The following is a 113,218-nucleotide window of genomic DNA, read 5'->3' as shown; positions in this document are numbered from 1 at the left end:
CGACCGGCGGCTGCTGACGCTCCGCGCCGCAGTCCTGCTCGGCATCCTCTGCTTCACCTTGCTGTTCGCGATCCCTGCCTTTGCGCAGGGCGTTCCCGTTCCGGCCCCCGCGCCGGCGGCGACCCCGGGCGTAGGCGATGCGGTGGACCGTGCGCTGGGCGACCTTGGCGGCGGCGATGCGCCGCTGAGCCTGTCGCTGCAGGTCCTGATCATCATGGGCCTGCTCACGGTGTTGCCGGGCATCCTGCTGATGATGACCAGCTTCACCCGGATCATCATCGTGCTCGCGATCCTGCGCCAGGCGCTGGGCCTCCAGCAGACCCCGCCGAACCAGGTGCTGATCGGCCTGTCGATGTTCCTGACCTTCTTTATCATGGCGCCGACCATCACCCAGATGAACACGACCGCGATCCAGCCCTATGCCGAGGGCAAGATCACCGCATCGAAGATGATTGAGGGCGCCGGCGCGTCGCTGCACAGCTTCATGATCAAGCAGACCCGCCAGAAGGACGTGAAGATGTTCGCGGATCTGGCCAAGAGCGGTCCCTATGCCTCGCCCGCCGACGTGCCCTATTCGGTGCTGCTGCCGGCCTTCGTGACCAGCGAGCTGAAGACCGCGTTCCAGATCGGCTTCCTGATCTTCCTGCCGTTTCTCGTCATCGATCTCGTGGTGGCTACCGTCCTCATGTCGCTGGGCATGATGATGATGTCGCCGACGATCATCTCGCTGCCCTTCAAGCTGCTCCTGTTCGTCCTCGTCGACGGCTGGGCGCTGACGATGGGCAGCCTCGCCTCCAGTTTCGCATCCTGAGGACCCAATGGACGCAGATTATTTCATGACCATCGCCCGCGAGGCGGTCTGGGTCCTGGCGCTGGCTTCGGCGCCGATCCTGATCCCCGCGCTGCTTTCGGGTCTGATCCTGGGCATGGTGCAGGCCGCGACCTCGATCCAGGAACAGACGCTGACCTTCGTCCCGAAGCTGCTGGTCGTGGGCCTGAGCCTCGCGATCTTCGGCGGCATGATCCTCGGCCTGCTCGGCGATTTCACGACGAGCATCTTCGAACGCATCCCGGATCTGGTGAAGTAATAACGCGATGATGGGCTTCGGCCTCTCGATCGAGCCGCAGCTCTGGGCGCTCCTGTTCGCGATGGTGCGGATCGGGGCGGCGTTCATTGCCGCGCCCGTGTTCAGCTCGGTGCAGATCCCGCTGCCCGCGCGCATCGCGCTGACCGGCGCGATCGGCGTGCTGGTGGTCAACGTGACCAAGATCACGCCGCCCGAGCAGGTCTTCTCGCTGATGACCTTCGTCGCGGTGGCTTCGGAAGCGCTGATCGGTCTCGCCATCGGTTTCGTGCTGCAGATCGCCTTCTCCGCGCCTTTGGTCGCCAGCGAAGTGATCAGCATGTCGATGGGCCTGGGCTTCGCCAACGCGGTCGATCCCAATAGCGGATCGGCGACGCCCGCGATCGGCCAGTTCCTGACGATGCTGCTGACCCTGCTGTTCCTCGCGGTCGACGGGCATCTCGTCCTCGTCGACCTGCTGGTGAAGAGCTATGAAGCGATGCCGCCGGGCCAGTGGCTCGCGGCGGACAAGCTGCTCGGCATCGCGATGTTCGGCGGCTATGCTTTCCTCGCCGGGCTGCTGCTGGCGCTGCCGGTCGGCTTTCTGCTGCTGTGTCTCAACATGATCGTCGGGATGCTCAGCCGCGCCGCGCCCGCGCTCAACCTGTTCGCCGTCGGCCTGCCCGCATCGCTTGCGGTCGGCGTCGTCGCCATCCTTCTCGCACTCCCCGCGATGGGCGATTACATGCTCGTCATCATCCGCGAGGGCCTCGAAGCCATGCCGGCACTGGTGTTCGGCTGATGGCGGAGGAATTCGGCGAAAAGACAGAAGCCCCAACACCCAAGCGCAAACAGAAGGCGGTTGAGCAGGGCCAGCTGATCAAGTCGCGCGACTTCGCGTCGGCGATCGTGATCCTTGCCGGCTGCGGCTGGCTCGCCTTCATGGGGCCGTCGCTGATGGCGGCGTGCAAGGGCGTGATGACCGCCAGCTTCTCGTTCGACCATCGCGACGTCGAACATTTCGAGCCGTGGCGGCCGCTGATGGAAGCGGGATGGAAGCTGGCGCCGTCGATGCTGGTGCTGTTCGGCATCTCGTTCCTCGCCGCGATCCTCAGCCAGGCGGGCCTCGGCTCGTTCGGCTGGAACAACAAATTGTTCGCCCCCAAGGCGAACCGCATCAACCCGGTCTCGGGCCTGAAGCGAATCTTCGGCCCGACCGGCTGGATCGAGCTGGGCAAGTCCCTGCTCAAGGTCGTGCTGCTCGGCGCGATCGGCTGGTGGCTGCTCGATTCGCTTGCGCGACCGTCGATGGGGCTGGTGAGTTCGAACATCGAAGCGGCGGTCGGGATCATGGGCGGCCAGTTCGTCCACCTGCTGTTCGTGATGGCGGGCGGGCTGGTGATCATCGCCGGGATCGACGTGCCGATCCAGATCATCCGCCATTTCCAGCAGCTCAAGATGAGCAAGCAAGAGATCAAGGACGAGCACAAGGAAAGCGAAGGCTCGCCCGAAGCCAAGGCGCATCAGCGCCAGCGGCAGCGCGAAATTGTCAAGGGCGGCTTCCGCCCGGCGGTCCAGACCGCGCATGTCGTGCTAACCAACCCGACGCACTTCTCGGTCGCGCTGCGCTATGAATCGGGCAAGGATCAGGTGCCGGTGGTCGTCGCCAAGGGCCGCGGCCAGACCGCGCTTGCCATCCGCGAACTCGCCGCCGAATTCGCCGTGCCGGTGCTCGAATATCCGCAGCTCGCTCGCGCCGTCTATTACACCAGCCGCGAGGGACAGGAGGTCCGCGACGACCTGTATCAGGCGATCGCGGTGGTTCTCGCCTTCGTATTCGGGGTCAACAAGCAGGCCGGATCGGTGCTGCCGCCGGTCGTGGTGCCGCCCACCGCATGGTTCGACGAAAACGGTCAGAAACAGGGAGCTAAAGCTGCGGTTTGATCCGCGACGCGGATGCGGTGCCGGCCCGCTCCCCCACCCGGCCTCCCAGCGGAAGTGTATTCTATGGGTGGCCGGGTGGGGGAGCGGGCCGGCACCGCGACAAGACTGAAAAAGCCTAAAGCCGCGGCGGATTTCGTCGTTTCTTGAGGGGTTAGGGGAAATCATGGCCATCGAGTCCATCACCAAGACGCTGGGATCGGGTTCCGGGATCGACATCTCGGCGCTGGTGACATCGCTCGTCGAGGCGCAGACCGCGACCAAGGCCGCGCAGCTGACCGCCAAGAACGAGACGCTGACCGCGCAGATTTCGGCCACGTCGAGCCTCAAGAGCGCGATCAACAGCTTCGACACCGCGCTCAAGTCGCTGATCCGCGGCGGTGCGGTCTCGACCCAGCCGACCAGCTCGAACACGTCGCTCCTCAACGTCTCAGTGCTCAGCGGCGCTTCGGCCGCCGGCCTTTCGGCGCAGGTCGAGGTGCGCCAGCTCGCTTCGGGTCAGGTCGCCAATTCGGCGACGGTCGCCGACAAGAGCGCGGCGATCGGGCAGGGCACGCTGACCCTCACCTTCGGCAATACGACGGTCGTCGATGGCGAGATGACGGCATTCGCCGCCGGCCCCGGCACGCCGGTGGACATCACGATCGATGCGACCAATTCGAGCCTTCAGGGCGTGGCCGACGCGATCAACGCCAAGAAAGCTGGCGTCACCGCGTCGATCCTGACCGATTCGACCGGCAGCCGCCTCGTGCTCAAGAGCGCGACCGGGGCGAGCCAGGGCTTCACCCTCTCCGCCGCCGAGACGGCAGGCCATGAAGGACTGTCGGCGCTTGCCGTCGGCGTGGGCGCGACCGGCACCACGATCGGCTCCGCCGCGCAGGATGCGATCGTCGCGATCGATGGCGTGCCCGTCCGCCGGGCGGTGAACTCGATCCCCGACATCATCCCCGGCATCCGCCTCGATCTGGTCGCGGCGTCGGTGGGCACCAAGATCAATATCGGCAGCAAGGCGCCGACCGACGCGCTGCAGCAGGCCGTGGGCGACATCGTCGATACCTATAACGAGCTCTATGCCCAGCTGAAGACCGCGACCGATCCGGTCACCGGCCCGCTGCGCCAGGATTCGGCGGCCAAGGCGATGCTTCGCTCGCTGTCCGACCTCAGCACGCGCGCGCTGGTCTCGGGCGGCGTTGCGGGCAGCCCGAAATCGCTGTCGGAAATCGGCGTGTCGACCAACCGCGACGGCACGCTGACGCTGAATTCCGGGCGCCTGACCAATGCGCTGCTCAGCTATCCGGACAGCGTCGAAGCGATGTTCAAGATGGGCGCGGGGCTTTCCGCCCAGCTCAGCAGCATCGCGGTTTCGGCTTCGAGCACCATCTACGGGCTGGGCGCCAGCGAGACGCGCTACACCAAGGCGAAGACCGCGCTGACCGAGCAGCAGACCAAGGCGACCGAAGCCGCCGAAGTGCTGCGCACGCGCATGACGCGCCAGTTCGCCAGCATGGATTCGGCGGTCGCGGCCTACAAGTCGACCCAGACCTTCATCGAGAATCAGGTCAAGGCCTGGAACAGCGATAGCTGATCATGCGCTACGCCACCGCCCTCGCCGGAAATCCCGCCACGGTCTATCGCCAGATCGACCTTGCCGGACGCACCAGCACCAACGATCCGCACGCGCTGGTCGGGCTGCTCTATGAAGAGGGCATCGCGGCGCTGCGCTCGGCGGCATGGGCTGCGGAGAATCGCCGGCCCTCGATCAAGAGCGAGCGCGTGTCGCGCGCCACTGCCGTGCTGTTCGCGCTGGAAGCCGGGCTCGATTTCGAGAAGGGCGGCGATGTGTCGAAGGCGCTGGCGACCTTCTATCATGGCCTGCGCGCGCAGGTGGTTCAGGCCAGCATCGGCTTCGATCCGGCCCCGTTTCGCGACGCGGCGAACAGCCTCGCGGAAATCGCCGGGGCATGGTCGAGCGTGAAGGCGGGCTGACCGCTGGCGCGGTTGACACGGTTGACACCCATATTGCGAAAAAACCTTCCTCCCCATCCGGGCGGATGGGTGCGTGTCGCGGGTGTTGATGCAGACCTGTCAAAGAGCGATCCCGCCATGATCCGCCGGACGGCACCAGTCGAACAGGCAAAATCCAACATTGCAAGCACGGGTGCTTATGCCGCTTCTGCAAGAAGCAGGCCCCGGCTCACGGCCGGGTGACGCACTATCGGTTCAGTTCCAGCGTTCCAGCACCTGCTCAGCGGTCTCGGTTTCGGGCGCGATCGCCTCGGCCGGGGATCCCGAAAAGCGCGGCGCAGGCGCGGGCCGCATCGTGCCTTCCACATCGGTGAAGACACCGCGCGCGCGATTGTGCGGGTGGTGCGGCGCTTCGGACAGTGACAGGACCGGTGTGACGCAGGCGTCGGTGCCGTCGAAGATCTCGACCCAATCGTCGCGGCTGCGCGCCGCGAAGGCTTCGGAAAAGGCTTCGCCCATTTCGGTCCAGCAGCCGCGATCATATTGCTGGAACCGGCCCGGCATCAGCCCCAGCCCCTCGCACAACGCGTTGAAGTAAGGCGGCTCCAGCGCGCCCACCGCGACGTGCCGCCCGTCGGAACAGGCATAGCAGCGATAGAAAGGCGCCCCGCCATCGACCAGGTTTGCGGCGCGGCTGTCGGCCCAGCGGCCCGCGCCGTGGAGCGCGTAATAGAGCGTCATCAGCGAAGCTGCGCCATCCACCTGCGCCGCATCGATCACCTGGCCCTCGCCGGTGGCCTGCGCGCGCAGGATCGCGGCGACCATGCCGAGCGCGAGGTACAGCGCGCCGCCGGCATATTCGCCGATGAGGTTGAGCGGCGCGGCTGGCTGGCTGGCCGGCCCGATCGCGTGCAGCGCGCCGCTGAGCGCCAGATGGTTGATGTCGTTGCCCGCCGCGCCGGCCAGCGGGCCATCGAGCCCCCATCCGCTGACCCGGCCATAGACCAGCCGCGGATTGGCGGCGAGGCAGCGCGCCGGATCCAGCCCGATCTGCTCGACCAGATTGCGCCGGAACCCCTCGATCACGCCATCGGCATGGGCAATCAGCGCCAGCGCCTTCTCGCGATCGGCAACGCTGGTGAGATCGAGTGCGACGTCGCTGCGCCCGCGATAGAGCAGCGGGGCGACCGTGCTGCCGTCCGGCCCGGCGCGGCGGATCCGCACCACGTCCGCGCCCAGATCGGCGAGGAGCATCCCCGCCAGCGGCACCGCCCCCGCGGCGTCCAGCTCGACGATCCGCACCCCGGCCAGCGGCCCATGCCCAGCATCCACCATAGTCCGCGAATCCCCCCGGTTTCGCGCAACATGCCTCAGCATTCTCGCAAGGTCACGCGCTGGCGTGACGACGCGCTTTGCGGTAGCGGGACAGGCGATGAACACCCCGCACATCGTCGCCATCGGCGGCACCCTCCGCGCCGAATCCGCGACCGGCAAGCTGCTGGCGGCAGCGCTCGCCATCGCGGAGGCGCGAGGCGCGCGCGTCACCCTGCTGACCGGACCGGCCATCGCCTTTCCGCACTACGAGCCCGGCGCGGCCGAGGGGCACGAGGACATCGCCCGCTTCCTCGAGGCGCTGCGCACCGCCGACGCGGTGATCGTCGGCTCGCCCGGCTATCACGGCACGCTGTCGGGACTGGTGAAGACGATGCTCGACTATGTCGAACAGCTTCGCACCGATGCGCGGCCCTATCTCGACGGCCGTCCGGTCGGTCTGATCGCCACCGCCGGGGGCTGGCAGGCGGCGGTTTCGACGCTGCAGGCGCTGCGCACCGTGGTCCACGCGCTGCGCGGCTGGCCGACGCCGATGGGGCTGGCGATCAACACCGCCGAATCGCCCGATTGCGTCGCGGCATCCGAAGCGCAGATGACAGTGATGGTCGATCAGCTATTCGCGTTCCTCGAACGCTGAGCTAGGAGGCCGCGCATGACCAGTATCGGCATTTACGGCAGTCTCGGCCGCATGGGACAGGCGATCGCGGACATCGCGCCCTCGCTCGGCGCAACGATCGCGGGCGGAGCCGACATGGCCGACGATCCCGCCGATATCGCGCGCAAGGCCGATGTGCTGGTCGATTTCTCGGCAGTCGCCGCGCTCGAGGCGCATCTGAACGCCGCCCGCGCCGCGCGGACGCCGATCATGATCGGCACCACCGGCCTCTCGCCGCGCCATCACGCGCTGATCGACGAAGCGGCGCAGCATATTCCGGTGCTCCAGACCGGCAACACCTCGCTCGGCGTGGGGCTGCTTGCGCGGCTGGTGCGCGATGCCGCCGCGCGGCTGGGCGAAGGCTGGGACATCGAGATCGTCGAGACGCATCATCGCGGCAAGGTGGATGCTCCCTCGGGCACCGCGCAGATGCTGGGCAATGCCGCCGCCGAAGGGCTGGGCACGACGCTGGCCGAAGCCGGCGTCACCGATCGCGCGGGCACGGTCGGCGCGCGCTGCACCGGGACGATCGGCATGGCCTCGCTGCGCGGCGGATCGGTGGTCGGCGACCACACCGTGGTCTTTGCTGGCAATGGCGAGCGGATCGAACTGACGCATCGCGCCGACGACCGCACCATCTTCGCGCGCGGCGCGGTGCAGGCCGCCCTGTGGCTCGCCGGCCAGAAGGCCGGGCGCTACACGATGGACCAGGTTCTGGGCGTGTGAAGAAGGCGGAGGTCGTCGAGTTCTTCTCGCGGCTGGCGGCGGAGAATCCGCACCCCGAGACCGAGCTGGAATATGGCAACCCCTATCAGCTGGTCGTTGCGGTGGCGCTGTCGGCGCAGGCGACCGATGTCGGGGTGAACAAGGCGACCCGGGCGCTGTTCCGCGAGGTGAAGACCCCGGCGGAAATGGTCGCTCTGGGCGAGGAAGGCCTGAAGCGGCACATCAAGACGATCGGGTTGTTCAACACCAAGGCGAAGAACGTCATCGCCTTGTCCGAGCAGCTGATCCGCGATCATGGCGGCGAGGTGCCCGACGATCGCGAGGCGCTGGAGAAGCTGCCGGGCGTCGGCCGCAAGACCGCCAATGTCGTGCTCAACACCGCGTTCGGGCACGAGACCTTCGCGGTCGATACGCATATCTTCCGCGTCGGCAATCGCACGGGACTGGCCAAGGGAAAGACGGTGCTGGCGGTCGAGCTGAAGCTGGAAAAGGCCGTTCCCCAGCCGTTCCGGCTCCACGCTCATCACTGGTTAATCCTGCATGGCCGCTATGTGTGCAAGGCGCGGACGCCCGAATGCTGGCGATGCATCGTCGCCGATCTGTGTGCGTTCAAGCCCAAGACCCTGCCGCCCAGGGTCAAGGCCGGCGCCGCGAGTTAAAGGCGCCAGTTGAAAGGACGTCCGATGCGCATGTTGCTGATCCCCGCCCTGATGATCTTCGGCGTTGCGGGCGCGCCGGTGCAGAAGGACAGGGTTCCCGAGGCTGCGCCGGCGGGCAAGCCGGTCTCGTGCCTGTCGCTCACCCAGATTCGCGAAACCCATGTCCGCAGCGACCGGGTGATCGATTTCGTGGTGGCCGGGAAGAAGGTCTATCGCAACACGCTGCCGCAGGATTGCCCCGGCCTCGGCTTCGAGGGGCGCTATATCCATCGCACCTCGCTCAACCAGATCTGCTCGGTCGACACGATCACCGTGCTGCGCGACGATTTCCGCGGGCAGGGCCCGACCTGCGGCCTCGGCGCGTTCCAGCCGGTGACGCTGGCCAGATAGAAGCTGGCGCCGCTCAGACGCGGACGACGCAGCGAAACCCGATATGCGTGGTCGCGGAATCGGTCGACTGGGCATGTCGCGCCGCCGGGCGATAGCGCTGGCAGTAATTGGCGGCGCAGAGATGCGAGCCGCCCTTGAGAACCTTTCGCGGAATGCGCACCTCCGGGAAGCCGGGATCCAAGCTGTCATACTCGCGCGCCCCGCGCGGATTGGGGATCGCGCAACAGGCGTCGGGCCGCCGCTTGAAGACCTTCTTGTCGCGCGAGCCTGGCGTGCCGAACCAGTCGCTGGTCCATTCCCAGACATTGCCGATCATGTCGTACAGGCCGTAGCCATTGGCCGGATAATGCCCCACCGGCGAGGTTCGCTCATACCCGTCGAGCATCGTGTTCGCGAACGGGAACAGGCCCTGCCAGTAATTGGCGAGCATCGCGCCGCCGGGCGCGAGTTCGTCGCCCCAGGCATAGTCGGTGTCGCTTCCGCCCCGCGCCGCATATTCCCATTCGGCTTCGGTCGGCAGCGCCTTGCCCGCCCAGCGCGCATAGGCTTCGGCATCGTCATAGGCGACATGCACGACCGGATGGTCTTCCAGCCCCGCGATCGAGCTGTCGGGGCCGAGCGGATGCCGCCAGTCCGCGCCGAAGCGGAACTGCCACCACAAGCTGAAATCGCTCATGTCGACCGGGCCGGCGGTCTTTTCGAAGACCAGCGATCCCGCCTTGGCCTGTTCGGGATCGAGGCCGGGATAATCCGCCGGATCGGGCGCGATCTCGGCCAGCGTCACATGGTCCGTTTCCGCCACGAAGCGCGCGAACTGCGCATTGGTCACCGGGGTCACGTCGATCCGGAAGCTATCGACCCGCACCGCGCGGCGCGGCGCTTCCTCCGGATAGAAGCGGTCCGATCCCATCAGGAACCGGCCGCCTTCTATCAGACGCATGCCTTCGGTCGAGCTGGACATGATGGCGCGTTACCGCTTTGGCCCCGGGATCGCCATAGCACCCGGACCGGCTATTCGGCGTCGGGCTGGTTTTCGGGCATCGCCCGGCGGAACGCGTCGAGCTCCAGGCATGCCGCTTCGATCACCAGCAGGCGCGGCCAGCGCAGTTCGGCGCCGAAGCGCCGGGCGTTGACCAGCTGCGGCACCAGCATCACGTCGGCCAGCGTCACCGTGTCGCCGAAGCAATAGCGCCCGGCATGATCGGCGATCAGCGCGTCGAACGCGTCGAACCCGTCATCGATCGTCTCCGCGGCCCAGGCGCCGACAGCGGCTTCGTCATGACCCAGCGCCCGCAACCGGGCGAGAACCTTGAGATTCTGCACCGGATGCGTGTCGCACGCGATCACCTGCGCCGCCGCGCGCACCTTTGCCCGCAGCACCGGATCGGCCGGCAGCAGCGCGGGTTCGGGATGCACTTCGTCGAGATATTCGCAGATCGCCAGGCTCTGCGTCAGCGTCGCCCCGTCGATCTCCAGCGCGGGGACGAAGCCCTGCGGATTGATCGCGCGATACTCGGCCGATTTCTGCGCGCCCTTGCGCAGATCGTGCGCGACATCGCGATAGGCGACGCCCTTCAGGTTCAGCGCGATCCGGACGCGATAGGACGCGCCGGACCGGAAGAAACCGTGAAGCGCCACCGCGTCAGTCATTGGCGGGCGCACCCACCGTTACGGCGCAATCGCTGAGGCCCGCGATCGACACGACGATCGCGTCGCCCTGCACCACCGCGCCGACGCCCGCGGGCGTGCCGGTGTAGATCAGGTCGCCCGGCTCCAGCCGGTAGAAGCGCGAGACATAGGCGATCACGTCCTGCACGTCCCAGATCAGCTCGTTCAGATCGGCATCCTGCTTCACTGCACCATTCACGGTCAGGCGGATGCTGCCGCTGTCGGGGTGGCCGACTTCGGCGACGGGGTGGATCAGGCCGAGCGGCGAGGACTGCTCGACATTCTTGCCGGTATCCCAGGGGCGGCCCTTTTCGCGCGCTTCGAGCTGCAGGTCGCGACGCGTCATGTCGAGGCCGGTGGCATAGCCATAGACATGGCCCAGCGCGTCGGCGGCAGCGATGTTGCGGCCCGGCTTGTCGATCGCGACGACCAGTTCGGCTTCGTAGTGGAAGTTCGCGGTCTCGCCCGGATAGGCGATGGTGGCCCCGCTCGGCACGACCGTCTCGGCCCATTTGGTGAAGAAGAACGGCGCTTCGCGATCCGGATCGCGGCCCATCTCACGCGCGTGGGCGGCATAGTTGCGGCCGATGCAGAAGATGCGGCGCACCGGGAACTGATTGCCGTCGCTGGTCGCCGCCAGAACCGGCGCGGGCGCCTCGAACAACTGGGTCACGCACATTCCTCCCGATACAGATTCAGTTTTTCCTGCGCCGCCTTGTCGGAATAGGCGAACAGGACGAGATCGCTTTCGGCCTGAAGCCGCAATTCCTTCCACGACGGCACGACGAACAGATCGCGCGGCTTGAGCGCATAGTCGCGATCGCCCACCTGCGCGCGCCCGGTCCCCTCGACGACGACGAACACGGCGCCATCGGTCGAACGGCGCGGCTTGGTCTCGAACCCGGCGGGCAGCAAACGGACATGCGCCGAGATGGTCGGCATCACCGAACCGCCATCGGCGGGGTTCAGGAACTCCAGCGCATGGCCCAGATGCGGATCGATCTGCGCCGACGCCGCCATCGTATCCAGCGCGGGGCGCCAGTCGGAATAGGGATAGTGGAACAGCGGCTGGTGGGCCGGGCGACGATCGGCCGCCGAACCGCGGATCGGGCGCATGTTATGGCCATAGCGCGCGCGGGTGTCGCCCGTCGGCACGGTCACCGGCTGCGCCTTCTCGTCCAGCCGCTCGGCGAAGCTCGCATCGAAATGGCGCACCGTCGGGATATCGAGCCCGTCGAGCCAGATCATCGGCTTGCCGCTGTCATTGCCGTGATCGTGCCACTGCCAGCCCGGGGTCAGCACCAGATCGAACGGGCGCATGATCACCTTCTCGCCATCGACCGCGGTGAACGCGCCGTCCCCCTCCATCACGAAGCGCAAGGCACACTGGGCGTGGCGATGACTCGGCGCGATCTCGCCCGGCAGGATCAGCTGCAACCCGGCATAGAGGCTGGGGACGATCGACGAGAGGCCGTCGAGCCCGGGATTTTCGAGGATCAGCACGCGACGCTCGGCCTGCTCGGCCGAAATCAGGTCGCCGGCGCGCATCAGATAGTCGCGCACTGCGTCGAACGACCAGAGATGGGGCACCGCAGGCGACTTGGGTTCGGGCAGCACCAGCTCCGCCAGCGATTCCCATAAGGGGCGCAGGTTCGCCGGCTCCATCTCGCGATAGAGCGCTTCCAGTTGCGAACGCTGATCGTTGGCCAGTTCCATGCGCGAATCTCGATGAAAAGGGTGCGCGGTGCGAGGGGGAGTGCACCGCGCAATTCTGCATCGCGCAATATGTTGGCTTATGTCAAATGAATTTAGCCGCTCCAGCCCAACTGGCGGCTTGCTTCGCGGCAGGTTGCGGCGAGCCGTTCCATCACCGCGTTGTCGTCTTCGGTTCCGAACCCGGCGGGCAGCAGCGCGGTGGCGCTCAGGATGGCCCGGCCCTGCAGATCGAAGATCGGGAATGCCGTGGCGCGCAGCCCGGGGATCACCGTTCCTTCGACATGCGCACAGCCCGCGGCGCGAACGCGCTCGCGCAATGCCGCCACGTCCTTCGCGGTCATGTCGCTGTCCGAAAGCTCGCGTTCCAGCAGCGGATCGATCTCGACCGATGGCACGAAGCTGAGGAAGATATGGCCGGTCGCAGAGAACAGCAGCGGCAGCAGCGCGCCGACCCCGAACGAAGTCATCACCGCCGGCCGGCCCATATGCCAGCGCACCACGGTGGGGCCCTGCGGCCCCAGCGCGGCGACCTGCACCGTGCGCCCGGTTTCGCGCACGAACGCTTCGATCGCCATGTCGGCGACGCGGAACGCATCGGTGCGGGCAAGCGCGCCGAGCCCCAGCTTGAGCGCGGCGGGACCAAGATCATAGCGGCCCGACACCGGGTCCTGCCGGGCCATGCCCGCCGCAGTCAGGCTGGCGAGGTAGCGATGGGTCTGCGATCCCGAAAGCCCGCTGGCCTGCGCGATCACGCCCAGCGTCGATGCCTCGCCCAGATCGGCCAGCGCTTCCAACACACCCAGGCCGATCTCGACCGACTGGATACCCCTGCGGCGCTTGTCCGCTTCGCCCTGCGATTTTTCCGTCATGTCCCGGTCTTAGGTCAAAGGCGCGGCAGATCGAAAGCGCTGGATTCGCGCTCGATCACTTCGAACGGCATACGGATCTCGCGCGATTGCTCGCCGCCGCGTCCGGTGACCTGTCCGATCAGCCATTCGGTCGCGCGCTCCGCAATCTGTTCGATCGGCTGGCGCACGGTGGACAAGGACGGCCAGATCTTCACCGCGATCGGCGCATCGTCGAACCCGGCCACGGCGATATCCTGCGGGATGCGCAGATCGCGGCGATGGATCGCCGACGACACGCCGGACGCCATATCGTCGTTCGACGCGAAGATCGCGGTCGGCAGTTCCGCCAGATCGAGCAGCGCCTCGCCCGCCGCGACCCCGGATTCGAAGGTGAACAGGCCCGGCGTCACCAGCGCGTCGTCCCACGCGATACCCGCCGCCTCCAGCCCGTCGCGGAACCCGGCCAGACGAAGCGGGCTGGAATCATGCGTATCCGGCCCGGTGACGAACCCGATCCGCCGATGCCCGCGTGCGACCAGCCGCTCGACCATCGCGCTGACCGCCGCGCGATCGTCCACGCCGATCGTCGCCATGTCCGGCAGCGCGCCGCCATGCGCGACGGCGGCGACGGGGATGCCCAGCGCCTCGACCAGTCCCGAACCGCTGACCAGCTCGCCATAGGGCGGCGCGAGCAGGATCGCATTGGCGCCGCTGCGCACCAGCCCGCGCATCGCCTGTTCGGCATTGGCAAGCACCGGCGCGTCCACCTTGCCCACCGTCAGCTCAACCCCCGCACGCGCGGTGGCGTTGAGCGCGCCGACCAGCATCGCGCTGAGAAAGGCATTCTGCGAGCTTTGATAGACCACGCCGATCCGGCAGGTCGCGGCACTGGCCAGCGAGCGCGCGGCGATGTTGGGCTGGTATCCCAGCTCGTTGACCGCGGCCATCACCGTCTCGCGCGTGGCGGCGCTCACCCGGCCGGTGCCGTTGATGACGTAGGACACGGTCATCGCCGAAACGCCCGCGCGCTCCGCCACCGCCTGGATGGTGATCCCGCCCCCCTTACGCCGCGTACGCGCCATGCCCGTTCCGTCCCCTCAGATTGCCGCCGCCTCACGCAACCCGGCCTGGGCACGATAGCTCCGCATCCCGATCCATAGTGCGAGAACCGACAGAGGCGAAGCAATGCCCGAAACGAGCGAAATCGCTTCGGGAAGGCGCTGCGGGTCGGCGAACCAGAAATCGGTGCACAATGCGATGGCGGTCGGCCCCAACGCCGCGCCGATCAGGTTGATCGTCAGCATGTAGAAGGCCGAGACCAATGCCCGCATCCGGTTCGGCGTCATCTCCAGCAGCGTGGCGAGGCCGCCGCCAAAGTTGAACCCGGCGAAGAAGTTCATCAGGCCGATCATCACCAGCGCGCCGGTCGCGGTGGGCATCAGCGGGAAAGCGATGGTGATCGGTACCAGCGCGCAGAAGCCGAACAGCGACGCGCGGAGGCTGGCGTCGGGCCGGCCCGATCCGCGCAGCTTCGACGCGACGAACCCGCCGGTCAGCGCGCCGAGCGTGCCGCAGATGAAGACGACCGGGCCGTAATTGCTGCCCACCTGCGCGGTGGTCCAGCCGAACTCGCGCTGGAAGAAGGCGGGGATCCACACCGACGAGCCGTTGCCGACCAGGATCATCAGCGCGAAGCCCAGCGCGATGCCGATATAGGCGCCCTTCTGCCTGGCGATATGCGCGAAGAACTGACGCAGCGGCACGCTTTCCTGCTCGACCGGAACGCCGCGGCGCAGCGGTTCGCGCACGGTCAGCATCAGCGCCGACAGCAGCACGCCGGGCAGGCCGAGCAGCAGGAAGACGATATGCCAGCCCTTCATCGCGCCGAGCAACGGCACGATCACGGTCGAGGAGGGCGGGATTACCACCGAGATCAGCCCGCCGATCATCAGCGCCGATGCGCCGCCCAGATACAGGCCGATCTGGTACACCCCCATCGCGGCGGGCAGTTTTTCCTTGGGGAAATAGTCCGACAGCATCGAATAGGCCGCCGGCGTCAGCCCGCCCTCACCCGCGCCGACCGCGACGCGCGCCACGAACAGGCCGAAGAAGGACCGCATCAGCCCGCACGCGCTGGTAGCCAGGCTCCAGACGAGAATCGATGCGGCGATGATGTTGCGCCGGTTCGACCGGTCGGCCAGCCGCGCGATCGGGATGCCCACCGCGACATAGAACAGCGTAAAGCTGAGGCCGTAGAGCAGGCTGATCGCAGTGTCCGAGATCATCAGGTCCTGCTTGATCGGCTGGACCAGCAGCGCCATCGCCTGACGATCGACGAACGCCAGCGTGTTGGCGAGCATCAGCAGGATCGCGACGTACCACGCGCTGACCCTGGAGGGCCAAGGCCGGGCATCGGCTGGACTGGGTGCGGTCTGGATCTGGGTCATTCCGGCCTCTGTGGGAAATAGGGCTTGCCGCGCGCGTTCGCGTCATTCTTGGCTGGGCTGTCGGGGAAGATGTCGTTCATCCGGGTCGGCAGGTTCGGCTCCGCGTACCAGCGCTCGGGGAAGTCGGCGGCGCGCGTGCCCTGGCGGTCGCGCTGGACCACGCCGGGGCTCGTCCGTTCGGTATAGGGCACGACATGCTTGCCCTCGCGGTTCGCCATCTGCTCGTACAGGGCGCGGCGCAGCGTCACGCGCGTTTCGGCATAGGCCGGATCGTCGATCAGATTGTGCCGCTCGTCCGGATCCTTGTTGAGGTCGTACAGTTCCTCGGTGTCCCAAACGCCCTGATACTGGATGTATTTGATGCCGCCGCGCTGGATGGCGAAGGTCGTCGGCGTCTGGGGGAAGGTCCATTCCCAATAATATTCATAGACGAAGTCGCCCGGATTCCATGCCGATGCGGCCATACTGCCTTCGGCCAGCGGCAGGAAGCTGCTGCCTTCCATCTGCGCGGGCTTCGCGACATGCGCCATGTCGAGGAAAGTCGGGGCCAGATCGAGATTGCGCACCACCGCGTCACTGGTCGCGCCGCGCGCGACGCCCAGCCCGGGCGCCCATACCAGCATCGGTACGCGCACCGAGGGCTGATAGGCGTTGCGCTTGTCGATCAGACCATGATCCCCGATCAGGAAGCCATTGTCCGAATAGAAGACGATCATCGTATTCCGGTCGAGCCCGTTCCCGCGCAGATAGGTCAGGATGCGGCCGAGGCTGTCGTCCACCGGGGAGAGGGTGCGATAGATGTCGCGGACCTGTTCGCGCAGGTCGCGATCGGTGGCATAGGGGAAGTCCGCGCCGTGCCAGCTGTTGCGCTGGTTGCGAACCCATAACGGCTTGCCTTCGTTATTCTCCGGCGTGTCGGCCAGCGTATCGGGCAGGCGGATGTCCAGACCCTTATACTGGTCCTTGTAGCGCTCGGGCGGCAGCGCGTCCGAATGCACCGCCTTGTGGCTGAGATAGACGAAGAAGGGCTTCGACTTGTCGCGGCCCGTTTCCAGCCAGTCCATCGTATAGTCGGTCAGCTCGTCGGTGATGTAGCCGGTGCGCTTCGTCGGTACACCATCGACGTTGAGCATCTGGCGATCGCCCGCGGCGATCCGCTCGGGGCTTAACCGTTCGGTGGCGAAATAGGTGCCCTGCCCCTTGAAGCTGACCCATTTGTCGAAGCCGGGGCGGGGGGCATCGGTGTCGAAGCCCATATGCCATTTGCCGAAGAACGCGGTCTGGTATCCGGCCTGCTGCAAATAGGCCGGGAAGAACACCAGTCCCTTCTCGGAGCTGTTGTTGTTGTCGATCACGCCGTGATTGCGCGCGGTCTGGCCGGTCAGGATCGTCGCGCGGCTGGGGCTGCACAGCGACGAGGTGACCACGGCGTTGCGGAAATAGGTGCCGTTCCTCGCGAGGAAATCGATGTTCGGCGTCTTCAGCTGCGGATTGAGGAACCCCATCATGTCGAAGCGCAAATCGTCGACCAGCACGAAGATGATGTTGGGCTGCTGCTTTTCCTGCTGCCGGGCCGGGGGCGTCTGGGCCTCGGCCGCGGTGCCGGCCAGCGTCGTTGCCGCGAAGGCGGCGCAGCAGGCGAGCAGGATCGGACGGATACGGCGCTTCATTTCCTATTCCTCCAGAAACGCGTCGCGATAGCGATCGAGCTTGCGGACATATTCCGGGCCTTCGCTCAGCGGCAGCGCGCCATATCTGGTCGCCTCGCGCAGCCACAGTGCCTTCAGCTCGGCGACTTTCTCTGGATGGTGCGCGGACACGTCGTTCGCTTCGGCGAAGTCGGTCGCGGTATCGAACAGCGCCCAATGATCCTGCTCGAACGGCGCACCCAGCCGGTGGATCGCCACCGCGCGCCAGCGGCCCGAACGGATCGCGCGATTGCCCCGCAGCTCGAAGAACTGGACCGGGCGCGGATCGGGTGCGGCGGCGGACAGCATCGTCTTGCGGATCGAGGCGCCCGCGACCGGGATCTGCGCGATCCCGCCAACCCGCCGATCGAACCGCGCACCCGCCAGTTCGATCAGCGTCGGCGCGATGTCGATGGCGTCCACTGCCTGCGTGCGCACCGCACCCGCATCGGACAGCCTGCCCTGCCACGACAGGATCAGCGGCGTGCGCACGCCGCCCGCGAACGGCCACGACTTGTAGCGCGCGAACGGCGTGTTGCTTGCCATGCCCCACGGGCGCTGCATCCCGATATGCGCGCGGCCGATCTCGTCCATCCGGCCAAGCGCGGCATTCGCGTCGAGCGGGCGCGGGGGATAGAGCTGGTCGATCGATCCGGTCTGCCCGGCTTCGGCGCTGGCGCCATTGTCTGACAGCAGCACGAACAGCGTATTCTCATAGTCGCCGCTGGCCTTCAGCGCGGCGACCAGCCGGCCGATCTGCGCATCGGTATGCTCGAGGAACCCGGCATAGGCGGCCATGAACCGTGCATAGACGCGCTGCTCGGTTGCGCTGAGCGATGCCCAGCGCCGATCGCCCTTGTTGGGGGGCGGCAGCACCGCGTCGGCCGGGGCGATGCCGATCCGCTTCTGCCGTGCGAACCGCTCGGCCCGGATCGCGTCCCAGCCCTTATCGTACACCCCGGCATAGCGGTCGATATGGGATTGCGGCACCTGGATCGGGGCATGGGTGGCGCCGAAGGCGAGGTAGAGGAAGGCGGGCTTGGCCTTGTTCGTCGCCAGCTTGCCGATCGCCTTGTCGACGATATCGGCGGAGAAATGATAGTCCGGCGCGTCGGGCCTGGGCAGCGGGGCGTTATTCTCGGTCAGGTCGGGGCGATACTGGTCGCTCCATCCGCTCATGAAGCCGTAGAAATAGTCGAAGCCGCGCTGGAGCGGCCAGGAGCCGTTGTTGCCCGGCGTGCCGTCCTCGGTCTCGGGCGCGAGATGCCATTTGCCGATCGCGTAGGTCGCATAGCCGCTGTTGCGCAGCGCCTGCGGCAAGGTCTGCGCGTTGGCGGCGAGGATACCGGTATCCTTTCCGGTGCCGACCGGCTGGAGCTTGCCCGCCGGCAGGTCGGCCAGCCCCAGTGTCTGGTTGTTGCGCCCGGTCAGCAGCGCCGCGCGGGTCGGCGTGCACATCGCCCGGCTTTCGAAGCGGGTGTAACGCAGCCCCGCCGCCGCCAGCGCATCGATGTGCGGCGTGCGGATCTCCGACCCGAAGCAGCCGAAATCCGAATAGCCGGTGTCGTCGAGCACGATCAGGACGATGTTCGGCCGCTTGCCCTCGCGGGCCAGCACCGGCGTGGCGGCCAGCATCACGCCGCCGCCCAGCAGTGCACCGATCAGCTTGCGGCGCGACAGGCAAGTCATGGCTGCACCTCGACGATGATCCTGCGATATCGGGTGATCGGTGGCGTGCCGCGATCGCGTACTTCGAGGATGAAGTGCACTTCCCGTGCCGCCTTCACTGCGGGGGCGACGAAGCTGGCGCGCGGCGTGCCGCTGTCGGCGATTTCGACTGCGGGCTGGCCGGGAATCCCGCCCACTTCGCGATACTGCCACCAGCTGTAATCCAGCGTATCGCCATCGGGATCGCCGGTGCCTGCGGCGTCGAGCACGACTCGCTCGCCAGCCTTGGCGCGCAGCCGCACCGGCGCGAGGCCGGGCATGCCGTTGGCCACCGGCACCGGCGCATGGTTGGCGGTCGCATCGACGCTCCACGCCATGCGCGCGGCGAAGTCGTTCTGGAAAGCGCGTCGCCAGCGATAGACCGACGCCTGATTGCTCGACCAGATCCGCCCGTCGCGGGTGAAGCTGTCCTTGGTGTCGGCGAACAGCCCGCCGCTCGGCGCCGCGCGCATATAACGCCCGCCCCAGCCGCCCTGATCGGGCTGTTCGGGATCGTTCAGGCCATTGGGGATCAGGTGGAGGAAAGACGGGGTGTCGCCTTCCATGATGAATTCGGGCAGCGGGTAGAGCGCGCCCAGCGGCCCGCGCCGCACATGCGTTTCAAGCCACGGATCGGCGACGACGTCGCGATCGGGCCATTGTTCGGGATTGCGCCGGTCCGACGAGATGCCGGCCCAGGTCGCCAGATTATACTGGCCCCAGCCATGAATGCTGGCGATCCAGAACAGATTCGGGAATTCGCGCCGCAGCCAGGGGCCGGCATCGTCCTGATCGGAGATCGAATAGACGCGCAGCTTCGCGACGAACGCGGAGACCTGCGCCGGGGTGCGCGTGGCGCGCACGTCGCGCAGCGCCTGGGCCAGATCGACCGCGCCGCCCCATAGCAGTACCCAGACCGGCCGGGTGTCGGCACGGTCCACCGCGGCGACGATCGAACGCGAAGCAGGCGTGCTGCGCCTCTTGCCCACTCCGGCCATGCCGTAGAGCGGCTGGCCGGGCAGGACCAAAGCGCGAAGTGCTGCGGCGCCGGGATAGGTGGCCGAGTGGCGCAGCAGGTTCGGCCGCACCTTCTCATAGGCGTCGATCCGCTCGTGCAGCAGCTGCGGCTGCACCTTGTCGCGCTGCCATACCGATGTCGTGGCGATCAGCCCCTCGACATCGAACTGATCGGTATAGAGCAGGAAGCGGACGAAGCTTTCGGAGTCATCGGGCTCGTTGCCGATATCGGTCAGCACGATGATCCGGGGGCGTTCGGCGGATGCCGGTCCGGACGCGTGGGCGGGGGATACCGCCGCTGTCGCGATCCCGATCAGGGCCAGGATGAATTTCCGCACCTCTCATCCCCTCGTCGCCGGTCGTAAAGAACAAGGCCGGGACCGGCATCGACCGGCCCCGACCGTTACGCAAGGCTTAGAAACGCACCTTGAACGTGCCGCCGACATAGCGATCGGCATCCTTGTTGATGTTCGCCCACAGATCGCGCGGATTGGCCGCATTGGCCAGGATCGTCCCGTGGTTGAGCTGCGAATAGTAGGTCTGGTCGAACAGGTTGCGGACGAAGAACGTCAGCGCATAGCGATTGTCGAGCGTGTTGATGCCGACGCTGGCGTCGACGATCGCATAACCGTCCTGCTTGAGCAGCGGGTCCTGGTTCAGCGCGAAGCTGACGTCGCTCTGATAGTTCAGGCTGACCTGAACGAAGCCGCCGAACGAGCCGAACTCATGCTCGTAACGCGGCGTCACGCCGACGCGGTAGCGCGGGGTGGCAGGCAGCTGGCCGCCGACCACGTCCGTGATCGCGCCCGACAGGGTGGTCACGCCGCCAACGGTCGTGCTGCGGACATAGCAGGTGTTGACCGGGAAATTGCTGGCGAAGGTGCCCGTCGAAGCCACCTGAAGCGGGCAGCTCTGGCCCGGAACGTCGATCGTCGCATCGACCAAAGTGAAGTTCGCTGCGATCGAGAGGCCACGCGTCGGGCGGAAGTTCATTTCCGCTTCAAAGCCCTGCGAACGCGACTTGCCGGCATTCTGCAACACGGTCTGGAAGGTGCCGGCGACCGGATCGGTCAGCAGCGCCTGCACCTGCAGGTTGGTGAAGTCCGAACGGAACAGGGCGGCGTTGATGTCGAACTTGCGGCCCGGCGCGACCCACTTCACGCCCAGTTCGTAGCCGTTGACGTGCTCCGGCGCGATGCCGACCTGGTTGTCGAAGCGGGTGGTCGCGTCGATGTCGAGCGCGAACGCCTTATAGCCGCGGGTATAGGTGCCATAGACCTGGAAGTTGCGGTCGAACTCGTAGCGCAGGCCCGCACGGCCGGTCACCGCGCTGTCGTCGCGCGAGCGGGTGCCCTGGTTGATCACCGTGCCCGGAAACAGCGTGTCGCCGGTCTGGAGCGGACCATAGACGCGGCCGGTGACGGTCTGCTTCTCATAGGTGCCGCGCAGGCCGCCGATCAGGTGCAGGCCACCGGCGACGCGCCAGTCGACCTGGCCGAACAGGGCGTAGTTGTCGCTCTTGAAATTGCCGTTGAAGCCCGACGAGTCGGCGGTCAGCGGCACGGTGCAGACCTGACCGATGGTGCCCGTCGCGCAACGCTCGCGACGGCGGTTATATTCGCGGTCGAGGTCGAGATGGCTGTAGAAGCCGCCGACCACATAGGTGAAGTCGCTGCTGCCGTTCGAGCTGAGGCGCAACTCCTGCGTGAAGTTGCCATAGTGCATGTTGGTGTTGTTGAAGTTCCACGCCGAATAGGGGAACGCACCGACATAGCGGACCGGGTTGGAGAAGATGCCGTCCGGCTCGAACGAGTCGTTCTGACGGTAGTACTGCCATGCGGTGATCGACGTGACCGTGCCGAAGCCGAGATCCCAGTCGCCCTGCAGCGAGACGGTCGTACCCTTGATGCGGGTGAAGCTGCCGTCGTCGTTCGAGATGTCGCGATTCTTGGGCGACGCGACGATCGGGCCGAGCAGCGTCTGCATCGCCGGATTGACGATCGACACCGGCACGCGCGAGCAGCAGTTCGAATTGGTGATGCGATAGTCGCCGATCAGCAGGAAGTTCAGGTTCGGCGCGGCTTCCCAGTCCAGCTTGGCGCGCACGCCCCAGCTCTCGTAACCATTGCCGTCGACATTCTTGGCGATGTTGTTCAGGTGCCCGTCGACATTGTTGTAGAAGCCGCTGACGCGCGCCTTCAGCGTGCTGCTGATCGGGCCGGTCAGCGAGCCGCGGAAGCGGTATTCGCCCTGTTCGGCAACGGTGACTTCGGCGCTGCCGCCAAACTGATCGGACGGGCGGGCGGTGACGATGTTGACGACGCCGGCGGTGGCGTTCTTGCCGAACAGCGTGCCCTGCGGGCCGCGCAGCACTTCGATCCGCTCAAGGTCGGAAAGGTCGCTCAGGCCCTGCGCCTGACGCGGCGCGACGACGCCGTCGACCACGACCGACACCGCCGATTCGACGCCCTGGCTGAACAGCTGGGTACCGACGCCGCGGATGCGGAGGCTGGAATTGCCCGGATTGTTGCCCTGCTGGAAGGTCAGTGACGGCACGGCGCGCGTCAGGCTGGCGGTGTCGTTGACCTGTGCCCCGGCCAGCGTCTCGCCGCTCACGGCAGTGACGGCCAGCGGGACGTCGACCAGACGCTCGCTGCGCTTCTGCGCCGTCACGACGATTTCGCCATTGTCCGGCTCGGCTTCATCGACGGGCGCCTGAACCGGCTCCTCGGCCGACTGGGCATAGGCAATCGTCGGCATTGCGACGAGGCCAACGATCAATGCCGCCTGGCTGGCGCCATTGCCGAGATTACGAAGAAAATCGCGCATATGTTCCTCCCATGCCGGCTGCCTCTGTGGAAGCGAGCCGTTTTCAACAGGTGCGAAGAGAGGCGAAGTCACTGTCGGGCTCCTCTCCGCTTCAGCGCAAGCCCTATTGAGCCTTAGCGCTAAATCTAGGCCCTGCTGGAACTTCCGATCGCCATTGTCAATAGTGGAATGCATTGCCCAATGCGGACTGTGCGATCAGGCGGGACACTGTGCCATATTTGCCATCCGTGACCGGGCGGGAACGGGCACGAGGCGGCGGTCAGCCGCCGGTGGAGGCGCGCTCTACTAGCTCGAAGCCGACGATGCGATCCTCCATATCGCCCGCGAGTCCCCCGTTTCGCAGGCCCTCGGCCAGCGCCAGTACCGCTGCCTCGGCCATCGCGGAGATCGGCTGGCGCACCGTGGTGAGAGTCGGCCAGACCTTGATCGCGATCGGGGTGTCGTCGAACCCGGCCACCGCCAAATCCTGCGGAATGCGCAGGTCGCGCCGCGCGCCGACGGAGATGACCGCCGCGGCCAGATCGTCGCTGCACGCGAAGATCGCATCGGGCCGCTCGGCCAGATCGAGCAGCGCCGCCGCCGCATCCAGCCCCGATTCGAAGGTGAATTCCCCCGCGACGATCAGGTCCGGCTCGACGCTCAGTCCATGCGCCTGGAGCGAGTCGCGATAGCCTTCGCGCCGGGCGGCAGTGGAGGAGTGACTCTCCGGTCCGGCGATGAAGCCGATCCGACGATGCCCCTGCGCGATCAGCAGATCGGTCATCGCACGCGCCGCCGCGCGATCGTCGACGCGCACCGTGATCAGCCCCGGCATCGCCCGCCCCGCCGCGATCGCCGCGACGGGCACGCCCAGTTCGGCCAGGATCGGCTTGCCCGCGACCAGCTCCGAATAGGGCGGCGGCAGCAGCAGCGCGTTCGCGCCGCTGCGCACCAGCGAACGCAGCGATTCGGCCAGCGCTTCGTAATCGGCTTCGCCGCAATGCTCGACCATCAGCTGTGCGCCCAGCTTGGCCGCCGCATGTAGCGCGCCGACCAGCATCGCGCTGAGGAACGCATTTTGCGGGTTGGCATAGACGACGCCGATGCGACTCGCGCCCGGGCTGGCCAATGCCCGCGCCGCGGCATTGGGACGATAGCCCAGCGCATCGATTGCCGCGCGCACGCGGGCGCGCGTCGCGTCGGTCGCCTTGCCGGTGCCGTTGATCACGTTGGAGACCGTCATCGCCGAAACGCCGGCGCGCTCGGCCACCGCCCGGATCGTCACTTCACTCCCGCGGCGCCGCGCCATCCTGCCCCCGTTTCCTGCCGCTGCAATGCGTCCGAAGCGACAGGTTGACAATGATGGCATCGAAGATTTACCGGTAAACTAAATTGCGATTGTGCGTTGGAGAGGTTGGATGACGGCGAAGATCAGACTCGGCATGGTGGGCGGCGGTATCGGATCGTTCATCGGCCCGATGCATCATCTGGGCGCGCATCTCAGCGGCGCGTTCGAGCTCGTCGCAGGCGCCTTTTCCGGGGATCTCGAACGCTCGCGCGCGGCGGGCGCGCAATATGGCGTCGCCCCCGATCGCTGCTATGCCGGCCATGACGAGATGATCGCCGCCGAGCGCGACCGTGCCGACGGGATCGAAGTGCTGGCGATCGCCACGCCGAACCATCTCCATTTCCCTGCAGCGATGGCCGCGCTCGACGCGGGCCTGCATGTGATGTCCGACAAGCCGGCCACGGCGACGCTGGCCGAAGCCGAAGCGCTGCAAGCCGCCGTCGCGGCCAGCACGAGCGTCTATGCGCTGACCTTCACCTATTCGGGATTCCCGATCATCCGCGAGGCCCGCGCGCGGGTCGCGGCGGGCATGATCGGCAAGGTGCGCAAGGTCGCGATCAGCTTTTCGCAGGGCTGGCTGGCTGCACCGCTCGAGCAGGCCGGTAACCCGCGCGCGGCATGGCGGATGGATCCGGCGCGTTCGGGCGTGGGCGGCTGCATCTCGGACATCGGCACCCACGCCTTCCACCTCGCCGAATATGTCACCGGCGATACGGTCAGCGAGATTATGGCCGATGTGACCACGCATGTTCCCGGCCGCGCGCTGGACGACGACGCCAATATCCTGATGCACTTCGCCGGCGGCGCATCGGGCGTTCTTGCTTCGTCACAGGTCGCGGTCGGCGAACGCCTCGGCTTCACGCTTCAGGTCTTCGGGGAGAAGGGCGCACTCCACTGGGCAGCGGAAACGCCGGAAACGCTGCGCTTCGTCGGGGCCGACGGCGGCGTGTCGCTGCTCTCGCCGATGTCGCCCGGCCTGCTAGTGCGCGAGCCGTTGCCGCCCGGCTTTGGCGGATCGATCCTTGCCGGCTTCGCGGTGCAGTATCGTGATTTCGCCAAGGCGATTCGCGGCGAGCGCGGCCTGATCGGCGATGTGCTGCCGGGGATCGAGGCAGGCGTGCGGACGATGCGCTTCGTCGAAACCGCCGTCAGCGCAAGCGCGGCCCGCGCCGGCTGGACGCCGCTGGCATGACCGCGCCCTTCACCATCGGCTTTCTGGGCGCGGGGCAGGCGACGCAGGCGATCCACTTGCCCGCGCTTGCCGCCATGCCCGATCTGTGGCGCGTCGGCGCGGTGATGGACGTCAACGCCGAAACGGCGCGGATCGTCGCCGATCGCTGCGGCGCGCGCGGCGTGACCGATGCGATGGCGGTGATCGAGGATCCCGCGATCGACGTCGTTGCGATCAACAGCCCCCACGTCTTCCACGCCGAACAGCTCATCGCCGCCGCCCATGCGGGCAAGCGCGCCGCGCTGGTCGAAAAGCCGCTCGCGGTGAACCGCGAACAAGCCGAACAGGTCGCAGCCATCGCCGCCGGGACGGGCATGAAGATCCTTGTCGGCACGATGCACTGGTACGATCCCGGATTCCGCGCGGGCCTCGCCGCATGGGAAGCGGCCGGTGCGACTGCGACGCGCATCCGCTCGGCCATCTTCGTGCCGCCCAATGCGCAGTTCGTCGGCGCGGCGACCGAGGAAGCCTTTCCTTCCCCGCCGCCGCCCGCGCCGCCCGCCGAACAACCGCCCGAATTCCAGCGCGAGCGGCTGCGCCAGACGATCCTCGGCCTGGCCGTCCATCATATCCCGCTGGTCCGGCGTTTCCTCAGGGAGCCCGGCATCGTGGTCGAGGCGCGCCGCCATCCGCCGTTCGGCTATTCGCTGCTGATCCGCGCGGGCGATCAGGTCGCCGAGCTGCTGGCGGTGATGCCCGGGCAATGGCCGCCCTCCTGGACCTTCGAAGCGTCGGGGCCGGACCGCCGCCTCCATGTCGATTTCGGCCCCTCCTATATCGCGGGCGCATCGGGCCGTGCGCTGCTCAGCGACGCAAACGGCGATCGTGGCTTCGCGTTCGGCGAGAATGGCTATGCCGCGCAGTGGCGCCACCTGCACGACGCGCTGACCAACGACACCCCGCTCGACATGCCGGTCGAACAGGCGATCGAGGATCTCGCCTATGCGCTCGACCTCGCCGATGCCGCCGCCGACGTGATGGAGATCGTGGCATGAAGCAGTTCTGCGTTTCCGTTCCCGCTGCGCTGGCTAGCCAGCGGCCGGTGCTGGCGACCCTTCCCACCCGCTTTCGCGTCGACGCCGAGGGTACCGATGTCGTCGCGCTGCGTGGTGCGGACCTCGCTTTCGCCGCCGGTGCGGCGGTGATGGTTGTCGAGCCGGGCCTTGCGGGCGCGACCGCGCTTCGCGCCCTGACCGATAGCCGCGCCGTCACCGGACTGGCGTTGCGCGCGGCACCCGCCCTGACCGCCGAGGCCGTGGCGCTGATGCAGGTTCCCGGCGACGACCAGGCGATGATCGTCGACGCCGACGCCGAAACCGGCGGATCGCTCCGCGCGGCGCTGTTCGAGTTGCTGATGTTGCTCGATCGGCTCGGCTGCCACGCCGAAGCCGTCCGCGTGCTCGCCGATACGCCGAGCCAGATCACGCTGGGCGTGACCAGCACCGGCAGCTGGCAGGGCGTCCGCGTCACCGCGCGGCGCAGCTTCCGCACGCGCTTCTCGGTCGAGACGGTCTCGCGCAGTTTCCGACGCGCCATTGCGATCGATGGCGCCGCCGTCGCCACCGCAGCCGATGTCCGGCTGTTCGATGCAGGCGGCACCCGCGCCGCGCTGCCCCGCTACGAAAACGGTCTGCGCGCCTCGTGGCAGTCGCTGCACGCTCGGCTCGACGGCAGCGGCGACACCGGCGGGATCGACACCGCGATCCGGCTGCTCGACTTGCTCGATACCGCCCGGATCGACCGCTGACTCAGGGCAGGGGGTAGGCGACGTAAGCCAGCCATTCGCCGTCCGGCGACCAGCTGTTCACGTTGATCGATCCCTGACCGCCAAAGAAGCGTGCGAGCGTGCGCGGTTCGCCGCCGCCTGCCGGCATCGCGCGCAGCTCGACCGGTAGGTCGGGCGGATGTCCGGTCGTGCCCGGCGGATAGCTGAGATAGGCGACCAGCTCGCCGTGCGGATCTGGGTGCGGGAACCAGTCCACCCGCTCGCCGAAGCTCATCCGCTCGATCCCGCTGCCGTCGGGCCGCATACGGAACAGACTGGCGTCGCCGGGTACCACTGCTTCCAGCTCGGCGTTGAACCAGATCCATGCGCCATCCGGCGTCCATTCCGGACCATCGACCGGCACGCGGCCAGACAGCAATTCGGTCGCCTCGCCGCCTTGCGCGGGCAGCGTCGCGATCCCCCAGTTCAGCCCCTCCGCGTCGCGCAGGATCGTCGCGCAGCCCAATGTCGCGCCATCGGGCGAAATGCCGTGCAGATAAAAGGCCAGGTCGCCGTGCGCGCTCACCCGGCGCGGCACGCCGCCGGCCACCGCCACGGCATGTACGCAGCGCGAGGCGCTGAGGTAGATCGTCGCGCCATCGGGCGACAGGAGATGGTCGTTATTGGCGTCGGCGATGCCCTCGACCGCAATCGGCTCGGGCACCGCGCCCTCCGCCAGTGCCAGCCGGAACAGCCGCCCGCCGCCATTGACGATCAGCGCGCCGTCGCCGGTCCAGTTGGGCGCTTCGAGCAGATGCGATGCTTCGTACACCAGGCGGTCTTCGGCTCCGTCGCGTGAGACGATGCGGACCTGCGAAACCTGCCCCGGCTGGAGCGGACGGAACGGACCATGCGCCGGGTTCGCTCCCGGCGGCGTCTTCGAACCTGCCTGCATGACCACTCTCCTCCGCGACGCAGCCGCGTCGATTGACAACCACGCGGGCCTAATAGATTTAGCGCTAAATTAAAAGACGGGAGGCGCAAGGCGTGACCAGCGAACGAACGGTCGAGCAGATCGATGGAGAGGAGCAAACACTCACGTTGCGCGGGTTCGATGCCGACGATGCGTGGTGGCTCGGTTGTCACCTGCGCGACCGCGCGGCGCGGGAAAGCGCGCCCATCGCGATCGATATCCAGCGCGCCGGAACGACGCTGTTCCAGACCCTGCTGCCCGGCGCGACGCTGGACAATCTGAACTGGACCCGGCGCAAGATCGCCATCGCGTTGCGCTTCGAACGGTCGAGCTACGCGCTGAACCTGTGGTTCCGCACGCGGGAGAATATGTTCGAACGCTTCGGCCTGGATCGCGCGACCCATATGGACGCAGGCGGCGCGGTGCCGATCCGTATCCGGGGCACCGGGGTGATCGGTGCGGTCGCGATCAGCGGCCTCGCGCAGGAGGTCGACCATCAATATGCCGTGGACGCGCTCGCCGCGCTTCGGGCGCACCAGGACGCGAGGGGCGCAGCATGACCGATCCCGTCCGCTGGGGCATTCTCGGCCCCGGCAACATCGCTCGCGATTTCCTGCGCGGCGCGGCGGATTCGCCCTGCGGCGCGATCGTCGCGCTTGGCGCGCGCGATCCGGCCAAGCCGGGGCTGGCAGAGGACTTTCCCGGCATCCGTATCGTCGCGGGGTATCAGGCGCTGATCGAGGATGCGGAAGTCGAGGCGATCTATGTCGCCACGCCGCACGTCCTTCACGCCGAATGGGCTATCGCTGCCGCGCAGGCGGGCAAGCATGTGCTGTGCGAAAAGCCGATGGGCGTCAGCGCCGTCGAAGTCGAAGCCATGTTCGGCGCAGCTGCCGCGTCGGGCAGTTTCATGGGCGAGGCGTTCATGTATCGCCACCATCCGCTCACGACGCGCATTCTCGACCTGATCCGCTCGGGTGCGATCGGCGAGGTGCGGATGATCCGTTCGAGCTTCGGCTTTTCGGCCAATCCGGTGGTCGCACCCCGCCTCTTCGATCCCGCGCTCGGCGGCGGCGCCTTGCTCGACCTCGCATGCTATCCGGTATCGATGGCCGCGCTGATCGCCGGCTGCGCGACCGGCGCCACGCTGCCCGAACCCGAGACGCTGAAGGCGATTGGCCAATTCGGCGCGAGCGGCGTGGACGAGACCACGGCGGCACTGCTGGTCTATCCCGGCGGTATCGTCGCCGAACTGGCCTGCTCGATCGCGGTGCGGCAGGAGAATGTGCTTCATATCCTGGGCAGTACCGGGCGACTGGAGATCGGCCAGTTCTGGTTCGCGGGCGGCAAGACCGGCGGGCTCAACACGATCCGCCTGATCCGCCCCGACGGCACGCGCGAAGCCTTCCCGGTCGACGAACCGCGTCATCTCTACGGCTTCCAGTTCCGCGCCGCGAACTGCGCCATCCGCAGCGGGGCGCGCGAATTCGCCTATCCGGGACTTGGTGCGAGCGACAGCATCGCCGTCGCTCGCACCGTCGATCGCTGGATCGCGGAGATTCAGGCGTAGGGTCTGGATTCAGCTTCGCTGAATCGTACCGCACCAGCCCGCTCCCCCACCCGGCCACCCATAGAATACACTGCCGTTGGGTAGCCGGGTGGGGGGCGGGCTGGCGCTGTATCCACGTCAGTGGATCAGACGAAGGTTCCAGAGGCGCGCCGGGGCGGAGAGGGAAGGCGGCGCGCCTCTGCAGATCGCCTCAAATAGCGACCTGAGTCTCGATCAGCCGGTCCGAAGCGCCGCCCACCGCCACGCCATAGACGCCGCTTTCCAGCTGCCAGCCATGCGTCGCGGGATCGCGCCAGCGCAGGCTGTCGAGCGGCACCGTCATCTCGACGATCCGCGTCTCGCCCGGCGCCAGGGTCAGCCGTCGGAACGCGCGCAGCAGCTTGGCCTGACGCTCGACCGCGATGCCCGGCACGCGGATATAGCATTGCGCCACTTCGTCGGCGGTCACGCCGCCTTCGTTGCGCACCGCGACCGACACGGCGATCGCACCGTCCGCCACCGACGCCTTCAGCGCGCGATAGCTGAAAGCGGCATAGGACAGGCCGTGGCCGAAGGCGTAGCGCGCTTCGTGACCGTCCCGGTCCAGCCTGGTGTAGCCGTGCCACAGATCATATTCGATCGCTTCGGCATCGCGATCGAAGAAGGGATAGTGTGCAGTGTCCCGCGCGACGGTGAAGGGCAGCTTGCCCGATGGGCTGACCTCGCCGAACAGCAGCCGCGCCAGCGCGGTGCCGCCTTCCATCCCGGCATAGAAGCCCATCAGGATTGCATTGGCCCGATCGCGCCAGTCCTCGACCAGCACCGCCGACCCCGCGACGATCACTACGACCACCGGCTTCCCGCTGTCGGCAGCCGCACGGATCAGCGCGACCTGATCCTCGGGCAGCTCCAGCGACGTACGGTCGCCGCCGATCGGCACGGCGGAGAGGCTCGGACGACGCTGCGCCCCGCCTTCGCCATCCGCGCCCAGCGCGACGTCGCCGATGATATATTCGCCTTCTTCCTTCGCGGTGTAGCCAGTCACGACCACCACCGCATCGGCATCGGCCGCGACCTTGCGCGCCGTGTCCAGGTCCTCGCCGGCATCGAACGCCACCGCATCCTCGCCCAGCATCGCGCGCAGCCCGGCCAGCGGGGAGATCACATAGGGCGGGCGAACCCGGCTGGAGCCGTTGTCCCCGGTATTTTCCATGTCGGCCAGCGCGCCCAGCACCGCGATCCGGCGCACAGCCTCGCGGCGCAGCGGCAGCGTGCCGTCATTCTCCAGCAGCACTGCGCACTTCTCGGCCACCTCGAGCGCCAGCGCGCGATGGGGCGCGCTCGCGACCAGTTCGGCGGGATAGGCGGGCAGCGGGTCCTCTGTCGTCGAGAAGCGGAACTGCGTCGTCAGGATGCGGCGGCACGCGCGGTCGATCACAGCCGGCTCGACGCTGCCGCCCTCGACCGCGGCGACCAGCTTTTCGCCGAACACCAGAGGCTCGGGATTCTCGATATCGAGGCCCGCCGGTGCGCCATAAACTTCATAGACGCCGCGCACCCAGTCCGAATGGACGAAGCCGGAAAAGCCCCATTCGTGCCGCAGCACATCGGTCAGCAGCGTGCGGTCCTGCCCGCAATATTCGCCGTTCACCTTGTTGTACGCGGTCATCACCGTTGCGACGCCGGCGTCGAGGCAATGTTTGAAATGCGGCAGATAGACTTCGTGCAGCGCGCGCTCGCTGGCGGTCACGTTCACCTTGAACCGCGCATTCTCCATCGAATTGAGCGCGAAATGCTTCACCGTGGCGATGACGTTGTGCGCCTGGATGCCGGTGCCCATCGCCGCGCCCATCACGCCGAGATGCCAGGGATCCTCGCCATAGGTTTCCTGCGCGCGGCCCCAGGCCGGATGGCGGAGCAAATTGATGCACACCGCGCCGGAAAAGCTGCAATCCTGCGCGCGCGCCTCGATGCCCATCACTTCGCCGACGCGGCGTTCCAGGTCGCTGTCGAAGGTCGCGCCGCGCGCCATCGTGCAGGGAAAGCAGGTCGATGCGCCGCGCGTCACGCCGCGCGGGCCATCGGTGAACCAGAGCGGCGGAATGCCCAGCCGTTCGTTGCCCCCGCCCGCGCGATAGGGCCTCGCCCCCCAGACCCGGTCGTCTTCCGCCAGCGCGGCGAAGAAGCCGCGGCCCGACATCATCTCGACTTTCTCGGCCAGCGAGAGTTCGGCCAGCAGTCGATCGACATGCGCGTCGATCTGCGCCGGAGTCGCGCCTTTCGGCGGCATCCACTGCCCGGCATCCGCCCGAACGTCCGGCGCCCCGGCGGCGATGGTCTCTCCCACGATACTCTCCCTGTCACTGCGTGCGACGCCATGTTGCCCGGCATCACTTTTAGCGCTAAAGCACATCCCGGCGATCGGCGCTAGTGGGGCAAACCCGAGGCCGGAAATTTGATATGCCGTGTAACCAAAGGGAGCGGATCGATGGCGTTCAGCGGAGTCTCACGGCGCGGCCTGCTCCAATCGGCTGCCGGTCTCGCCGCGGCGACGGGCGTGGACCGCGCCTTCGCGCGCGGCACGCGCGACCGCCCCAACATCCTGTGGCTGGTCAGCGAGGACAATGCGCCCTGGCTCGGCGCCTATGGCGACAAGGTCGCCCGCACGCCCAATCTCGACGCGCTGGCGAAGAAGGGCATCGTCTATGAGAACGCCTTCTCCACCGCCCCGGTCTGCGCACCCTCGCGCTTCGCGATCCTCACCGGGGTCCATGCCGCGAGCAACGCTCCCGCCCAGCATATGCGCGCGGCGGCGCCCTTTCCGCCCGCGCTGTCGACCTATCCCGATCTGCTCCGCCGCGCCGGCTATCACTGCACCAACAACGCCAAGACCGACTATAATTGCACGATCGATCCCAAGGCGATCTGGGACGATTCGAGCGACAAGGCGCACTGGCGCAGCCGCCCGGCGGGCAAGCCGTTCATGGCGGTGTTCAATTCGATGACCACCCACGAACGATTCCTGTTCAAGCCGACGACGGGCGCCGCCTCGCCCGCCGATGTCCGCTTGCCCGCCTATCTGCCCGATACGCCCGCGATCCGTCAGGACTTCGCCAGCTATCACAATCTGATCGAGAAGATGGACGGCGAGATCGGCGCGCGGCTGGCCGAACTGGAAGCCGATGGCCTCGCCGACGACACCATCGTCTTCTACTATTCCGATCATGGCGGCATCCTGCCGCGCACCAAGCATTATGCTTATAACGAAGGCTTTCACGCGCCGCTGATCGTCTATCTGCCGCCGCGCTGGGCGCATCTCGCGCCGGTTGCGGCAGGCTCGCGCGTGAAGGCGCCGGTCAGCTTCGTCGACCTGGCGCCGACGCTGCTCTCGCTCGCCGGGGCAACCGCACCCGCGACGATGCAGGGCAAGGCGTTTCTCGGCCGCGACGCCGGGACGCCCAACCGCATCGTATTCGGCGGACGTGACCGGATGGACGAGCGCTACGACATGCTGCGCACCGCGATGGACGGGCAGTTCCACTATATCCGCAATTACATGCCGCACCGGATCAACGGCATCAATCTGGCCTATAGCTGGCAGATGAAGAGCTTTCAGGACTGGGAGCGGCTGTGGCGGGAAGGCAAGCTGAACGCGGTGCAATCCGCCTTCTTCCAGCCCAAGCCGTACGAGGAACTCTACGACCTGCGCAGCGATCCCGACCAGACCGTCAACCTGGCTTCCGATCCGGACCATCGCGCGAAACTGGCCTATTATGCGCGCGCGCTCGACCGGCACATGCTCGCGACCCGCGACAATGGGTTCATCCCCGAGGGCTCCGGCCTCGAAGGCTATGGCCGCACCCGGACCGATCGCGACTATCCGCTGCGCGCGGCGATGACTCTCGCGGCGATGGCCGCGAAGCGCGATCCGTCGCATCTTCCCGCATTCGTCCGGCGCCTGTCGCACAGGAGCGAAGTCCTGCGTTTCTGGGCTGCGCAGGTCCTGTTGATGCTGGGCAAGCATGCCCAAAGCGCGTCCGGTTCGCTTGAAACGACGATGGCCCGTGATTCCTCGCTCAGCACCCGGATCGTCGCCGCCGAGGCGCTGGCCGGCCTCGGCAAAGCCGATGGGGCCGTCGCATTCCTTGCTTCGGTTCTGGACGGAACGTCCAACACGCCGGTGCGCTTGCAGGCGGTCAACGCGCTGACGTTCGTCGGATCTGCCGCCACGCCTGCGCGTCCAAGCGTCGTGCGGGGCACCCAGGACAATGATATCGGCATACGCAGCGCCAGCCGCTATCTGCTGGCCCAGCTGGATGGAACCTATCGGCCCGACTTCCCGGTGCTCGATCGCGAGCATTTCCTGCGGACGGTAAGTTCGATCTGACCGACGCAAGTCACGGGCGCCACGCCGGGGATTGGCAGGATCGTCGAGTATCGCGACAGGGTCCGTCTAGTTTGCGTTGACCGCGCAAGCCCGGGCAAGCTAGGGGACCCCTGCTGCACCCGTAGCTCAGCTGGATAGAGCGCTGCCCTCCGAACAGGTACTGAGGGGTCTGCGCCAATCTACGCTACGGTTTCTTTCTCTACGCTAAGCTGCTGATTAACAACGAGAACTCTAGCTCTCGCCTTTCGCCAGACTTACCCACCGTAACCGTCGATTGGCCTCCTGCTGCTTCCGTGGTGCTTCCGCGGGAGCGCAAGGCCAGACGTTGCGGAGGCTAGCTTGTGACTAAGCTCACATTGCGTTCGGTGGAGGCCGCACGGGTCGAGGACCGAGAGTATATCATCTGGGACGATGAGCTCCCCGGCTTCGGCCTGCGCGTGTTTGTGTCGGGCAAGCGCAGCTACATCATCCAATACCGCGCAAGGGGCCGGACCCGCCGATATACGATCGGATTGCACGGAGTCTGGGCGCCCGAGGCTGCGCGCCGTGAGGCGAAGGTCCAGCTCGGCCTAGTGGCGAAGGGCGAGAACCCGGCCGAGGACCGGAAGGTCAATCACAAGGCGATCACGGTGAAGGAGCTGTGCGAGCTTTACATCAAGGATATGGACGCCGGTCTGATCCTGGGGAAGAGCGGGCGTCCGAAGAAGCCGTCCACCATTTCGATCGACAAGGGGCGCATCCTTCGACACATCATCCCGCTGCTCGGTACCCGGCGGGTTCAGGACCTCACCCGCGGCGAGTTGATCACGGTGATGAACAACATCACGGTCGGTAAGACCCGCGCGGTTATCAAGACCAAGAAGCTCCGCGGCAAGGCGATCGTGCGCGGCGGTCCTGGCGCCGCCCGGCGCACGATCGGCTTTCTGGGTGGCATTCTCACCTACGCGGTCAATGCGGGCATCATCGAGCGCAATCCTGTGCACGGCATCCAGCGCCCCAAGGGTAAGGCGCGGACCCGCCGGCTGTCCGAGGCTGAGTACCGCACTCTGGGGGCGATGCTCGTTGAGGCTGCGAAGGACGAGAACAATGCGGTCATCGTCGAGATCATCCGCCAACTGGCGCTTACCGGCTGCCGCCGCAGCGAGATCCTCAAGCTGCGGTGGAGCGAGGTTGATTACGACGGCAGCTGCCTGCGGCTTGCCGACAGCAAGGAAGGCGCCTCGGTGCGAGCGGTCGGGCTGAGCGTCGTCGAACGGCTTGAAACTCGAATGCGGTTGAGGGAAGGGGAGTTTGTTTTCCCCGGCCGCACTCCGGATCAGCCATTTGGCTATTTCGACAATCGGTGGAAGAGGATATTCAATGGGTCGCCGCTCAGCGACGTGACCGCGCACATTCTGCGCCATAGTTTTTCAAGCATCGCCAACGATCTGGGATTCACCGAGGTCACAATCGCCGCGCTGATCGGCCACGCCAGGGGATCAATTACGGGCCGTTATATCCACACTCTGGATACCGCATTGATCATGGCTGCCGACAATATCTCGGGCTATATCGAAGGCCTTCTCAACGGCGTGCAGTTCAAAAACAACTCCTACGCGCTCGATCGGGAGGCGCGGAAGGAGTCGCTGTCGCGGTTCTTGGCACAGGCCGGTGGCAAGGAGGAGAATTCGCTCGGCGCCTAGCTTGGCAGATCCAATTTTCCGAACGTTAATCAAACTTTGCTTGATGATAAGGGCCAACCTTCAAGCGGAGCGCGGGCAATGACTTCTCCTTGATGTCGAGTGCCTCAAATACTGGAGAAAAATCGATGATCCCGAATTTAGATCCACCTGCGTGGGTCGCGCATGGTCCCGGCGCGCGACAGCATCTAGATTCCGCCGCCGCTCGAAGTGCCGCTATGCTCGATCACCTTTCGAAGTCTCGCGGCTAAGTGACTACCAGGCGATTTCCGGGAAGAGGATGAGCCTACCAGGGCAGGTCGTCGATGAAGAGGACAAGCTCCCGAAACCCGCCTGCTTCGAATCCGATCCCCGGCTCTGTGTCGCCCAGCGAAAAGCGCGCGGCGGCCTCAAGGACCGACTTAGCATCCGATTGCCGGTCCGGATCATGAACCGCAGTCCATTTGGCCAATGCGGTCACCCGCGCATGGAGCGCGGCTGATGCGAACTCCTCCTCGAAGCCCGCTTCGCTGGCATAGGCCTGCAGCGCGAGCGCCTGCGCAGCGGGTCGCATCCGTAAATGCGCTGGCAGGGCGGCAAGCACCTTGAGTGCGGTTTCCAGCTTGGGGCCGCTGACCGGCACGGTATTGAGCTTGTCGGTCGCGCTCATCTCACTGTCGTGCTGGTGCGCGACGGGCTGCATCGGAAGCATGTCATTGATCCTCAGAATATCAATTCGGTCTGCTGCATTTGCGGCTGGCGGGGTGCTATCTCCTCGATCGCGAAGCTGCGCGCCGGCAAGGCCGTGAGCAGTTCCTCCTGAGGCGAGGTCGAATCCAGCCATGCCATGTTGTTGTGGCGGAGCAGGACTGCGCCTTGGCGTTCTTGGTAAAAGAAGATGTCCGGGTTGGCTTCGATGGTCACCACCGCATAGCTGAGCGGCCCGTCCGGATTGCCCGGCCGCCAGACGCCTGCCAAGTAGAAGAAGTTGCCGTCCTCGAGTGTCACCCGGAACCGCCGGTCGCCGTTCCTGATCTGAAATTCGCTCGCCGGGATCAGGCAGCGGCGGGTTGGAAATGTTTTGCCCTCCGACCGGCGGAACTTAAACGGTTTTCCGGCCGGTACCCCCCAAGGCTGGAGGCCCCAGCCAGCTTCGACCATTTCGATCTCTTGAACGTTCTCGGGATTCCGCCTGATGATAGGGCGGCGGCTACCTAAAGGGGCTTCCGACTCGAAGGGGCTCATCTTCATGGTGAGAACGTAATGAGAACAGATGTGTGGCGCAAATCGGAGGCACTCGATGTGCAATGACTATCGGCTCGAGGTCGACATGGCTTCGATCATGGAAGATTTCGACGACCTCAAGATCAAGGTCGACTTGCGCGAGGGCATGCCCAACGTCGCAGCGCGCGAGGACATCAAGATCACCGATAGCGCACCGATCGTCCGCAGCAGAGCGGGTGGCGGCGGGGAGCTGGTCAACCGGCGCTGGAGCTGGCCTGCCCAGGGCCTGAAAGGCAAGCCGGTCTATAATTTCAGGTCGGAGGGTCGGACCTTCGCTTCCAACCGCTGCCTTATCCTCGCCGACGGATTCTATGAGTTCACTGATCCGGAAGACTCGGGGCAGAAGCGCTTTGACAAATGGCTCTTCACCATGGCCGGTCATCGCTGGTTCTGCATTGCTGGAATTTGGAACGAGAGCCCGCTCGGGGAGGCCTTCACCATGCTAACCATGGATGCCGGGGAGGACGTCGCGTCCTATCACCACCGGCAGATTATCCCCTTGCCGCGAGAGCGCTGGGCTGCGTGGCTCGATCCGACCGTGCCCGCCAAAGATGTGCTTGGCTGGCTTCCAAAGGGAAGCCTCAATCCCGTTCGCGTCTATCCGCCAGCGGGCGCGCAAACAGGAACGATGTTGTGAGCACCGCGGGTGGAGCGCTCGATCGGTTCGTCGAAGCGCAGGCGTCTAGCTATGCTTCAGCGCTGGGCGAGATCCGGCGCGGGGCGAAGCGGTCCCACTGGATGTGGTTCATCTTTCCGCAGCTGGTCGGGCTCGGTCGCAGCGAGACGGCCGGCTTCTATGGCATCCAGTCGATCGCCGAGGCGCGGTCCTATCTGGCGCATCCCGTCCTCGGCCCACGCTATTTGGAATGCGTGGCGGCGCTGCAGGACTTGCCGACCAGCGACCCCGTCCCTGTGTTCGGAGAGATCGATGCGATGAAGCTGCGGTCTTCGTTGACCTTGTTCGAAGCGGCAGGTGCCGGGTCGCTGACCGGTGCGGCGCTCGACCGCTGGTTCGGCAAGCGCGATGACAGAACGCTTGCGCTCCTTGCGACTAGCTAACCACTGGTCCTCGTTGGCCTATCACTTCAAAGCGGCGGGACTTCGCCCGGCTGCTCGCGCACGTCTGTTCGTCTGTGGTAGGCTGGCGGCATTGCGAAGCGCTTGACGCGAAATCCCAATCTTTCGGAACATAAAGGGAGCACATAAGTCGTGACTCCCTTATGCCGATTATTGCTGACCCGCCGTCACCGAACGTGCCAGTTGCCAGCAATGCGCTGCTGCTCCCTTTGGAGTGGACGCGATCGATTCCCGGATGGGCGGCGGCGGACTCGACGGCGGCGGTCTGCACGAAGTCGCAGCGGCCTCGGCGACGATGCGGCAGGCTCTTGGCCCGCAAACGGCAAATCCAGCAATTGCGCGAAGTCATCCCCCTTGGGCAAGCAGAACGCGCGATGACCCTTCTGCGTCTCGAAGACACAGCGTTGAGCTTGCATAAACGCCCTCAACAGCATTTTAACTAGCAGCTTATAATTAAAGGATTTTCCGCCTAAGAGTCCTTATGCCGCGCCGGATACGCACCCTGCTTTCCATTCTTGCCGACGAAGTGCGTACCTATGTCAGCGAAACGGATGAAATTGCCAGCCGAACCAATCTGCTCGCCCTGAATGCGGCGATCGAGGCGGCCCGTTCAGGCGATGCCGGCAAGGGCTTCGGCGTCGTCGCGCAAGAGGTGAAGTCACTGGCGGGGCAGGCGAAGGTTACCGCGGCCCGCTTCCGCGCCGACATTTTGGGCGGTCTCGATGCAGGGGCATCGATTGCCAATGAACTGGTCGCCGAAGTCGAAGGCGCGAGCCTTGTCGAGCTTGCGCAATCGATCATGCAGTCGATCACGCGATCCTTGTTCGACCGCTCGATCGATGTGCGCATGCTGGCCAGCGACTTTTCCGTTGTCCGCGGGATATTGCTGGGCGCCGAGGATTCCGCGGCCGAGGCACGGGCCCATGCGAGATTGAGCGCGTTGCTCGAATATTCGCCCTATTTTCTCAATGCTTTTCTGGCCGCCGAGGACGGAAGTATACCGGTATGCGCCCATGCCAACGCTGCCGTTCGCAACGAGAACATGACCGGCGCATCCCAGTTTACCAAGGCTATGGCCGCACCGCTGGGGCAGGACTGGTTCACCGATGCCGTGTGGGCAAACCCTTGGTCCGCTGGCCGGAAAGTGCTGATTTTCGTCGCACCGGTACGTCATGCGGAGGAAGTGATCGGCGTATGTTACCTCGAATATGACTTCGAAGGTCAGGCAGCGGAGGTCATGGCAGTCATGCAGAAGTCGACACGCTCCGTCATCTCGATCGTCGACAAAGATGGGCGGGTGGTCGCAACCACGGGCCGATACGGCTTCGAGCAGGCGCTGCCCATACGTCCGGGTGCGGCGGGCTATGTCGAGATGGCCGATGGCAGGATAACCGCGGTTTCGTCGACAAGCCCCTATCGCGAATTCGACGGTCTCGGATTGCGCTGCGTCATCGAACAGTCGGTGTCGACAGAGGCGGACATCTCCAATCTTCTGCGAGCCTCTCACTCCACAAGTCCGGCTCACTGAGCCTGGGCGATACGGGCGGAAACTCGTTCCAAATCGCCAAAGCGAAACCTGTCTAGATCCACCCAAGCGCATGAAAGCTGACGGCCTGATCGCGAGATACGAGCACATGGTCGACAAGACGTATGCCAAGCGGCTTGGCCGCAGCCGCGAGCAGCGTGGTGATGCTACGGTCCGGGCGGCTGGGGGTTGCGTCTCCCGATGGATGATTATGGGCGATGATGATCCCGGTCGCGCCCAGCTCGAGTGCTCGGCGGAGAATCTCGCGGATGTAGATCGGGGCTTCGTCTACCGTCCCTCGCGCCGCCTCTTCATCCACCAGCAGCCGATTGCCGGAATCGAGATAGAGGATGCGAACGATCTCCCGGTGCGCGAAGCCCTGAGCGCAGCTTAGATAGTTCATCACCGCCAGATCATTGCCCATTAGTGGGCGCTCATCGAGATGCGTGCGCAGGGACCAGAGCATCGCGTCATGAACCGCGACGATGATCGGCACCGCGCACTCGCAATCCCGCGCCGCGGTCGCCAGCTCGGACGCAGGGGCAGCAAGCGTTGCCGACAAGCTCCCGAACCGCGCGATGAGGCGGCGGGCTATTTCCCCGGCTGGGGCGCCGCATGCGGGAGCGAGAAGTCGCTCCAGGAGGGATCGACACCCTTCTCCGCGAGGCGTGCCTGGTGGCGCCACGTCCCGATCGCCAGCAGCAGAAGGGTCGGATAGGCGTTCCAAAAGTGGAGGACCCTGTAGATTTCGACGTGTCGCTCCGGCGCGGCCCACATCACAAATTGCAGTTCGATGCCAAGACCCAGAAACGCTGCCATCCACATCGGCCAGTACCGGTCCGCACGCACCGCGAGCACGATCACGGCAATCAGCATGACGATATCGACCGTCAGGATGCCGGTCTCGCTCGAGGTAAATGCCCAGCGCCATTGCCGGGCCGCGACAAAGGTAAGGACGACAGCGGCCAGAATGATCGCCGCGGCGATACGCTCAGGCGCGCCCCCCCGGCTTACCGCGTACAGGCAGGTCCCGAGAAGGAGCACAAGATAGGCGACGACATTCCACATGCCTTGACCGGACCATCGGAGGGCGGCCCGGTCAAGGCACAGGTCCGCTAGGCAGTGACACTCATCGGGGCGATCAGCGAAGCGTCACCGCTCGCGTTCGGGCACCACGGAAAGATATCTCCATGGCCGGTGATATCGATGTCGTGCGCCTGCACCGTCATAAGCAGGCTCGCATGCGCTTTGACGAGGTGACGCCGCCCCTGGAGCGAGCAAGCAATAGCCTGACCAGCCTCGTCCAGCGCGGCCTGGGTCGCCCCGAAAGGAAGCCCTGTAGCCTGACGTCCACGCGCGATCGAGACGATCAGGCTGGCGTAGGATTCGATATTGGCGTCGGCGTTGAGTTCGGCGGTATAAAGGCTGCGCACCGCCTTCGCGACGCCGTGATTAACGATTTCAGACATAGACTACCCGTACCGCAGGACATGGAGTCCACGCGGCCTTTCAGACTAAGCGTTTAGGGACGCGGGTGATCGAGCGTTACGATCAGGCCCGCGACAGTCAGAACGGCGATACCGATGCCAGCCCCAAGGCCGAACACCAGCAAAGCGATCAGAGCGAAGCGGCGAAATGGAGGGATACTTCGCGGACTCCGTTCCGGTCCGGGAATGGGCGACCAACTGTGCGGGTGGGAGGCATGAGAAAGTGCGACATATGGCTTCGGCATCTCCCGAACTTTCAAACCCCCGAGCGCATCGTCGGCCGGTTCCCCGTCAGACTGCGAGGGTTCGACTGCCGGAACCGCAACCAGTAACTCAACGCGGGAAATTTGCTCGCGTACAGAGTACGTGCCGCCTCGCTCTTCGAATGCCCGCAGCAGGCGGGCCGCCTCCCGGCTGCTTGAGGCGCCGAGCGTGGACCGCGCACCCGCGAGATGACCTTCCACCGTGCGGAGACTGATGCCGAGATCCTCGGCGATCTGATTGGGATCCTTGAGTTGGCCGAGCAAGCGGAGACAGGAGCGTTGCCGCTCGGTGAGCGACTTCGCTCGTTCTGCAAACTGCTCCCAATCAGTCTGTGGCATGCATGGCGTCTGTTACGCTAGGTCAGGAGCCAAGGGAACCGACGCAGGGATGGTGCGCGCAGATTTGGTCCAAGGGCAATCGCAGGATGGGTGGTCGACGGCTTCGGGAACTCGCGCGCGTGATCGAACCGCTCCTGCTCGGCCTTCTGCTGTCCGGTTCGATTCTCGCCGGCATCTGGGGGTGCCTGACCTGGCTGTTCTGATTCGTTCGGCGCTTGATCCCGCGGGGCTCGCTTTCCTGACACGGAGGGCAGGGTCATCACCAGGTGCCAGCGGCTTCGCTTTCGGCTGCAGGCCGAACGAGGTCCGCCTGGAACGCGCGGCAGGTTCATGGCTTTGGCAAGGCATGGATGACCCAATCGACTGTATCGTGATCGGCGCGGGACCGGCGGGCCTCACCGCGGCGATCTACCTCGCGCGCTTTCATCTCTCGATCCGCCTGATCGATGCAGGCCAGAGCCGAGCTGCGCTAATCCCGCGGACGCATAATCATCCCGGCTATCCAGGTGGCATCCCCGGAGCGGAACTGCTTAAGCGCATGCGTGCACAGGCATCGGAATTCGGGGTCGAAGTGACAGATGGCCTAGTCGAGATGCTCGAACGGTCGGACGGAATATTTCGTGTTCATCTGGGAGACGCGGAGATACGCGCGCGCTCTGTTCTGCTTGCGACCGGCGTGGTCAACAATCGGCCGTACATGTCGCCCGAGATGCATGATGCGGCGCTGGCCAGGGGATTGCTGCGCTACTGCCCCATCTGCGACGGCTACGAAGTGACCGACGCCAAGATTGCGGTCATCGGTACCGGCGATCACGGTGCCCGCGAAGCAAAATTCCTGCGCATGTATACCAAGGAGGTAACGCTGATCGCGCCGGATGCGCCGCACAGCCTTGCGCGAGCGGCGCGCGACCAACTCGGCTCGTTAGGTATCGCGCTGGTCGATGGCCCCTGCAAGCCGTTGCGGATCGAAGGCGACCGGATTCTGGTGCCGACGGCCGAAGGCGAACTGGCCTTTGACAGTCTCTATCCAGCGCTGGGCTCAGTCATCCGCTCGGAGCTTGCGGTCATGCTCGGCGCCGAGGCGAGCGAAGACGGCTGCCTTGTCGTCGACGATCACCAGCGTACGACGGTCGCCGGACTCTATGCGGCTGGCGATGTCGCGAAGGGTCTTGATCAGATCAGCCACGCAATGGGTGAAGCCGGTGTCGCTGCGACCACAATCCGGAACGATCTCGCGGAGAAAAGTACGTTGCTGCGCTGAATGACCTGTGCACGCATCGTCGCGTCGAAAAAGCAGGTGAAGAGTTTCAGCTCTCCGCGGCTGCCACGGACTTGAGGAAGCGATGGATGAAATCTGCGACCGGCTCGTCTTCGCGATATTCCGCCGCCTGATGAAGATGTCCGGCCAGCCCGTTCTTCGTCACCGCGTTCGAGATTTCCAGTTTGAGTGCGATCGCGCGGAATACCAGGTTCGCGAAGGTCGCCACATCGGCGGCCGTGGGACGCGAAAGGTCGCAGTTGCCCTGAAAACCCACCAGCTTCACGATCAGGGTCTCCGTCTCTTTCGCCGCGACCCCGTCCATATTTCCCGCTCGCGTTTTCGGCGCTTCATCCACGTCAGGCTCAAGCCAGCGAGCGCGAGAAGAATCGCAGCGATCAAAATGAAGGCGATGGTGTGCCGGACGTCCATAACTAGCCTGTCGAAAGATGCCGCAGTTACCTGATTCCCCGGCATCTTTCGACGACCTGCATCAATTCGAAGGCCCGGCTGCTCGCGATTTCGCATGGACGAACCGGTGGCGGAACTGCGACAAGTTTCTGAGAGCTCGAGCGAACGCCATGTAGCTCGATCCATCATGCTGTCCGCGCAAGGCGGGTCAGGAAAGCCACGGCGAGTGTTGGGCGTCCTTAGGCCTCGTGCGACGCTAGAGAGAATAACCTCTTACGGAGCCCGGGACCACGCAATCTGCCTAGCGGCTGAGCGTCACCGTAATCGGGCAATGATCCGAATAATGCTTCTCGCCGGGCGCATAGAGCGTCTCGGAGAATTTTATCAGCTCGGCCCCGCTGCGTCGGTCGAGCACGATATGGTCGATGAAGCTGTCGTAGCGCGGATCGCAGTGCGGGTCGGTGCCTGCGTCTGAAAGCAGGAGGTCGGCATTGGCCGGATCGCCATCGTCGATTTCGGTCCAGAGCAGGTCGCCGGGCAGCCCCAGGCGCCGGTTCCAGTCGCCGAGCACCGCGAAGCGATGGGCATCGCGCGCCGCTTGGTCAATCCACGCTTCGAGCGCCGGGATCTGCTGGAGCAGGACCGGACAGGCGGGCCGGTCGCTGCCGGCGAAGCACCCGGACTTGAGGTGGATGACGAGCAGCCGGATCGGCGCATACCCGGCGGCGCGTAGCGTGATGTCCACCCCGGAACGTAGTTGTGGATTGTCGATCATCAGCGAGGTGACGTCGGGATTGCGGTCGAATGCCAGTCCCTTGCGGATTGCAAAGCCGACCGCCTGGCGAATGACAGTCTGGCTGGAGTTGGAGCCGCCGCAGGTGCCGCTTGGTTTGCCGGGCCGATCTTCCATCACGATGTCGTATTTGGCCGGGTCGAATACGCGCTGAGCCGCTGCGACCGACTCCACTTCCTGGAAGGCGATCACATCGGCATTCAAGCTGTCGGCGATGCGGCGCATCGCCGCATAATCGGCAGCGGTCCGCGGCTGGCAGCCGACCCCCTCTCTTTCCGCCAGGAATTCGAGGTTCCAACTCGCCAGCTTGAGCGGGCGTTCGGCTCGAACGGTCTCGACCGGGGCGCCAGTGGGCGGTGTCGCACAGCTGGAGAGGGCGAGGAGCAGGACTGACGAAAGCGCGGCTAGGGATCGCATGCCTGCTTCTGCGCTTGTCTTTCCCGTCCATCAAGACCCGACATGATATCAGGATGCGGCCTTGCCTAGGCGTCCTCGACGCGATCCCAGCTGGCCGCGAACTTGGCGAGGCCAGGAGCTGCTGGGTTGCGGGAAAGTCGGCGGCGGATCGCACGCACCCTCCTCAATATAGCAAGCCGACATCAGGCCGAAAGCGGAAGCGGCTGGAGCGATATCGTTGGCAGCAGGAAGACGCCGGCACCGATCGCGATGCATATGATTGGCAGTGAGAGAGGTAGGCGCTTGAGTGTGGTAAGGAGTGGGCACCCGTTATTCATCGAGCGATTGTTGCGTGCGGTGCTGATCGCAGTCGCGGCAGACGATAGTCACCGATCTGATTAGAGTGAGCTGGATGGGAGTTACCAAGCCCACGCCCGCTCACTAGCCATCAGCGGTCGTTCACAGGCTGCCTCGAAATGGCAGCTTTCCCGGTTCCGAATGCCAGACATGGCGCGTGCGCAATTGGCCCAAGCAGCCGGACCGGTCTCGGTTGTGCTGCCGGTCGCCTTGGCGTCCCGATTTTTACCGTTCCGCTAGACGTGAAAGTCAACCGGAACCGGCCATTCGCATCGTCCAGGCCGACCATCGGCGCTTTGAACCGCTCGGGGTCCTCGCTTTCGCCGTCCCGGCACCGGCTAGGTGCGTGCCCTTGGCATCGCTTTCTCATCGGCTCGAATCACGCGCTTTCAACAAAGCGACGCAACCGATCTGCTCAACGCCAGACTGTGCGCCAACCGCAATGGTCGACTGGCGCGCGGCTGAATAAACAGAAGATTGCCTCCAATGGTGAGGTCGGGTCCGGGAGCGAGTGGGCAGGTAAATGGGTGAGTAATTCAAAGGTTATCGCGTGTGAAGCGAGGCGGTAGACTCCGAAATTGATCCATGTTTGACATTATAACTGAGTGGGTGGAGAATTACGCATTATCCGCTCAGGTGACATCCTTGAGAAGGTGTGCGCCTACGAGCCCGATTGTGCCGCATTGCGAGATGGCGGGTCGAGGGCCCCATAGCGCGGTCGGCCAGGGTGTTATGGTGAGATTCGCTTTAGCGGAGGCGTTCGTAGAAGATGCGCGGTCGGCGGACAGCATCGACGTGCTTCGCGCTGCGTTGCTCGACTGCTGCGAAAGCATGGGCGTTCGATATTTCGCCCTGACCCATCATATTGACTTCCGGCGGGCGGATGTCCTCGCGGTTCGCATCCATAACTACCCACCGTGCTGGCAGGATTGGTTCGACTCAAACGGTCTCGGCAAGTCCGATCCCATCCACCGCGCATCGCACATCGCGGGCATCGGCTTTCCGTGGACCAGTGTGCCGGAGTTGATCAAGCTGACGCCGGAGGATCGATTCATCCTGGAGCAGGCGCATCGGGTCGGCATCGGAGACGGCTTCACCGTACCATCCAGCATCCCGGGTGAGACGCTCGGCTCCTGCTCGTTCGCCGTAGGCGCGGGCGAAGCATTCCCAGCCGAGTTCCACTTCATCTGTCAGCTCATCGGCGGGTTCGCCTTCGAGGCGGCACGCAGGCTGTCGGGCGCGCGCGAATTCGCGGTCGCCAACGCTCCAATCCTGACGGACCGCCAGCGGGATTGCGTCCTGTGGGCGGCGCGCGGGAAGACCGACTGGGAGATTTCGGTCATCCTCGGCGTGGGCCATGAAACCGTCATCCAGCATCTCAAGCATGCCCGCGAGCGATACGGCGTCCAGAAGCGCGCGCTTCTTGCTGTCCGCGCCTTGTTCGACGGACTGATCAGCTTCTCCGAGATCCTGAAGCGCTAACGCTATCCCCATTTCTTGGATTGCTGTCCGCGCCTTGTTCGACGGACTGATCAGCTTCTCCGAGATCCTGAAGCGCTAACGCTATCCCCATTTCTTGGAATACCGCGCTGGCGCTCGGATCGGGATGCTTGCCCCTCAGCAATTTGAGGGGCTCGTCCCATGGTTCTCCTGGTCGATTCAACCGCCGGCGGTGTCCCCGACGCCGTCTATCGCTCGATGTTCGCCGCTCGGAAGAGCGTTTTCGTTGACCTTCTGAAATGGGACCTGCCGGTCCTGGACGGGCGATACGAGATCGATCAGTTCGACGATCCGCACGCCCGCTACCTGATCATCACCGACATGGATCGGTCGCATCTCGCCTCCGCCCGCCTGCTGCCCACGACGCGGCCGCATATCCTCGATACGCTGTTCCAGTCGCTTTGCGACGAGGAAGTGCCGCGGGGTCCTCGGATCTGGGAAATCACCAGATTTTGCCTGGGCCGCCAACTGCGGTCCGCAGAGCGGCGGCAGGTCCGCAATCAGCTCGTATCCGCCCTGGCCGTCCATGCGCTCGAAACCGGCATCGAGACCTATACCGGCGTCGCCGAGATGGCGTGGCTACAGCAGATCCTGAGCTTCGGCTGGCAATGCCGCGCTCTGGGTGAGCCGCTCCCGTGCCAAGGGGCGCTCCTCGGCGCGCTCGAGATCACGATCACGCCGCAGACACCCGCCGAGTTGGCCGCTGGCGGGGTCTGGTCGCCGATCCCGTCCCAGGAAATGCCGGCGCGCCGCGCCGCCAACGGTTGAGGACGCGCCATGAAACAGGAACCTAGGATCCGGCCAGCGGGCCTTGACGCCGCACTCGATCAGCTGACCAGCGAGGGCTGGTGCGTCATCGCAAATGCACTGCCGCGGCCAATCATCGAAGCGCTCGCCGTTGATCTGGCACCGATCTACGATGCGACACCCTTTTGCCGGGGCGATTTCTATGGCGGACGCACCAAGCGGTTCGGAAGCCTGTTGAAGCGCTCACCGCACGCAGCGGCGCTCGCCCGGGAAGAACTCATCCTCGCGGTTATCGAAGAGGTCCTCTCGCCATGGTGCGACACGCTACAGCTCAACCTGATGCAGGCGATCGCGCTTCACCCCGGAGCCCCGGCCCAGTTCCCACACCGGGATCAGGACATGTGGCAGGGCGTAAAGGGCGAGGTCGAGTATCTGGTAAACGTGATGTGGCCGCTGATCCCCTTCACGGTCGAGAATGGGGCGACGATCATTTACCCCCGCAGCCATGGCCGTGAAGCATTGAGCGATGCGGTGCCCGAGCAATCGACCGTCGCCGCGTGCGGCCCGGGTGACGCCATCCTGTTCCTGGGATCGACGCTGCACGGGGCTGGAGCCAACCGCAGCAACGAGGTCCGCAAGGCGGTGGTCGCGAGTTACTGTCTGGGGTGGCTCAAGCCGTATGAGAATCAGTGGCTGGCTTATCCGCCCGCGGTCGCGCGGGGTTTCGCTCCCGAACTGGCCGGTCTGGTCGGCTACCGTCAGCACCGGCCGAACCTCGGCAACTATGAGGGCGTATGCCCGTCGCTTCTCCTTACCGACAATCTTCCCGACCATATCGGCGCGGTGGACGCGCTGAGGCCCGACCAGGCCGAAGCCGTGGCCGCGCACCGTGCCGGGCAGGAAAGTTTACCATGAGCCCGATCCAGGCGATGGAGCGAAGCTATGCGACCCTGAAGCAAGTGCTACGCGAAGGCCGTTATGCGCCCGGCACCCGCCTCGAGGCGAACCGACTGGCCGAGGCGCTTGGGGTCAGCATGACCCCGGTCCGCGATGTCCTCCACCGTCTTGTGGGCGAAGGCCTGGTCGAGTCCAGCGCCGGCGAAGGCTTCCACGTACCCCGTTTCAGCGAAGCGGCGTTGCGCGATCTGTACGAGTGGCATTCCACGCTTGTCCTCATGGCTGTTCGGACTGCCCGGCAGCCGCTTGCGACGGATGAATTCGATGACGACACGGTTGCGGGCAGGACGGCGCAGCTCTTCGAGCGTATCGGCGCGATGGCGCCCAATCGCGAAATCCGCTCTGCCATAGCCGGCGCCGGCGATCGATTGCACCCATATCGGCTTGTCGAGCCGCAAATCCTTGAGCCGTTGATTGGTGAACTGGATGCGCTCGCCGAGATTGATGCCGGTCTTCCGCAGGCAATACGGCGCTATCATCTTCGGCGGATGAAAGTCGTTTCAGACTTAATCCGGCAGCGCGATGCCGCCTGAACCGGCACTCGATTATAATCCGATTATAAACTTCTTATAACCGCTGCCATGTCGAATCTTCTCGTGGTCGCATCCCGCGACCGGAGAAAGACCATGGACCGCGAACCCAACGAAACCATCGATCTGATCGACCTCGGCGTTGCCAGCGTCGAGACGCAGGGCGCCCTCGAGGGCAAGTACGACGTCGTCGGACTCATCGAGCGCGAGGGCCTGTCGGACGACTGACCCGCAAGGCGCCGGTCCGGTCCCAACCGGGCCGGCGCCTCCCGTCTCATTGCCATTCTCTCAGAGGGAGGTTTCCATGCATCGCGAAGAAGACCAATCCGCCGACCTGATCGACCTGGGCGCTGCGAGCGTCCAAACCCAGGGCTACTGCACCGGCATCTTCGAGTTCATCGGATACATGCTGCCGCAGGGCGTTTCCGAAGACTGATCGTTCGCTGGGCCGACCGCGAGGTTCGGCCGGCCCCACGCTATGAGGGAAACGGCACCCGGAATGTTCTGGCGCATCCTGCCACACGCGACCGCCTGCGTCGCGTCGGACAAATTGTTTGTCCTCGATGTCCGGCAGGACAGGTATTTCCGCGTGCCCGCCGGTCCAGCGCCCGAGATGCTCGCCTGGTTGAACCGCAATTATGCCGGGGTCACGCCAAAGGGCGTACTCTACACCCTTTCTCGCGCACGCATCCTCCGCGCCGGCGATCCCGATCCGATCAATGTTCTGAGGGAACGGGTGAGCATCCCGAGTGGTCTCATGCAGATCGACGCTTCCGCGATTGGAGACGGACGGCCCTTTCGGGTGGCGCTACGTGTGGCATCGGCAAGGGTCGCGCTGCATACCTTGTCGCTGAACCGAATCCTGACTGGCCTGCGGAGCCGGTCACCGCTTCCAGACCCCGACGATCCACGATCTCCACTCGTCGAAGCCTTTGCCTTCGAGCGGGCGAGGCGGATGGTGCCGATCGCGCGCAATTGCCTGCTCGATTCGCTGGCCCTCGACCATTGGCTTGCCAGCCGCGGGATAGGATCGCAGCTGGTCTTCGGAATCGCTCCCGAGCCCTTCGCTGCACATTGCTGGCTGCAGACCCGGCACAGCATCCTCAACGACAGCTACGATCATGTGTCGGGCTTCACGCCGATCCTGGCCCTATGAACAATGCACCCTTCCTAGCCCTTATCGGATTCGCCGGGGCTGAGGGTGCCGAACGGTTGCGCCCCATTCGCGAGAGAATGCGAGCGACATCCATGACCGAACTGGTCGATGCGCAGGGGTTGTGCGTCCTCGGCGATCCAGGCGCCGCGCAGCTTGTCCTCTCTCACGACCGGGGAATTGTCTGGGGCCATATGTTCCGCCGCGACGACAATGCGCGGGTCACCGAATACACCAGCTCAGGCATTGCTGCGATCCCGGCGGCCGACCTGATGAGCAGCTACTGGGGCGGATATGTCGCAATCCGGGTCTTCGACGACCGCATCGAGGTCGTGCGTGACCCTTCGGGCCTGGTCGCTTGCTACTATGCCGAAATCGACGGCGTTCACATCGTGACCAGCCGGCCGGATCTGCTTTTCGCGCACGGACTGTTCGAACCGGACATTGACTGGACAATCGTCGCGCAATCGCTTGTCTATCGCGACTTTCGCCCTGCGAGGACCGCCCTGCGCGGCATAAGCGAGGTGCTGCCCGGAGTTGCGCTCGATATCCGCGACCATGGCGCGACCAGCCGCTGCGTGTGGTCGCCCTGGTGGTTCGCCGGTCGGGAGGCCCAAATCACCGATCGTGCGGAGGGCGTCCGCCGATTGCGAGCCGTCGCCATGGCGACGCTTGACGCATGGGGGCAATGTTTCGAGCGGCCGCTGATCGAAATCTCCGGGGGGCTCGATTCCTCGATCGTCGCCGCCGGCTTACGGCCTGGCAGTCCGGCGGCGCAATGCGTGACCTTCGGTCCCGCAGCGGGAGACGCGAGCGAGCTCCCCTGGGCGCGCGCCGCCGCCGAGCATCTCGGCTACGATCTGATCGAACTTGTGGCCGATGCGGCGACCGTCGATGTCGGGCATAGCGATGCCCATAATCTGCCGAGACCCTGCGCGCGGGCATTCTCACAGGCGCTCGACCGCCCGCTCCAGGCGCTGGCCCAATCGCTAGGAGCGGACGCCTTTCTCGGCGGAGGCGGCGGCGACAGCATGTTCTGCCTCACTCACTCCGCCTTGCCCGTGATCGATCGCCTGAGGGAGGAAGGGATCGGCAGAGGCGTGTTCGAGACGGCCGGCGATATCGCCCAGCTCACGCGGACCAACATCTGGAAGGTGTTGGCTTTTGCCATCAGGCGGGGGCTCGCGGCGGGCTCCCACATGCCAAAGCCGATGACCAACGCGTTCCTGGCCCGTCATGCACGCGACGCGCTGCCCTGGCCGGAGGGCAATCCATGGATCGCCGCGCCGGACGGAACTCCGCCGGCCAAGCGCAAACATGTCTGGTCGATTATCGGCATCCAGAATCAGCTTGAAGGCTATGGCCGCGAAGCCATCGCCCCTTTTCTATCTCCGCTGATGTCGCAGCCGATCGCCGAGATCTGCATCGCGATCCCGAGCTGGCATTGGTGCGCGGGCGGCAATAATCGATCGGTGGCGCGCGAGGCATTTCGGCCGGCGCTACCCGCGGCAGTCATCGATCGCCGCACCAAGGTCTCGTTCAGCAGTCTTGCCTATCGCATGATCAGGGCGAACTTGCGCGCCATGCGCGACATGCTGCTCGAGGGTTCGCTCGCGCGGCAACATTTGCTCCACCATGACCGTGTAGTGCGGGTTCTGGAGGGCCCGCTCGCCGACGCCGAGGCCCTCCCCGAGCTCATGGCGCTGGTCGAAGTCGAGGCATGGCTGCGCCACTGGGAGGACCGGTCATCACAGCGCCCGCGCTGATGCGTCGCGCAGAAGCTTCCAGCGCGCGATCTCGGCGGAGCGCTCGGGGTCGTCGGACTCCAGACCGCGCAGCCAGAAGTCGAACCAGGCGATATTGCGACCATAGATGGCAAGGCGATGCGCCGGATGATGCTTGGTGTGCCACTCGTCCGGGAAGACGTACATCTCGACCGGAGCATCATGGCTCCTGAGCGCGGCAAAGGCTTCCTGAGCCATGCGAAACTCGCCGTCCGGAAGATGCATGAGTAGCGGCACCTTGAGGCGATCCGCATTGACGGCGATCGACTGGGGCCGCCAGAAGGCGCGACCATCGCTGCCGGCGGGAGGATATCCTACATCCTTGACGACATTGTTTCCGTAACCGGGTCCCGCATTGAACACGGCGTTGGGATCGTCGCAGCAGGTCGACATGATCGCCGCCTTGAACCGCGTGGAGTTGATCAGCGCGAACTGGACCGTGCTTGCTCCGTCGCTCAAGCCGGTGATCCCGATCAACGCGGGATCGACGACGCCCTTGGCGATCGCGGTGTCGATGCCTGCTTCGAGTGCGGTGAAGATGCGGCGGCGGCCGGACCAGTTGCTGACCTTGACGCGCTGGGCCGCTTCGTCGCTGCCGGTGGCCGCGGCGGCAGGCGCTTCGGCAGGCCAGTTGAAATTGAGGACTGCGTAGCCGCGCGATGCGAGCAGCTGGATGGGGTACTCATCGCCCTGCCCGCCGCGCAGGAAACCCCGCGAGATATACTGCACCACGATGAGGGGATGGCGCTGGCCGGGCTTGTGATCCGGCGGAAGCACCAGATCGCCATAGGTGCGCACGCCGTCGCGGTCGGTCCAGGTCAGCCGCTCGGCCTTGCCAAGACGGACTTCGGCGAACTGCCGATTTGGATCGAACACCGTCGTGCTCCTGCCGGTCCCCGGATCGATGCGGACGAGGACGCGTGGCCGGGTGGCGCTTTCGCGAGCGCAGATCAGGCTGGTGCCAGCCAGTCCGCACCCCGCGAGGAAATCCTCGGTATCGAGCAACAGCCGCGGGCCCGGTTCGGCCCCCGGGCGCCATCGGTAGAGCGCGCTGCGACCACCATTGTCAGCATTGCCGCCGCGCAGGATGAACAGCATATCCTCGGCGTTCCACCAGAGCCCGGCGATCGGCTCATGGCATACCTCGCCGTGGCAGGGCAGTTCCTTCCCGGCTGCCTGGACGCGCAGCAAGGTCGGCCCGCGTGGACGATCGGCGCGCTCGCTGGCGACCCAGGCGAGGCCTGCGGACGGCGATGTCGCAGAGATTCGGGCCTCTGCGGGGATCTGCATGGAGCGCTCGCCCCGCAAGATCGCCGCCTGTTCGCTCGTGACGATACGGGGCCCGCCCGTAGCAAGGTCAAGCGCATTGATCTCGGTCGGCAGGGGCAGCCGGGGCGTTGGCCGGGAATAAGCCACCGACCAGAAGCGCTCGTCATAGAGGAAGCCCGAGCGCCCTTCCCGCTCGATCTCGTCGACGCCCGCATCGAACAACCGCCGCGTCGTGAAGAGCAGGATCGAGCCGGACTTGCTCCAGGCGAGGTTGCGCGGCTCGGTCGTCAGCTGCGTGATCTGCCTGGCAGGCGCGCCGTCCAGTCCCACGCGCCAGATCTGCGTCTGGCCCTTGTCGCGGCGCAGATAGGCAAGCGTCGTCCCGTCGGGCGACCAGACCGGTGGCTCGGTCACCGGCAGTCCCGAAGGGACGCCGGTCACACCATAGGGGTCGGTGACCGCCTGGATGAACTCGCCGCCGACGTCGAGCAGCCGCGGATCCGCCCTCCCGTCCAGCGGCACCAGCATGACCCCGAAGCAATAATCGTCGCGCTCCGGATCGGCACGCCTCAGGATCAGCGCCGCGTACCTGCCGTCGGGAGACAGGCTGAACGAGGGCCTCCGGCTTGTGTCGAACATGGTGCCGAAGTCGCGCAGCTCGATCAGGTCATGCGCGGTGATCGGCCTTTGGCCTGTTGCCGCCCCGGGGGAGGGCGGCAACAGGCGCTCCCCGCATGCCGGGGGCGTTGCGTGCGCCACCCCGGTCATGCAGGCGAGCAAGGCCCAGCCGGCGATAGACAGAGAACGCTTCACCATGACTTGGTGACCTGCAGGGCTACGAAGCGGCCCATCGGGTTGGCATTCTCACCGTCGAAGCCGACCGCAAGCGTGCCGACGACATAGCTGACAAAGGGCGGGTCGGAGTCGAGCAGGTTGCTGGCATTGAGCGCCACACGCAGGCCTTTGAGCGGCCCCGAGCCTTGCTGGAAGCTGTAGCTCAGGTTGAGGTCGAAGGTCGTCCAGGACGAGACGCGCTGCTCGGGAGACGTGGTCCGGTTGCGATAGCCGTCCGCATAATTGACGAACAGCGCCGCGCCGAACCCGCCCTTGGTCCAGGTCGCGCGCCCGCGAACGCGGAGGTCGATCGGGTTGCCCACGGTATCGACCACGTCGACCGGAGCAGAGGTCGCGGTCAGATACTGGTTGATCCCGAAGATGTAGGTCGCGGTGCCCCCGATCGAAGCGTCGCCGCCGCCGAGGCGCAAATCATATTGCAGATCCAGGTCGAGCCCGGTCTGTTTCACGATCGAGAGGTTGCGGGTCCTCGCATCGGCGATCGCCAGGATCGGCGCAGTCGCGGGGATACCGGCCAGGTCCAGATAGTAAGGCGACGCGAACAGCTCGGCGATATGCGCAGCGGAAGGATTGAAGGTCAGGATCGGCGCATAGATGTCCCGGTTGATGAGATAATTGGTGACGCTCGACGCAACCGAGGCGATCCGGTCGCGATACTTGACGCTGAACCAGGTGACGCTTGCCCGCAGGCCGGGCAGCGCATCTGGCTTAAGGTCCGCGCCGAGCGTCCAGGTCGTGGCGCGCTCCGGGCCCAGGTCCGGGTCGTTTCCCCGGATCACCATGATGTTCGACATGCCGGTGGGGGACTGCGGATCGACCACCGCATAGGCAAAGTGCCCGAACGTGTCGGGGTCCTGGCGCAATTCGGTCACGCCAGGCGCGCGGAACGATTTGCCGTAGCTGCCGCGCAGCGCCACGCCCCCGAACGGCTCCCAGGCAAGGCTGACCTTGGGATTCGTCGTGCTGCCGAAGTCGCTATAGTCCTCGGTACGCACCGCGGCCGACAGGTCGAGACGGCGGAACAGGGGGACCGCCATGGCTTCGCCGAACACCGGGACGCGCAGCTCCGCATAGGCGCCCTTGACGATCCGCGGCCCCGGAAGCGGCGTCAGCGCATTGGTGCGTGGTCCAAGCGTGGATGTATAGGAGATGTTCTCACGGTCGCGGTAGCGGTCCTCCCGATACTCACCGCCGATAGCGAGACGCACGTCGCCCGCCGGTAGCGCGAACAGCGGACCATCGGCGCGCACCGCTCCCGACCAGACAAGCGCGTCCCAGCGCCTCTTGGTGTAGCCGCGGATCGAGGCGATCGTAGCCGGATTTGTCGAAGGCCCGTCACCTAGCAGATTATACGCGGTCGCGGGGTTGGTGTCCGCGAGCGCGAGCGCCAGCCGCGCGCTGTTGACCCGGTTGAGATAGTCATAGCGCTCGACCTGCCGTCCCCAGGTGCCGTGCGCATCGACCGACCAGCTGCCGAGCGTCAGCTCGATCCCGGCCGTGCCGCCATAAGCGAGCACATCGCCGCGATAGCGTTCATTGCCGAGGTCCCGCACGAAGCTGTAGTTCACGCCGATCGGCAGGCGCGTACCGATGGGATCGACATAATAGGGGTTGGTCACCGGGACGGTGCGTCTGGAATCGGTGCCGCTCCGCACCGCCACGTCAAACTTCCGCCATGTCGCCAGCCCGCGCGCGTAGAAGCGCAGATTATCGGTCAGGTCCTGACTGACCGAGACGAACAGCGAGTGGCGCTGTTGCTCCGGCAGGATGTCGGCGCCGACCCAGCCATCGCCGCGGTTTACAGCCCCGCGGGTGAGCTGCGCCGCGGTCAGCCCGTTCCCGAACTGGCCTCGCGGGATGGCGAAGTTGACGCCGCCCGCCGCGATGGTGCCCGGGCTCGAATAATTGCCGCGATAATCTCCGCCGCCAAAGGGACGAAGGTCATCGGAGATATAGGGACGGTCATCGGCGGAGAGATTGTCGCGGTGATAAAGTTCATAGGCGACGACCGCATTGCCACTCGACCAGCGCAGGCCGAAAAGCTGGCTGAACTGATACTCCTGCGCATCGCCATCGGCGGTGCCGATGCGGAAGCTCGATTCAGCTCCGCGGAAATTATTGCGGGTCACGACATTCACGACGCCCGCCACCGCGTCCGAACCGTAGATGGCCGACGAGCCGTCCGGCACAATCTCCACGCGCTCGATCGCGGAGGCGGGAATGACCGAGAGGTCGGAGAAGGTGCCCGAAAAGCCTCCGAGCGGGGGACGGTCTCCGTTGATCAGCACCAGGGTCGAGTTCTGGCCTAGTCCACGGAGGTTGACCCCGACCCCTCGGCTGACATTGCCGTTGCCGGCACTGGTGATCAGCGCGCTGGTGCCCTCGATGGCGCCCCCGCTGAAGTTCTGCGGAATCGACTGGACGATCTGCTGGGTCGTCGAAAAGCCGTTCTCGTCGATCGCCTTGCGGTCGATGGTAATGACCGGCACGCCGACCGGACCGCTGCCCCGGATTCGCGTGCCGGTGACGAGGATCATTCCATCGCCCTCGGCGAGATCTTGTTCCTGGGGCGCGTCGTCGCGCTGAACGACCAGCGTGCTCCCCACCAGGACGGCGCGCAGCCGGCTCCCACGCAGCAGCTGGGACACCGCCTCGACGGGCAGGAACCTCCCCTTGAGCGCTGGCGCGCGATGGCCGGCGACGAGGTCGGTCGGCGCGATGACCTCGATGCCCGACTGCTGGGCGACCATGCGCAGCGATGCGCCGAGGTCCTGGCTCGGCAGGTCGAACTGCCGGGCTTCTTGCGCAAGCGCCACCGGCGCAACCATCACCGTCGCAGCCCCCGCCAAGGCAAGTGCGCTCACTTTTCCAATTCGCATCGTCCGCTCCCCATTTCAGCGCCGTCGATCTGACGGTCTGGGGTGCGAGACGAGGTTGCGCGGAAAACCCGCCCGAAATTATTCGCGCGGCCCGAACATCACTGGCGGCGGAGGATCAGGTCACCTTGCGGGCCATGTTCGACCCGCAGCGAAAAGGCCTTAGCCAGGGCTGCAGCGAGGTCATCGACGGGCAAGGGCCGAAACCCGCCGGTCACGCGCAAGCCCGCGAGCGACTTGTCGCCGAGGCGGATCTTGCGGGGCGAATAACGATTGGTCTGCTCAAGCACATCGCCCAGCGGCACGCCGTCGAAATCGAGCATGCCGGAGACCCATTGCTGGAGCCCGGGCGACACCTTGACCACCTCAGGGCGCCGCAAGCGGTCGGTGAAGCACTCGCCAGGCGCGAGCCGCGTCACCGACGCCACGCCCCCCGCAGGCGCGAGGCCTCGGACATCGACCGAGCCTCGAAGCAGGCTGACCCGCACGCCTCCCGGCTCAAACCCGACATCGAACAATGTCCCGAGCGCGGTGACGGTGCGGCCGCCGGCTTCGACCCGGAACGGCCGCACGGCGTCATGCGCGACATCGAACCGCGCCCGGCCGCGGATCAGGCGGACCTGCCGCAGGTCGGCCGACAGACGGACTTCAACGGCGCTGTCGGTATCGAGCGTCACCGTCGTGCCGTCAGTGAGCTTCATGGTGCGGACCTCGCCCACGCTGGTCGTCTGCGGCTCGACCGCGGCCACCAGCGCGCCATCCCCGGCATCGCCGCCCGGCTCCCGGAGAGCCCAGATGCCGGCAAGAACGGCCAGGATCAGCGCGACCGCAGCGAAGGCCGGGCGTGCTCCGGGCATCTGCCAGATGGGAGGCCGCCGCTCGGGCAGGCGGCGATTGCGCCCCATCTCGGTGCCTGCGAGGCCGCCGGTGTCGATCCACTGCTCACCAGCGCGGTCATAGGCGTCGCGGTGCGCCGGGTCGGCGGCGCGCCAGCGTTCGAATTCCGCTCGCCACCGCTCGCGATCGGGCCCCCGCATCCGCGCGAACCAGACCCCGGCCTGGCTGGTCACTGCGCGGCTTCGGGGATTCTTTGATCGAGCGCCTGGCATCAGTCCTTGTCCGCGTGCCGAAGCAGCATCGTCATTGCCTTCGCCATCTGCTTCTCGATGCCCGATATCGACATGCCGGTGCGCTCGGCGATCTCGCCGTAGCTAAGCCCGTCCAGACGATGCGCCATGAATATTTCTCGAGTCATCGGTTTCATCCGGCGCATTACCGCCTCGACGCGCGCAAGACTATCGCGTGCTTCGAGACGGGCCACTTCATTTGCTGCCGATATGGCTTGTTCGTCGAATGGGACGCTCAGCACCTCGCCTCGGCCCGCTGCGCTCTTCGCCCGGTCCCGCAGCAGGTTGCGCGCGATCTGCCGCAGAAACGCGCCTGGGCGGGCGATCGGCTCGGTCCGTGTCCGCTCGCTCTGGGCCAGACGGAGGAAGGCCTCCTGCGCAACATCGCCGGCATCCTCGGCGTTGGAACGATAGCGCGTGATGAAGCGAACGAGCGCGTGGCGCTCATCGCGGTAGATCATCTCCAATCCCGGGCCGGACGATGGATCATCGGGCTCGCCAAGCGCCGCTGTCGAGTTGAACGGAGGCGACATCAGGTTCGCCTGCACCTGCCAAGCTGTTCCGACTTCCAACCCAAGGTCATGCCCAAGTCCCGCCCTCAATTGCGAGACGGCCGGCAGGAGCCGGGTGTTGAGAACAAGCTCGAGGTCTTGCGCCGGCGCCTTTAGCCGCGAACGGCCTGGACATGCGCGTCGGCCACCCGGCCGCCAGTGCCTGGATAGGGGTCCTAGAGCAAGGTTCTCACGCCTCGGCGCCGCTTCATCGGCGCATTCCAAGACTAGGATTGGAACGGTTCAAAAGGCAAGCCAATCGCAAAAGCAAAGAATCGCAACCACTTCGGACAAATCTTCGGGGTTGCTGCGACCAAAAAGTCGCACGCGCCAGAGGCGCAAACAAGAACGCACTCTTGCAGACGGACGGCCGTCGCGGCGGCGTGCGCGCGGGCCTGGGGGCCAGCCGCCGCCGTGCCCCCCGGCCGGTCGCAAGCGTGCCACGCGGGCCAAAGACGCGCGGACCCTGACGCCTTCGCAGAAGGCGCAGAGCACGCTCCGCTGGATCCCCGCGTTCTTTCGGCTGCCACTCCTACAAAAGCCAAAGTGAGCGCAGCATCGAACCGGCAGCTTCGCGCCCCAGCGCCCTTCATTTGGGGCAGGCCGAGGGCAGCCCGAAAGCGGTCGCTTACTGCACTGACTGGTAAGCGGTAGCTGCTGGCAGATGACGGTCATTGCCGACTTGAGAGGATGATAATGCCAATCAACTGCCCCATGTTGCTACCATCCAGTCATTTTCCCGTGGATAGCCTCCTCCTCAGCGCTTGAGCTCGTCTGGTCGTTTGGGCGTCACCCGAGACGCCGACATCTTTCAAGGTTGCAGAAAGCAGCCCCTCCGCTTGCTTCCGATCTCCCATTCCCAAAGCGGATTCCGCCTGAGCCAAATGCAGCATGGCAGAAAAATTGAGTTGCCCGGTCAATTCGGTCACTTTTTTCGCATCGACCGATTCGAGCAACTCCCGCGCCTCGGGGTAGCGCCGGTTAGCGATCAGACATTCCGCGGTGTAGTAGGCGATAGCGTGTGTCAGCGGATATGCAGATCCAAACGCACCGCGGACCGAACCGAGCGCCTTCTGCGCGATCGCCATGCCTTCGGCGCGCCGGGCGGTCTGGCAAAGCGACGCGGCATAGTCGATCTGGCCGACCAGCGCCTGATGCGACGCCGGACCGCCTTGCGCGGCAGCGCCGTCCCACACGCTTTTGGCTTCGCGCGCCGCTTCGTCGTACCGGCCGAGCGCGGAAAAGCTCTCGAACCGCGTCGAATGCATCGCCAGCGTCAGGCGGTGGGCGGGGCCGAGCTGCATCTGCATCGCCGCAATGAGCGGCGCGCTGCCGTCGAGTACTTCTTTGTACCTGCCGAGCATAGACAGGCTGGTGAGCCAATGCTGACGCGTCACCATCGTATCGGGATGCTGCGCGCCGCGCAAACGGACCGATTCCGCGACGATTGCGCGAGCCAGCGGTTCGGCTTCCGCGACGCGGCCCAGCCGCATCAGGGTCAGCACTCGCGACGACCGCGCCTTCAGCAATTGCGCAGGCGCCACCCCGGAACCTGCTGCTTCGCCGATTTTCACAGCATTGCCGAAAGCGCGCTCGGCCACCGCGAGATCGGTCATATAGCCATAGGCGCCCTCGGACTGCGCCAGCGAGAAACCGATCTTGCCGCGTTCGGCGCGCTCGCCGAGCCGCTTGCGCTCCCGCTCGATCATCTTGCCAGCTTCCGCCAGCCGGTCGGGTTGGCCGGAAGTCGCTTCGAGATGGATCGTCTCGATCCGGCCCAGCACGGCATCCTCGCTATCGCCTTCGCCTGCTTTGACGAACCATTGGTCGGCCTTCGCGAACTCGCCTCGCGCGGCATCGAGATCCGATCGCTGGGCGAAGGCGCGCGCGACCGACAGATGCAGGCGCGCGGCCACGGCGGGGGACGCGGCGAAGCGCTGGTCGATGCTCAGGCTGGCGCGCTTGATCGCCTCGAGCACGGTTTCGCCCGCGCTCGACTTCGCCGGATCGGGACTGCCCAGCACATCCTGCGCGATGAAATCATAACCCGCATCGGCCTGACCCTGTGCGGCGATCGCATGGTTGCGCTGGGTCCAGGCATAGACTGCCAGCGAGGACGAGGCGATCAGCCCGATCGCCATACTGGCGACGGCGGCGCGGACCCATGGCAGGCGGGCGCGGCGGCGTTCGTCGATGCGCTTGTGCTCGGCCAGCCACTGCGCCTGTTCGGCCGCAAGCGCCGCTTCCGCGCGCCGTGCGTCGATCCGTTCGATGCGGTCGGCGAGTTCGCTGGCGCTGGCGATGCGGCGTTCGGGAACGCCATCGCTGGCCAGGCTGATGTCCTCGCGCAACAGCGGATCGGCGAGCTTGCTTTCCCATCCCGGCGCCAGCGCCGCCGCGAAGTCGCCGCTGGCCAGCTGGAACAGGATCAGGCCCAGCGCATAGACGTCGCTCTTCACCGTCGGCATTGCATCGCCGACCAGTTCGGGCGCCTGATAGGCATAGGTGCCCGATCGCGGCTCATTCTCGCCCAGCGCGGTGTCGAGCGAACCCGGATCGGTGATGCGAAAGGCGTGGAGTGACGCGCCGTCGAGCAGGCGGCCGCTGCCGAAATCGGCGAGCTTCACCACCGGTCCGCCATCGCTATCGGCGATCAGGATGTTGGCGGGCTTCAGATCCTTATGAAGCACGCCCAGATCGTGAACGCTGGCGACCGCGCGCGCGATCATCGCCGCGACCGCGAGGCGGCGTTCGATCGGGATCGCCGCAAGACCGCCCGCTTCGGCCGCCCATGCGATCAGATCGTGCCCGCCATAGGCATATTCGAGGAAATAGGGCGAAGCGTCGAAATTCCATTCGAGCAATGCCGGCGCGGGGGCCGCGGGTCCCAGCCCGGCGAACATCAGGCGCGACAAGGCCGCTTCGCGCTTCAGGCTGCGCAACCGGTCCGGAGCATCGGCGAATTTGAATACGCGGCGTTCGTTCGTCTTGATGTGCTTTGCCGACCAGACATCGGCGGTCCCGGCGTCGCCGAGCGCCCGTTCGAGCTGCCACTGGGCCCGGCCGGGTACGGTGTCGCCCGGCTCGAACGCGAAGCGCGGCGCCAGCGGGGTCTCCACCGTCTCGACGGCCACCGGTCCGACCAGCCGGTAGCCGACCCGCGGCACCGTTTCGATCACATGCTCGCGCGACTTGCCCAGCGCCTTACGCATCTTCGAGATTGCAGTCGGCAATGATCCCTCGACCACGGTCACGCCCGACCATACGGCGTCGAGCAACTCGTCCTTGGTCACGACTTCGCCTGCGCGCAGCAGCAGTTCGTGGAGCACTTCGAGGGGCTTGGCTTCGAGCGGCACCGTCTGGCCCGCGATCCGCAGCATCCACGCCGCTTCATCGAATTCGGCGTCCCCGATACGCCAGATCCTGCGCCGGCGACGGGACGATACGCTGTCACTATGCATAAAGCCGCTCCCGTAACGACCTTTAGAATTTCTTGATAATGGCTTCAAGACTTTGAGGGGACAGGAATTTTACATCTCGACGCCGTGGAGAGGGAGGATCGCGACACGATCCGCACCCTCGCATCGCGAAGGGGTAAAGTAATGAAAAAGCACGTTAAGCAGCGCGTCTCGGGCCACCCTCTGCTGCTCGCCGGAGCCGCGCTGGCCGGTGCGCTGGCGCTATCGGGGTGCGGCCAATCGACCTTCGCGAAGCAATTGGGCGAGATCTGCACCGAGCCGATGTCGGACGGCACGCCGCGCACCGGCCTGCCGGGCTATAGCGGCATGGATTGCGGCTGCGTGGCCGAAAAGCTCGACAAGGCGGTGCCCGAAAAGCTCAAGCCTGCCTTCGTGGCGCTGCAATGGCCGTTGCGTCCGGACCCGCGGGATCGCGAGGCCGTGAACGGCGCGATGTTGCGCGAAGCCGGGATCGATCCCACCGATCGCCGCGCCATCTCCTCGGCGGTCGCCGAGTTGCGCGAGACGCTGCACGTGGTGAACCCGCAGATCCGCGAACAGTGCAAGGCGGGCTGAGGCCGCCACCCCGATCAGACGAGGAATAGTCAAGATGAAGGGCAAGATTCTGGGCTTCAGCGAAGCTGACGGCACTGGCGCGATCTCGGGAGAGGACAGCTCGCGCTATCGGTTCGCTCGTGCCGACTGGCGCGGCGAACGGCCGCCCGCGACCGGCACGGTCGTCGATTTCGAAGGCGCGGACGGACAGGCGAAGGAAATCTATCCTGTCGGCGGTGCGGTGCTTGCCGCACTCGGCAACATCAATGTCGATCTGGGGGACATCTCCGGCTCGCCACAGGCCGACAAGGTCAAGTCGATGTTCACCGGATCGCTGGCCACGCCGCTGGCGGTGGTGGTGCTGATCGCCTGCTTCCTGCCCGCGATCACCAGCCCGTTCGACAGCCTGTCGCTGTTCGGGCTGGGCGACAGCCGCACCGGCATGGGCGCGCTGTCCCGCGCCGCGGCGATGAGCGGCCGGGGCGGCGGACTGGGGACGCTGGAGACGCTGCTGGTGCTGCGCTTCGGCGCGCCGCTGGCTGCTTTGTGGCTGATCTGGGCGGCGTGGAGCGGCAAGGCGCTGCGCACCGCAACACTTGTGGCCGGAGTCGCGGCGATCGTTGCGGGCCTGTTGCCGATCCTGATGCGCTCGGCGGCGATCGACGCCGTGCCTGATTTCATGGCGCGCCAGATGTCGGCGTCGGTCGGGATCGGGATGGGCGTGTGGCTGTTGCTGCTGGCGGGCGCGGCATTGCTCGCGGCTGGCTTCGGCATCATCCGCAATCCCTTGGCGAAGGGCTGAGCCATGCGCATCGCGCTCGCGCTTGTCCTGCTGGCGATGGGGGGAGGGGCGGCCGCGCAACAGGCCGCCCCGCTTCACGCCCCGGTCGGACCGCTCGGCATCGCGCCGGGCTATTATGTCGATGTCGCGACGCCGTGCCCCGAGGCGCATGACATCTTCTTCTACGATGGAAAGCGCGTCGGCGTACCGCGCTATGACCGTAACGGCGATGCGACGGGCCTCGAAGTCCTGCCGGTCGGCCGGGTGACGCGCGCCCGCGATGGATCGCTGTTCATCGAGACGCTCGAGATCGAACTGCGCAAGCTGCCGGGCGGGCGGATCGCGCTCACCATCCACGACGACGGCCCCGCGATGCGGATTTGCCGGCCGGATCAGGTCCCGGCCCGGTTCCGCGCGCGCTGAGGAAAGGAAGAAGGCAATGATTCTGGTACGTGCAGGTGCGGCGTCCGTGGCGCTGCTGGCAGGCTGTGGCGGTGACGGTCCGTCGCCCGCGGCCAACGCCGTGGAGGATAATCATGCGATGGCGTCCGAAGCCGCCGTCGCAGCGCCGGCGGAGCGGGCCTCGACCCCGGACCCTACCGGACTGGTGGTTCCGGCGAACTGGATGCCGACCGACTGGGATCGCGAAGTCTATTCCGGATCGGGCGAACTGGTCGACGCGGAGACGATCCTCAAATCGCGGCAGAATATGCTGAACACGGTGCCCTTTACCCTGTGGGCGGTGGCCAACGATACGCGCGTCACCGAAGCCTTTGAGCCGATCTGGGTGTGGTACACCGCGATCCGCTCGTGTGCGCGCGGCATCGAACTCAACGACGATCTGGCCGGCGAATTCGGCAATCGCGAACGCGGCAAGGCGGGGCTGATCAAGTCACGCAGCGACCTGAAGGACTGGGCCGCAACCCAGCCGCGCGAACTGACGCTCTATTTCACTGCAAAGCTCGGCCAGTGGAACGACGCGACCGGCACGTTCCAGCTCCAGTCGCTCAGCACCGCGACCACGCTGAGGCCGCAGGATGTCGAAGCGATCGATCCCTATCCCGATGGCGCCAATGTCGAACTGTGGAGCGACAGCACCGGACAGGCGATCAACCATTTTCAGGCGTCACTGATCGCGCCGCAATGCGTGTCGGCGGACAAGACCAAAGTCTATAAATTCCAGCGCCAGTCGCAATGGTGGGTGGTGTTTGGCGATGTCGATCGTGGCATGGGCGGGCTGGCCAATTACAAGTCGCGCGAAATGCTGCCCGCGATCGCGATGACGCGCGACGATGCGGCGAACTTCGCCCAGCGTAATCCGGAGCGGAAAGTGGTGGTGGCGGTGACCTTCGCGCCGGTCGGCTCCAGCTTCGTGAAGGGCGTCGACCAGTCGGCGATACGCGCCAAATTCCGCCAGGTTACAATCACCGACGCGGCAGACGGATCGGCCTTGGCTTCAAAGACTTATTGAACGCAAGATCACTAGCTGCCCTCTCCGCGTCAACCGGCGCCACAAGCACTTGCGTTTCGGTTCATCTTTTCGTGGAGTTGAATAAATGGCAGCTTCTTATGACTGGAGTCGACAAAGCTGTCATTCTCCTTCCGGCCCACAAACGGCCAGTCCGGTTCGGGCGCGAGCCGTCGGGCAGATATGCGCTCCAAAGTCGGTCATTCACCGCTTCCGCGTGTGCGCCCGAAAGCTGCCATCCTCATGACGAGTCCCCAAACACGGCGTTTCCCACTCCCAATGGATTCTCGACCGCTGAAAAAAGTGTCCGGTACTCCTCAGATGAGGCCGATGACGGCTTGCCTGAAATACGGCTCATCGAAAGCGGCGCGCGGATCGATCGACGAGTGGCCGTGGCTAGGAAAATCGATGCCATAAACTGTGTGTGATCTGGCGAGAGTCGGCGCCAGGCTACGAAAATTCGCGAGCTGCGTGCGGAGCGTGTGCACAAGGACCAGCGGTGGCCCGCTGCCTGTCTTTTCGTGCCGCACGCTAAGGTCATCCGATATTTCAGGAAGGTCGGCTCGGCTTTTGGCTGGATGGGCATTTCGTTTCTCTCATTTACGGTTTGCGGATGTCGGCTACCGTGCGTTCCAAGCGATCGACGCGTGACGCAAGTTCAGCGAGCGGGTCATAGTCCGCGGCGTGAGCGATCGTTTCCACGGTGCGTCCGATGCGACGCAGGATTTCCTTCAGTTTCATCGTGAGTGCTCCATTTCCGTGGGCGAATGATCGTTGCCAGCGCCGCGCGGAGGGCGACGTGTCGTGCTTCCCGCCTGCCACCTCGCGAGTGCGTCCAGGATCGGTTCCAACTCCGCCGCTGCCGTGCCCAGCGAGTAGATCTGACCAGGAGCGGGAGGCGGAACAGGGTGCCGCTCAATCAATCCTGTACGCTCCAGCGCACGCAGCCGGTCGGTCAAGATGTTCGCGCTGATCCGAGGGATCGCTGCTCTCAGCTCCGAAAATCGGTGCGCGTGCGCGTTGAGACAGAGCAATATCTGTAATATCCAGCGCCCCTCCAAGGTTTCGATGCGGTCGTTCATCACGCGGCCGCCGGCAACGGGCGTGTGGGGCCCGGCTCGCCGGGCTTGATTCGGTACCAGAGCGCATAGAGCGCAGGCAGGAAGACAAGGGTCAGGATCGTGCCGACCAGCGTGCCGCCGATCAACGTATAGGCCATCGCCCCCCAGAACACAGAATGCGTGAGCGGCACGAAGGCGAGGACCGCGGCCAGCGCCGTCAGGATCACCGGCCGTGAACGCTGCACGGTCGCCTCGACTACCGCATCGAACGGGGTCCGGCCCTGTTGCTCATTCTCGTGGATCTGCCCGATCAGGATCAGCGTGTTGCGCATCAGAATACCCGCCAGGGAGATCAGCCCCAAAATCGCATTGAAGCCGAAGGGTTGGCCGGTCAGCAGCAGCGTCGGCATCACACCGATCAGGCCCAGCGGCGCGGTCAGCAGCACGATCGTCATCGCCGAGAAGCTGCGGACCTGCAGCATGATGACGATCATCATCAGCAGGATCATGATCGGGAATACCGGCGCCAGCGCCGCATTGGCCTTGCCCGCTTCCTCGATCGAGCCTCCCTTGACCACGTGATACCCCGGCGGCAGCGTGTCGATGACTGGCCTGAGCTTCTTGAACATGGCGGTCGAGACATCGGGCGGCTGCAGGCCATTGGCGATGTCGCCGCGCACGGTGATCGTCGGCACCCGATCGCGGCGGAGCAGGATCGGATCCTCCATGCGCAGTTCGAGTTTGCCGATTTGGCTGATCGGGACGCGCTGGCCGTTCGCCGCAGCCAGCGTGAAATCGCCGATGCGCGCGGGATCGAGGCGCCCCTGGCCGGCAGAGCGCGCGACCACCTCGACGGTGCGAATGTCTTCGCGGACTTGCGACACCGTGAGGCCCGAGAGCAGGAATTGAAGCTGCTCGCCGACATCGCCCGAGGTCAGGCCCATTGCCCGAAGCCGCTCCTGATCGAGCACGAAGTGCAGCGTCGGCACGCGCTCGCCCCAGTCGGTGTTGACCGTGCGCATCATCGGGTCCGTGACCATGATCGCGCGGACCTGTTCGGCAATTGCCCGCACCTTGTCGATGTCGGGTCCACTGACACGAAACGCGACCGGATAGGGCGAGGGGGGACCGAACAGGAGTTGCGTCGCCCGCACCTGTGCTGCCGGAGCGAGGCCTTCGGCGACGGCACGCCGCAGGCGCTCCTTCAAAGCATCGCGCGCCGCTTCATCCGGCGTGCGCACGATGATCTTAGCAAAGGACGGGTCGGGCAATTCAGGCGAAAGCGACATGAAGAAGCGCGGTGCACCCTGCCCGACATAGGCGGTGACCACCTTCGCCTCGGGCTGCTTGCGCAGCCAGGCCTCGACCTGTTCCGTCGCAGCGCTGGTCTGTTCGATCGATGTGCCCTTGGGCATCTGGACTTCGACCAGGACCTCGGGCCGGTCGGAGGTGGGGAAGAACTGCTTCTTGACCAGCACCATACCCGCACCGGCAAGCAGGAACGCAACCAGTGTCGCGATCGTCACCAGCCGGTTGCGCATCGCAGCCCAGCGGATCAACCGACGCAGCTTCTGGTAGCGCGGCGTCTGGTAAATGGCGTCATGGCCGCCGGGGACCGGCTTGATCGCCGGCAGGAGCTTGACGCCCATATAGGGTGTGAACACCACAGCCACGACCCAGGATGCGAGCAGCGCGAACCCGACGACCCAGAAGATGTTGCCGGCATATTCTCCGGCGCTCGACTGGGCGAAGCCGACCGGCATCAGGCCGATCACCGTCACCAGCGTGCCCGCCAGCATCGGCGCGGCGGTGTGGCTCCAGGCATAGGCCGACGCTTTTATGCGATCGAAGCCCTCCTCCATCTTCACGACCATCATCTCGATCGCGATGATGGCATCATCGACGAGCAGCCCGAGCGCCAGGACCAGCGCGCCCAGCGTGATGCGGTCCAGCACCCGCCCGGTCGCCCACATGATGAGCAGGACGATTGCCAGCGTCAGCGGGACCGCGCCCGCCACGACCATGCCGACCCGCCAGCCGAGCGCGATGAAGCTGACGATCATCACGATCGCCAGCGCCTCGAGAAAGGTCCGCATGAACTGATCGACGGCCGCCGTAATGTTCACCGACTGATCGGTCACGGGATCGAGAGTCATGCCGAGCGGTAGCTCCGAAGCGATCGCCTGGACCTCGGTCTTCAACGCCTTGCCGAGATCGAGCCCGTTCCAGCCCTCGCGCATGACCACGCTCAGCAGAAGTGCCGGTTCGCCCTGATTGCGGATCAGGAAGGCAGCCGGATCTTCATAGCCGCGCCGGACCTCGGCGACGTCCGCCAGGCGCAAAGTCTTGCCATTGGCGACGATTGGCACGTTGCGGATCTTCTCGAGGTCGTCGAACGCGCCGTCGAGCCGTACCAGCACCTGTGGTCCGTTCGCCTCGATCGCGCCCGCCGGGGTGAGCAAATTCTGCTGCGCGAGCGCGGCGAAGATCGCGCGCGGCGCGATTCCCAATGTCGCCAGCCGGTCCTGCGCGAACTCGACGAAGATGCGCTCCGGTCGTTCGCCGACGATGTTGATCTTCTTCACCCCGGGCACGTGCAGAAGCCGCTGGCGCAGTGTCTCCGCCTGCCGGGCGAGGTCACGCTGCGGCTCGCCCTTCGCCTTCAGCGCGTAAAGCGCGAAGGTCACGTCGCCATATTCGTCGTTGACGAACGGACCCCCGACGCCGCGGGGAAGCCTTGGCGCCTCATCCTGCAACTTCTTGCGGGTCTGGTAGAATTGTTCCTGCACTTCGGACGGCGGCGTCTGGTCGCGCAAGATCAGCGTGGTGAAGGCCAGACCGGGGCGCGTGAACGTCTCCGCGCGATCGTACCAGCGCAACTCCTGCAGCCGCTTCTCGAGCGGCTCGGCGACCTGGTCCTGCATTTCCTGCGCGGTGGCGCCTGGCCAGACGGTCACAACCGTCATTTGCTTGATCGTAAAGCTCGGATCCTCGGCGCGACCGAGGTTCAGGAATGCCACGATTCCGGCAGCGGAAATGGCGACGATGAAGAATAATGTGACCGCACGTTCGCGGACCGCGAGGGCGGACAGGTTGAACCTGCTCCTGGCTTCAGCCGCGTCGCTCAACGGGCCGCTCCCGCAATCCGGACTGGCTGGCCTTGGTGGAGCATGTGTGCGCCCAGTGCGACGAAGCGCTCGCCGGGCCGCAATCCTGCCGAAACGGTCGCGCGTTCTTCACCAAGGGCGGCAAGCTTCACCGGACGCCAGCTGACCTTGGGGGCGCTTTGGCCGATGATTATCCAAACGCCGGGACCCTGTCCGCGATCATAGATTGCGCCAAGCGGGATCGAGATCATTGCCGACTGGTCCGAAGCGCCGAGCCGGATGTTGATGGTCGATCCCAGTGGCGCCATCGCGGGCGCACCGGAAAGGACGAACCGCGCTTCGAACGTGCGGGTCGCGGGATCGGCGGCATCGCTCAACTGACGCAACTGGCCTGTGCCATCGAGTCCGCTGTAGGTCCGCGCGGCGGCCGGGGTGCCAAGGGCGGGGCGCAGCGTTTCGGGCAAGGCGACAATGGCTTCGCGGGGGCCGGACCGGGCCAGCCGGATGACCGCCTGCCCGGCGCCGACCACCTGCCCGGGTTCAGCGAGGGTCTCGGTGACGGTGCCATCGGCGTCGGCGACCAGCACCGTATAGCCAGCATCGTTCCGGCTCACGCGTGCCTGCGCCTCCGCTGCGGCGAGATCGGCGCGAGCGGCGGTGGCGGCCGCCTTTTTCTGGTCATAGGCCGACGCAGATACGGCGCCCGCCGAGACCAGATCGCGGTACCGCACCTCATCGGCGCTGGCCTGTAACGCGCGGGCCCGCGCCGCCGCTACCGAACTGGCTGCAGCTTGCGATGCGAGGCCGTAGTCGGTTGCGTCGATGCGCATCAGGACCTGGCCACGGCGAACAAACTGGCCTGCATCGACCAGTCGCGCCACGACCTTGCCGCCGACTCGGAAGGCGAGATCGCTCTGCACACGCGCGCCGACGATACCGGTAAATTCGCGTTCGGCTGCGCCGGCGGCTTCGGCGCTTGCTACCCGCACCAGCGGGGGCGCGGTGCGGGGATCCGTATCAGTCCCGGCGCAGCCAGCAAGCCCACCAGCCGCCAGTCCCAATACCGCGATCATTCGCGCGGAAGACGATATCGACACGCTGATTCCTCCTGTTGAGCAGGAGGAGTTAGAGACGTGTGACCATTTCGTCAACTAGTCATAGTTAAGTCAACCTATTCAGGGCGCGAGACTACGCAACACCAGTCCAGTCACTTCGGTCTGTGCATCCGGCAGCAGGTCGAGGCCGTGCTCGAGGAAAACAGGATCGATGAAGGGCCTGAAGGTGTAGAAGATCGATCGTCGGGTTTCGTCGAGCGGGGTTTTGCGTTCGAACTCGCCATTCTCGCGGCCTTCCTTGAGAATCTCCTCCAGCAGGCCCTGCAGGCGCTCGGTATAGGCGCGTACTACCTCCCAGTTTTCAGACGACGCATGGGCCGCGATCTCATAGAGCTTGCGATCGGTGAAGAGTAGTTCGACGGTTGCTGTGGTCACCGTTTTCGCGAACCTGCGTAGCTTATCGGTCGCATCCTCCCCTTGGTCCACTGCCTCCCGGACTTGGTCGAACAGGCCGGTTACGCACTCGTCGCAGATCGCCTCGCCGATCGCCTGCTTCGACTCGAAGAACCGGTAGATATAGGCCTTGGAAAAGCCGATCTCGCGCGCGAGGTCCGATACCGTGGTCTTGTCGTAGCCGTAATGCGCGAAGCATTCGCGCGCCGCCTTGACGATCTGGTCCCGCACCGAATGTTCCGCTGGCCCGCGCGTTGCGGCCGCCTTGCCTGTGCTCAGATTTTTCATGCCTAATCCATAGCGGTAAAACCAACCGTTGACAAATAGTGACCAATAGGGTCATTAGTCACAAACGGCCATTGCGCTGGATCTACGGATACGAGCCATGCAAATCCCAAGTTCGATAATGATCGCCGCCTCGACGGCGGCACTTCTCCAAGGCTGTTCGGTCGGTCCGAACTATGTTCCCCCGCAGCCCGCAATGCCGCCCGCATTCTTGGGCGGCCCTGCCGTCGATGAAAACGCCGAACGAGCCGTAAAGGTCGATCTGGTGAATTGGTGGCGGTCGTTCGACGATCCTCTGCTGACTAACTTGGTGGAGCGTGCACTGGTGCAGAACCTCGATCTGCAGCAGGCAACCGCCCGGGTCGCTCAGGCACGCGCCGCCCTGCAGCATGCCGACGCGCGACTCCTTCCCGCCGGTCAGGTCAGTGGCCAGGTTAGCGAAAGCTATCAGTCTCTTGAGACGCCGCCGGGCCGTATCGCCAGCGCCATACCGGGTTTCGAAAGAGAAACGCAAGGTTATGATCTGAACCTCGGTGCAAGCTGGGAGGTCGACCTCTTCGGCGGGAAGGACGCCGCGCGCGACGCCGCGCGTGCCGATTGGCAGGCATCCGATGCGGCAGCCAGCGCCGCAAGGGTCGCGGTAGCCGCGCAGACAGCCGACACCTACGTTGCTATTCGCAGCCTGCAAGCAAGGCTCGCCATTGCGCATCGCCAGCAGCAAATCCAGCAGCAGCTGGTCGATCTGGTCGCGCTCCAGTACCGCAACGGTATCGCGGCGGAACTTCAGCTGCGGCAGGTCGAGGGCGCACTCGCGCAAGTGAGGGCCGCGATTCCGGACCTCGAGCAGAGCCTCGAGGTTGCGACGAATGCGTTGGACGTGCTTCTGGGTCTGCAGCCCGGATCCACCCGGCCCGAACTCGCGACCGTGACGCCGATTCCGGTCGCCCCGGCGGTTTCAAGCGCGGGAGGGCCCGCAGCACTGCTGCGCCGTCGGCCCGATATCATAGCGGCCGAGCGCACGCTCGCCGCCTCGAACGCGCGAATCGCCGCGGCAATGTCAGAATATTACCCCAAATTCTCGCTGAGCGGATTGCTGGGCACGGCGACCATGGGAGCTAGCGATTTGTTTGGCGGGAGGTCCGTGCAGGCCAATGGCGTTCTCGGACTGCGCTGGAGACTGTTCGACTTTGGCAGGATCGATGCCGAAATCGCCGCAGCCCAAGGCCGTAACGCGGAGGCCCTGGCTTTCTATCGCCTGACGGTCCTCAGGGCGTGTGAGGACGTGGAGAATGCCTTTTCTGCCCTAGCCAAGCAGGAGGATCGCGCGACCATCCTTGCGGACGGGATTTCAGCCCTGAGCAAAGCCCGCACATCATCCTTCGCCGCCTATCAAAGCGGCGTCGTCAGCTTGTTCGAGATACTCGACGTCGATCGGCGCCTTCTCGAAATTCGCGACGCCGAAATCCAGTCCAGAGGGGCGGCTGCGCGTGCCGCCATTGCCTCGTTTCGTGCCTTGGGTGGAGGCTGGGACGCTCCCGATACACGGAATGCCGCGTTGAGCGGAACCACGTCTCGCCAAGAAGGGAGACCTCGCGTCCGCTGAGCCAAACCAAGCCCCTTGATCCACAATCCGGAGCGCATCATGAACGACGTCATCATCATCGGCGGCAGCTTTGCCGGCCTCTCCGCCGCGCTGCAGCTCGGCCGCGCCCGCCGCAAGGTCACCGTTCTCGATACCGGCCTGCCGCGCAACCGCTTCGCCGGCCATTCTCATGGCATGCTCGGCCATGATCACAAACCACCGCTGGATATCTTGGCAGAGGCGCGGCAACAGATCGGCCGCTATCCGGCGATCAGGCTGGTCCATGCCCGAGCCGAAAGCATCTCCGGCACCATCGACAACTTCTCCGTCCTCACCGACAGCGGCGAAAGCCTTGGCGCACGCCGTCTGATCCTGAGCTATGGCGTCGTCGACCAGATGCCCGATGTTCCGGGCTTTGCCAAAAGCTGGGGCAGGTCCGTCATACCCTGCCCCTATTGCGACGGCTTCGAAGTCGCCGATCAGCATTGGGGCCTCGTCTGGTCCGGGCCGCAGTCGCACAATCAGGTCAGGCTGTTCCGCGATTGGACCGACAGGCTGACGGTCTTGGCTGATGGCCACGACATTCCGGCCGATATCCGGACCGACCTGGCGCGTCGCAAGGTAGCTGTCGTCGATGGCCGGATCGCCGAAATCGGCCATCACGGAGAACATAATGCAATCGTCGCGCTCGATACCGGCTCCAAGGTTTCGGTAGACATCCTATTCGCGCATCCGCGCAACAGGCCGTCCGCAAGCCTGCATGAATCACTGGACCTCGCCACGGCCGACACGCCCCTCGGTATCGTCCTCAAGGTCGACGAGCGCCGCGAGACCAGCGTGCCCGGCATCTACGCCGCGGGCGACCTGACCAACCCGCAGCTTCCTTCGGTCACCACTGCTTCGTGGCAAGGCGCGATGGCGGGTATATTCGCCCAGCAGTCGATGCTGAGCGCTTAGCTCGGGAGATGAGCATGGCCACCGAACCGGACAGCGCGGGCGTAGGCTTCCCTCCGCCCTTCGTCTATCTGGGAGCGCTGCTGCTGGGGCTGGCGGCAGAGCGATCCGTCAACTTGCATTCTTTCGGCATTGGCTGGCGGCTGCTGGCCGCAACGGGGGCGCCACTGGTTGTCGCAGGCGCGGCGATAATGGTTGCGGCGGCGGGGCTGTTCCGGCGGCTGGGCACCAATATTTCGCCGTCGCAGCCAGTGACCCACATCGCCACAACCGGTCCTTATCAGTGGACTCGTAATCCCATGTATCTGGGCATGGCGCTTGTCTATGCCGGCCTTGCGATCGGCTTCGACGGGCCGATCGCCTTCGCCTTACTCCCGTTGGTGCTGATCGCGATCCAGACGCAGGTGATTGCCCGCGAAGAGAGATATCTCGAAGCGAAGTTCGGCGACGACTACGGGCGCTATAAAGTAGAGGTTCGGCGCTGGCTCTGATTATTCCGCCGTTGCCGTCGGCGGGACGACCTCCAATACCGTCAAACCATTGGTAGGTTTGGCACCCCTTGCCGCCACGGATGGCCGTTGACGCACCGCGCACCGATCTCTGCCTTCAGGAAGCCGTGACTAGAGCGAAGACACCGCCACCGACCCAGGAACGGTCGTCCGCAGCGATCCCGATCGAGAGTTTATCCGCGCAACCGCATTGCTCATCTTGTTGCACGGTCGCTTTCAAGCCGCAGCCAGTTGCGCTGAATGGCAAGGATTAGGGTCGTAAGGGGCGGTTGGCGGCTATCGAGATCGCCGGACTGAAAACGGACTGTCAGCTAGCGGCCCAACTCCGGACGTGCGTGCAAACTGCCACCTGTAAATCCATCTATGAAAATGCCACCCCATTTCTTGGAATGGTCGCACGATCGGTTGCAAAGGATGCTGCAGGGGCGTGATCGCCAGTCCGTATAGCGGCGCAACGGCGTGCGCAGGAGCGGGCATGATCGAGGTGCATTTGCTACGCTACGCGCTTGCTGCCGCCGATAGCGGCAGCTTCAGCCAAGCGGCTGCCCGGTTCGGAATCAAGCAATCAACGCTCAGCAAGCGCATCCACTATCTCGAGGACAGGCTGGGCGTCGCGTTGTTCCGATGCTCGACGCAGGGCGTGGTGCCTACCGACCCCGGTCTCGGCGTCCTGCGCAAGGCGCGCCAGATCGTCGAGGACATCGACGCGCTCGACCAGGACTGCGCAGCGATCGCGCGGGGGACCGCAGGGCTGTTGCGGTTCGGCTTTCACGGGTCGCTGGGCAGCGGCGACCTCTCCGCAATAATTCGAGACTTCCGTGCGGCCTGGCCGGATGTGGAGCTGGCCGCGCGCGAGCGCAGTCGGACGCGGCTGCTGGGCGCCCTGGAGCGCGACCAGATCGACTTCGCGGTGTTGAGCGGCCAAGTGCAGCGCGCCGGCATCGTCTCGCTGTCATTCTGGAGCGAGCAGGTGTTGATCGGCCTTGCCCGGGGCGACCCGCTATGCGCGCGCGACCCTCTGTTCTGGACGGACCTGCGCGGCGTGACTTTCGTGATCAGCAAGGTCGATCCCGGTCCCTTCCTCAATGATCTGGTCGCCTCGCGTCTGTCGGGTCCGGGCTTTGGCCCCAGCGTTCGGGTCCAGGACGTGCGCCGCGAGAATCTGTTCTCGTTCGCCGGCAACGGATCCGCCATCGTCACCACCGGCGTGGCAAGCGAGGATGACGAACTGGTGCTGCGCCCCGTGCATGACGCGTTCGGTGCCACGCATCTTGAACAGGCGATCCACTGGCGCCGGGACAATGACAGCGCCGCGCTGCGGCGCTTCCTGGAGATGCTTGCGCATCGCTACGGCCGGCCGCTGCCGCCGCACTGAGAGGCGCCTTCAAAGATTCGAAGGGCCGCCGCGCGAGGGGGGAGCGCGGCGACCCTTCCCGCCGGTCTTCGGTCCCAGGGGGCGCGGGACCGAAGGAGCGGATCAGCGCAGGCTGGTGATCGTGTTCGTCGCCTGGTTGCCGATCGCGACCGCACTCACCTGGTTGCCGGTGAGGGCGAAGCGGCTGCTGGTCATCGCGGCGAGCGGCACGGTCAGCTGGTTGGTGGTCGCCAGCGCGGTGACCGGACCGAAATTGGTCTGGCTGCTGACCACCGAGACGCTGCGCGGCTGCCCGAAGGCCGACAGGCTCGCCGCATTGGTCGCGACATTGCCATAGGCGGCGGCCGAGACGCTGTTGCCGCCGATCGTCATCGATGCGTCGGCCATGGCGGCGACCGGTCCGTTGAAGGCCGAACCGACCAGGCTGTTCGACGGGGTGGCCAAGACGCTGCCATAGTTGGTCTGGGCGTTGAGCAGCGGTGCGCCCGCATCCGCCCAAAGGTCGTACCTGCCGGCCTCGGCCGATGCCGCGGCCATCGCCCCGCCGGCCCGCACGACAAGCTGGTTATCGGCGGCATTGCCGCGCGCCAGCGCGCTGGTTGCATTGTCGGCGATCGAGACCGAGGAGCCGCCGATCATCGGCAGGACCGGATGGTACGAGACGCGGTAGCCGGCATCGAGCGACGCATTTGCCCCGACAGCCGCGGTGTTGATCTGCAGATTGCCGAGCCCGGCGGCAGGGCTTGTGCCCCCGCTATCGATCTCGACGATGTTCGTCGCCCGGTTCGCCACGGCCTCGGCGGCGGTCGCATTGCCTTCGATTGCGAGGCGCGAGCCGGCCAGCCCGATGCCGCTATCGCCATTCTCGATCGAGGTGACGGCGTCGGCGGAAATGCTGCCGCCGGCGAATTGGAGATTGCCGAGAACGTCGTCGCCGGAGACGGCGACGCTGCTGCCGATGGAGACCGGCGCGTTGCGGCCGGTGAGCGTACTCCCAGTGACGGCGTCGATCGAGAGCAGGTTGTCGGCCTCGTTGAGCCCGGCATAAGCCCGGTTGGAATTGCCTTTCACCGAGACGCTCGAGCTGTCCAGCGATCCCGGCGCGACCAGCGCCTGATAGGCATGCGCCTTGCCGATCACCTCGCCATATTGGGCCGAGGACAGGGCCACGCCGGGTGCCGGCAGGCTCATTTCGCCGCGGCTGACCCCTTCGACCGACAGCCGGTTGGCGACACTATTGCCGATGATCGTCGCGGCGACCCGGTTGGCTTCGATGCGATAGTCCGAGCCATAGGTGCGGAAATCGCCGAGCATCCCGAAACGTCCGGCGACGGTGCTGTCGATGCCGACCGCGTCTTCCAGCGCGCGGGACAGGCCGAGCGTCTGGCCGCTCGCCAGCGCATAGTCGGCGGCGGCGCCATAGCCCTTGAGGAGCGGTCCCGAGACCGCTTCGTCATGGCCGCTGCCATTGGCGAGGCTGGTGCCGCTCACGCTCAAGCCGTTCGACGCCGAGTTGCCGATCGCGGTGCCCGCCAGGACATTGTCCCGGACCGAAAGGTCGGAGCCGAGCACGGTCGCGGGCAGCGCGAGGACGACGCCGAGCGGCGCGAGGCCGTTGCCTGCTTCCACCTGGACCCCGCCATTGCCGCTCTGGACATTGTTGAGATCGGCGCTGGTGCGAAGCAACGGCGCGGTGAGGCTGAGGCCGTTGGTCGCGCCGTTGCCGGTGGCAGCGACGCTGACCCGGTTGCGGTCGGCAGCGACCGACGATCCTTCGACTGGCCCCAGCACCCCGAGCTTGAGCGCGCTGGTCGAGACCGCACCCACATTGGCGGTGCCGAAGTCCTGGACATTGTGGACGCTGAACGCTGCGGTCACGCTCGAGCTGCCGTCATAGCCGCTCGAGGCGGTGCCGACCGGCCCAGATTCGAGGCCGAACGTGTCGAGGGCGATGCCCTCGACACTCATCTGGTTGCCTTGGGCGAGATTGGCGATCGCGACAGCGCGCACCTCATGGTAAGAGAGCGTTGCCTGCGCGCCAGTCGCCGCGCCAAGGATGTTGGTCCGCATTCCGCCGACCGTGTTGGCCTCGATATCGGCATTGCCGGTGCGCTGGACATTGGTGAGGTTGGCGACGGCGCCGCTTCCCGAGACGGTTCCGGTTCGCAGCGACACCGCATTGTCGGACTGATTGCCATAGCCGCCGGCGACGAGTGAATTGCCGTCATGCCGGGCGCTCGACTGCGCGAGCTGGCCGAACACGACGAGGTGAAACGGGTCCGATCCGTCATCCTCGCCGGCGCGCACTGTCACCGCCCCGTCCTGCTGCTGGTCGCTGAGCGTCGCGAAGGTGGCCGAGACGATCGGGTCGCCATTGGAGGCGCGCGGGACCAGCGAGGCGGGGCCGCCCTCGCCCGAGCCGAGAGCGCGTGCATCGTCGACCGTGAACACGCTCGAGAAGGCGTTGCCATAGCCAAGCGCGCGGAGGAGATTGCCGGTCAGCGCCAGGTTGCTGCCGGTGGTCGCGCCCACGCCGATGCGAACAGCGGCCATTTCGGTCGACGTGACGGCCGATCGCGCGTCGTTCGACTGGAAGCCGAGAATGCCGCCCGCGGCCGGATCCTGGAGTCCGCCCAGCGAAAGCGACGCAGCCGCATCGTTGCCGAGCGCCTGGGCGTCCAGCCGGTTGCCGGCAACCGCGATGCGGTTGCCGCGGCTGGTATCGGTGTTGATGCCTAGCACACCGCCGGTGCTGAGCGCAGTCGCGGTCGAGGACATGCCATGCTGGGTCGTGACCAGCAGCGCGGAGCCGTCGGCGACGACACCGTCATTGCCAGAGGCGAAACGGGCCGGGGTGCGCTGGCCGCCCAGGTCGGCTGAATCGACTTCAAGGTCGCTGTCCGAGCGGTTGACGCGAACCGAGGCGGTCACCGCATTGTCGCGCAACGCGAGGTCGGTGGTATCGGCCGGAGGTGCGGCCACCACGCTCTGGAAGCCGCTGGTATCGGCAAGCGCGCGAACATGGTCGGCGCGCTGGTGGCTGGCGGCGACGCGCGTGCCGCTGACCTGGTCGCTGGACTGCGCGGCGGCAGGCGAGACCGCAAGCATGGCGGCAAGCGCGGCAGTGGCGCCGCCGATCATCAATTTGGTGCGGGAATTAGAGATGCGGGACATGAAGTTACTCCGGGTGGAAGGGATGTGGGCAGTCGAAGGGTTTCCGGGGGTGTCGGGTCGGCGCCTCCCTTGTCGTGAGGGATCGGACCGCTCAGCCGCCGATGCGGAGACGAGCGAGGGTCTGCGCGCCGGCTTCGCCCCGGTGCAGGGTCGTGTCGGTCGGGGCTGGCCGCCAGCGCAGCGCGATGCCGGCCTTGCCGACCCCGCGGGCGGCGAGCGCCGCGACCACCGCCGCGATGCGTTGGTCGGTAAGCGCGTCGCGATTGGCCGGCTCGAGCACTTCCCCGTCGCGCGCCGCGATCCGCAGCTCGACCGGGCCCGTCCGCGCGGCGCCGGCGACGCGGTCGAGCACGGCCAACGCCGAGCCGCCGAGGTCGGACGACCCCGGCTCGAACATCAGCGCTACCCCGTCGCCGCTTCCCGGAATTGTCTGCGCGGCGGTGTTGAGCGCCTGCGCCGCCAGGGCGGCGCTCTTGACAAGTGGGGCAGCGCGCTCGGCGAAACCGATGGGCGGAAGCGTGGTCGCGGGATTCCACGACTGCATCGCGATGCAGCTCTGGGGATCGACCCGGGCAACCGCGCCGACCAGCCGCATCGTCGCTTCCTCGAGCGTTGTCCGGATGCCTAGCTGGAGCGGCTCCTGCCCTTTCGCGCCGATGTTCACGTCGAATAGCTGGGAGCCGAAGAAGCGGAAGGTGTTGAAGCCGACCTCATAGCCGGTGAACTGCTTGGTGAGGCTCACCGTCCGGGCGACCAGCAGCGAGCGGGTGTCGACAATCCTGAGATCGATCGCCACCGACTGGTTATAGGTGCGGGCCTTGGGACCGACCTGACCGACCCGGACTTCGGCGCCGCCCGAGCGGATATTGTAGTTGAGCTCGGTGATGCCGCCGACGATGTAATAGTCCGAGGCGGCGATGCTGCCGCCATAATAGGGCAGCCAGGGCACACTCGATGCGCCACCGGCCCCCCTCACGATATGCGCACTGCCGTCGCCGAGCTGGCGGCGGTCGGTATATCCCAGCTCGCGCTCGCCGATGGTGGGATCGAAGCGCTCGGCCAGCGTGACCGGCCCGGCCAGCTTGCCGAGCGCGGAGGCGACCATCAGCGCACCGCCCTGGGTGATGGCGGTGCCTTCATTGACCGAATATTTGCCGGTGAAGTCCCGGACGTCGCCAACCGCGATCACCAGCGGCTGCCGCTGTGCTGCCATTAGCTGAGCGCCAAAGCAGGCAAAGGCCGGATCCATCGGTGTGCGGTTGTCGCGCGCCGAGGCGCCGAGCAGCACAGGTTCCTCATCCGGCGCCAGGCGCTGCTGTTTGAGGCTGACGCAGCCTGCCAGCGTCGGCAAAAGCACAGACACCAGCAGGCGCGCCCGGCGACCAGGGTGGCGAAAGAGATGCGTCGCCATCAGTTGAGCGCTCCGAACCCGCAGGCGGTGCTGCCCTGAACGCTGGCGCGCTGATCGCCGGAATTGGTCTGCGCGGAATTGAGCGCCTGCCACACCGGGCCGTCAGCGGTGGCCGCAGTGGGACCGATCGCAGTCGATGCGACGGGTCCGTTGTTGCGCTGGTCGAGGGCGAGGTCGGCGTGCGGAACGCCAAATGCAGTGCCCGTATTGCCGGTCGCTGCCGAAGTGGCGCCGGTCACGGTCGGTGAGTTGGCGACGGCGCTTTGCGCGCCGCTATTGCCGACCGCGCTGGCCGCGACCGAGCAGTTATACTGGCGGGCGATCGTCGTATTATAGACCGGTGCCGCATAGATGCCGGCGCGGGTCCGCGCGATCAGGTCGGCGACCGCGGCGCGGGCGGCGAGATCCTGCGGCGTCTCGAACTGCCAAGCACGGTTCTCGCCGACCTCCTGCGCGAAGGACGGGCCGGCCGCCAGCGATGCGAACAGCATCGCCGCCGCCCCCAGGCGCAGCCGGTAAGGAACCGGAAACTCGAACCCTTTGAACATGTCGATGCTCCTTTCGCCGGCGCGGATGCGCGGCGTCGGGAGCAAGGAAGAGAAGTGCAAATGCGAGCGCGGCAACAGGATTCAGCTATCATCGCAGGCTGGCGCAGAAGTAGAAAGCTTTGGCGGCCCCGTCAGCGCGGCAGCAGCCAGCGTTGAGCGTCCGAACGACTGGCCAGCCGCGTCGCAGCGAACGATTCGCTGCCTTTTCGCCAGCCCGGACATAAGGCTAGGCCGACCGACGAAATCGGCTGACATGATCAAGAACCGCCCCGCCATCCTGCGTGCCGATTCCGCCTATGTCGCCGGGCCTAGGCCGCCCTACCGGCTCGACTGGCGTGCCGTGCCTGAGCTGGTGCGCGCCTCGATGCTGGACCTAGGAGGGATTCAGCCGATCACCAAGGCGATGTTCCAGGCGGCGGGTGGGAAGCTGTTCGACAAGCCTTCCGAGGGCGAGATTGCACTGTTTCGCGAGCGCGGCACCGAGTCCAGATGATCTCGGTCATCGCGAGCACGATTGCTGTGGAGCAGTCCGATGGGGTCAGCACCGTCACGCCCTTCGCGCTATCGCTGTTGCCTGCGTCCAAGCGCGGCAAGGTGAGCACAGTGACGGTCGATTTCATCGCCGCGATGGCAGGCGGCGATAAGTGGCGCGAGGCTGAGCCCGGCTATGCCTGCTATGATCCGTTCAGCGGCGAATGGGGCATGTTACGGTCCACTCGGGCTGGTCGCCAACATGGGCACGCATTTCCTCGACGAGATCGGGATCCTCATCGAGACGTCTTCCTTGCGACCACCTTCGATCCCGACGATGTCGCGATGTTCGACATCGGCATGCCGACCGAGAAGCTGACCCAGAAATATCGGCGCAAGCGCATGGACTTGATGTTCCGCCCGTTCGGGCGGATCGGGTGCCGTCGGATCGGGGGCACGGAAACGCCGATCGAGCTGTTCCTGATGCAGGAGCTGGCACGGCACGGTCTGTTCGGCGTGCCGCCGATGCTGGTGATGGAGGATGGCGGACTGTTTCCGTCATGGTACCATCTCTGGCAGGATCTGGAGTTCCGCGACGCACCCGGGCTGATCAGCGAAGTCGACCTCTATTTCGCGGACGAGCGTGTCGCAGTTTTCTGCGACGGCGCGCATCATCGTCAGGCCAAGCGCCGCGCCAAGGATGAAGCGATCGACGCCAAGCTCGCGGCGCTGGGCATTCGGGCTGTCCGGGTGAGCAGCACGTTGATCAACAGCGATCTCGGCGCTGCTGCTGCGGCTGTTCGCGCCGCCCTGCGCGGTGACTGATGCCTGGCGTCGATCAACTCCCGCCGGTTCGCCGAACCTTCGCGAAAGCACGGTCATCGGTCATGAACTGGACAAGCATCGGGACGATCAGCTTGGCCGGGCCGTGCGAAGCCTGGCCGCTCTCTGCGGCATGGGCTTCGGCATAGGCGGTCAGGTCGCGATAGACGTCGGCGGGCATCTCGATCGTCATCTTGACCGGCTTGTCGTCGGCGATCGGCCCCAGCTTAAGCGTCATTTCGTGTCTCCTTGAGTCGGTGCCATGACGATGTCGCGGGTAACGATGACGCGCAGCTGGAATCCCGGCCGGATTGTGAGCGTCGGCTGGACGCCCATCTGGCGCCGTACGAGATCCTGTCCCGTTCGATCGATGGATTCCGACATGCCCTGCCGCAGCGCCCGGACGAGATCATCGTCGTTGCTGCTGCCGACTTCGGCACCGGCGCTGAGCAGCGTCGAGATCAGGGCCGCTCGAAGCATCCCGCCCCAATGCTGGTTCACGCGGTCCTGCAGCCCGGAATAGCCGCCGACGTCGGCGCCTGGCAGCCGGTCGAGCTGGATCGAGCGGCCGTCGGGCAGGATCAAGCGGTCCCAGGCGAGCAAGGCCCGGTTCTGTCCGAACGAGACCTGCGAATCATATTCGCCGATTAAGCGGCTGCCCTGCGGGATCAGCAAGTGGCTTCCGGTCACGCTGTCATAGACATTCTGAGTCACTTGCGCGGTGATCGTCCCCGGGAGGTCCGAGCGGATCCCGGTAATCAGCGCGGCGGATATGACGCTGCCTGCCTGCACAACATAGGGCGAGCCAGGTTGCACTACACGGTAGCTGCTTTCGGTCGGACCCTTATCTCCCGCCTGCAGGAAATCGCGCTTCGCGCTCCGGTCGGTGCCGGCACTGGCCGTGGCGGCTGGCACCGAGGCAGGCGTGGACGGTGCGGGCAATGCCAAGGACGAAGCGCCGGTCGGACCGGTCGATGCCGCCGCGCTTTCGCGGCCGACGAACACCTTGCCGGTTCGCGCGGAATCCCGTTCCTGGCGGACGCGGTCGCGCGCCGCCTGCGCGGCATTGGCTCCGCCGCCCGTCGGCGCGGGCGAAGGAGCGCCGATCGGCGGCGGCGCGACCTCGACGCCCCGCTGCTGCGCAGAGAGGATCGGCCTGCCGAGATCGCCTGGCAGTGGCGGTCCGAGCTTGGGCAGCTGCGAATAGTCCTTCGGCGCTCCGGCAAAGCTGTCGGGCGCCGCGCGATTGTCGGTTGCGTAGAGCTCGGTCTGGCTCTGGGGGGCCGAGGGTTGGAGCGCATAGATCAGCGCCCCGCCAATGCTCGTAGTGGTGAGTAGCCCCACCACCGCGAGAGCCTTGCGCGAAAGCCGCATGACGCGGGGCGGATCGCCACGCAGCCGCAGATCGACCGGCGCTGTAGCAGAGGGTTCGGCGGCTGCGGTCATCTCGAGTTCCCCCCCCGCGCGTCGTCCTGGCGGAGAATGCGGACGCGTTGCTCGGATTTGCCTGCAAACAGGCGCAGCTCGGCGCCGGCGAACAGGCGGTCGACCACGAGATAGCGACCGCGCACGCGATAATTGACCAGTTCGCCCTCGCCTTTGGCGCCAGCGATGAACAGCGGCGGCAGGTCGCTCCGGCCGATGCTCGGCGGCAGCTGGATGAACACCTGCTTCCCGTCGTCGAACGCGCGAAGCGGTCGCCAGGCAGGGCGGTCACCCTCGATACGATAGCCGAAGTGCAAGGCGTCGATGTCGACGTCGGGCACGACTGGGATCGCTGCGGCAGCCTCGCGGTTGCGCGCCGCAAGCGCGATCAGCGCATCCTGGGGGTAGGTCCAGGAGACCGAGGCCATGTAGGTCTCCGGCGTCGAGCGCAGCTCGAGATGATAGGTTCGGCGGTCGGTGTTGATCACCAGATTGGTGACCAGCCCGGTCCGTGTTGGCTTGACCAGAATATGGACACGCTGCCCGGCCCCGGTCCCGCTGACCGTATCACCGATGATCCAGCGGACCGTGTCGCCGGCAGCGACCGGTCCCGGTCCGGCGAGTTGCTCGCCTTCCTGGAGCGCGATGTCGGTGACCTGGCCCGGCGCGGCATAGAGCTGGTAGAGCGCTCCCTCTGCCCAGGGATAGAGCTGGATCGCATTGAGGAAGCCGTCGCGGGCCGGCTGCATGCGGGCCGCGGCGTTGGCGTTGCCGATCCGGGTCTTCGGATCGGCAGGCTCGCGTGCGACCGGTGCCGCAATCGGCTTCAACTGTCCGGGCAGCGGCAAGGGCTCGGGGATGCGCACGATCTCGACCGGCTTGGGCGGGTCAGGTTCCGGCACTGCGGCAGGTGCGGCTTCGAAAGCCAGCGGCGGGGTCTGCGCGTGCGATGCGCTGCAGGCGGAGAGCGGCAGGCTGCCGAGCAGCAGGGCCATGCGAATGGGAATCATTGCGAGAGCTCCTTCGACCAGTTGTAGAAGCCGCGGAAGAACAGGTCCGGGTCGCCGTTCGGCAGCCTGCCCGCCTCGATCGGATGCGCATCGTCGACCAGGAACAGGAAGACGTCACGGTCGCTGGCATAGAGCGTGGTCGTATCCCTGGTCACCTCGACATGCGGGTTGTGGGTCATGGTCGACCAGTCGAGCAGCCCGGGCACCTTCCAGCGGGTGTCGCCGGTGCCGTTGCCGGCGATCTTCATGACGGCGGCGACCAGTTCGTGATCCCAGATCCGGCCATAGTCGGGACCGGTGACCGCGCGCAGCTCGGTGCGGCCGTCCTCGGTCTCGAGCGTCTTCATCAGCTCGGCGCGGTGGCTGAGCAGCCCGTGCTGGAGGTTGATGCCGGCAAGCGGCGCCGGCAGCTCGCGCAGATAGGCGGAAGGCGCGCCGACCAGGCTGCACAGCTGGCCGAACGACCAGTGGGTCGGCGCGACCGGCTCGTCGCGACCCGGCACGACCAGCGCCAGGCGCTCGACATTGTCGCGGCTCGCCTCGACGCGGACCTCGCGGGTCTCGACGGTGCGCGTGGTGGCGCGCCGCGCCCGCGCCAGCGTCGCGGCATGGAGCTCGCTGAGCGAAAGATAACGCTCGTCGTCCGGCCGCGAGAACCATTCGGACGAGACCCGTCCGATGCGCGAGCCGCGCGAGATGTCGACCTTGTAGGGTGCGGTGCGCCGAGGCGGCGCGGATGCGGGGTTGAGGACAGTCGCCATGGAAATTCTCCGCGACGGGCGCCGAGAGCCTCTCTCTCCTGCCTGAACCCGTCACGGCCGAACCGGCCGCGCTCTTCCTCTCTCGGGGCGTTGCGGGGCGAAGCGCCCGCAGAAGGGGTACGGCCAGACGCGGCTGGCCGTCAGGGGAAGGCCTTCCCCTCCCGGAACTCAGCCCATGGGAACCTGGTCGGCCGTCGGCGATTCTGTGGAACGAAGGAGAGAGAAATGAGCGATAACAAGACGCTACGTGCCCCGCAGGATTCCTCGCGCATCGCCATGGGCGAGGATTATGAAGTCGCCTATTGGACCGACAGGTTCGGCGTCAGCCGCGAGCGCCTGCAGCAGGCGGTCGATGCCGTCGGCAACGGCGCCGATGCGGTCGAGGAATATCTGAAACGCTGAACCGGCCGCCGCCGGCCATCAGTGCCGAGCTCGCGGCAGTACGCAGCTTTGCGTATCGGTTCCGGCCTCAGGATAGGCTTGATAGGCGGCGATGCCGTTATTTGCTCAACTCGGTCTGGCGACGGTGATCACCACGATCACAGTGGTCAGCCATCTGCTCGGCCTGGCGCTGCTAATGCGGCTGGTGCGCGATCACCATCGACGCATGTCGAGTCATAGCAGCCTGGTGCGCGACGGGCTGGGTGTCGCCGGCGCGGCGGGCGGGCTGTTCGCGCTCCATGCCGCCGAGATCTGGCTCTATGCCGCGGTCTATGCGCTGTCGGGGGCGCTGGGCAGCTTCGAGGAAGCGCTGTATTTCTCCACCTCGACCTACACGACGATCGGCTATGGCGACGTCGTGCTGCCGCGCGGGTGGCGGGTGTTCGGCGCGATCGAAGGCGCCAACGGCATCATCCTGCTGGGCTGGTCGACCGCCTTCTTCGTGTCGGTGGTGGGCCGGATACGGTTGATGGAAATCGAGGCTCGCGAGCGCTGAGCCGCGGCGCTGTGTCACGCAACTGACCGGGCGGAGCCGTGGCCTGTCCGAAATATGTATACATTTTTCGGATAGCTGCGCTGCTTGAGCGCCTGATAGGCGTCACAGCCGACATTCATATATGACGCATTAAGCGCCACAATACGTCATATATGACTATAAGCTTCGCGCCAGCTCCGCTTCGTCATGCTCGAAGGCGGGCTCGAAGCTGCGCGCCTGGGGACCGGCGATCCCGGCATCGCGAAAGGCCGTGCGCCAGTTCTGCTCGACCGTGGTCGCCAGATCGCGGATCAGCGTCCGCGCCGCGGGCGGCTTGATCTCGAAGAACTCGCACGCTTCGAGGGCGAGTTCGATGGATCGGTCGTGCGCGCCGCCTTCGAAGATCGCGGTCTCGAGATGCGGATTGCGATCGGGCGCCGGATTGACGTCGAACATCGGCGACAGCCGCCACTGGCCGCGCCCGACATAGAGGAAGCCGTGATTCTTCAGGTGATCGTCCTTGTTCGAAACCAGGATGGTGAAGATCAGGCGGCGGTAGAGTTCGAGGAAATCCCGCAACGGGTCGGCCGAATGGCCGCGCATGAAATCGACGATCTCGGTATAGGAGCCGAGCGCGGTGCCCCGCTTGGCAAGCGCGGTGCGGGCGGAAATATAGGGAATGCGTCCCGGGCCCTGCCTATCGAAGCGCCGCAGCAGCGCGACGGGATAAGGCGTATCGCCGAGCTCGAGACGGACTTCCGGCACGGTGATGCCGCATTTGGCGGCGAGGCGCAGCACCGCGACTTCGGCGCGCTCGACGGGCTGCTGATCGAGGACGGAGGTGAATTTGGCGAGCCACAGATGATCGCCGTCGCGCACATTGGCCTTGGGGCGCGCACCGCCCGATCCGCCGGCGCCCGCGAGCGCCGCCAGATCCTCGGCTGAAAGCTCCGCGCCCTGCTCGTAGGCGCGAGCGATCGCCGTCAGCGCTTCGAGATCGATAAGACGCGGCACGGCATCGGCGGCGCCGCCGGTGATGACGGCGCCATCGGCATCGAGGAAACGCAGCGCCCCCTGGCGGCAGGCGTCGTCGGACAGCGTCAGATACTCGAACTCGCTGAGGCCGTTCCCGTAGTTGCGCTCCAGCAGCCTTCGCCCCCAGCTGTCCGGGGCCGCGTCGGCAAAGGCGCCGCCCAACGCATCGCGCTGCTCGCCCTGCTGGGCCGAGGCATGATACGGGCCGCCGTCGAGCGGCATGTCGGGGGAGAGATCGAAGCGGCGCGGATTGTCGACCCAGGCCTGGTCATAGGCGAAGCTCGAGAACTGCCGCGGCCCGGAATGCGTGAACCGCAATTGCCCGACCGGGACCAGCGCTTCGCCGAGCGCGACCTGTGCCCGAAAGTCAGCCATCAGAAGGCGACGCCATCGTCGTCGGACGCATCGTCTCTGGCGGCATCCTCCCCGCCGCGCTTTCGGCGCGCCGCCGGGGAGTTCCGCCCCCGTTGCGGCAGGCTTTGATCCGTCAAGGCCAGGCCAAGCTCGTCGCTGCGGACATCGATCAGCTCGGCGAGGCGGTCAGCGAGGCCGAGCACGATCAGGACGTCGGCGAGCGTACCGATGCCGATGCCCGGCTCTCCCTTTTCGAGCCGGGTTATGGTGCTGGGCGATGAGCCCGACCGCAGCGCGAGATCGGCCACGGCCAGGCGCCGCCTGAGCCGCGCCGAGCGCAGGTCATGGCCAAGCTGGCGCAATATCGGTCGGGTCTTTGGCGAAGTCATAATGCAGCATATATAACGCACATCCTGCGATAATCAATCAGATATGACTAGTTATCACGACCCCTGGTTCGCGGACTGGCCTGACGGAAAGGCGACTCGGCCCTGCCGATCCTAGTGAAAGTCGTGGCTGCGGACCTTGATCAAATCCTCGGGGTCGGTGCCGTTCGGGAAGGGCGGCGAATAGAGGTCCCGCGGGCCCGGGCGCCATCCCGCCTCTCCGCGATCCGGCGCCCCGGCATGGGTCGCCCCGTCGCCGCGCCCGAACGTCACCGGCAGTTCCATCCGCCCGATCGAGCGCAGCATGTCGTCGCGCGGCACGACGCGGTCGACGATGACATGGATGACCTGGCCCTCCTTCTGGAGCCGCCCGCGCAAGGACACCATCGACGCCGACATCACGACGCGGCGCTGCTTCTCGAAGCGGTCGGGCCAGAGGATGCCGTTGGCGACGCCGGTCTCGTCCTCGATCGTTATGAAGAGAACGCCCCGCGCCGAGCCCGGGCGCTGGCGCACGAGGATCACGCCCGCGACCTCGACGTGGCGTCCGTCCCGGATCGAGGCGAGATCGCCGCAGCGGACGACGCGCTCGGCGGCGAGCTGCTCGCGCAGGAAGGTGAGCGGATGCGCGCGCAGCGACAGCTGCAGCGTGCGATAATCCTCGACCACCTCGCGGCCGTCGCTCAAGGGCTGCAAGGTAACGCGCGGCTCCTGGCCCTCGGGCGAAAAGCCGCCCTCACGGGCATCTGCCGCCGCGAACAAGGGCAAGGGCGCCTCGCCCAGCCCCTTGACCTTCCATAGTCCCTGGCGGCGATCCTCGGCGATGCAGTGGAAGGCGTCGGCCTCGACGAGGCGCTCGATCGCGACGCGGGGGACGCCGGCGCGTCGCCAGACTTCCTCGATGCTTTCATAGGGTGCGTCGCCCCGGACCGCGGCGATCGCCGCGCCATGGACATTGGCGAGGGAGCGCACCTGCCGGAACCCCAGGCGGACTGCCAGATACCGGCCTCCGGACTTCTCGGACGGCTCGAGCGTGCAGTCCCAATGGCTGTGGTTGATCGACACCGGCCGGATTTCGACGCCGTGCGCCTGGGCATCGCGCACGATCTGCGCGGGCGCGTAGAAGCCCATCGGCTGGGCATTGAGCAGCGCCGCGCAAAAGACATCGGGATGGTGGTGCTTCACCCAGCAGGAAGCATAAGCGATCTTGGCGAAGCTGGCGGCATGGCTCTCGGGAAAGCCATAACTGCCAAACCCCTCGATCTGCTTGAAGGTGCGCTCGGCGAATTCCTGCGGATAGCCGCGCGCAACCATACCGCCGACCAGCTTGTCGTAGAAATGGCTGACGCCGCCGGTGAGCTTGAAGGTCGCCATCGCGCGGCGGAGCTGGTCGGCCTCGGCGGGCGTGAAGCCCGCGCCGACGATCGCGACCTTCATCGCCTGCTCCTGGAAGAGCGGCACGCCGAGCGTCTTCTCGAGCACCGCGCGCAGCTCGGGTCTCGGATATTCGGGCTTCTCCTTGCCCTCGCGCCGCCGAAGATAGGGATGGACCATGTCGCCCTGGATGGGGCCCGGCCGGACGATCGCGACTTCGATGACCAGATCGTAGAAGCGGGTCGGCTTCATCCGCGGCAGCATCGACATCTGCGCGCGGCTCTCGATCTGGAAGACGCCCAGCGTGTCGGCCTTCTGGATCATCCTGTAGACCTCGGGGTCATCGTCCTGGAGATCGGCCATCTCGACCTTCAGGCCCTTATGGGCTTCGAGCAGATTGAAGGCGCGGTTCATGCAGCCGAGCATGCCGAGCCCCAGCACGTCGACCTTCATGAAGCGGAGCGCGTCGATATCGTCCTTGTCCCATTCGATGATCTGGCGGTCCTCCATTCGCGCCGGCTCGATCGGCACGAGATCGTCCAATCGGTCCTGGGACAGCACGAAGCCGCCCGGGTGCTGCGACAGGTGCCGCGGCGTGCCGATCAGCTGGCGCGCGAGCCGTAGGGTCAGCTTGAGGCGGTGATCGTTCGAATTGAGGTTGAGGCTGGCGATCTGCTCATCCGAGATGCCGTCCATCGACCATCCCCAGACCAGGCCGGTCAGCATCTTGGTCAGGTCGCGCGGCAGCCCCAGCGCCTTGCCGACCTCGGCGACCGCGCCACGGGTGCGGTAGCGCGTCACCACCGCGGTCAGCGCGGCATGGCTGCGGCCATAGGTCTCGTAGATCCACTGGATGATTTCCTCGCGGCGCTCATGCTCGAAATCGACATCGATGTCGGGAGGCTCCTTGCGCTCTCCGCTCACGAACCGCTCGAACAGCAATTCATGCTGGATCGGGTCGATCGAAGTGATGCCGAGCAGATAGCAGACGCAGCTGTTGGCGGCCGAGCCGCGCCCCTGGCAGAGGATACCGCGTCGGCGGCTCTCCTCGACGATCGAGCGGACGGTCAGGAAATAGGGGGCATAGCCGAGCTCGCCGATCAGCCGCAGCTCATGCGCGATCTGGTCGGCATAGGCCTTGGGCAACCCGTCCGGGAACCTGGCGGCGGCAGCCAGCGCGGTCAGGCAGGCGAGCGCCTCCTGCGCGGTCATGCCCGCCATCACCTGCTCATAGGGATATTGGTAGCGGATCTCGCCGAGATCGAAGGTGCACGCCCGCGCGATGTCCGCGCTTGCGGCGATCGCGTCGGGAAAGGCAGCGAAGCGGCGCTCCATTTCCTCAGGCGGCTTCAAATGCCGGTCCATGAAGCGCTCGCGCCGGTAGCCGAGCGCATCGACCGTGGTCTTTTCGCGGATCGCGGTCACCACATCCTGCAGCGGCCGCGCCTCGGGCGAATGATAGAGGATGTCGCCGGTCGCGACTGCGCGGATGCCCGCCGAGCGCGCCCGGGCAGCCAGCGCATGAAGGCGTTCGAGGTCGTCGGGCCTGCGCCGGAACGAAAGCGCAAGATAGGCGCGGGACCCGAAGACGCCTGCAAGCTCGGCCAGATGCGCCGCAGTCACGGCGTCGGGCATGTCGGGGACGAGGATCGCGACGATGCCTTCTGAATGATGACCGATATCGGCCCAATTGAGAATGCAGCGCCCCTTGCCGCCGCGCGCCTTGCCGAGCGAGAGCAGCCGGGTGAGGCGTGACCAGGCCGGGCGGTCGGCGGGATAGAGCAGCAAGGCCCGGCCATCGGCGAGATCGACCCGGGCGCCGGGGATCATGCGCACGCCCGTCGCCTTCTGGCCGGCCCAGCCGCGCACCACGCCCGCGACGCTGCACCAGTCGGCCAGCCCCAGCGCCGAATGGCCCTGGGTCGCCGCGGCGGCGAACAGCTCCTCGGGGGCGCTGGCCCCGCGCAGGAACGAGAAATTGCTCGTCACCTGGAGCTCGACATAGGTGGTCGAAGGAGCCCCCATCAGCCGAAGAAGCCGTGCAGATACCAGCTGAGATCCCCGGTCTCGGGGACGACGCCGTCGCCGCGGCGGAACAGCCAGAGGCGCTGGCCGCCCTCGACCTCCACCCGGAAATAATCCCTGACTGCCCAGAGCTCCTTGTCGGTGCGCCACCATTCGCCATGGATGCGCTCGGGGCCGTCGCCGGCGATCACCCGGTAGGGCTTGCCCCGCCAGGTGAAGCGACGCGGCGCATGGTCGGGCAGAAGCGCCACGACATGGCTGAGCAGCTCGGGACGGGGCAGGATCCGCACCGGTCGCGTCCAGGCCGGCCAGCCCTCCGGAGCAGCCAGGGCGCCAAGCCGCCGCACGGCCCGCTCGGGAACGTCGCTCGGCTCGAGCCCGATGCGAAACACCGCGTTTTCCCCGGCGCGTCCGGCGAGCTGGTCGATCGCGGGCGCGAGATCCGGCGGCGCGTTGCCATCCGCGATCAGCGCGCCGGCGATGCGCGCGCCGAGCGGCTCGCTGTGGGGCACGATCAGATGCATGGCTTCGATACCGAGCCCGGGCTCGAGCCGGTCGATCCTGAGGCCGAACATGCGCTTGAGGTGCGCGGGGTCGCGCGTAGCCCGCGAAGCGCCGATCGACAGATGCTGGTCGGCACCGTCGACGCGTTCGGCGATGATGCGCGCCGCGCGCACCCCGAGCCCGCGCTGCTGGAGCAAGGCGACCAGGTCGGCGACCAGATCGGAGATGACCTGCGCGATCGCCTCGGGCGTCGCGATCGGCTCGAGAAGCCGCCGCGATACTTCGGGCGCCTCGAACGGCACGACCGGCACGATCGGCTCGGCGGCGCGGCCGAGCGCCTGGTCGAGGCGCGTCACCGTCGACAGCCCGAGCCGCCTGGCCAGCGGCCCGCGCGGCACGGGCAAGAGGTCGCCGACACGCTCGAGCCCGAACCGCGCGGCGGCGCCGAGCGCCGCCGACTCGAGCCGCAACGCGGCCACAGGCATTCCGGCAAGCGCCGACGCCTCGCTGCCCGGCGGCAGGATCGTCACGCGCTCGCCGCCGAACCGCGCCAGCGCATGCGCCGCGCCGGGCGTGCCCGCGACCCCCACGCGCCCGGTAAACCCCAGTCGCGCGAGGAATCGGAGCACGCGCACGCAGAAGCGCTTCTCGCCGCCATGGAGATGGCTGGTGCCGGTCAGGTCCAGCCAGATGCCGTCGTCGCCCGAGGGCGCCGCGACCGGCGTCCAGTGCGCGACGGCGTGCAGCGCCAGCCGGTCGAGCCATGCCTGGTCGCCGTGCCGGTCTGCATCGCGGACATCCAGATCGCCGACCAGCGCGCGGGCATGCGCGGCCGCCATGCCGGGCACCAGGTCGAGCGCGAGCGCCACCGGGCAGGCGGCAATCACCACCTCGCGTTGTCCGACACGCTCGATCAGCACCATCGGCCGTTCCCAAGGCGGCGCCATCGGTGTGTTCGGTGCGTTCGGCGCGATCGGCGCCGGCGGAGGGGTAGAGCCCGGCGCACCTTCATCCGAAGGCATTGCCCGGAACGGGTGCGTCACGGGCTCGGAACGCCGCCCGAGCAGCCGCATCGGCGGCTGCTGATGCGCCGGCAATGCCGCGATCCGCGCCCTTTCTCCTTCGCGGCCGTCCTGTGCCCAGCGCGCGCCGGGGCGCCAGGCCCCGCCGCGCGGGACCGAGCAGGCGCCCGGATCGTCGTCGATGGCCGGCGGCAGGATCGGCGCGGGGGACCAGGGCCGCTCAGGCGGCGCGGCGGTCCGCTCCAGCCGCCGCAGCCGCTCGCAGGCGAGCTGGGGCAGGTAGAGCGAGGCGACCCTTGCCATCGCAGGCCTCGACAATGAGAGAGAATGGATTGCCGCCGCGCTGGCGGACAAGATCGAGCGACCAGCAGGAGCGGCCGACGCCGGCATGCGGCAGCGGCACCGACGGTGCGCAGCCCACCCGCCACCGTGTGCAGGCGGCAGAAGGCACTTCGAGCGGATCGCGTGTGGCGCGCGCCCAGCGGCGCAGCAGCAGCATCGGCGTCGGCCCATCGGCAGCAGCCAGCTGGAGCCGCCGGGTCGCGGTCTGGTCGGCGGCCTTCACCTCGATCACCACCGCCGCGAAGGTCCGCAAGCGCAGGCAGTCCTCGGCGAGCGCGAGCGCCATCACATCGTCGCGGCCCTCGCAGTAGAGCAATTTGTCCGGCGGGAGCCCCGCCTGCTCGAGTCCCGGCGCATAAAGATCGAAGCGCGTGAGCGACCAGGCCACCATGGCATGCTGCTCGGCGGCAAAGCGCGCGGCGGCGCCGGCGACGAACAGGGTCGCGGCGGCATCGTCCCCGAGCGTCGGCGAGGCGGCGGCCACTTCATGGAGACCGCCCCCGTCGAGCCCGCCCCCGCCCAGCCTCGCATCGAGCGCCTCGATCCCGAATGGCAGCAGCGGGGTGCCGCTCGCCACCGGCACGGCGATGCGCGCCTTGAGCTCGGCGAGCAGGCGTGCGCGTTCGGTGTCGGCAAGGATGGTTTCGGCAGGCATAAGGGAATCACGACTCACTTGTTCCTGTTATGTTCCTACTAGTTAGGCCTACTCGTCAACCCTGCCAGCGCCTGATGACGAACGACGAGATCCACCAGCGAGCGCTTTCGCGCATGCAAGTGATCGTCGAACGGGCTGTCATTCGCCGATAGGATGCCGCCGTACGGACGCTGCCCGACGCATCGCGAATGCCTCAGGCGAGACCCGCAGCCATGAACCCCAAGAAGAGCGCCGATGCCGCCAGCATCACCGCTGTGGCCGCCCAGCCGAAGAGCGACCGGGCGCGCGAGAAGGTAAGTCGGCCCATCGCACGCGGATTGCGCACGATGAGCATCATCACAACCATCAGTGGCCCGGCGAGGATGCCATTGACTACTGCCGCCCAATAGAGCGCCCGTGCCGGATCGATACCGATCCCGTTGAGGGAGGCCCCCGCCAGCGTGGTCGCCGCGATCGTACCATAGAACAGCCTGGCGGAGAGGGGCTTTGCGTCGAGGCTGCCGGCGATGCCGGTCATCTCGGTGACGGCATAGGCAGCCGAGCCGGCAAGCACGGGAACGGCGAGAAGGCCGGTCCCGATAATACCGGCTGCGAACATCGCGAACGCGAACTGTCCGGCGATGGGTCATGCCGGCGCGGACGAGCATTCCTCAAGATAACCTTCGGCGTTGCCTCGCTTATTTGTCGAGGGGCGCTGGAAGTCAGATTGGCGCCATTCCAGCGGCGGAATTATCAAGATTTCCTTGGCACTTATTAGAGCGCTCTAGGCAGGGTGGCGAAAAGTGTGATGGCGCACCCGACAGGATTCGAACCTGTGACCTTCGCCTTCGGAGGGCGACACTCTATCCAGCTGAGCTACGGGTGCAGTATCAGCGTCCCTACATTGGCCAACGACAAGAGGTCAACGCAAACCTCCCTGCTCACGGGTTGGAAAGCCGAGCGGACCGCTTCCAATGCCGAAACCGGACGGGTTCTTCAGGCGAAAGCGGGTGGCCCTTAGCAAGGGCGACGCCATGCATGCCGGAACTCCTCCGCGTAAAAACTTGCAGCCCAATTCCGGAGGCCTTGACGGTCAAATCGGGCTTCCTAAGTTTTCCTATCCGGACGCCAAACCGGGTCCGGTGGGACATGGAGGGCGTCGGCTCTTCTACCGGCGCGGCTCATGCCCAAATTGCTCAGAAAGAGGATTTGGAAATGAGAACCAATTTCGACTTCGCGCCTTATCGGCGCTCGACGGTCGGCTTCGACCGTCTCTTCGACTTGCTTGAGACGGGTCTTCGTGGCGATGGCAGCGACGGCTATCCGCCGTTCGACATTGCCCGGGACGGCGAGGACAGCTACCGGATCACGCTCGCGGTCGCGGGTTTCCGCCCCGACGAGATCGAGATCGTCGCGCAGCAGAACCAGCTGACCGTCACCGGCAACCGCGTCGAGGACAAGGAGGAGGGGCAGTATCTCCACCGCGGCATCGCCGCGCGTCCGTTCGAGCGGCGGTTCCAGCTTGCCGACTTCGTAGAGGTCCGTTCGGCCGACTTCGAGAATGGCCTGCTCAGCATCGCGCTACAGCGCGTCGTTCCCGAAGCGATGAAGCCGCGCAAGATCGCGATCGGCGGTACTGATCAGCCGCGAATCGAGGCGCCGAAGGAAGAGGGCCGCGAGGCGGCCTGATCCCGACCGGCCCGCCGGCGCCGCATGGCGCCGGCGGGTCATTCGACCCTCCGCCAGGAGCGGGGACCTTCTGCGCACCCCCGGTGGTCGCAAAGGACCGCCGGATCGCTGTTCAGCGGGTCTGCTGCCGCCCGCTCCTACCTCGTATACCGCACCGGCATCCGCAAAGGCGATGGGGCCTTGCCCTAGATACTGAATCCGACATCTCATCATCATGCACGTCGCGCCCAGCATTCTCTCCAGCTTCGTCACCCTGTTCGTCACCATCGGACCCGTGGAGACGGCGGTCGTCTTTGCCAGTCTGACTGCCGGCGTTCACCGAAGCCAGCGTCGCGCCTTGGCGCTGCGTTCCGTGACGATCGCCGGGGTCGTACTTCTACTTTTCGCGGTCGCCGGATCGGCCGTGTTGTCACTGCTCCACATTTCGCTGCCGGCATTCCGGGTTGCCGGAGGCTTGCTGCTGTTTCTCCAGGCGCTGACGCTCACTTTCTCCAGTCCCGGTCTCTCCTCACTCAACGAAAGTGAGAAGCGCGATGCCGAGCGGCCGGGCGACATCGCCGTTTTCCCGCTCGCCTTTCCGCTGATTGCAGGGCCGGGAGGCCTCTCCGCCGCAGTGCTGGTCATGGGCCGGACAGCCGGATGGATCGAGGCGGCCGGCGTCATCGCGATGGTGCTGGTGTGCTTACTCCTGACCTATGTGGCGATGCGGGCAGCCGAGTGGCTGATCGCCGTCCTCGGCCGCACCGGCGCCGACGTCGTTAGCCGGGTCTCCGGGATTCTGCTGGCGGGTCTGGCAGTGCAGTTCGTGTTCGACGGTCTTGGCGAGGCGCCGTTCCTGCGCGGATAGCTTGGCCTCAGCCGGTGCGCGTGCGATGCGATGCCAGGTCCAGTGCCGCAAGCACGCGATCCAGCATCGCGGCGTTGCTGGCCGCCTTGGGGAGCTCGCGCCGCGCGAAACGCTGCAGCCGGTCTATGTCGCGCTGCGGAATCGTCAACTCGATCGGCATCCGGGGCAGAGCCTCGGGCTGCGCACCCTGGGCCGCACGGCCGGATGCGAGAAGATGGTCGAGCAACCGCTTGCGATCGGCGAATGTCCAGCCGAGATCGCCCAGCTCGGAAGGCGATACCGACAACAGCGCGAGCGCGAATTCCATGATGTCGTCGAAGGGCAGGAGGAAGCGGGCGGCGCGGCCGCCACGCTCGCGCCAGCGCTGGATCGGGGTACGGCTCACTGGATCGAGATGACGCCATCGATGGCGCGCCACTCCGCCGGCCGGATCAGCTGCTCGTGCGCGATCCGGACCGAATGCAGCGCCGCCTCGATTTCGCGCCGCCAATGGTCGAGGAAGCCGAACAGCACCGGAAAATCCGGGGCCAGATCATAATCCTGCCAGACATAGAGCTGGAGCCAGGAAGGCGCATCGGGGCGGTAGTAGTGAATCTCCGCCATCGTCAGCCCGTACCCTTCCAGCTGGGCGATGAAGGCGCGATCGCTCATTGCGTCACCGCCCCGTCCCGTCCCTTTTGAAGGTCGAGCGAGCGCAATGCCGTCAGCACGTCATCGAGCGGAACGGGACGGCGAACGCCCGGTGGCCTGCGCAAAGCGGGCTTGTCCGGGACCGCAGATCTGTCGGATGCCCAGCGGGCCAGGATGGCGCGCTTTACCTCGGGCTCGAGGCTGGGATGGCGCGCGACGTCAAACGGGTGAAGAAAACGGGATACTGGCTGCGACATGGGTCTGCCTCCTTTCCTTGCTGTCGCTCCTTTCCACGGGCTCGTGGACCCAACGCCAAATTTTGGTCGTCGATGGACCGCCGTCAAGGGGTCCTGCGTGTCCTCAATGCCACTTCCAAATGCCGTCTTTGGCACTCTGTGCCAACGAGTGCCAAAAAATTGAGTTGCGCCTCTTGACCGGGAAAATCGTGCTTCCTAATTCGCCGCCGCCGGCGTCCATTTGGGCGTCTGCAACATCACATCAACGTTTTGCATCTGGAGGTTATGCATGCATTTCCGCCCCTTGCACGACCGTGTGGTCGTCCGCCGCATCGAAGCCGAGGAAAAGACTTCGGGCGGCATCATCATCCCCGACACCGCAAAGGAGAAGCCCCAGGAAGGCGAAGTTGTCGCCGCCGGCCCGGGTGTGCGCGACGACAAGGGCAATCTCGTCGCGCTATCGGTCGCGGCCGGTGATCGCGTCCTGTTCGGCAAATGGTCGGGCACTGAGGTCAAGATCGACGGCGAGGACCTGCTCATCATGAAGGAAAGCGACATCCTCGGCGTGATCGAAGCCCGGGCCGAACTCAAGCAGGCGGCGTGATCGTCCGTCAATCTCTCAAAATCAGGAAGGACACGAAAGGAGTAAGCCAAGATGGCTGCCAAGGAAGTGAAATTTGCGTCGGACGCGCGTGATCGCATGCTGCGCGGCGTGGATACGCTTGCGAACGCGGTAAAAGTGACGCTGGGTCCAAAGGGCCGCAATGTCGTGATCGAGAAGAGCTTCGGCGCGCCGCGCATCACCAAGGATGGCGTGACGGTCGCCAAGGAGATCGAACTCGCCGACAGGTTCGAGAATATGGGCGCACAGATGCTGCGCGAAGTCGCAAACAAGCAGAACGACAAGGCCGGTGACGGAACCACCACCGCCACGGTGCTCGCCCAGGCGATCGTGCGCGAGGGTTCGAAGGCGGTCGCCGCGGGTATGAACCCGATGGACGTCAAGCGCGGCATCGACCTTGCCGTGACGACGGTCGTCAAGGATCTCGAGGCGCATGCGAAGAAGGTCGACGCCAATAGCGAGATCGCCCAGGTCGCGACGATCTCGGCGAATGGCGACGGGGAAGTCGGTCGCATCCTCGCGGAGGCAATGGAGAAGGTCGGCAACGAAGGCGTGATCACCGTCGAGGAAGCCAAAAGCCTCGAGACCGAGCTCGAAACCGTCGACGGCATGCAGTTCGACCGCGGTTACCTCTCGCCCTACTTCATCACCAATCCCGAGAAGCTGCGGGTGGAGCTCGATGACCCCTACATCCTGATCCACGAGAAGAAGCTCTCGAACCTGCAGGCCCTGGTGCCGCTCCTCGAGAAGGTCGTCCAGTCGGGCCGGCCGCTGCTGATCATCGCCGAGGATGTCGAAGGCGAGGCGCTTGCAACGCTCGTCGTCAACAAGCTGCGCGGCGGCCTCAAAATCGCGGCGGTCAAGGCACCCGGCTTCGGCGACCGCCGCAAGGCAATGCTCGAGGACATCGCCATCCTGACGGGCGGCAACGTGGTCAGCGAAGATCTCGGCACCAAGCTCGAGAACGTCACCATCGAAATGCTCGGCCGCGCGAAGAAGGTCACGATCGACAAGGACAACACGACGATCATCGACGGTGTCGGGACCAAGCCCGACATCGACGGCCGCGTCGCGCAGATCCGTCAGCAGATCGAAACCACCACCAGCGACTATGACCGCGAGAAGCTGCAGGAGCGGCTCGCCAAGCTCGCCGGCGGCGTCGCGGTGATCCGGGTCGGCGGCGCGACCGAGGTCGAGGTCAAGGAAAAGAAGGACCGCGTCGACGACGCGCTCCACGCCACCCGCGCCGCGGTCGAGGAAGGCATCCTGCCGGGCGGCGGCGTCCCGCTGCTGCGCGCGCTCAAGGCACTCGAAGGGCTCAAGGCCGCGAACGACGACCAGCAGTCGGGCATCGACATCGTCCGCCGGGCACTGCGCGCCCCGGCCCGCCAGATCGCCGAGAATGCCGGTGAGGACGGCGCATGGATTGTCGGCAAGCTGCTCGAGAGCGAGGACTATAACTGGGGCTTCAACGCCGCGACCGGCGAGTACCAGGATATGGTCCAGGCGGGCGTGATCGACCCAGCCAAGGTTGTGCGCACCGCGCTCCAGGATGCGGCTTCGGTCGCGTCGCTGCTGATCACGACTGAGGCGCTCGTTGCCGAGGCCCCCAAGGACGAGAAGACGGCGCCGGTGCCGTCGATCGACTACTGAGCCGGGCGGGCCCGGTCGCGAGGCCGGGCCCATCCTCATTCCCAATTCCTATCGTCCGCTTAGCGCACGAATTTTCGCCGTTCAGTTCGTTTGCCGCGACACCCGAAAGCGGTCGTTCATTCATGCCGATGTCGAACGGCAGCTAACGACCCAATTGCGGACCTTGCGCCGACGCTCGCGACACCTAATCTGGACCGGATGCCAAACGCACCTCAGCAGACGGCTGTACTTCTCTGGACAGCTGAAAATGACCCAACCTTGGCCGCGCCAGGAGATGCTGAGCACCTGGTCGCAATGGGTCTCCATCAGCGCGTTGTCCGGGTATCTGCGCGCAGCGATGAGTGGACCGAGATCCGGTTCGGCGACGCAAGGTTTCGCGTGCAAGAGAAGTGTTTGCATCGCGTCAGCGGCGTCACCTTCGATGTCGGCGACGCCGTGGAAGTGCAAGGCAAGCGGAGCGTAGTCAGGGATATCATCTGGCACTTTCGGGACGCGGCCCCGAACTACTATCTAGCACGAGAAGGAAAGCGGCTGTCGAAGCGCTATCTGGCGCGCGATTTGAGCCGTGCGCAGAATGGCAGTTAACCACCCAAATCCGGTCATTCGCCCGATCGCGCGAGGATTGCCGGCCGGAACGACCGATATTGGGTGGAAAGCGGTCCAGCAACTTAGCAGCCGGTGGAGCGCCTTGAGGCTTGAATCAGGGCCGTTACCGCGTCGGAAAGCGGTTCTGATTGTGAGGTGGAAATATGCCTCGGGTCGTCCCCGCTCACTTTACGTAGAGGCCGAAGAGTCGCCGGGCTCTAAGCAGGTCAGCGAGCGCCTGCTCGATCGCGGGAATTAGCTCGTCCAGAGCTGCCTGCCGAGCCGTCGACAACAACCCGTAGGCGGCGGAGTAGCGAAATGTGCCGGCACGCGCTGACAGCGCGCTGGCGCGTTCATAGCACGGCGTGTTCGCGCTAGAAATCGAGGGTGCCCACGCTGTCTTGCTCCCACCGGCGCCCATGGCGTCTGAAGCTCTCGCCAGCAACTCGAGGTTATCGGCGTGGCATTTGACCAGAAGATTCCATTGTCCGCGGATTGCATCGAACTCTGCATCGGCAGATCGCTTACGCGCGGCCTGTGCGGTGTCGCTGCGCTCGCGCGTGACCTGCGCGACGAACGGCTTTCCGCGCGACACCAGATAAGGATTATGATCTGCAAACTCGCTGGTCCTCAGCAATGCGAGATGCATTTCGTCCGCCTTTGCAGTCTGGCCCATCAGATCGGCCATCCGGATCATGCCCACGCGCGGAAGGATATTTTTTGGCTCGATCAATGCGGCCGCTTCGAAATCGGCCTGGGCTGCCGCGAAGTTCTTCGTCAGCAAATACGTGTCGCCCCGGCGCATGAGCGCGAAAAAATTCCTGGGCTCCAGCCGGATTGCCGAGGTCATGTCCGCCAGCGCCGGGCCATAGCGACCCAGTTCCGCCAAGGCTCCGCCGCGAACAAGATAGTATCGAGCAACATTCGGCTTTATTCCGATCGCCAGGCCCATTTCCACCAGCACTCCAGCATTGTCGCCGCTGCGCTCAAGCCAGGCCGCGCGAATGTCATGCGGCGCCGCGCGATCCGGCCGCGCCCGCATCACCCGCGTAGCGTCGTCCCAGGACATCGGGCCCAGCGCTGGAATGTTCAGGTTTGCCAACGCGCTGGCGCGCAGCATTCTCGCGTCCAGATTGCCGGGTTCGACCATCAGAATGCGCGTCGCAAGATAGACCGCGCGACGTTTTCGGGTGAGGTCGCCTTTAGGACCGAGATCGATGGATTCACCTTCGCGAAGCATCTCCGCTATCGTCATGGGAGCCAGCGGTGCTGCGAATGCAGCAGAAGTCTTGCCCCCGTCGCGAACGTCCGCCAGCCGGATCGCATGGGCCTTCGCATGACCCTTTAAATTCGAATCATTTACTTCGAGCGCCAGGATCGCTTCGAGCGCGCCGATATGATTAGGGTCGCACTGCAGCGCGATAGTCGCCTCCAGATAGGCCTTGTACCGTTGGGATTTCTGACGTTGCTTGATTGAGTTGGCGGTTCTCGAATCCGCGGAACCGCGACAGCCTTCATAGCCACCGTCCTTGAACATCAGCGTCGACCACGCATTCCCGTTTCCGTCGAACTCAGCGTAGGCGCTGGCAAAGTCGCGCTTCGCATCTGCCTTGTTACCTTGGAGTGCATGGCATTCCGCGCGCTTGAGATACTGGTCCCCGGCGTTCGGCGTCCGGGTATTCCGCAGCGCCGCGTCAAGATGGGTGACGCAGGCAGCATAATCTCCCGCGAAAAAGGCGTTGATACCGGCGCGATAGGCGTAGTGCGTGTTATCCGGGTAGGCAGCCGCGACGCGTGCATAATAGGGCAGCGCGATCCTGTGATAGCCTTCCCCTGCCATGAGTTCGGCGACGGCGAAGGCGGCGATCGGATCGTTCGGCAGAAATTCAAGGATCGTCTGATACTGGCGTAGCGAATAGCGGTTCCCCTGCGCCTGCCAAGCCACCTGCCGAAGCACGTTTAAATCGGTGGGCCGCACCATCTGCGCCAGTTCGATCTGTGCCAACCCGCTTGCCGAGGGAGCATTTGACGCTCTCGATTTCGCCAGCTTGTCCGCAACCATCGCGTCGACCAGCCGCTCGATGCTATCGGGGCCAAGCGCAGCGGGCGTCGCAACTTGCGCGACGGCGATAGGTGGCAACAGGGTAAGCGCAGCGAGGATCTGCAGAGCGAAGCGCATCACGTTGTTACCCCCCCAAAAAAATTTCGGCCAGCCAAGGCGCGCACATCGCGGCCACACCAACGCCGATGGTGCCTCATTAAGCGGCTTTCGCCAGAGGCACACCCCCGATTGGGTATGGTTGCCGCGACGGCAGGAGAGGACGACAAATTGGATCGAAGGCCACGCACTAAGCGGGCCGTCGTGGCTGGTGAAAACGCCTGCCTTGGTCGCAGACCCGCGGGTCCGCCTCAAGACCTAAAGAAGGCGCACTCGCGCCAGCGCTGTCGTGCGGACCACTGTCGGTAGACTGGGGCGCTTAATTTTAGGGCACCCCCCCAAAAGGGGGGGTACTGAGCGGAGTCGATCATTCATGGAGTCGGCGGGAGAAAGCCGATGATGAAGCATGTTGCGGTTATGACGGCCTTGCTGCTGTTTTGGGGCGACCCCGCGCTCGCTCAGAGCGCGAAGGCGGAAATTGACCGAGCCAGCTTCTTTGCGGAACAGGCAAAAAAGCAGAGCGAGGAAGCGCTATTCTATTTCCGCAACAAGCGCACGAGCTACGCTTGCACCTTCCTCGGGAGCGCGCTCAGCTACACCAACCGCGCGATCGGAGCGCTGAAAGATGCACGCAATCTAAATAGCGATGCCACGCTTCTTCGTCGGATCGAAAGCGATCTTCAGGCGCGGCGCGGGAACCGCACGGCTATACTAGAAGCCGGCAAAGTCTGTCCCCAGGGTTTGGCCGATTATGATTCCGATTAGCCTCGACCTGGCATCTCGCGGCTGGCTTCTCCGAACGAGGCGAAAGCGTTCCTTCCGATTTAACATATCTAGAATTAGAGGATGCGGCGACATGACGATGCTGAAATCGTTGGCGGTCTTAACGGTGTTCATCGCGACACCTGCGTACGCCCAGGACGAAATTCCGGCTTTTGTAACCGCCAAGGAACTCTCCGATATTTGCCAAACGGACAGGCCCTGGTGTGCCGGCTACATTTCCGGTGTCGCTGACGGGGCCACAAGTTATGCCGCACATGTTAAAGTCCCACTGCCATACTGCGTGCCCTTGGGTGTCCCAAGTGAGCAGATAACCGATATTGTGATTGCCTATCTCAGCAGCCACCCGGCGGAGCGACACAAGGACGCTGCCGCCCAGGTCTTGAACGCATTGTTTGAAGCCTTCCCCTGCACCAAGCGCTGAAGTCCGGGTCAGATATCTATATGAGCTTTCCACCTACCGCCAACGGAGAGCCATCAAACAGGGATGCATCGAAACCGGTCGTATTATATACGCCATAACGGAAGGGGTTGTCGGCCACCTCGCAGGCAGCGTGAGAATCGATTTCTGGCCTCGATTGCGAACCCTTGGCGGCGGCCATCTCGCTCCGCAATGTTGAAAGCCGCCAATCCGCTTCCGGCCCAGAAGCCGACAAATCAGCAACGAGCCTAACAGCGGCCACGGCATACGCCCCTCGAGCGTCACCCCTCGTCCAGGTAAACGGGGGTCGCATCGTCGCGAAGCCCACCGGGCTCGGCGCGGCGATCCGAGCCACGCGGTCGAAGCCGCGCACGCGGCAGGTGCGCTCGACCGGTTTCGGCGTTGGTTGCCCGGACGGATAAGCTCCCTAATCTACCGGCGCTGACTTTCCCACCAGTTCGCTGACCTTCATAGCAAGGCCTTCCATGGAGAAGGGCTTGGTTATCATCGACATGCCGGTGCCAAGGAATCCCGCACGGGTTGTGGCGTGCTCGGCATAGCCAGTGATGAACAGGATCGGGAGGTCGGGGCGATGCTCGCGTGCCACGTCCGCCAGCTCGCGGCCATTCATGCCCGGCATGCCGACGTCCGAAATCATCAGGTCGATCCGGACGTCTGAGGCGAACAGCGGTACCGCCGAGACCGGGTCGGCAAGTTCGATCGCTTCATAATGAAGCTCCTCGAGCACCTCGCGAACCAGCATCCGCACCGCCGCATCGTCTTCGACAATGAGGACGCGCTCGCCGGCCCCTTTTGGAGCGACCCCCGCGGGCACCGCGGTGGCGATCGGGCTTGCGTCGGTGACAGGGAGGTAAAGCTTCACCGAGGTTCCGATTCCCGGCTGGCTATGAATGCGCACCGCGCCGCCACTTTGTTGCGCAAAGCCATAGACCATCGATAGCCCCAGTCCCGTCCCCTGTCCCATCGGCTTGGTCGTGAAGAAGGGATCAAACACCTTGTCGATTACTTCGGTTGGGATGCCAGTGCCGGTATCGGTGACCGACACAACAGCGAACCGCCCGGCTGGCAACCCAGGCCTTGTCGAAATATGCGCCGCGTCGAGATCGGCAAGGCTGGTCTCGATCACCAGCTTCCCACCGTCAGGCATCGCGTCGCGAGCGTTGAGCGCGAGGTTCAGGATGGCATTTTCCAGCTGGTTGGGATCGGCCAGCGCCGCGGGGAGATCGGGACCGGGTACAAGCGTCAGTTCGATATGTTCCGGCAGCGCGTGTTCGACGAGCTGCGACATCGAATGGATCAGCGCGTTCAGCTCGAGCGGCCGCGGATCGAGCGACTGCCGGCGCGAAAAGGCAAGCAGGCGCTGGGTCAGCGACGCCGCTCGCTCCGCCGAGCTGGTCGCGGCATCCATATAGCGATCGAGATCGTCCACTCGGCCGACGGCGATGCGGCGGCGCATCAGATCGAGCGACCCGATAATGCCGGTGAGCATATTGTTGAAATCATGCGCGATGCCGCCGGTCAATTGCCCTACCGCTTCCATCTTCTGGCTCTGGCGCAGCGATGCCTCGGCGCGTTCGCGCTCCGCGGTCTCCGCCTTGAGCCGGGCGAGGGCGTCTTCCAGTTCAACGGTGCGTTCGCGCACCTGTGCTTCGAGCAGCCCGGCGGTGTCGGCAAGCGCGCGACGCTGCCGGTGAAGATCGAAGAAGACGCTCGCCTTGCCGCGCAAAATGTCGGGCTCGATAGGCTTCTGGATGAAGTCGACGGCGCCGGCTTCATAGCCGCGGAAGCGCCGCTGCGTGTCGGCACTGCCGGCGGTCACGAAGATGATCGGAACGTGCCGCGTGCGCTCATTGCCGCGCATGAATTCGGCAAGCTCGAATCCGTCCATCCCCGGCATCTGCACGTCGAGCAGCGCCAGCGCGACTTCGTGGCGCAGCAGCAATTCGAGCGCTTCCTCGCCGGAACGCGCCCGCAAGAAGGCGAGACCGTCGCGCCGCAGCAGCGCCTCAAGTGCGACGAGATTTTCGTCGAGATCGTCGACGATCAGGAAATGGATGGGATCGTCCGCACTGCTCATATCGTTCCCAGCTTCAGCAGATGATCGGTAATTGCGTCGAGCGACAAAGGGCGCGCTGCCGGCGACCGCGCGAGCGCCGCGTCCGGCATCGTGGCGGCGAAGGCTTCTTCGGGGTCCTGCACCAGCACGGTCCCCCCCGCAGCGAGGACCGAAGCAGCGCCCTCGGCTCCATCCTCATTCGCACCGCTCAGCACCAGCGCGACGAGGCCCGCACCGTAGCAATCGGCCGCGCTTTCGAACAAGACGTCTATGGAGGGTCGCGAGAACAGCACCGGCTCGTCCGCCGATAGCGCGATGCTGCGGTCTTCCTCGACCAGCATGTGATAGCCCGGCGGTGCGAAATACACGGTGCCGGGCGCGATCGGCTCCTTCGCCTCGGGTTCGCGAACCACCATTTGCGCCTTTGCGGCGAACAGTGTCGTCAGCCCGGACGGCGCCGCCGGCACATGGACGACGACCAGTACGGGCAGGGGATAATCGGCCGGCAATCGCGGCAGAATGCGCGACAGCGCCTGCACCGCGCCCGCCGATGCGCCGATCACGATGGCCCGCTCCCCATTATCCGTCATGCGTCGCGCCGTTGATAGATTTTCTCTTCGCGGACGAATTCGGTGAAGGCATGGGCATGATCGGAGAAGCGTAACGTCTCCTTCGAGCCGAGACCGAGAAAGCCGCGCCGGCTGAGCGAATCCTTGAAGAGTCCCACCGCACGGTCCTGCAATGGCCTATCGAAATAGATCATGACGTTGCGGCACGAGACGAATTGGCATTCGGCGAATACCGCGTCGGTGACGAGGCTGTGATCGGAGAAGACGACCCGCGACCTCAGTTTCTTGTCGAATACGGCGCGGCCATAGGCGGTGGTGTAGTAGTCGGCGAGCGACGATTTTCCGCCGGAGCGCTGATGGTTCTGCGTGAAGGCAGCGATCCGGTCGAGCGAATAGATGCCGTTCTGCGCGGCTTCCAGCGCGGCGGGGTTGATGTCGGTCGCATAGAATAGCGTGCGATCGAGCAGCCCTTCCTCATGGAGCAGGATCGCGAAGGAATAGAGTTCCTCGCCATGGCTGCACCCCGCGATCCAGATCTTGAGCGAGGGATAGGTGCGCAGGTGGGGCACGACATTTTCGCGGATCGCCCGAAAATAACCCGGATCGCGAAACATCTCGCTGACCTGCACAGTCAGATAATCGAGCAGGCGCGTCGCCACCTTCTCGTCGTGGAGCAGCCCATCCTGCATCGCCGAGAGGCTGGCAAAGCCCAGTTGCTCGCGCGCCTGACGCATCCGCCGCTTGATCGACGCGCGGGCATAATGGCGGAAATCATAATGATACCGCCGGTACAGCGCCTCCAGCAGGAGACTGATCTCGATATCCTCGACCGGCTCGCTGGCCGGCTGAGTCAGCGCGGCATCCATACGCGGACCAGAGAGAGAAGTTTGTCGACGTCGAGGGGTTTGGCCATATAGTCGTTAGCGCCTGCCGCGAGACATCGTTCCTGATCGTCGGGCATCGCCTTGGCGGTCAGCATGATCACCGGCAGTTTCGACAAGCGCGGATCCAGCCGGATGCGCCGGGTTGCGTCCAGCCCGTCCATCACCGGCATCATCACGTCCATCAGCACCAGGTCGATCGCCTCCGGCGTGTCTGCGGCGTTGGCAAGCGCTTCGAGCGCTTCCTGCCCGTTGCGCGCGATCGCCACTTTCGCACCGCGCGGCTCGAGAATGTTGGTCAGCGAGTAGACGTTGCGGACGTCATCCTCGACGATCAGGATCCGCCGGCCTTCGAGCAGCGCGTCGCGGTTGCGCGCCTGTTGGATCATCTTCTGTTGCTCAGGCGGAAGCTCGGACACCACTTGGTGCAGGAACAGCGTCACTTCGTCGAGCAGCCGCTCGGGCGACTTGGCGCCCTTGATGATGATCGAGCTGGAGTAGCGGCGAAGCTGCTGCTCGTCCGAGCTCGACAGATCGTGGCCGGTATAAACAATCACCGGCGGGAAGCTGTGGTCGCCGCTGCTCAGCGTTTCCAGCAACGAGAAGCCCGAGGCGTCGGGCAGCGAAAGATCGAGCACCATGCAATCGAAGGTCTGCTCGCTGAGCAACCTGAGGCATTCGGCGGCGGTGCCGGCCCCGACTGTCTCGATCTCCGGACCCGCCAGCAGTTTGCCGACCGCGTCGCGCTGGAGCGGATCGTCCTCGACGATCAGCACGCGGCGCATCGTCCGCGTCAGCTGCGCTTCCAACGCTTCAAGCGCATGCGCCAGATCCTCGCGTTTCACCGGCTTGACCAGATAGCCCATCGCACCGAGTGCAAAGGCAGTCTGGGTCTGGTCGCTCGCCGAGACGACATGGATCGGGATGTGCCGCGTCGCATCCTCGCGCTTTAGCCGATCGAGCACCGCAAGCCCTGACTGATCGGGCAGGCCCAGATCGAGTACGATCGCGCTGGGCTTATACTCGCGGGCAAGGTCCATCGCTTCCTCGGCGGTGCCGGCGACAAGCGCCTGAAACCCGGCTTCGCGTGACAGGTCGCGGACGATCCCCGCGAACACCTGGTCGTCCTCGACGACGAGCAGCACCCGGCGGGCGCCCTCCAGCCTGTCGCGATCATCCTCGATCGGACTCAGACGCGTGGCGCCCTTCGCGTTTGCTTTGGTTGCGGGTTTCGCAGCCGTTCCGGGCGCGGTCGGCGCCGTCGGCTCGGGGCGCGCTTCGACCTGAGCGGGATCATATTCCGTCGGAATCGTAACGGTGAAGCTGCTGCCCGCGCCGGGTTCGCTGACCAGCGCAATCGATCCGCCAAGCAGGCGAGCGAGTTCGCGCGAGATTGAGAGGCCGAGCCCCGTGCCGCCGAATTTGCGGCTGATGGATCCATCGGCCTGACGAAACGCATCGAAAATCGCCTGCTGCTGCTCGGTCGAGATGCCGATGCCGGTATCGATCACCGTCAACGCCAGTCGACCGTCTTCGACCGGCGCGATCTTGAGCGAAACCTGACCGGCCTCGGTGAATTTGAACGCATTTGCCAGCAGGTTCTTCAGGATCTGTTCCAGCCGCTGACGATCTGTGGCGACGGTCGCCGGGGCCGCATCGGCCACGTCGATTTCGAACGCCAGTCTGCGCTCCCTCGCGATTGGATCGAAGGTCTGGCGAAGGTCGGAAACGAGACGCTTGAGCGATACCACCTCTGCGCGGATATCGACATGACCGGCTTCGATCTTCGACAGGTCGAGGATGTCGTTGATCAGATTGAGCAGATCGTTGCCCGATGCCTGAATGGTGCGGGCATATTGCGCCTGCTCCTCGGTCAGATTGCCATTGGGATTGTCGCCCAGCAGCTTGGACAGGATCAGCAGCGAGTTGAGCGGCGTGCGCAGCTCATGGCTCATATTGGCGAGGAAATCCGACTTGTACTGGCTGGCCTGCTCCAGTTCGCGCGCCTTCAATTCGACCGCCGCGCTCGAACGCGTAAGAGCGTCGCGCTGGTTCTCCAGCAATTGCGCCTGTTCCTCGAGCTGCGAATTGGTCTGTTCGAGTTCGACCTGTTGCTGTTCCAGACGCACTGCCGATTCCTTGAGTGCGCGGCCCTGTTCTTCCAACTCTTCATTGGAGACCTTCAGTTCCTCGCTCTGAACCTGCAATTCTTCCGACTGGCGCTGCGTTTCCTCCAGCAGCGTCTGCAATTCGGTGCGGTATTTGGCCGAACGCAGCGCGACCCCGGCGGGCTGCCCAATCTGCTCCAAAAGGTCGAGCGCGCGGTCGTCGATGCCATGCAGGAAGCCCAGTTCCACCACGGCGTTGATCACGCCATCGGCGCTGAACGGCACGATGACGAGATGGCGCGGCGTGTCGCGGCCCAGTGCCGAACCGAGCGTCAGATAGCCCTCTGGCACATCGTCGATTACGACCGGCTTTCCGTCTTCGGCGACGCGGCCCAGCAGGCCCTCACGCAGCGAGAAGCGTTCGGGCACAGTGGCATCGCCCGGAACGCCGAGCGTCGCCATGCGGGTGAAGACGCCATTCTCGCCCTTGAACAGCACGCTTGCCTGCGCGCCGAGATAGGGCGTCAGGAAGTCGAGGATGCTCGCGCCCAGTTCGCGCACGGTCTGATCGCCCAGCATCGCTTGGGAGAGGCCGACTTCGCCCGCCTGCAACCAGGTCTGGCGCTGACGCGCGACCGTGCTGCGGTGAACGAGCAAGCCGACTGCCAGCGTCAGACCGATCCCGAGCAGTGCCGCCAGGATCCCGCTTAGCGTCGCTGTCCGGTACGCAGCTTCCATCTGTTCGAGCCGGGCTTCACGCAGCCGCCGTTCTTCGGTGCGGATCGCGCCGAGCTGTGCGCGGATCGCATCCATCTCGACCTTCCCGCGATCGGTGTTGACCAGCGCAAGCGCGGCCGTACTTCCCTGAGTCCGGCGCAATTCGATCGTCTGCTTGAGTTCGGCGAGCTTGGCGTCGAGCCGCGGCTTGAGACGGCGAAGATTGGCCTGTTGCGCGGGATTGTCGGCCGTCAGCGCTTCGATCGCGTTGAGGCTGGCCGCGGTACGGGCCAGTGCCTCCTGATAGGGTTCGAGATAGCGGGCATTACCCGTCAGTAGATAGCCGCGCTGCCCGGTCTCGGCATCCTGCACCGCCGACAGCAGATTGCCGAGTTCGGTAATCACCTCATGCGTGTGAACGACCTTCGCCGTGTCGCCCCGCAGCGTCTGGATATTCGAGTAGGCCAGCGCGCCGGTGATCAGGAAGAAAACGAGTGCTGCGGCGGTACCCAGTACCGTGCCCAAACCGATCCTGGAGGCTGGCTTCGAAGCGCCGTGTGCAGTGGTCTGCGCCATTTCTCTCGGCTGTCCTCATGATTGAGAAGATTGGTTTATTCCCGCTTCCACGCCTTGGGCGCGGACGCAAGCAGGAATGGCAGGGATCGCCAGGATCGCGCTATCGCAGATACGGGCAACTGCGCAGAGAGATTGCCGGTTTCGGGTCTGATATCGGTGTGGCGGAACGCGGGCGACCGGCCGGTCAGGTTACGATCCGTACCGGCACCGATTTGGCGGCGGGAACGTGACTCTGTTCGGCATGGTGCTCGACGGGCATCAGCACATTGGCTTCGGGATAATAGGCTCCAAGGCAACCGAGCGGAATGTCATAGGGCGTGACGATCAGCCCGTCGCGGCGCCGATGCGTGCCGTCCTCCGCATCGCTTTCCAGTGCGACGATCTGACCTTCGCTCAAGCCTGCCTGATCCATGTCTTCGGGATGGATGAAGAGGACGTCGCGCGTTCCTTTCACGCCCCGGAACCGGTCGTGATAGCCATAGATGGTGGTGTTGAACTGATCGTTCGACCTGAGCGTCATCAGCCGGAAGCGGCCCCGAGCGTCGTCAAATCCGGTGGCGCTCAAACCGCTGGGTACCAAGAATTCGGCCTTCTTGCTCTCCGTTTCCCAAATGCGTTCCGATGCCTTGTTGCCCTTCCAGAAGCCGCCCGGCGTGAACAGGCGTGCGTTATAATCTCTGAAGATCTCCGGGTAGGTCGCTTCGATCGCGTCGCGGATGCGGCCATAGTCGGCAACCCAGCTGTCCCAGTCGATCCGCGGGTTGGCGGGGAGGATTCGCCTGGCGATCTCGGCGACGATGCGTGGTTCGGACAGGAGGTGCGGGCTGGCGGGCTTCGCCTTACCGCGTGACCCATGAATGCAGCTGGTCGAATCCTCGACCGACACAACCTGCGGGCCGCTCTCCTGCACATCCTCTTCAATCCGCCCGAGGCATGGGAGAAGATAGCTGGTCTTGCCGGGAAAGAGGTGATTCCGGTTCAATTTGGTCGCGATTTGCACCGAAATATCGAGATTTGGCCACGCAGCTTCCATCGCCGCGGTTTCGGGGACGGCGCGCAAGAAGTTGCCGCCGAGCGCAACCACCGCTTTCACCGATCCGTCGATCACGCCGCGGCAAGTCTCAACTGTATCGAGGCCTTTTTCGGTCGGGGGGGCGAAGCCGTACAATTCCTTGAGCTTTTCGACCGGCACGAGTTCGGCCTTCTCGGTGATGCCGACGGTGCGCTGGCCCTGCACGTTCGAATGCCCGCGCACCGGCGTCGGTCCCGCACCGGGCTTGCCGATGTTGCCGAGCAGCAGGAGCAAGTTGACGACCATGCGGACATTCTCAACGCCCTTAACATGCTGTGTCAGGCCCATGCCGTAGATGATCATCGTCGCCTTTGACTTGGCATAGACGCGAGCAGCCTCCTCCAGCGCGCTTTGCGCGAGACCGGATTCGCGGACGATGTCAGACCATTCGGCCTTCCGCGCGGCATCTGCGAACGCTTCGAAATCCTGGGTGTGCTGGTCGATGAAATCGCGGTCGAGCACCGGCGGGTCGCCGACCGCCAGCGCTGCGTCGTTCCATTCGATCAGGAATTTTGCGATGCCCATCATCGCGGCGATGTCGCCACCGGTCTTTACCTGGTGATATTGGGTGGAGATCTGCGTCTCGCCGCCGGTCGTCATCTCGATCGGGTTTTGCGGATCGGTGAACCGCTCCAGTCCGCGCTCCTTCAGAGGATTGAAGGTGATGATCTCAACGCCGCGCTTGCGGGCCTTGCAAAGGTCATGAAGCATCCGGGGTGCATTCGACCCGACATTCTGACCGAAGAAGAGGATGCAGTCGCATTCCTCGAAGTCCTTCAGCTGGGTCGTACCGACCGGCACCCCGATCGCCGCCTTGAGACCGACCGAGGTCGATTCATGGCACATATTCGAGCTGTCGGGCAGGTTCTGGTTGCCGAACATGCGCGCCATCAGGCCATACATATACGATGCCTCCAGGCTGGTACGGCCGGAGGAATAGAAGACCACCGATTTGGGATCGAGCGGACGCATCGCCGCGCCGATCGCATCGAACGCTTCATCCCAACTGCATGCGACATATTTGTCGGTATCGGCATCGTAACGCAGTGGGTGGGTGAGGCGCCCATGCTGTTCTAGGTCGTAATCCTTCCAACCGCGCAGGTCGCTGAGCGTAAGTTCCTGAAAGAACTCAGGCGTCGTGCGTAGCGTGGTCAGTTCCCAGGCAGTGGCCTTGGCACCTTCCTCGCAGAATTCTGCGGGATGATGATCCGCTGGCTTCGGCCAGGCACAGCTTACGCACATGAAGCCGTCCGGCTTGTTCTGACGAGCGAGTTGGCGAAGCGTATCGACCGGCACTTTCTCGCGCGGCAATATTTCGGCGAGGGACCGTACCGAACCCCATCCGCCCGCGGGCCCTTCAAAGGGTTCTATCTCAGGCTTGTCCGAATGCTGTTTGGACATGGTCGCCGCCCCTTTGCCGTAGTGCTTCAATGTTCTCCGGAGCGGAACGGTTCGTGCTGGCAATGGTTCAGGAGATTGCACTTCCAAGGAAAAATCGCGATGTCGCAACCTGTTCGCTATGTCCCATCGGTCGAACAGATCCAGCCAGACGAAGCGGAAACCATCGCCGCGCTGGAAGAGCAGTTCGAGAGGATTCTCGACACCACGTCGAAGGATTACGACCATGCGGTCCGGTCCGTGCACGCCAAGGGGCATGGGATCGCACGCGGTAGGCTGACCATCGCAGATGATCTGTCGCCCGAACTCGCGCAGGGGCTGTTCGCAGCGCCCGGCGCGTATGAGGCGATCCTGCGGTTCTCGACGAATGCGGGCGACGTTCTCGACGACTCGGTTCGTCTGCCGCGCGGGGTTGCGATCAAGATATTTGGCGTCGAGGGCGAAAGGCTTCCCGGCAGCGAGGGCGATACCACCCAGGATTTCATCCTGGTCAATTCCCCTGCTTTTGCCGCACCCGATGCAACGAAGTTCCTTGGCAACCTGAAACTGCTCGCTGCCACGACCGACAAGGCCGAGACCGGCAAGAAGATGCTGTCGGCGGTACTGCGGACGTTCGAATCCGCACTCGAAGCCGTGGGCACGCAATCGGCGATGCTGAGTTCGCTCGGCGGTGCGAAGCCCGTCCATCCGCTGGGCGCGACCTATTTCAGCCAGACGCCGTTCCGCTACGGCGATTATATCGCGAAGTTCCAGCTCGCGCCGGTGTCGGCCATCAAGGATTTCGCGGAAGAAACGATCAACGCGACCGGCCGCCCCGATGCGATCCGCGAGGCGATGAACGAGTTGCTCGCCTCACAAGGCGGTGTCTGGGAATTGCGGGTCCAGCTTTGCACCGATCTGGGGACCATGCCGGTCGAGGATTCGACAGTCGCCTGGGATGAAGATGTCAGCCCATTCCGCACCGTCGCCACCCTCTCCGTCGAGCCCCAACGCGCCTGGATTTATGGAGAGAGTGAGAAGGAGGAGAACGAACTCGCCTTCGCGCCCTGGCACGGACTGGCAGCGCATCAGCCGTTGGGCGGGATCAACCGCGCGCGCAGAGGCCCCTACAAGTTTTCCGCAGATTACCGCGCCAAGTTCAACGGTTGTCCGATCCACGAGTCCCGCGTCCTGGCGGACGTCGGCGTCTGACGGGAATGGGATTGGATACGATACCCTATTGCGGGGCGGCTCCCGTACCGGCTGAGCTTTGGGCGCGCTGGAATCTGGATCCGGTGCTGATGGCGGCGATGGTCGCAGGCTTTGCGATCTGCTGGCATTA

At 65.5% G+C, this 113,218-nt stretch carries 104 protein-coding genes, 1 tRNA gene and 1 pseudogene (2 of these 106 running past the window's edge); 50 read left to right on the top strand and 56 right to left on the bottom strand.

What is annotated here, in order from left to right; translation table 11 throughout:
* The 6 genes from fliP to HHL13_RS20110 form a co-directional block, all read left to right on the top strand.
* A protein-coding gene (gene fliP / locus HHL13_RS20135) for a flagellar type III secretion system pore protein FliP (protein ID WP_169557698.1) crosses the window boundary here: on the top strand, positions 1-811 show its 3' portion. 20 nt of this gene lie to the left of the window's left edge; the window shows 811 of its 831 coding nt (coding positions 21-831); the start codon falls outside the window, past its left edge; the stop codon is at positions 809-811.
* Positions 812-818: 7 nt separating this feature from the next.
* Positions 819-1,088 carry a flagellar biosynthesis protein FliQ gene (gene fliQ, locus HHL13_RS20130; protein ID WP_169557697.1) on the top strand — a complete coding sequence of 90 codons (270 nt, stop codon included), beginning with the start codon at positions 819-821 and terminating at the stop codon, positions 1,086-1,088.
* Between the two features lie 7 nt (positions 1,089-1,095).
* Positions 1,096-1,866: a flagellar biosynthetic protein FliR gene (gene fliR / locus HHL13_RS20125; RefSeq protein WP_169557696.1), complete on the top strand. Its 771-nt coding sequence runs from the start codon at positions 1,096-1,098 to the stop codon at positions 1,864-1,866.
* Complete coding sequence (locus HHL13_RS20120; RefSeq protein ID WP_169557695.1) at positions 1,866-3,008, top strand: flagellar type III secretion system protein FlhB; 1,143 nt, start codon at positions 1,866-1,868, stop codon at positions 3,006-3,008. The genes fliR and HHL13_RS20120 overlap by 1 nt, the downstream gene beginning before the upstream one ends.
* Before the next feature lie 163 nt (positions 3,009-3,171).
* Positions 3,172-4,590, top strand: coding sequence for a flagellar filament capping protein FliD (gene fliD, locus HHL13_RS20115; RefSeq protein ID WP_169557694.1), 1,419 nt, complete (start codon positions 3,172-3,174; stop codon positions 4,588-4,590).
* A 2-nt stretch (positions 4,591-4,592) separates the two neighbouring features.
* Positions 4,593-4,991, top strand: a complete 399-nt coding sequence (locus HHL13_RS20110) for a flagellar protein FliS (RefSeq protein WP_169557693.1) — start codon at positions 4,593-4,595, stop codon at positions 4,989-4,991.
* A 234-nt stretch (positions 4,992-5,225) separates the two neighbouring features.
* Here the strand turns inward: HHL13_RS20110 and HHL13_RS20105 are convergent, their stop codons facing one another.
* Positions 5,226-6,305 carry a CaiB/BaiF CoA-transferase family protein gene (locus tag HHL13_RS20105; RefSeq protein WP_169557692.1) on the bottom strand — a complete coding sequence of 360 codons (1,080 nt, stop codon included), beginning with the start codon at positions 6,303-6,305 and terminating at the stop codon, positions 5,226-5,228.
* A 64-nt stretch (positions 6,306-6,369) separates the two neighbouring features.
* Here HHL13_RS20105 and HHL13_RS20100 point away from each other — a divergent pair, with 64 nt between their 5' ends.
* From HHL13_RS20100 to HHL13_RS20085, 4 genes are read left to right on the top strand one after another with little or no spacing between them, the layout of a single operon-like run.
* On the top strand, positions 6,370-6,939 hold the full coding sequence (locus HHL13_RS20100) for an NAD(P)H-dependent oxidoreductase (protein WP_346775603.1): 570 nt from the start codon (positions 6,370-6,372) through the stop codon (positions 6,937-6,939).
* A 15-nt stretch (positions 6,940-6,954) separates the two neighbouring features.
* Positions 6,955-7,683, top strand: a complete 729-nt coding sequence (gene dapB / locus HHL13_RS20095; protein WP_169557691.1) for a 4-hydroxy-tetrahydrodipicolinate reductase — start codon at positions 6,955-6,957, stop codon at positions 7,681-7,683.
* Entirely contained in the window at positions 7,680-8,342 is a 663-nt protein-coding gene (nth, locus tag HHL13_RS20090) for an endonuclease III (RefSeq protein ID WP_169557690.1), read from the top strand. Before dapB ends, nth begins: the two co-directional genes overlap by 4 nt.
* Positions 8,343-8,366: 24 nt before the next feature.
* Positions 8,367-8,732 carry a hypothetical protein gene (locus tag HHL13_RS20085; protein ID WP_169557689.1) on the top strand — a complete coding sequence of 122 codons (366 nt, stop codon included), beginning with the start codon at positions 8,367-8,369 and terminating at the stop codon, positions 8,730-8,732.
* A 13-nt stretch (positions 8,733-8,745) separates the two neighbouring features.
* Here HHL13_RS20085 and HHL13_RS20080 read toward each other — a convergent pair whose 3' ends face one another.
* The 12 genes from HHL13_RS20080 to HHL13_RS20025 all read right to left on the bottom strand — a co-directional run bounded on the left by HHL13_RS20080 (position 8,746) and on the right by HHL13_RS20025 (position 23,940).
* Entirely contained in the window at positions 8,746-9,672 is a 927-nt protein-coding gene (locus tag HHL13_RS20080; RefSeq protein ID WP_169557879.1) for a formylglycine-generating enzyme family protein, read from the bottom strand.
* 71 nt (positions 9,673-9,743) lie between these two features.
* Positions 9,744-10,382, bottom strand: a complete 639-nt coding sequence (gene maiA / locus HHL13_RS20075; protein ID WP_169557688.1) for a maleylacetoacetate isomerase — start codon at positions 10,380-10,382, stop codon at positions 9,744-9,746.
* On the bottom strand, positions 10,375-11,073 hold the full coding sequence (locus HHL13_RS20070; protein WP_346775602.1) for a fumarylacetoacetate hydrolase family protein: 699 nt from the start codon (positions 11,071-11,073) through the stop codon (positions 10,375-10,377). The genes maiA and HHL13_RS20070 overlap by 8 nt, the downstream gene beginning before the upstream one ends.
* A complete protein-coding gene (gtdA, locus tag HHL13_RS20065) occupies positions 11,070-12,116 on the bottom strand; it encodes a gentisate 1,2-dioxygenase (RefSeq protein WP_169557686.1) in 1,047 nt (348 codons plus the stop codon). Before gtdA ends, HHL13_RS20070 begins: the two co-directional genes overlap by 4 nt.
* A 92-nt stretch (positions 12,117-12,208) precedes the next feature.
* Entirely contained in the window at positions 12,209-12,985 is a 777-nt protein-coding gene (locus HHL13_RS20060; RefSeq protein WP_169557685.1) for an IclR family transcriptional regulator, read from the bottom strand.
* A 14-nt stretch (positions 12,986-12,999) separates the two neighbouring features.
* Positions 13,000-14,046 (bottom strand): LacI family DNA-binding transcriptional regulator, encoded by a 1,047-nt coding sequence (locus HHL13_RS20055; RefSeq protein WP_169557684.1) that lies wholly within the window; start codon positions 14,044-14,046, stop codon positions 13,000-13,002.
* Between the two features lie 15 nt (positions 14,047-14,061).
* On the bottom strand, positions 14,062-15,411 hold the full coding sequence (locus tag HHL13_RS20050) for an MFS transporter (RefSeq protein WP_169557683.1): 1,350 nt from the start codon (positions 15,409-15,411) through the stop codon (positions 14,062-14,064).
* Complete coding sequence (locus HHL13_RS20045; protein WP_169557682.1) at positions 15,408-17,081, bottom strand: sulfatase; 1,674 nt, start codon at positions 17,079-17,081, stop codon at positions 15,408-15,410. The genes HHL13_RS20050 and HHL13_RS20045 overlap by 4 nt, the downstream gene beginning before the upstream one ends.
* A 3-nt stretch (positions 17,082-17,084) precedes the next feature.
* Entirely contained in the window at positions 17,085-18,788 is a 1,704-nt protein-coding gene (locus tag HHL13_RS20040) for an arylsulfatase (protein ID WP_169557681.1), read from the bottom strand.
* On the bottom strand, positions 18,785-20,161 hold the full coding sequence (locus HHL13_RS20035) for a DUF1593 domain-containing protein (protein ID WP_206377139.1): 1,377 nt from the start codon (positions 20,159-20,161) through the stop codon (positions 18,785-18,787). The genes HHL13_RS20040 and HHL13_RS20035 overlap by 4 nt, the downstream gene beginning before the upstream one ends.
* 76 nt (positions 20,162-20,237) lie before the next feature.
* Positions 20,238-22,652 (bottom strand): TonB-dependent receptor, encoded by a 2,415-nt coding sequence (locus tag HHL13_RS20030; RefSeq protein WP_240953912.1) that lies wholly within the window; start codon positions 22,650-22,652, stop codon positions 20,238-20,240.
* A gap of 259 nt (positions 22,653-22,911) precedes the next feature.
* The gene (locus HHL13_RS20025) at positions 22,912-23,940 is read right to left on the bottom strand and encodes a LacI family DNA-binding transcriptional regulator (protein WP_169557680.1); all 1,029 of its coding nucleotides are present in this window, start codon (positions 23,938-23,940) and stop codon (positions 22,912-22,914) included.
* A 109-nt stretch (positions 23,941-24,049) separates the two neighbouring features.
* Here HHL13_RS20025 and HHL13_RS20020 point away from each other — a divergent pair, with 109 nt between their 5' ends.
* The 3 genes from HHL13_RS20020 to HHL13_RS20010 are packed head-to-tail and all read left to right on the top strand — an operon-like array spanning position 24,050 to position 26,957.
* Complete coding sequence (locus HHL13_RS20020) at positions 24,050-25,171, top strand: Gfo/Idh/MocA family oxidoreductase (RefSeq protein ID WP_169557679.1); 1,122 nt, start codon at positions 24,050-24,052, stop codon at positions 25,169-25,171.
* On the top strand, positions 25,168-26,205 hold the full coding sequence (locus tag HHL13_RS20015; RefSeq protein WP_169557678.1) for a Gfo/Idh/MocA family oxidoreductase: 1,038 nt from the start codon (positions 25,168-25,170) through the stop codon (positions 26,203-26,205). Before HHL13_RS20020 ends, HHL13_RS20015 begins: the two co-directional genes overlap by 4 nt.
* Complete coding sequence (locus HHL13_RS20010; RefSeq protein WP_169557677.1) at positions 26,202-26,957, top strand: hypothetical protein; 756 nt, start codon at positions 26,202-26,204, stop codon at positions 26,955-26,957. The genes HHL13_RS20015 and HHL13_RS20010 overlap by 4 nt, the downstream gene beginning before the upstream one ends.
* A gap of 1 nt (position 26,958) precedes the next feature.
* On the opposite strand, the gene HHL13_RS20005 is transcribed toward HHL13_RS20010, so the two are convergent.
* Entirely contained in the window at positions 26,959-27,870 is a 912-nt protein-coding gene (locus tag HHL13_RS20005) for a PD40 domain-containing protein (protein ID WP_206377138.1), read from the bottom strand.
* Positions 27,871-27,962: 92 nt separating this feature from the next.
* Here HHL13_RS20005 and HHL13_RS20000 point away from each other — a divergent pair, with 92 nt between their 5' ends.
* Positions 27,963-28,448, top strand: coding sequence for a heme-degrading domain-containing protein (locus HHL13_RS20000; RefSeq protein ID WP_169557676.1), 486 nt, complete (start codon positions 27,963-27,965; stop codon positions 28,446-28,448).
* Complete coding sequence (locus HHL13_RS19995; RefSeq protein WP_169557675.1) at positions 28,445-29,458, top strand: Gfo/Idh/MocA family oxidoreductase; 1,014 nt, start codon at positions 28,445-28,447, stop codon at positions 29,456-29,458. The genes HHL13_RS20000 and HHL13_RS19995 overlap by 4 nt, the downstream gene beginning before the upstream one ends.
* A 190-nt stretch (positions 29,459-29,648) precedes the next feature.
* Here the strand turns inward: HHL13_RS19995 and HHL13_RS19990 are convergent, their stop codons facing one another.
* A complete protein-coding gene (locus HHL13_RS19990; protein WP_169557674.1) occupies positions 29,649-31,784 on the bottom strand; it encodes a glycoside hydrolase family 3 C-terminal domain-containing protein in 2,136 nt (711 codons plus the stop codon).
* Positions 31,785-31,925: 141 nt separating this feature from the next.
* Between HHL13_RS19990 and HHL13_RS19985 the strand changes: the two genes are divergently transcribed.
* Positions 31,926-33,824, top strand: a complete 1,899-nt coding sequence (locus HHL13_RS19985; protein ID WP_169557673.1) for a sulfatase — start codon at positions 31,926-31,928, stop codon at positions 33,822-33,824.
* Between the two features lie 341 nt (positions 33,825-34,165).
* The gene (locus HHL13_RS19980; RefSeq protein ID WP_169557672.1) at positions 34,166-35,506 is read left to right on the top strand and encodes a site-specific integrase; all 1,341 of its coding nucleotides are present in this window, start codon (positions 34,166-34,168) and stop codon (positions 35,504-35,506) included.
* A 283-nt stretch (positions 35,507-35,789) separates the two neighbouring features.
* Here HHL13_RS19980 and HHL13_RS19975 read toward each other — a convergent pair whose 3' ends face one another.
* Positions 35,790-36,185 (bottom strand): hypothetical protein, encoded by a 396-nt coding sequence (locus HHL13_RS19975; RefSeq protein ID WP_169557671.1) that lies wholly within the window; start codon positions 36,183-36,185, stop codon positions 35,790-35,792.
* A gap of 20 nt (positions 36,186-36,205) precedes the next feature.
* Positions 36,206-36,733 (bottom strand): SOS response-associated peptidase family protein, encoded by a 528-nt coding sequence (locus tag HHL13_RS19970; protein ID WP_240953911.1) that lies wholly within the window; start codon positions 36,731-36,733, stop codon positions 36,206-36,208.
* A 49-nt stretch (positions 36,734-36,782) separates the two neighbouring features.
* Here HHL13_RS19970 and HHL13_RS22625 point away from each other — a divergent pair, with 49 nt between their 5' ends.
* The 3 genes from HHL13_RS22625 to HHL13_RS19960 all read left to right on the top strand — a co-directional run bounded on the left by HHL13_RS22625 (position 36,783) and on the right by HHL13_RS19960 (position 39,371).
* Positions 36,783-37,403, top strand: a complete 621-nt coding sequence (locus HHL13_RS22625) for an SOS response-associated peptidase (protein ID WP_240953910.1) — start codon at positions 36,783-36,785, stop codon at positions 37,401-37,403.
* Positions 37,400-37,825 carry a DUF1810 domain-containing protein gene (locus HHL13_RS22620; protein ID WP_346775601.1) on the top strand — a complete coding sequence of 142 codons (426 nt, stop codon included), beginning with the start codon at positions 37,400-37,402 and terminating at the stop codon, positions 37,823-37,825. Before HHL13_RS22625 ends, HHL13_RS22620 begins: the two co-directional genes overlap by 4 nt.
* A 544-nt stretch (positions 37,826-38,369) precedes the next feature.
* Positions 38,370-39,371 (top strand): methyl-accepting chemotaxis protein, encoded by a 1,002-nt coding sequence (locus HHL13_RS19960; RefSeq protein ID WP_346775600.1) that lies wholly within the window; start codon positions 38,370-38,372, stop codon positions 39,369-39,371.
* 52 nt (positions 39,372-39,423) lie between these two features.
* On the opposite strand, the gene HHL13_RS19955 is transcribed toward HHL13_RS19960, so the two are convergent.
* The 4 genes from HHL13_RS19955 to HHL13_RS19940 all read right to left on the bottom strand — a co-directional run bounded on the left by HHL13_RS19955 (position 39,424) and on the right by HHL13_RS19940 (position 41,457).
* Positions 39,424-39,864 (bottom strand): JAB domain-containing protein, encoded by a 441-nt coding sequence (locus HHL13_RS19955; protein WP_169557668.1) that lies wholly within the window; start codon positions 39,862-39,864, stop codon positions 39,424-39,426.
* Positions 39,865-39,959: 95 nt separating this feature from the next.
* Positions 39,960-40,436: a hypothetical protein gene (locus HHL13_RS19950; protein ID WP_169557667.1), complete on the bottom strand. Its 477-nt coding sequence runs from the start codon at positions 40,434-40,436 to the stop codon at positions 39,960-39,962.
* Between the two features lie 47 nt (positions 40,437-40,483).
* Positions 40,484-40,837: a hypothetical protein gene (locus tag HHL13_RS19945; protein WP_169557666.1), complete on the bottom strand. Its 354-nt coding sequence runs from the start codon at positions 40,835-40,837 to the stop codon at positions 40,484-40,486.
* 53 nt (positions 40,838-40,890) lie between these two features.
* Complete coding sequence (locus tag HHL13_RS19940) at positions 40,891-41,457, bottom strand: helix-turn-helix transcriptional regulator (protein WP_169557665.1); 567 nt, start codon at positions 41,455-41,457, stop codon at positions 40,891-40,893.
* 346 nt (positions 41,458-41,803) lie between these two features.
* On the opposite strand from HHL13_RS19940, the gene HHL13_RS19935 reads away from it, so the two are divergent.
* Positions 41,804-42,718, top strand: a complete 915-nt coding sequence (locus HHL13_RS19935; protein ID WP_169557664.1) for an NAD(P)/FAD-dependent oxidoreductase — start codon at positions 41,804-41,806, stop codon at positions 42,716-42,718.
* Between the two features lie 46 nt (positions 42,719-42,764).
* On the opposite strand, the gene HHL13_RS19930 is transcribed toward HHL13_RS19935, so the two are convergent.
* Positions 42,765-43,073 (bottom strand): hypothetical protein, encoded by a 309-nt coding sequence (locus tag HHL13_RS19930; RefSeq protein WP_169557663.1) that lies wholly within the window; start codon positions 43,071-43,073, stop codon positions 42,765-42,767.
* A 354-nt stretch (positions 43,074-43,427) separates the two neighbouring features.
* Positions 43,428-44,336, bottom strand: a complete 909-nt coding sequence (locus HHL13_RS19925; RefSeq protein ID WP_169557662.1) for an endonuclease/exonuclease/phosphatase family protein — start codon at positions 44,334-44,336, stop codon at positions 43,428-43,430.
* Positions 44,337-45,404: 1,068 nt separating this feature from the next.
* On the opposite strand from HHL13_RS19925, the gene HHL13_RS19920 reads away from it, so the two are divergent.
* From HHL13_RS19920 to HHL13_RS19885, 8 genes are all read left to right on the top strand, one after another.
* Positions 45,405-46,154: a LuxR family transcriptional regulator gene (locus HHL13_RS19920; RefSeq protein ID WP_169557661.1), complete on the top strand. Its 750-nt coding sequence runs from the start codon at positions 45,405-45,407 to the stop codon at positions 46,152-46,154.
* 159 nt (positions 46,155-46,313) lie between these two features.
* On the top strand, positions 46,314-46,940 hold the full coding sequence (locus HHL13_RS19915; protein ID WP_169557660.1) for an acyl-homoserine-lactone synthase: 627 nt from the start codon (positions 46,314-46,316) through the stop codon (positions 46,938-46,940).
* Between the two features lie 9 nt (positions 46,941-46,949).
* Positions 46,950-47,834: a phytanoyl-CoA dioxygenase family protein gene (locus HHL13_RS19910; protein WP_169557659.1), complete on the top strand. Its 885-nt coding sequence runs from the start codon at positions 46,950-46,952 to the stop codon at positions 47,832-47,834.
* Positions 47,831-48,409, top strand: a complete 579-nt coding sequence (locus HHL13_RS19905) for a GntR family transcriptional regulator (protein ID WP_169557658.1) — start codon at positions 47,831-47,833, stop codon at positions 48,407-48,409. The genes HHL13_RS19910 and HHL13_RS19905 overlap by 4 nt, the downstream gene beginning before the upstream one ends.
* A gap of 93 nt (positions 48,410-48,502) precedes the next feature.
* A complete protein-coding gene (locus HHL13_RS19900) occupies positions 48,503-48,634 on the top strand; it encodes a benenodin family lasso peptide (RefSeq protein ID WP_169557657.1) in 132 nt (43 codons plus the stop codon).
* A 76-nt stretch (positions 48,635-48,710) separates the two neighbouring features.
* Entirely contained in the window at positions 48,711-48,842 is a 132-nt protein-coding gene (locus HHL13_RS19895) for a benenodin family lasso peptide (protein ID WP_169557656.1), read from the top strand.
* A gap of 63 nt (positions 48,843-48,905) precedes the next feature.
* The gene (locus HHL13_RS19890; protein ID WP_169557655.1) at positions 48,906-49,562 is read left to right on the top strand and encodes a lasso peptide biosynthesis B2 protein; all 657 of its coding nucleotides are present in this window, start codon (positions 48,906-48,908) and stop codon (positions 49,560-49,562) included.
* 92 nt (positions 49,563-49,654) lie between these two features.
* A complete protein-coding gene (locus HHL13_RS19885; RefSeq protein ID WP_169557654.1) occupies positions 49,655-51,325 on the top strand; it encodes an asparagine synthase-related protein in 1,671 nt (556 codons plus the stop codon).
* Here HHL13_RS19885 and HHL13_RS19880 read toward each other — a convergent pair.
* The 5 genes from HHL13_RS19880 to HHL13_RS19860 all read right to left on the bottom strand — a co-directional run bounded on the left by HHL13_RS19880 (position 51,308) and on the right by HHL13_RS19860 (position 61,482).
* Positions 51,308-53,428, bottom strand: a complete 2,121-nt coding sequence (locus HHL13_RS19880; protein ID WP_169557653.1) for an Atxe2 family lasso peptide isopeptidase — start codon at positions 53,426-53,428, stop codon at positions 51,308-51,310. The genes HHL13_RS19885 and HHL13_RS19880 overlap by 18 nt on opposite strands.
* Positions 53,422-56,346, bottom strand: a complete 2,925-nt coding sequence (locus tag HHL13_RS19875; protein WP_169557652.1) for a TonB-dependent receptor — start codon at positions 56,344-56,346, stop codon at positions 53,422-53,424. Before HHL13_RS19875 ends, HHL13_RS19880 begins: the two co-directional genes overlap by 7 nt.
* A gap of 98 nt (positions 56,347-56,444) precedes the next feature.
* Positions 56,445-57,413, bottom strand: a complete 969-nt coding sequence (locus HHL13_RS19870; RefSeq protein ID WP_169557651.1) for a FecR domain-containing protein — start codon at positions 57,411-57,413, stop codon at positions 56,445-56,447.
* 38 nt (positions 57,414-57,451) lie between these two features.
* Positions 57,452-58,018 carry a sigma-70 family RNA polymerase sigma factor gene (locus tag HHL13_RS19865; protein ID WP_169557650.1) on the bottom strand — a complete coding sequence of 189 codons (567 nt, stop codon included), beginning with the start codon at positions 58,016-58,018 and terminating at the stop codon, positions 57,452-57,454.
* Between the two features lie 734 nt (positions 58,019-58,752).
* The gene (locus HHL13_RS19860) at positions 58,753-61,482 is read right to left on the bottom strand and encodes a winged helix-turn-helix domain-containing protein (protein WP_169557649.1); all 2,730 of its coding nucleotides are present in this window, start codon (positions 61,480-61,482) and stop codon (positions 58,753-58,755) included.
* Between the two features lie 141 nt (positions 61,483-61,623).
* On the opposite strand from HHL13_RS19860, the gene HHL13_RS19855 reads away from it, so the two are divergent.
* Genes HHL13_RS19855 through HHL13_RS19840 form a run of 4 tightly spaced genes read left to right on the top strand, consistent with a single transcriptional unit; the run spans position 61,624 to position 64,286 of the window.
* Positions 61,624-62,055 (top strand): hypothetical protein, encoded by a 432-nt coding sequence (locus HHL13_RS19855; RefSeq protein ID WP_169557648.1) that lies wholly within the window; start codon positions 61,624-61,626, stop codon positions 62,053-62,055.
* A 34-nt stretch (positions 62,056-62,089) separates the two neighbouring features.
* The gene (locus tag HHL13_RS19850; protein WP_169557647.1) at positions 62,090-62,836 is read left to right on the top strand and encodes a hypothetical protein; all 747 of its coding nucleotides are present in this window, start codon (positions 62,090-62,092) and stop codon (positions 62,834-62,836) included.
* Positions 62,837-62,839: 3 nt separating this feature from the next.
* Positions 62,840-63,238 carry a hypothetical protein gene (locus HHL13_RS19845; RefSeq protein ID WP_169557646.1) on the top strand — a complete coding sequence of 133 codons (399 nt, stop codon included), beginning with the start codon at positions 62,840-62,842 and terminating at the stop codon, positions 63,236-63,238.
* A 16-nt stretch (positions 63,239-63,254) separates the two neighbouring features.
* Positions 63,255-64,286, top strand: coding sequence for a hypothetical protein (locus tag HHL13_RS19840; RefSeq protein WP_169557645.1), 1,032 nt, complete (start codon positions 63,255-63,257; stop codon positions 64,284-64,286).
* 597 nt (positions 64,287-64,883) lie between these two features.
* Here the strand turns inward: HHL13_RS19840 and HHL13_RS19835 are convergent.
* The 5 genes from HHL13_RS19835 to HHL13_RS19815 form a co-directional block, all read right to left on the bottom strand.
* On the bottom strand, positions 64,884-65,024 hold the full coding sequence (locus tag HHL13_RS19835; protein ID WP_169557644.1) for a hypothetical protein: 141 nt from the start codon (positions 65,022-65,024) through the stop codon (positions 64,884-64,886).
* Complete coding sequence (locus HHL13_RS19830; RefSeq protein WP_169557643.1) at positions 65,021-65,365, bottom strand: helix-turn-helix domain-containing protein; 345 nt, start codon at positions 65,363-65,365, stop codon at positions 65,021-65,023. The genes HHL13_RS19835 and HHL13_RS19830 overlap by 4 nt, the downstream gene beginning before the upstream one ends.
* The gene (locus HHL13_RS19825) at positions 65,365-68,472 is read right to left on the bottom strand and encodes an efflux RND transporter permease subunit (protein ID WP_169557642.1); all 3,108 of its coding nucleotides are present in this window, start codon (positions 68,470-68,472) and stop codon (positions 65,365-65,367) included. The genes HHL13_RS19830 and HHL13_RS19825 overlap by 1 nt, the downstream gene beginning before the upstream one ends.
* Positions 68,469-69,524: an efflux RND transporter periplasmic adaptor subunit gene (locus tag HHL13_RS19820; protein ID WP_169557641.1), complete on the bottom strand. Its 1,056-nt coding sequence runs from the start codon at positions 69,522-69,524 to the stop codon at positions 68,469-68,471. The genes HHL13_RS19825 and HHL13_RS19820 overlap by 4 nt, the downstream gene beginning before the upstream one ends.
* Positions 69,525-69,626: 102 nt before the next feature.
* A complete protein-coding gene (locus tag HHL13_RS19815) occupies positions 69,627-70,247 on the bottom strand; it encodes a TetR/AcrR family transcriptional regulator (RefSeq protein WP_169557640.1) in 621 nt (206 codons plus the stop codon).
* Positions 70,248-70,365: 118 nt separating this feature from the next.
* Here HHL13_RS19815 and HHL13_RS19810 point away from each other — a divergent pair, with 118 nt between their 5' ends.
* The 4 genes from HHL13_RS19810 (at position 70,366) to HHL13_RS19795 (ending at position 74,664) form a co-directional block, all read left to right on the top strand.
* A complete protein-coding gene (locus HHL13_RS19810; RefSeq protein ID WP_240953909.1) occupies positions 70,366-71,847 on the top strand; it encodes an efflux transporter outer membrane subunit in 1,482 nt (493 codons plus the stop codon).
* A gap of 39 nt (positions 71,848-71,886) precedes the next feature.
* Positions 71,887-72,783 carry an NAD(P)/FAD-dependent oxidoreductase gene (locus HHL13_RS19805; RefSeq protein WP_169557638.1) on the top strand — a complete coding sequence of 299 codons (897 nt, stop codon included), beginning with the start codon at positions 71,887-71,889 and terminating at the stop codon, positions 72,781-72,783.
* Between the two features lie 14 nt (positions 72,784-72,797).
* The gene (locus HHL13_RS19800) at positions 72,798-73,271 is read left to right on the top strand and encodes an isoprenylcysteine carboxylmethyltransferase family protein (RefSeq protein WP_169557637.1); all 474 of its coding nucleotides are present in this window, start codon (positions 72,798-72,800) and stop codon (positions 73,269-73,271) included.
* Positions 73,272-73,764: 493 nt separating this feature from the next.
* The gene (locus tag HHL13_RS19795) at positions 73,765-74,664 is read left to right on the top strand and encodes a LysR family transcriptional regulator (protein WP_169557636.1); all 900 of its coding nucleotides are present in this window, start codon (positions 73,765-73,767) and stop codon (positions 74,662-74,664) included.
* 102 nt (positions 74,665-74,766) lie between these two features.
* Here the strand turns inward: HHL13_RS19795 and HHL13_RS19790 are convergent, their stop codons facing one another.
* The 3 genes from HHL13_RS19790 to HHL13_RS19780 form a co-directional block, all read right to left on the bottom strand.
* Positions 74,767-77,838, bottom strand: coding sequence for a hypothetical protein (locus tag HHL13_RS19790; RefSeq protein ID WP_169557635.1), 3,072 nt, complete (start codon positions 77,836-77,838; stop codon positions 74,767-74,769).
* A 91-nt stretch (positions 77,839-77,929) separates the two neighbouring features.
* On the bottom strand, positions 77,930-79,201 hold the full coding sequence (locus HHL13_RS19785; protein WP_346775599.1) for a CsgG/HfaB family protein: 1,272 nt from the start codon (positions 79,199-79,201) through the stop codon (positions 77,930-77,932).
* 47 nt (positions 79,202-79,248) lie between these two features.
* Positions 79,249-79,797, bottom strand: a complete 549-nt coding sequence (locus tag HHL13_RS19780; RefSeq protein WP_206377137.1) for a hypothetical protein — start codon at positions 79,795-79,797, stop codon at positions 79,249-79,251.
* Between HHL13_RS19780 and HHL13_RS19775 the strand changes: the two genes are divergently transcribed.
* A complete protein-coding gene (locus HHL13_RS19775) occupies positions 79,796-80,290 on the top strand; it encodes a hypothetical protein (protein ID WP_169557633.1) in 495 nt (164 codons plus the stop codon). The genes HHL13_RS19780 and HHL13_RS19775 overlap by 2 nt on opposite strands.
* A complete protein-coding gene (locus HHL13_RS19770) occupies positions 80,287-81,093 on the top strand; it encodes a hypothetical protein (protein ID WP_169557632.1) in 807 nt (268 codons plus the stop codon). The genes HHL13_RS19775 and HHL13_RS19770 overlap by 4 nt, the downstream gene beginning before the upstream one ends.
* Before the next feature lie 13 nt (positions 81,094-81,106).
* Here HHL13_RS19770 and HHL13_RS19765 read toward each other — a convergent pair whose 3' ends face one another.
* The 4 genes and pseudogenes from HHL13_RS19765 to HHL13_RS19750 form a co-directional block, all read right to left on the bottom strand.
* A complete protein-coding gene (locus tag HHL13_RS19765) occupies positions 81,107-81,328 on the bottom strand; it encodes a DUF2274 domain-containing protein (RefSeq protein WP_169557631.1) in 222 nt (73 codons plus the stop codon).
* Complete coding sequence (locus HHL13_RS19760; RefSeq protein ID WP_169557630.1) at positions 81,325-82,536, bottom strand: TrbI/VirB10 family protein; 1,212 nt, start codon at positions 82,534-82,536, stop codon at positions 81,325-81,327. The genes HHL13_RS19765 and HHL13_RS19760 overlap by 4 nt, the downstream gene beginning before the upstream one ends.
* Positions 82,533-83,510: a P-type conjugative transfer protein TrbG gene (trbG, locus tag HHL13_RS19755; protein ID WP_346775598.1), complete on the bottom strand. Its 978-nt coding sequence runs from the start codon at positions 83,508-83,510 to the stop codon at positions 82,533-82,535. Before trbG ends, HHL13_RS19760 begins: the two co-directional genes overlap by 4 nt.
* Positions 83,511-83,530: 20 nt before the next feature.
* Positions 83,531-84,286, bottom strand: a pseudogene (locus HHL13_RS19750) (DUF932 domain-containing protein); the annotation flags it as partial.
* 225 nt (positions 84,287-84,511) lie between these two features.
* On the opposite strand from HHL13_RS19750, the gene HHL13_RS19745 reads away from it, so the two are divergent.
* Together HHL13_RS19745 and HHL13_RS19740 are read left to right on the top strand one after the other, a co-directional pair.
* Entirely contained in the window at positions 84,512-84,688 is a 177-nt protein-coding gene (locus HHL13_RS19745) for a DUF3606 domain-containing protein (RefSeq protein WP_169557628.1), read from the top strand.
* 91 nt (positions 84,689-84,779) lie between these two features.
* A complete protein-coding gene (locus HHL13_RS19740; RefSeq protein WP_169557627.1) occupies positions 84,780-85,223 on the top strand; it encodes a potassium channel family protein in 444 nt (147 codons plus the stop codon).
* A gap of 156 nt (positions 85,224-85,379) precedes the next feature.
* On the opposite strand, the gene HHL13_RS19735 is transcribed toward HHL13_RS19740, so the two are convergent.
* The 7 genes from HHL13_RS19735 to HHL13_RS19705 all read right to left on the bottom strand — a co-directional run bounded on the left by HHL13_RS19735 (position 85,380) and on the right by HHL13_RS19705 (position 93,764).
* Positions 85,380-86,612 carry a type II toxin-antitoxin system HipA family toxin gene (locus HHL13_RS19735; protein ID WP_169557626.1) on the bottom strand — a complete coding sequence of 411 codons (1,233 nt, stop codon included), beginning with the start codon at positions 86,610-86,612 and terminating at the stop codon, positions 85,380-85,382.
* Positions 86,612-86,980, bottom strand: a complete 369-nt coding sequence (locus tag HHL13_RS19730; RefSeq protein WP_169557625.1) for a helix-turn-helix transcriptional regulator — start codon at positions 86,978-86,980, stop codon at positions 86,612-86,614. The genes HHL13_RS19735 and HHL13_RS19730 overlap by 1 nt, the downstream gene beginning before the upstream one ends.
* Before the next feature lie 111 nt (positions 86,981-87,091).
* Positions 87,092-90,376, bottom strand: a complete 3,285-nt coding sequence (locus HHL13_RS19725; protein WP_169557624.1) for an error-prone DNA polymerase — start codon at positions 90,374-90,376, stop codon at positions 87,092-87,094.
* Complete coding sequence (locus tag HHL13_RS19720) at positions 90,376-92,220, bottom strand: DUF6504 family protein (RefSeq protein ID WP_346775597.1); 1,845 nt, start codon at positions 92,218-92,220, stop codon at positions 90,376-90,378. Before HHL13_RS19720 ends, HHL13_RS19725 begins: the two co-directional genes overlap by 1 nt.
* Positions 92,123-92,917, bottom strand: a complete 795-nt coding sequence (locus HHL13_RS19715; protein WP_346775596.1) for a protein ImuA — start codon at positions 92,915-92,917, stop codon at positions 92,123-92,125. The genes HHL13_RS19720 and HHL13_RS19715 overlap by 98 nt, the downstream gene beginning before the upstream one ends.
* Before the next feature lie 175 nt (positions 92,918-93,092).
* Positions 93,093-93,521: a divalent metal cation transporter gene (locus HHL13_RS19710; RefSeq protein WP_346775617.1), complete on the bottom strand. Its 429-nt coding sequence runs from the start codon at positions 93,519-93,521 to the stop codon at positions 93,093-93,095.
* Positions 93,522-93,687: 166 nt separating this feature from the next.
* A tRNA-Arg gene (locus HHL13_RS19705) sits at positions 93,688-93,764 on the bottom strand.
* 329 nt (positions 93,765-94,093) lie between these two features.
* Here HHL13_RS19705 and HHL13_RS19700 point away from each other — a divergent pair.
* The gene (locus HHL13_RS19700) at positions 94,094-94,567 is read left to right on the top strand and encodes an Hsp20 family protein (protein WP_169557622.1); all 474 of its coding nucleotides are present in this window, start codon (positions 94,094-94,096) and stop codon (positions 94,565-94,567) included.
* 214 nt (positions 94,568-94,781) lie between these two features.
* Positions 94,782-95,414 carry a MarC family protein gene (locus tag HHL13_RS19695; protein WP_169557621.1) on the top strand — a complete coding sequence of 211 codons (633 nt, stop codon included), beginning with the start codon at positions 94,782-94,784 and terminating at the stop codon, positions 95,412-95,414.
* A gap of 7 nt (positions 95,415-95,421) precedes the next feature.
* On the opposite strand, the gene HHL13_RS19690 is transcribed toward HHL13_RS19695, so the two are convergent.
* Genes HHL13_RS19690 through HHL13_RS19680 form a run of 3 tightly spaced genes read right to left on the bottom strand, consistent with a single transcriptional unit; the run spans position 95,422 to position 96,301 of the window.
* The gene (locus HHL13_RS19690; protein ID WP_346775595.1) at positions 95,422-95,799 is read right to left on the bottom strand and encodes a hypothetical protein; all 378 of its coding nucleotides are present in this window, start codon (positions 95,797-95,799) and stop codon (positions 95,422-95,424) included.
* Positions 95,796-96,065 (bottom strand): usg protein, encoded by a 270-nt coding sequence (locus HHL13_RS19685; protein WP_169557620.1) that lies wholly within the window; start codon positions 96,063-96,065, stop codon positions 95,796-95,798. Before HHL13_RS19685 ends, HHL13_RS19690 begins: the two co-directional genes overlap by 4 nt.
* Positions 96,062-96,301 carry a hypothetical protein gene (locus HHL13_RS19680; RefSeq protein ID WP_169557619.1) on the bottom strand — a complete coding sequence of 80 codons (240 nt, stop codon included), beginning with the start codon at positions 96,299-96,301 and terminating at the stop codon, positions 96,062-96,064. The genes HHL13_RS19685 and HHL13_RS19680 overlap by 4 nt, the downstream gene beginning before the upstream one ends.
* 268 nt (positions 96,302-96,569) lie before the next feature.
* Here HHL13_RS19680 and groES point away from each other — a divergent pair, with 268 nt between their 5' ends.
* From groES to HHL13_RS19665, 3 genes are all read left to right on the top strand, one after another.
* On the top strand, positions 96,570-96,884 hold the full coding sequence (gene groES, locus HHL13_RS19675) for a co-chaperone GroES (RefSeq protein ID WP_169557618.1): 315 nt from the start codon (positions 96,570-96,572) through the stop codon (positions 96,882-96,884).
* Between the two features lie 51 nt (positions 96,885-96,935).
* Complete coding sequence (groL, locus tag HHL13_RS19670) at positions 96,936-98,555, top strand: chaperonin GroEL (protein WP_169557617.1); 1,620 nt, start codon at positions 96,936-96,938, stop codon at positions 98,553-98,555.
* A gap of 198 nt (positions 98,556-98,753) precedes the next feature.
* Positions 98,754-99,140: a hypothetical protein gene (locus HHL13_RS19665; RefSeq protein ID WP_169557616.1), complete on the top strand. Its 387-nt coding sequence runs from the start codon at positions 98,754-98,756 to the stop codon at positions 99,138-99,140.
* A gap of 184 nt (positions 99,141-99,324) precedes the next feature.
* On the opposite strand, the gene HHL13_RS19660 is transcribed toward HHL13_RS19665, so the two are convergent.
* Complete coding sequence (locus tag HHL13_RS19660) at positions 99,325-101,319, bottom strand: hypothetical protein (protein WP_169557615.1); 1,995 nt, start codon at positions 101,317-101,319, stop codon at positions 99,325-99,327.
* A 375-nt stretch (positions 101,320-101,694) separates the two neighbouring features.
* Between HHL13_RS19660 and HHL13_RS19655 the strand changes: the two genes are divergently transcribed.
* The gene (locus HHL13_RS19655) at positions 101,695-102,063 is read left to right on the top strand and encodes a hypothetical protein (protein WP_169557614.1); all 369 of its coding nucleotides are present in this window, start codon (positions 101,695-101,697) and stop codon (positions 102,061-102,063) included.
* 91 nt (positions 102,064-102,154) lie between these two features.
* Entirely contained in the window at positions 102,155-102,502 is a 348-nt protein-coding gene (locus tag HHL13_RS19650; RefSeq protein WP_169557613.1) for a Rap1a/Tai family immunity protein, read from the top strand.
* A gap of 424 nt (positions 102,503-102,926) precedes the next feature.
* On the opposite strand, the gene HHL13_RS19645 is transcribed toward HHL13_RS19650, so the two are convergent.
* The 5 genes from HHL13_RS19645 to HHL13_RS19625 all read right to left on the bottom strand — a co-directional run bounded on the left by HHL13_RS19645 (position 102,927) and on the right by HHL13_RS19625 (position 111,900).
* Entirely contained in the window at positions 102,927-104,597 is a 1,671-nt protein-coding gene (locus HHL13_RS19645; protein WP_169557612.1) for a response regulator, read from the bottom strand.
* The gene (locus HHL13_RS19640) at positions 104,594-105,166 is read right to left on the bottom strand and encodes a chemotaxis protein CheB (RefSeq protein ID WP_169557611.1); all 573 of its coding nucleotides are present in this window, start codon (positions 105,164-105,166) and stop codon (positions 104,594-104,596) included. The genes HHL13_RS19645 and HHL13_RS19640 overlap by 4 nt, the downstream gene beginning before the upstream one ends.
* On the bottom strand, positions 105,163-106,011 hold the full coding sequence (locus HHL13_RS19635) for a CheR family methyltransferase (protein WP_169557610.1): 849 nt from the start codon (positions 106,009-106,011) through the stop codon (positions 105,163-105,165). Before HHL13_RS19635 ends, HHL13_RS19640 begins: the two co-directional genes overlap by 4 nt.
* Positions 105,996-109,376 carry a response regulator gene (locus tag HHL13_RS19630; RefSeq protein ID WP_240953908.1) on the bottom strand — a complete coding sequence of 1,127 codons (3,381 nt, stop codon included), beginning with the start codon at positions 109,374-109,376 and terminating at the stop codon, positions 105,996-105,998. Before HHL13_RS19630 ends, HHL13_RS19635 begins: the two co-directional genes overlap by 16 nt.
* A 235-nt stretch (positions 109,377-109,611) precedes the next feature.
* The gene (locus HHL13_RS19625) at positions 109,612-111,900 is read right to left on the bottom strand and encodes an FdhF/YdeP family oxidoreductase (RefSeq protein WP_169557608.1); all 2,289 of its coding nucleotides are present in this window, start codon (positions 111,898-111,900) and stop codon (positions 109,612-109,614) included.
* On the opposite strand from HHL13_RS19625, the gene HHL13_RS19620 reads away from it, so the two are divergent.
* Complete coding sequence (locus tag HHL13_RS19620) at positions 111,886-113,088, top strand: catalase family protein (RefSeq protein ID WP_346775594.1); 1,203 nt, start codon at positions 111,886-111,888, stop codon at positions 113,086-113,088. The genes HHL13_RS19625 and HHL13_RS19620 overlap by 15 nt on opposite strands.
* An 89-nt stretch (positions 113,089-113,177) precedes the next feature.
* On the top strand, positions 113,178-113,218 hold the 5' portion of the coding sequence (locus HHL13_RS19615) for a cytochrome c oxidase assembly protein (protein ID WP_240953907.1). Its footprint extends 595 nt past the window's final position; 41 of the gene's 636 nt are visible here — the first part of the coding sequence; its start codon is at positions 113,178-113,180; the stop codon falls past the right edge of the window.

Origin of the sequence: Sphingomonas sp. G-3-2-10, from assembly GCF_012927115.1 — a bacterium.
Lineage (GTDB): Bacteria > Pseudomonadota > Alphaproteobacteria > Sphingomonadales > Sphingomonadaceae > Sphingomonas.
This window is presented reverse-complemented; position numbering and strand designations above follow the sequence as displayed.

Excerpts from the sequence above, each read along its gene's own strand:
- HHL13_RS19860 (WP_169557649.1), bottom strand. The coding sequence starts at position 61,482 with ATGCATAGTGACAGCGTATCGTCCCGTCGCCGGCGCAGGATCTGGCGT.
- fliD (WP_169557694.1), top strand. The coding sequence starts at position 3,172 with ATGGCCATCGAGTCCATCACCAAGACGCTGGGATCGGGTTCCGGGATC.
- HHL13_RS20080 (WP_169557879.1), bottom strand. The coding sequence starts at position 9,672 with ATGCGTCTGATAGAAGGCGGCCGGTTCCTGATGGGATCGGACCGCTTC.
- HHL13_RS19845 (WP_169557646.1), top strand. The coding sequence starts at position 62,840 with ATGCGCATCGCGCTCGCGCTTGTCCTGCTGGCGATGGGGGGAGGGGCG.
- HHL13_RS19835 (WP_169557644.1), bottom strand. The coding sequence starts at position 65,024 with ATGAAACTGAAGGAAATCCTGCGTCGCATCGGACGCACCGTGGAAACG.
- HHL13_RS19660 (WP_169557615.1), bottom strand. The coding sequence starts at position 101,319 with ATGCGCTTCGCTCTGCAGATCCTCGCTGCGCTTACCCTGTTGCCACCT.
- HHL13_RS19645 (WP_169557612.1), bottom strand. The coding sequence starts at position 104,597 with ATGAGCAGTGCGGACGATCCCATCCATTTCCTGATCGTCGACGATCTC.
- HHL13_RS20040 (WP_169557681.1), bottom strand. The coding sequence starts at position 18,788 with ATGACTTGCCTGTCGCGCCGCAAGCTGATCGGTGCACTGCTGGGCGGC.
- HHL13_RS19730 (WP_169557625.1), bottom strand. The coding sequence starts at position 86,980 with ATGACTTCGCCAAAGACCCGACCGATATTGCGCCAGCTTGGCCATGAC.
- fliQ (WP_169557697.1), top strand. The coding sequence starts at position 819 with ATGGACGCAGATTATTTCATGACCATCGCCCGCGAGGCGGTCTGGGTC.
- HHL13_RS19795 (WP_169557636.1), top strand. The coding sequence starts at position 73,765 with ATGATCGAGGTGCATTTGCTACGCTACGCGCTTGCTGCCGCCGATAGC.
- HHL13_RS19665 (WP_169557616.1), top strand. The coding sequence starts at position 98,754 with ATGCCAAACGCACCTCAGCAGACGGCTGTACTTCTCTGGACAGCTGAA.
- HHL13_RS19685 (WP_169557620.1), bottom strand. The coding sequence starts at position 96,065 with ATGAGCGATCGCGCCTTCATCGCCCAGCTGGAAGGGTACGGGCTGACG.
- HHL13_RS19805 (WP_169557638.1), top strand. The coding sequence starts at position 71,887 with ATGAACGACGTCATCATCATCGGCGGCAGCTTTGCCGGCCTCTCCGCC.
- HHL13_RS19635 (WP_169557610.1), bottom strand. The coding sequence starts at position 106,011 with ATGGATGCCGCGCTGACTCAGCCGGCCAGCGAGCCGGTCGAGGATATC.
- HHL13_RS20060 (WP_169557685.1), bottom strand. The coding sequence starts at position 12,985 with ATGACGGAAAAATCGCAGGGCGAAGCGGACAAGCGCCGCAGGGGTATC.
- HHL13_RS19920 (WP_169557661.1), top strand. The coding sequence starts at position 45,405 with ATGGTGAGATTCGCTTTAGCGGAGGCGTTCGTAGAAGATGCGCGGTCG.
- HHL13_RS19770 (WP_169557632.1), top strand. The coding sequence starts at position 80,287 with ATGATCTCGGTCATCGCGAGCACGATTGCTGTGGAGCAGTCCGATGGG.
- HHL13_RS19875 (WP_169557652.1), bottom strand. The coding sequence starts at position 56,346 with ATGCGAATTGGAAAAGTGAGCGCACTTGCCTTGGCGGGGGCTGCGACG.
- HHL13_RS20030 (WP_240953912.1), bottom strand. The coding sequence starts at position 22,652 with ATGCGCGATTTTCTTCGTAATCTCGGCAATGGCGCCAGCCAGGCGGCA.
- HHL13_RS20055 (WP_169557684.1), bottom strand. The coding sequence starts at position 14,046 with ATGGCGCGTACGCGGCGTAAGGGGGGCGGGATCACCATCCAGGCGGTG.
- HHL13_RS19970 (WP_240953911.1), bottom strand. The coding sequence starts at position 36,733 with ATGAAGATGAGCCCCTTCGAGTCGGAAGCCCCTTTAGGTAGCCGCCGC.
- HHL13_RS19950 (WP_169557667.1), bottom strand. The coding sequence starts at position 40,436 with ATGTGGAATGTCGTCGCCTATCTTGTGCTCCTTCTCGGGACCTGCCTG.
- HHL13_RS19650 (WP_169557613.1), top strand. The coding sequence starts at position 102,155 with ATGACGATGCTGAAATCGTTGGCGGTCTTAACGGTGTTCATCGCGACA.
- HHL13_RS19900 (WP_169557657.1), top strand. The coding sequence starts at position 48,503 with ATGGACCGCGAACCCAACGAAACCATCGATCTGATCGACCTCGGCGTT.
- HHL13_RS20110 (WP_169557693.1), top strand. The coding sequence starts at position 4,593 with ATGCGCTACGCCACCGCCCTCGCCGGAAATCCCGCCACGGTCTATCGC.
- HHL13_RS19780 (WP_206377137.1), bottom strand. The coding sequence starts at position 79,797 with ATGTTCAAAGGGTTCGAGTTTCCGGTTCCTTACCGGCTGCGCCTGGGG.
- HHL13_RS19620 (WP_346775594.1), top strand. The coding sequence starts at position 111,886 with ATGCTGTTTGGACATGGTCGCCGCCCCTTTGCCGTAGTGCTTCAATGT.
- HHL13_RS19700 (WP_169557622.1), top strand. The coding sequence starts at position 94,094 with ATGAGAACCAATTTCGACTTCGCGCCTTATCGGCGCTCGACGGTCGGC.
- HHL13_RS19855 (WP_169557648.1), top strand. The coding sequence starts at position 61,624 with ATGAAAAAGCACGTTAAGCAGCGCGTCTCGGGCCACCCTCTGCTGCTC.
- groES (WP_169557618.1), top strand. The coding sequence starts at position 96,570 with ATGCATTTCCGCCCCTTGCACGACCGTGTGGTCGTCCGCCGCATCGAA.
- HHL13_RS20020 (WP_169557679.1), top strand. The coding sequence starts at position 24,050 with ATGACGGCGAAGATCAGACTCGGCATGGTGGGCGGCGGTATCGGATCG.
- HHL13_RS19905 (WP_169557658.1), top strand. The coding sequence starts at position 47,831 with ATGAGCCCGATCCAGGCGATGGAGCGAAGCTATGCGACCCTGAAGCAA.
- HHL13_RS19840 (WP_169557645.1), top strand. The coding sequence starts at position 63,255 with ATGATTCTGGTACGTGCAGGTGCGGCGTCCGTGGCGCTGCTGGCAGGC.
- HHL13_RS20010 (WP_169557677.1), top strand. The coding sequence starts at position 26,202 with ATGAAGCAGTTCTGCGTTTCCGTTCCCGCTGCGCTGGCTAGCCAGCGG.
- HHL13_RS20025 (WP_169557680.1), bottom strand. The coding sequence starts at position 23,940 with ATGGCGCGGCGCCGCGGGAGTGAAGTGACGATCCGGGCGGTGGCCGAG.
- HHL13_RS19740 (WP_169557627.1), top strand. The coding sequence starts at position 84,780 with ATGCCGTTATTTGCTCAACTCGGTCTGGCGACGGTGATCACCACGATC.
- HHL13_RS19945 (WP_169557666.1), bottom strand. The coding sequence starts at position 40,837 with ATGTCTGAAATCGTTAATCACGGCGTCGCGAAGGCGGTGCGCAGCCTT.
- HHL13_RS19800 (WP_169557637.1), top strand. The coding sequence starts at position 72,798 with ATGGCCACCGAACCGGACAGCGCGGGCGTAGGCTTCCCTCCGCCCTTC.
- dapB (WP_169557691.1), top strand. The coding sequence starts at position 6,955 with ATGACCAGTATCGGCATTTACGGCAGTCTCGGCCGCATGGGACAGGCG.
- gtdA (WP_169557686.1), bottom strand. The coding sequence starts at position 12,116 with ATGGAACTGGCCAACGATCAGCGTTCGCAACTGGAAGCGCTCTATCGC.
- groL (WP_169557617.1), top strand. The coding sequence starts at position 96,936 with ATGGCTGCCAAGGAAGTGAAATTTGCGTCGGACGCGCGTGATCGCATG.
- HHL13_RS19885 (WP_169557654.1), top strand. The coding sequence starts at position 49,655 with ATGACCGAACTGGTCGATGCGCAGGGGTTGTGCGTCCTCGGCGATCCA.
- HHL13_RS19640 (WP_169557611.1), bottom strand. The coding sequence starts at position 105,166 with ATGACGGATAATGGGGAGCGGGCCATCGTGATCGGCGCATCGGCGGGC.
- HHL13_RS20015 (WP_169557678.1), top strand. The coding sequence starts at position 25,168 with ATGACCGCGCCCTTCACCATCGGCTTTCTGGGCGCGGGGCAGGCGACG.
- HHL13_RS19725 (WP_169557624.1), bottom strand. The coding sequence starts at position 90,376 with ATGGGGGCTCCTTCGACCACCTATGTCGAGCTCCAGGTGACGAGCAAT.
- HHL13_RS19850 (WP_169557647.1), top strand. The coding sequence starts at position 62,090 with ATGAAGGGCAAGATTCTGGGCTTCAGCGAAGCTGACGGCACTGGCGCG.
- maiA (WP_169557688.1), bottom strand. The coding sequence starts at position 10,382 with ATGACTGACGCGGTGGCGCTTCACGGTTTCTTCCGGTCCGGCGCGTCC.
- HHL13_RS19985 (WP_169557673.1), top strand. The coding sequence starts at position 31,926 with ATGGCGTTCAGCGGAGTCTCACGGCGCGGCCTGCTCCAATCGGCTGCC.
- HHL13_RS19775 (WP_169557633.1), top strand. The coding sequence starts at position 79,796 with ATGTCGATGCTCCTTTCGCCGGCGCGGATGCGCGGCGTCGGGAGCAAG.
- HHL13_RS20085 (WP_169557689.1), top strand. The coding sequence starts at position 8,367 with ATGCGCATGTTGCTGATCCCCGCCCTGATGATCTTCGGCGTTGCGGGC.
- HHL13_RS19815 (WP_169557640.1), bottom strand. The coding sequence starts at position 70,247 with ATGAAAAATCTGAGCACAGGCAAGGCGGCCGCAACGCGCGGGCCAGCG.
- HHL13_RS19820 (WP_169557641.1), bottom strand. The coding sequence starts at position 69,524 with ATGATCGCGGTATTGGGACTGGCGGCTGGTGGGCTTGCTGGCTGCGCC.
- HHL13_RS20005 (WP_206377138.1), bottom strand. The coding sequence starts at position 27,870 with ATGCAGGCAGGTTCGAAGACGCCGCCGGGAGCGAACCCGGCGCATGGT.
- HHL13_RS19880 (WP_169557653.1), bottom strand. The coding sequence starts at position 53,428 with ATGGTGAAGCGTTCTCTGTCTATCGCCGGCTGGGCCTTGCTCGCCTGC.
- HHL13_RS20105 (WP_169557692.1), bottom strand. The coding sequence starts at position 6,305 with ATGGTGGATGCTGGGCATGGGCCGCTGGCCGGGGTGCGGATCGTCGAG.
- HHL13_RS19830 (WP_169557643.1), bottom strand. The coding sequence starts at position 65,365 with ATGAACGACCGCATCGAAACCTTGGAGGGGCGCTGGATATTACAGATA.
- HHL13_RS19655 (WP_169557614.1), top strand. The coding sequence starts at position 101,695 with ATGATGAAGCATGTTGCGGTTATGACGGCCTTGCTGCTGTTTTGGGGC.
- trbG (WP_346775598.1), bottom strand. The coding sequence starts at position 83,510 with ATGGCCCTGCTGCTCGGCAGCCTGCCGCTCTCCGCCTGCAGCGCATCG.
- HHL13_RS20045 (WP_169557682.1), bottom strand. The coding sequence starts at position 17,081 with ATGAAGCGCCGTATCCGTCCGATCCTGCTCGCCTGCTGCGCCGCCTTC.
- HHL13_RS19995 (WP_169557675.1), top strand. The coding sequence starts at position 28,445 with ATGACCGATCCCGTCCGCTGGGGCATTCTCGGCCCCGGCAACATCGCT.
- HHL13_RS19975 (WP_169557671.1), bottom strand. The coding sequence starts at position 36,185 with ATGCAGCCCGTCGCGCACCAGCACGACAGTGAGATGAGCGCGACCGAC.
- HHL13_RS19680 (WP_169557619.1), bottom strand. The coding sequence starts at position 96,301 with ATGTCGCAGCCAGTATCCCGTTTTCTTCACCCGTTTGACGTCGCGCGC.
- fliR (WP_169557696.1), top strand. The coding sequence starts at position 1,096 with ATGATGGGCTTCGGCCTCTCGATCGAGCCGCAGCTCTGGGCGCTCCTG.
- HHL13_RS19745 (WP_169557628.1), top strand. The coding sequence starts at position 84,512 with ATGAGCGATAACAAGACGCTACGTGCCCCGCAGGATTCCTCGCGCATC.
- HHL13_RS19915 (WP_169557660.1), top strand. The coding sequence starts at position 46,314 with ATGGTTCTCCTGGTCGATTCAACCGCCGGCGGTGTCCCCGACGCCGTC.
- HHL13_RS19625 (WP_169557608.1), bottom strand. The coding sequence starts at position 111,900 with ATGTCCAAACAGCATTCGGACAAGCCTGAGATAGAACCCTTTGAAGGG.
- HHL13_RS19765 (WP_169557631.1), bottom strand. The coding sequence starts at position 81,328 with ATGACGCTTAAGCTGGGGCCGATCGCCGACGACAAGCCGGTCAAGATG.
- HHL13_RS19940 (WP_169557665.1), bottom strand. The coding sequence starts at position 41,457 with ATGCCACAGACTGATTGGGAGCAGTTTGCAGAACGAGCGAAGTCGCTC.
- HHL13_RS19695 (WP_169557621.1), top strand. The coding sequence starts at position 94,782 with ATGCACGTCGCGCCCAGCATTCTCTCCAGCTTCGTCACCCTGTTCGTC.
- HHL13_RS19735 (WP_169557626.1), bottom strand. The coding sequence starts at position 86,612 with ATGGCTGACTTTCGGGCACAGGTCGCGCTCGGCGAAGCGCTGGTCCCG.
- HHL13_RS19790 (WP_169557635.1), bottom strand. The coding sequence starts at position 77,838 with ATGTCCCGCATCTCTAATTCCCGCACCAAATTGATGATCGGCGGCGCC.
- HHL13_RS19890 (WP_169557655.1), top strand. The coding sequence starts at position 48,906 with ATGTTCTGGCGCATCCTGCCACACGCGACCGCCTGCGTCGCGTCGGAC.
- HHL13_RS19910 (WP_169557659.1), top strand. The coding sequence starts at position 46,950 with ATGAAACAGGAACCTAGGATCCGGCCAGCGGGCCTTGACGCCGCACTC.
- HHL13_RS19895 (WP_169557656.1), top strand. The coding sequence starts at position 48,711 with ATGCATCGCGAAGAAGACCAATCCGCCGACCTGATCGACCTGGGCGCT.
- HHL13_RS19935 (WP_169557664.1), top strand. The coding sequence starts at position 41,804 with ATGGATGACCCAATCGACTGTATCGTGATCGGCGCGGGACCGGCGGGC.
- HHL13_RS19760 (WP_169557630.1), bottom strand. The coding sequence starts at position 82,536 with ATGACCGCAGCCGCCGAACCCTCTGCTACAGCGCCGGTCGATCTGCGG.
- HHL13_RS20050 (WP_169557683.1), bottom strand. The coding sequence starts at position 15,411 with ATGACCCAGATCCAGACCGCACCCAGTCCAGCCGATGCCCGGCCTTGG.
- HHL13_RS20120 (WP_169557695.1), top strand. The coding sequence starts at position 1,866 with ATGGCGGAGGAATTCGGCGAAAAGACAGAAGCCCCAACACCCAAGCGC.
- HHL13_RS19810 (WP_240953909.1), top strand. The coding sequence starts at position 70,366 with ATGATCGCCGCCTCGACGGCGGCACTTCTCCAAGGCTGTTCGGTCGGT.
- HHL13_RS22625 (WP_240953910.1), top strand. The coding sequence starts at position 36,783 with ATGTGCAATGACTATCGGCTCGAGGTCGACATGGCTTCGATCATGGAA.
- HHL13_RS19925 (WP_169557662.1), bottom strand. The coding sequence starts at position 44,336 with ATGCGATCCCTAGCCGCGCTTTCGTCAGTCCTGCTCCTCGCCCTCTCC.